A 110546-nucleotide genomic window follows, 5' to 3' on the forward strand; every position below is an offset into this window, starting at 1 on the left:
GGCGCCCGCGCCGCAGCATCCGTCGCCGACCGGCCTGGGTCCTACGGTCGCGGAGGCCACGGCGGGGATGTCGCCGGGCCGGATCCAGGAGATCGTGACGGCGGCGGGGCTGCCGTCCACCCATGACCCGGTGTCGGCGGTGGCCGCGCTCACCAAGCTGTTCACGGCCCGGCGGCGGATGAAGGCGCTGCTGGCCGGTGCCCCCGGAGACTCCGTGGAGGTGTTGAACCGGCTGGTGTGGGGGCCGCCGTACGGGCAGGTGACGGCCGAGCCGGCGGCCCGGCTGCGCTGGCTGATCGACCGGGGGCTGCTGCTGCCGACGGCGCCCGGCACGGTCGTACTGCCGCGTGAGGTGGCCCTGCATCTGCGGGCCGGGCGGGCGCACCGGGAGACGGAGCCGGTGGCGCCTCCGGTCGAGGCGAGGGCGACGCACCGGCCGCGGGTGGTGGACGCGGCGGCGGCCGGGCAGGCGTACACGGCGCTGGCGACGGTCGAGGAGCTGCTGAAGGACTGGGACGAGGGCGGGCCGAGCGTGCTGCGGGCCGGTGGCCTCAGCATCCGCGATCTGAAGCGGACCGCCGTCGCGCTGGACCTGGCGGAGCCGGTCGCCGCGTTCTGGGTCGAACTCGCTTACGCGGCGGGCCTGTTGGCGTCCGACGGCGAGGCCGACGAACGGTATGCGGCGACCCCGGCCTACGACGAGTGGCTGGAGCGGCCCGCCGCGCGGCGCTGGACGCACCTGGCCGAGACCTGGCTGACGGCGACCCGCACGTCCGGGCTGGTGGGCGGCCGGGACGCGAAGGAGCGCACGCTGTCGGCGCTGGGCCCCGGCCTGGACCGTTCGGCCGCCCCGGAGGTACGGCACCGGGTGCTGGGCCTGCTCGCCGCCCTGCCCGAGGGCGCCTCGCCGTCCGCCGAGTCGGTGCTGGCGCGGCTGCGCTGGGAGCGGCCGGTGCGGGGGACGGGCGGTGCGGCGCCGCAGTCCGACGAGGACCTGCGCAGCCGGCTGGCCCGGTGGACGCTGGAGGAGGCGGAACTGCTCGGGGTGACGGGCCGCGGAGCCCTGTCGGGACAGGGTCGCGCGCTGCTGGGCGCCCGGGGCGCGACGACTGCCGCCAGCCCTGTGGCCCCCGCCGACCCCGCGTCCTCCGCCAACCCTCTGGCCCCCGCCTACCCTGCGGCCCCTGTCGGCCCCGCCGAGCCCACGCCTCCGGCCGGACCCGGTGACAAGCTTCCCGTCCACCACCACCGGCCGCCCGCTCCCCCCGAACCGCTCTCCCCCGCCGAGCAGGCCGCGGCGAGCGCCACCGCCGCCCGGCTGCTCGCCCCGCTCCTCCCCGAGCCGCTGGACCACGTGCTGCTCCAGGCGGACCTGACGGCGGTGGCCCCCGGCCCCTTGCAACGCCCGCTCGCCGATGTGCTGGACGTGCTCGCCGACGTGGAGTCGAAGGGCGGGGCGACGGTCTACCGCTTCACCCCGGGTTCGGTGCGCCGCGCCCTGGACGCGGGCCGCTCCGCCTCCGACCTGCACGCCTTCCTCACCGCGCACTCCCGTACGCCGGTCCCGCAGCCCCTCGCCTATCTGATCGACGACGTGGCCCGCAGACACGGCCATCTGCGGATCGGCGCGGCCTCGGCGTACGTGCGGTGCGACGACGACACGGTGCTCAGCGAGATCCTCGCGGACAAACGCTCGGCGGGCCTGCGGCTGCGGCGCCTCGCGCCGACCGTGCTCGCCGCGCAGGCCGATCCGGCGACCCTCCTCGACGGTCTGCGCGCGCTGGGCTTCGCCCCGGCCGCCGAGTCCGCGGACGGCGATGTCGTCATCACCCGCGCCCACGCCCACCGCACCCCGCCGCGCACGGCTCCGGAGCCGGTACCGGACGGCCCGCCCACCCCGGACACGACCCTCCTCTCGGCGGCGATCCGCGCGATCAGGGCGGGCGACCGCGCCTCGACCACCCCGCTGAAACCGTCGACGACCCCGGCCCCGGCCGGTGAACTCCCCCGCACCGGCCCCGCCGAGACCCTCGCCACCATGCAGGCCGCCGTCCTCACCGGCACCACCCTCTGGATCGGCTACGTCAACGCCGAGGGCTCCGCCAGCCAGCGCGTCATCGCCCCCATCCGCGTCGAGGGCGGCTTCGTCACGGCCTACGACCACACGGCGGACGAGGTCCGGACGTATCCGCTGCACCGGGTGACGGGGGTCGCGGAGCTGGCGGAATAGGCCCGCCTCGGTCCGGACGGCGGCCCAGGTCGTGGTCGGGGCGGCGGTCCAGGTAGCGGTCCAGCGCCTCGACCGAGTCCGCCACGAACGTCGGACGCCCGGCCCTCGCCCGCAGCTCGTCCTCCGTGACCCACGCGTACCAGGAGATCTCGTCCGGGTCGGGCGTGATGTCCCCACCGACGACCGCTTCGTGGACACCCATCCAGTACGGGCTGATCGCGCCCCGGCACAGGTACTTGAAGACGAACCGGACCGGTGCCACCACCCCGAGTTCCTCGGTGAGTTCACGGGCCGCCGCCTCCTCGTAGGACTCCCCGACCTCCGCGGCACCACCCACCAGGAAGTTGTACTGCCCCGGGAACCGGGACATGCCCGCCGCCCGCCGGTGCACCAGGATCCGGCCCTCCCCGTCCCGGCAGACGGTCGTCGCGACCCGGTGCAGCCAGTGCCGCGCGATGGCCTCGCCCCGGTCCGCGGTCCCGACGACCCGGTCCTGTTCGTCCACCCGGTCCACCAGTTCTCCCATGGCCCCCACCCTCGCAGAGCCGACCGTGATCACCGGCCGGTAGTGCACACTGGACGTTTGGCCGTGCGGAAGGGATGTGTACGTACGTGAATGGCCCCCTCATCGTCCAGTCCGACAAGACCCTCCTCCTTGAGGTCGATCACGAGCGCGCCGACGACTGTCGGCGGGCCATCGCGCCGTTCGCCGAGTTGGAGCGGGCGCCCGAGCACATCCACACCTATCGGGTGACACCGCTCGGGCTGTGGAACGCGCGGGCCGCCGGGCACGACGCCGAGCAGGTCGTGGACGCGCTCGTCGAGTACAGCCGGTACCCCGTGCCGCACGCGCTGCTGGTCGACATCGCCGAGACGATGGACCGTTACGGGCGGCTGACGCTCAGCAAGCATCCGGCGCACGGGCTCGTGCTGACCACCACCGACCGGCCGGTGCTGGAGGAGATCCTGCGCTCGAAGCGGATCGCCCCGCTGGTCGGCAGCCGGCTCGACCCCGACACCGTGGCCGTGCATCCTTCCGAGCGCGGCCAGATCAAGCAGGTGCTGCTGAAGCTGGGCTGGCCGGCCGAGGACCTCGCCGGGTACGTCGACGGCGAGGCGCACCCGATCGAGCTGGACGAGCAGGGGTGGGCGCTGCGGCCGTACCAGAAGCAGGCCGTGGAGAACTTCTGGCACGGTGGCAGCGGTGTCGTCGTGCTGCCCTGCGGGGCGGGGAAGACCCTGGTCGGCGCGGGGGCCATGGCGCAGGCCAAGTCGACGACGCTCATCCTCGTCACCAACACCGTCTCCGCCCGGCAGTGGAAGCACGAGCTGATCAAGCGGACCTCCCTGACCGAGGACGAGATCGGCGAGTACAGCGGGACCCGGAAGGAGATCCGGCCGGTCACCATCGCCACGTACCAGGTGCTGACGACCAGGCGGAAGGGGATCTACCCGCACCTGGAACTCTTCGACTCCCGCGACTGGGGCCTCATCCTCTACGACGAGGTGCATCTGCTGCCCGCGCCCGTCTTCAAGTTCACCGCGGATCTGCAAGCCCGGCGGCGGCTGGGGCTGACGGCGACCCTCGTGCGGGAGGACGGCCGGGAGTCGGACGTGTTCTCGCTCATCGGGCCGAAGCGGTTCGACGCGCCGTGGAAGGAGATCGAGGCGCAGGGCTACATCGCGCCCGCCGACTGCGTGGAGGTGCGCGTCAACCTCACGGACTCCGAGCGGCTGGCGTACGCCACCGCCGAGGCGGAGGAGAAGTACCGCTTCTGTGCGACGACCGCGACGAAGCGGAAGGTCACGGAGGCGATCGTGCGCCGGTTCGCCGGTCAGCAGATCCTCGTCATCGGGCAGTACATCGATCAACTCGACGAGCTGGGCGAGCACTTGAACGCGCCGGTGATCAAGGGCGAGACGTCCAACGCGCAGCGCGAGAAGCTGTTCGGCGCCTTCCGTGAGGGCGAGATCAGCGTGCTGGTCGTCTCCAAGGTCGCCAACTTCTCCATCGACCTGCCGGAGGCGACCGTGGCAATCCAGGTCTCGGGTACGTTCGGCTCGCGCCAGGAGGAGGCCCAGCGGCTCGGGCGGGTGCTGCGGCCGAAGGCCGACGGGCATCAGGCCCACTTCTACTCGGTCGTCGCCCGGGACACGATCGACCAGGACTTCGCCGCGCACCGCCAGCGCTTCCTGGCGGAACAGGGCTACGCGTACCGGATCATGGACGCGGACGAGCTGCTCGCGGAGAGCTGAGGGCCCGGGTCACTTACGGCGTATGCCCGCTTCCTCGCCGTACTCGCCGAGGACGACCACGCTGAACGCGGCGCCCGCGAAGACTTTTATGGCGCGGAGGGCATTGCCCAGTCGATGGGGGCGGGTGCCGCCGGTGGCCGGTGTGGCGCCGGTCGGGCGGACGGGGGCGGGGTGGATGGTTGCTGCGCTCATGCCTCCATGGTGCGTCTTGGGACATAAGGGCGGCATCGGCCCAGAGGTCCAATTTCCGGTCCGCCCGTGTCCACCCCCGGGCGGACCCGTTCCCCTCCTGGGTGGAGGGGGCGTCCCCTAGGGGACGGAAAACCATTCGCCTCCGCCGCCGCCCCTGACCTAGAATCTCCGCTCTTGCCCGCCTCCCCGCAGGGAGTGCCGCCGCCCGGACGGAAACCGGTCGGCACCACCCGCCCAGCAGCCACAGCAGGTCCTCCGGAGGCACCCCCTTGTCCACGCCCACCGACGATCCCCTCGCCCGCGAACGCACCCACCTCGCCTCCTCCCGTTCCGCCCTGCGCGCGATGCGCGAGGACGTCGAGTCCCTGGACATCAAGGACGTCACGGCGAACTGGGTCAACGCCGAGGTGCTGGCCCGCCAGATCGACGAGCGCATCAAGGCGCTGGCCGACCTCAGCGACACCCCGCTGTTCTTCGGCCGCCTCACCTACCTGCACGCTCCCGGCGCCGAGCGGGCGGAGGGCGCGGAGGGCGAGCGGTTCTACATCGGGCGCCGGCATGTGCACGACGGCGACGGCGACCCGATGGTGATCGACTGGCGGGCGCCGGTCTCGCAGCCGTTCTACCGGGCCTCGAAGAAGGACCCGCAGGACGTCTCGCTGCGCCGCCGCTTCGGATACACGGGCGGCGACCTCACGGCGTACGAGGACGAGCACCTGATGGACCCGGCCGAGGCCGCCACCACCAGCAAGCTGCTCCAGCAGGAGATCGAACGGCCCCGCGTCGGCCCGATGCGCGACATCGTCGCCACCATCCAGCCCGAGCAGGACGAGATCGTGCGCGGCGGGCTCGGCGGCACGGTGTGCGTGCAGGGCGGTCCCGGCACCGGGAAGACCGCCGTCGGTCTGCACCGGGTCGCCTACCTTCTCTACGCCCACCGCGAGCGGCTGGCCCGCACCGGCACGCTCGTCATCGGGCCGAACCGGTCCTTCCTCCACTACATCGAGCAAGTCCTGCCCGCACTGGGCGAGTTGACGGTCCGCCAGGGCACGGTCGACGACCTGGTCGCCCATGTCGAGGTGCGCGGCACGGACGAGGCACCGGCCGCCGTCGTCAAGGGCGACGCCCGGATGGCGGAGGTCCTGCGCAGGGCCGTCTACTCGCATGTGCGCATCCCGACCGAGCCGGTGATGGTGGTGCGCGGCTCACGCCGCTGGCGGGTACCGGCGTACGAACTCGAAGCCATCGTGCGGGAGTTGCTGGACCGCGACATCCGCTACGGCGCCGCCCGCGAGGCCCTGCCGCAGCGCATCGCGCATGCCGTGCTGGTGCAGATGGAGCGGTCCGGGGAGGCGCCGGACGACCGGGTGCAGGACGCCGTGGCGCGCAACGCGGCGGTGAAGGCGGCCGTGAAGGCGATGTGGCCGCCGGTCGAGCCGGAGAAGCTGGTGCTGCGGCTGCTCACGGACGCGGACTTCCTCGCCGCCCACGCGGACGGGATCCTGGACGAGGACGAGCAGCGGACGATCCTGTGGACGCGGCCCGGATCCGGAAAACGGGCGGTCCGGAGTGTGAAGGCCGCCAAGTGGGCCGCCGCCGACGCCGTGTTGATCGACGAGGCGACCGACATCGTCCAGCGGACGCACTCGCTGGGACATGTGGTGCTCGACGAGGCGCAGGACCTCTCCCCGATGCAGTACCGGGCGGTGGGCCGCCGCTGCACCACCGGTTCCGCGACCGTCCTGGGCGATCTGGCGCAGGGCACCACGCCCTGGGCGACCCGGAGTTGGGACCAGGCGCTGGCGCATCTCGGCAAGTCGGACGGTGTGATCGAGGAGTTGACGGCCGGTTTCCGCGTCCCGACGGACGTCATCACGTACGCCTCCCGGCTGCTCCCCCACATCGCGCCGGGTCTGACTCCGGTCGCCTCGGTGCGTGAGAACCCGGGCTTCTTCGATCTCCGCGAGACGGCCGGGACGGCCGAAGTGGTCGCGGCCTGCGAGGAGTTGCTGCGCAACGAGGGGTCGACGGGCCTGATCGCGGCGGACGCCCGCGTCCCCGAGCTGGCCGAGGCCCTGACGGCGGCGGGCATCGGGTACATCGACCCCGGTGAGGAGACGACCGCGGACACGCGTCTGACCCTGGTCCCGGCCTCGCTCGCGAAGGGCCTGGAGTACGACTACGTGGTCCTCGACGAGCCGCGGGCCGTGGTGGACGGCGAACCGGACGAACGCACCGGCCTGCGCCGTCTGTACGTCGCCCTGACCCGGGCGGTGTCGGGTCTGATCGTGACGCACACGGCGCCGCTGCCGACCCAACTCGCCTGAGGGCGAGGGCCGTTCAGGCGCCGTCGAGCACGGCCCGCCACTCCGCCACCGCGGTCGCCGACACCGGCCGGTCCCAGCCTTCGGGGCGGGCGGCGCCGCCGATGTGGAAGGCGTCGATCCCGGCGGCGCGCAGGGTCGGGACATGGTCGAGGCGCAGGCCGCCGCCGACCAGGATGCGCTGCTCGTAGCCCGGTTCGCCGCGCAGGGCCGCCTCGCGGAGGAGTGCGGGGAGGCCGTCGTCGACGCCGTCGGGCGAACCGGCGGTGAGGTAGGTGTCGAGGCCGGGCAGGTCGGCGAGCTGTTTGCGCAGGGCGTCGCGGTCGGCGGCGCGGTCGATCGCGCGGTGGAACGTCCAGGCGCAGCCGTCGAGTTCGGCTACGACGCGTTCCACCGCGTCCAGGTCGACGCCGCCGTCCGGGGCGAGGAACCCGAGCACGAACTGGTCGGCGCCGGCGGTCCGCAGCTCGCCGGCGACCCGTACCAGCCGGTGCGGGTCGCCCGCGGCGAACCCGTCCGCGAGGCGGATCATCACGCGCAGGTCGATGTCGACGGCGGCGCGGATCGCGGCGAAGGTCTCGACCGGTGGGGTCAGTCCGTCGGCCGCGATGTCGGTGACCACTTCGAGGCGGTCCGCGCCTCCGGCCTGGGCGGCGATCGCGTCCTCGGCGCCGAGGGCGATCACCTCCAGGACTGCACGCGTGCTCATAGGGCCCCTTCCGTCGTGTTCCGTCGTGTTCCCTGGAGCGGCTACAGGTCTAGTCCAATCTCAGGGTACGCGGGCGGGCCGGGGGCCGCGAGATCGCCCCCGCGAACAGCGAACGCGTCGTAGAGAAGCTGTCGGCTGTTCTGACGGGTCACAGGAGTGAGAGGGGTTAGAACGGACCCCGGCTTCTCGCGCCCCTGGGTTCCCGGGCACGGGCACCGGCCGCGCGCGGGGGAGCAAAATAAGGCCCATGGCCGATCTCGACGCCCTTCGCACCCGCTGGACCCGCGCTCTCGAAGGAGTCCGGGCACCCGGCGGCGGACCCGACCCGCTGCCGTACGCCGAGAATCTCCTCGCGCGCTGGCAGGAGCCGCAGCGGCACTACCACACACTCACGCACCTCACGGCGGTCCTGGACCACATCGACGTGCTGGCGGAGTACGCCGCCGACCCGGACGTCGTACGGCTGGCGGCCTGGTTCCACGACGCGGTCTATCTCCCCGACCGTTCCGAGAACGAGGAGCGGTCGGCGCGGCTGGCCGAGCGGGCGCTGCGCGAGGCCGGGGTCCCGGAGGCGAGGACGGCCGAGGTCGCCCGTCTGGTGCGCCTCACCGTCACCCACGCCCCCGCCGCCGACGACCGCGACGGCACGGTCCTGTGCGACGCGGACCTCGCGATCCTGGCCGCGCCGCCGTCCGCGTACGCCGCGTACACGGCCGCCGTCCGCGAGGAGTACCACTTCGTCCCCAACGACGCCTTCAGGGAGGGCCGTTCGGCGATTCTGCGGCAACTCCTCGCCCTGCCGCACCTGTTCAGAACGCCGTACGGGCGGGCGGAGTGGGAGGCGACGGCACGCTACAACCTGACCGGGGAACTGGCCCTGCTGGGCTCGGCGGACCCGAGCGCCGGGTGAGAAAAGCGTGCGGGCGGGCGCGGTCGCGGCCCGTATGCTCCCCGGCATGGGGACCACAGGCGCACCACAGGTGGAAGAGGCCGTAGCGAGCTGTCTCGCGCTGCTGGGCACGGCGACGGACCGGGACTGGGACGGTGTACGGGCCGACCGCCTGGAGTGGAGCTGCCGCCGCACCGCCGAGCACATCGCCGGTGATCTCATCACGTACGCGGGCCAGTTGGCCGGCCGCGCCCAGCACAGCTACCTCCCCTTCGAGCTCGCCCTCGACGAAGGCACCGACAACTCCGGTGTCCTGGAGGTGATCGGGGCGACCGGCGCCCTGCTCGCCGCCGCCGTCCGCACCACCGCGCGCGAGGTGCGGGCCTTCCACCCGTACCCGTTCCGCAGCGCCAACCGCGAGGGCTTCGCCGCGATGGGCATCGCCGAAGTGCTCCTGCACACGCAGGACATCGCCCGCGCCCTGGGACTGGACCACCAACCGGCCCGCGGACTGGCCGAGTTCGTCCTCACCCGGATCTTCCCGCACGTCCGCCCCGGCGCCGACCCCTGGCGCACCCTGCTGTGGGCGACCGGCCGCGGCGAACTCCCCGGCCGGGCGACCGTCACCGAGTGGCGCTGGCACAACAACCTCGTCCTGCCCACCGAGCGCCTCACCCTGGAGGGCGTCCACCCGGCAGCCGCCGCCGACCTGGCCGCCGGCGGCGACGGCGGCTTCGAGTGGATCCCCGGCGGCCCCTTCCAGGGCACCCGGGAGGCCGCGACCTTCATGACGAAGGCGTACCAAGCGGGCCTGCACCGCCCGGAGTTCGGAGTCTTCGCGCTGGTCCGCCGCGAGGACGGGCGCGCGGTCGGCGGCATGGGCTTCCACAGCACACCCGACGCGGCGGGCCGTACCGAGGTCGGCTACGACCTGGTGGAGGGCGCGCGCGGCCAGGGCTACGCGACGGAGGCGCTGCGCGCCCTGACCGGCTGGGCGCTGGCCCGGGACGACGTACGGACCGTCCTCGCGACCGTCGAACGCGACAACCACGCCTCCCGGGCGGTGGTCTCCCGCGTGGGCTTCAAGCAGGTGGGCGAGGACCTCGACGAGCTGTCCTACGAACTGGGCGGGTGAGCGGACGACCCGGCTACGCCGCACGCCCCTTGGGCCTGCGCAGCCCCGCCGCCGTCAGCAGCCGCACCAGCTCCCGGCTCCTGACCTCCACCGCCCCGGCGGCCACGGCGTCCGCGTGACGATGCGAAGGGATGTCGTAGTGATCCCGCTCGAAGGCCCGCCGCGGCACGCCCAACTCGGCCGCGAACACATGGAGTTCGTCGTAGGACACATCGCTGACGAGGTGGGACCAGAGGCGCCCGTGTCCCGGCCAGGTCGGTGGGTCGATGTACACGGTCACAGGGAACCCAGGTTTCCCACCGCGGCGACCTTCACGCCCGCCTGGTGGCACACCCAGTGCGGGTCGGGTCCCAGCTCCGGTTCGACCTCCAGGGCGTGCGGGTCACCGGCCGAGCAGACCGGGCAGAGCGGCCAGCGGCCGTACGCCTCCAGCAGCGCGTCCTGCACGTCCTGCGCGACCAGGCCGGCCACGTAGTCGACGCCGTCCGGCCACTGCTCCACCCACCACCGCCGCTGCGCGACGGACTCCTCGACCATCGACACCACGTCCGCCGCGACGACCTCACGGGCGGCCAGATCGGCGAGCACGAGCGCACGCGCGGCGTGCAGGGCCTGCTCCAGGGGAGTGACGGGGTCGTCGGTGGGTTCCATGCACCCATTGTGCGCACTCTTGACCGCCACCCGGATCCGAAAATATCTTTCAAGGGTGACCCAGGACGTGAAGGAAATTTTCGGCGGCGGTTCCGGGAGCACGCCACCCGCCGCCCTGGCCGCCAAGGTGCGCACCCTCGCCCCGTCCATGACCCGCTCCATGCAGCGGGTCGCCGAGACCGTCGCCGCCGACCCGGCCGGCTGCGCGGCCCTCACCGTCACCAACCTCGCCGAACTCACCGGCACCAGCGAGGCCACCGTCGTCCGCACCGCCCGCCTCCTCGGCTACCCCGGCTACCGCGATCTGCGCCTGGCCCTCGCCGGGCTCGCCGCGCAGCAGCAGTCCGGCCGGGCACCCGCCCTCACCACCGACATCGCGGTCGACGACCCGATCGCCGACGTCGTCGCGAAACTCGCCTACGACGAGCAACAGACCCTCGCCGACACGGCCGCCGGCCTCGACACCGCGCAGCTCGGCGCGGCCGTCACCGCGCTCGCCGGGGCCCGCCGCAGCGACGTCTACGGCGTCGGGGCGTCCGGGCTCGTCGCCCAGGACCTCACCCAGAAGCTGCTCCGCATCGGGCTCATAGCCCACGCCCACAGCGACCCGCACCTCGCCGTCACCAACGCCGTGCAGCTCAGGGCCGGGGACGTGGCGATCGCGATCACCCACTCCGGGTCCACCGGGGACGTCATCGAGCCGCTGCGCGTGGCCTTCGAGCGCGGGGCCACGACCGTGGCGATCACCGGGCGGCCGGACGGGCCGGTGACGCAGTACGCCGATCACATCCTCACGACGTCCACGGCCCGGGAGAGTGAGCTTCGGCCCGCGGCGATGTCGTCGCGGACGAGTCAGCTGCTGGTGGTGGACTGTTTGTTCATCGGGGTGGCGCAGCGGACGTACGAGCAGGCCGCGCCCGCGCTGTCGGCGTCCTACGAGGCGCTGGCGCACCGACACCGCAGGTAGGCCGGCAGAACGCGCACGGCATCACATCGCACACCCGAAAGAGCCGCTCATCCATGACCTCCACGTCCAACCCCCGTGATCTCCGCGCCGAGTTGGAGACCCTCACCACCGAAGCCTTCCGCCCCGAACTCGCCGAGATCGACCAACTGCCCACCCTCGCCATCGCCCGCCTCATGAACGCCGAGGACGCCACCGTCGCCGCCGCCGTGGCCCGCCGCCTCCCGGAGATCTCCGCCGCGATCGACGCCGTGGCCGAACGGATGGGCCGGGGCGGGCGGCTGGTCTACATGGGGGCCGGTACCGCCGGACGGCTCGGTGTGCTGGACGCCTCCGAGTGTCCGCCGACGTTCAACACGGCGCCCTCGCGGGTGGTCGGGCTGATCGCGGGCGGGCCCGCCGCCATGGTGACCTCGGTGGAGGGCGCGGAGGACTCACGGGAATCGGCGGTGGCCGATCTCGACGCGCTCGCGCCGACCGCCGACGACACGGTGGTCGGGATCTCCGCCTCCGGCCGCACCCCGTACGCCATCGCCGCCGTCGAGCACGCGCGCGGCCTCGGCGCGCTGACGATCGGCCTGTCCTGCAACGAGCACAGCGCGCTGGCGGCAGCCGCCGAGCACGGCATCGAGGTCGTCGTAGGACCCGAACTCCTCACCGGATCAACACGGTTGAAGGCGGGCACGGCCCAGAAGCTGGTCCTCAACATGCTGTCCACGATCACGATGATCCGGCTGGGGAAGACCTACGGAAACCTCATGGTCGACGTCCGCGCCTCCAACGAGAAGCTGCGCGCCCGCTCCCGCCGTATCGTCGCGCTCGCGACCGGCGCGGACGAACCGGAGATCGAGCGGGCCCTCGCGGCCACGGACGGCGAGGTGAAGAACGCGATCCTGGTGGTCCTCGCCGGGGTCGACGGCCCGACGGCCGCCCGCCTTCTGGAGGAGTCCGGGGGCCGCTTGCGCGCGGCACTGACCACCGCGACCGGCTGACCAGCACGCTCAGGGGGTGGATACCGACACTCCGTACGACCTCGCGTCCGCGCTCCTCCCCCTGGTGGGCGGCCCCGCGAACATCACCTCCGTGGCCCACTGCATGACCCGCCTACGACTCGGCCTGGCCGACCGCTCCCGGGTGGACGAGGACGGGCTGCGCGCACTGCCCGCCGTGCTCGGGATCGTGGACGACGACACGTACCAGATCGTGCTGGGGCCGGGGGTGGTGGCCCGAGTGACCCCGGAGTTCGAGCAGTTGGTGAGCGATGGCCGTGAACTGGCCCTACGAGGCGCGGAGTTGAAGGAGAGCCGACAGGCACGCAACGCGACCCCCGCCAGACTCCTCCTCCGCCGGATCGCGAACATCTTCCTCCCGCTCATCCCCGCCCTGGTCGGCTGCGGTGTCCTGGCGGGCCTCAACGGCCTCCTGATCAACATCGGATGGCTGCCGGGCCTGACCCCGGCCCTCACCGCCGTCGCCTCCGCGTTCCTCGCCCTCATCGCGGTCTTCGTCGGCCACAACACGGCGAAGGAGTTCGGCGGGACGCCGGTGCTCGGCGGGGCGGTCGCGGCGGTCGTCGTGTACCCCGGGGTGGCGAAGGTGACGGCGTTCGGGATCGCCCTCTCCCCCGGCCAGGGCGGAGTGCTGGGCGCGCTGGCCGCCGCGGTCCTCGGCACGTACGTCGAGAAATGGTGCCGCACCTGGGTCCCCGCGACCCTCGACGTCCTGGTCACCCCCACCCTGACGGTCCTGGTCGCAGGCCTGGCGACGCTCTACGGCCTCATGTACGCGGCCGGCGAGATCTCCACGGCGATCGGCACGGCGGCCAACTGGCTCCTGACGACCACGGGCCCGTTCGCCGGCCTGATCCTCGGCGGCCTCTTCCTCCCCCTGGTGATGCTGGGCCTCCACCAGGCCCTCATCCCCATCCACACCACGCTCATCCAACAGCAGGGCTACACCGTCCTGTTGCCCGTCCTCGCGATGGCGGGCGCGGGCCAGGTCGGCGCGGCGGTGGCGGTCTACTTCCGCCTGCGCCACGACACCTCGCTCCGCACCACCATCAAGTCCGCCCTCCCCGCAGGCCTGTTGGGCATCGGCGAACCCCTCGTCTACGGCGTCTCGCTCCCCCTCGGCCGCCCGTTCCTGACCGCGTGCGCGGGCGGGGCGGCGGGCGGCGCGTTCGTCGGCTTCTTCGCGACACTGGGCGACAAGGTGGGCGCGACGGCGATCGGCCCCTCCGGCTGGGCCCTGTTCCCCCTGCTGGCGGGCAACAGGGGGCTGGGGACGACGGCGGCGATCTATGGGGGCGGGTTGCTTACGGGGTACGTGGTCGGGTTCGCGGCGACCTGTGCGGTGGGGCTGCGCGGGGTGACGGCCGGCGCCGCGTCCCGGGAGTGAACGCGGGGTCCCCCTCCGGCGTCGTAGGTGCGGACATGCGCCGGCACCAACGCCCGAGGGGGCTCCATGAACACGCAAGCGAACCGTCGCGTCGGCCCGCTGCTCGCACCGCTCCTGGGTGTCTGTCTGCTCGCCGGTTGCGGCACCGACCGAAGCGCGGACGACGGGCGGGCCAACGATCAGCCGCCGCGGGCACAGGAGAAGCGCGCCCGTGAAGTGGCCGACGCCTGGCACGGATCCGCAGCCGCCACCGCCTGGAGCAAGGGCTACTACCCGATGGCCGACCCGACCCGGCCCCCGGAATCGGGCTGGCACAGCGACGCGGACAAGCGGGCCTACGAGACCGGGAACATCGTCCGGCGCGGCAGGCTGCCGACCACCGGGATCACACGGGGGAAGGTGAAGTGGCGCAGCGGAAGCACCCTGACCCGTCCGCTGGTGGAGCCGAACACGGCGTATCAGTCGTTCGCCCACCACAACAGCGCGGGACCCCGGCTCACCGTGACGGGAGTGAAGCTCGGCGAGACCACGATCACCACGAGCCGGGGAACGGCGACTGTGCCCGCCTGGCTGTTCACACTTGAGGGCTACGACACTCCGCTCGAACAGGTCGCCGTCACCCCGTCGAGCCTGCCCGGGCCGCCGGTCGGACGAGCCGGGCGAGGATCCGCCGACGGCCTCTGGAGCGTCCCGCGGCTCGCCCGGACGGCGCCGGACGGCCGCGCCCTCACCGTGCGGGCGACCCACGGCGCCTGCGACGACGGCCCCGTCGTCAACGTCCTGGAGACCGACGAGAGCATCGTGCTGTACGCCACCGTCACGGGAGCGCGAAGCGGCCCCTGCACCGCCCAGACAATCGAACAGGACGTGCGGGTGGAGCTGCGGCAGCCGCTCGCCGACCGCGTCGTCCTGGACGCCCTCACCGCCCGGCCGGTGCCGTACCGAAGCTGAGGGAGCCGAGCCTCACGGTTCCGCACCCGCGCCCGCAGCACCTCCTCCCGCGCGACGGGCGCCGTCGACTCCGGTGGGCAGTCCCACACCGGAGTCCGTCGCCGAGCGGGCGAACATCCGACCGCCTCCTATCCTTGGGGAAGCCAGGTCGAGCTTCCCGAGCCGCTCGGTTTCGCCCTCGACACCGAAGAACTCAAGGACTACGCAGACTGACACCATGAACCACGCCCAGCAGACCGCCCTAGGCCGCGCCCTCCGGCTCCTCGGTGAGCACGGTGAGGCACTCACGTCCGACACCCCCGACGCCAAGCTCCACGAGGTCAAGGCCGACCTCAGGCGCGCCCTGGACCTGCTGGACGACACGGTCAGCGGTGGCCCGCCCACCACCCGCTGCGCCGAGCATCCCAACGGCCCGGTCGACGCCGACGCCCCCGACCTGTGCCTGCTCTGCGAGACCCGGCGCCGCGCGGCCCGCCGGTCCGAGTTCAACGGGCCCGCCGCGCCCCGGCCCGCCGACACCACGCCGTCCCGCTACGGCGTGCGCGAGGACCGGCCGCGGGCGCAGCAGCGCTGGCTGCCGGAGGCCTGGAACGGCCAGGTGTGGCAGCTCTGCGGCACCCCGCGCCGGGACCGCCACGAGGCCGAGCTGTATCTGAACGCCCAGCGGCGCGGTTCGCGGCCCGCGATGGCCTACCGCCTGGTGCACGAGTTCACGGACTACGAGGTGCTGCGGGTGTGGGGCACGCCCGTGCACGTGGACATCGAACCGCTGGGGAATCTGTAGCGCACTGCGCGCACCGTGTGCACCGCGCGCGCAAAAACGAAGTCCCCGTCCCGCACTGTGCGGGACGGGGACTTCGTGTCGGAGCGCCGGGCAGGCCTTGCACCTGCATCTCCCCGCAGGAAGCGGGACGTCTTTCCTTGGACCACCAACGCAGCGCCTGCCGACCGGAGTTACCGTGGCGGGCTCAAGATCGATCATAGCCCGAGGAAGCCCCGTACGCCAAAATCGAGGACTCGTGTGCGGCCGGATCCGATGTGACGGAAGATCCACGTATGACTCAACATCAAAGCGACAGAACGCCGGGAGCGGGCGCCGCCGACGCATACCTGGCGGGACTCCGTGAACGGCTCATATCCGACGGCACGGTGGTGACCGCGACCACCTGGCGGGAGCTCCCGGTGACGATCGGCAGCAGATCGGACCGCAAGGCGCGGTGGTTCGGCACGAAGGCGGAGCTGTTCGTCTACGCCACGGCGGTCCCCGAAGTCGACCAGGAGCTGCTGGCCGCGTACACCGGGTGGGCGCTGGACTACACGAAGAACCTGCGGACCGGGCTGTCGAGCGCCCGCAACGCGGCGCTGATCCTGCCGGCCCTGGTCACCGCCAACGCCCAGCCGGCCGCGCGGACATGGGCGGCCAAGGACGGCCGGCTGCTCGGCAGGTCCCTGATCGGGCGGCCCATCACGGTCGAGACGTCGGGCACGGGAGTCACCCGGGTCACCATGTACCGGGGCGGCAGCATGTACGGCGGGATGTTCACGCGGCACGTCCTGGAGAAGGCCGCGCTCTACTTCCCCTGAGCCGCGGGCGCGTGCCGTTCGATGATCGACCGGGTCTGCTCCGCGTCCAGCTGGTACACGGTCTCGTGCGCACGGGGGTCCCGCGCGTGGAAGGTGTGGAACATCGGCCCGGTCTCCCCGCCCAGTTCCACCAGCGAGGCCGAGGCCCCGCGCACGGCCCGCTCCGTGCCGTAGGGCGTGGTCAGGTCGATGCGGTTGACGATCCCCGGCGTGACCCACACGGGCGTGGCCTCCAGGAAGCCGAAGAGCTGGAGGTGGTAGTGCCCGGTGAGGACGGCCCGTACGTCGCCGCCCCGGATCGCGTCCGCCAGTTCCCGGGGATTGCGCAACCCGAAGGCCTGTTGGGACGGCACGTCGAGGGCGAGCGGCGGATGGTGGAAGGCGAGGACGGTCCCGTTCTCGGACGGGGTCCGCAACTCCGTCCGCAGCCAGTCCAGTTGGGCGCGGCCGAGTTCGCCGTAGACCTTTCCCGGCACCAGTGAGTCGAGCGTGATGAACCGGTATCCGTCGACATCGCTCACGGCCGCGCAACCGAACTCCGCGGGAAAGGCGGCGGACACGACCCGGTCCGTGCCGTCCGCGGCCAGGTGTCCGCTCCCCAACACCTTCCCGAACGCCTCGCGTTCGTCGTGGTTGCCGGTCGTGTAGAAGACCGGCGTCCCGCCCAGCCGCCGCGCGAGGTCCCCCACCATCTCCCGGAGGGTCGTATACGCCTCCACCGCACCGTCGTTGGCGAGGTCCCCGGTGACGACGATCGCGTCCACCCGGCGCTGGTGCCGGAGTTCGGCGAGCATCAGCCGCAGCGAGTCCGTGGCGTCGACGCCGTGCCGGTTGGGGGCGTCGGTGCGCTCAAGGTGCGTGTCGGACAGGTGCAGAATCCTCATGTCCCGGCACGCTAGCCCGAGTTGGGAGCCGCCGACAGAGGGCGAGGCTCAACGGCGGGCGGCCGGACGCCACATCGTCGTGACGACCTGGCCGCCGGCGGTGACGATCTCGTCGCGGGCGACGAAACCGACGCTCTCGTACCGCTTGTTGTTGGCCGGGTTGGTCGACTCCAGATAGACCGGGGCCGGCGCGGGCAGCGCGTCGATCCGGGCCAGCCCCTCCCGCACCAGCGCCATGCCCAGCCCCTTGCCCCGGTGGTCGGCGTGCGTACCGAGAATGGTGAGGTAGAAGAACGGCTCGTCGGGATGCGCCGCCTCGAACTGCTCCCCGACCGCCATGATCGCGCGGGCGGTGCCGGCGTCGGCGGCCTCGGCCAGCCGCCCCTCCAGCCCGGCCGCCTCCGCCTCGGTCAGCTCGACCCCGCCCGCCGGGATGAAGATCGCCGCGGCCTCCACGTCCGGCGTCACCAGCGTCCAGGGGTAGCGCAGCGCGGAGCCGGCGTAGACCCGCCACATCACGGCCGCCTGCTCGGCCCGCCTGCCCTCGTCCGGGAAGGCGGGCCCCCAGACGGGGTCATGGAGGAAGGCGCTGGTGAACGTGGCGACGATGGCGTCGAGATCGGCGACCGTGGCCACCCGGCTGAGGGAAGTCATACGATCACCGTACGCACACCCGAAACCCCTGGCGTACCCCCCGCCCGACGGCTGGAACCCGCTCAGCTCAGCGAGCCCAGCGCCGCCGCGTCGTACGGCGCCAGCTCGTCGACCCGGCCCGCGAGGACCTTCGCCGCCCACTCCGGGTCCTGGAGCAGTGCGCGTCCCACCGCGACCATGTCGAACTCGTCGCGCTCCAGGCTGTCGAGGAGGTCGTCGATGCCCTTGAGGGGGGCGCCCTCGCCGCGGAAGCCCTTGATGAAGTCGCCGTCGAGGCCGACCGAGCCGACGGTGATGGTGGGCTTGCCGGTGAGCTTCTTGGTCCAGCCCGCGAGGTTGAGGTCGGAGCCGGTCTCCTCGAACTCGGGGAGCCAGTAACGGCGGGTGGAGGCGTGGAAGACGTCGACGCCCGCCGCGGCGATCGGCGTGAGGATCGCCTCCAGTTCCTCCGGGGTCTCGGCGAGCCGGGCGCCGTAGACGTCCTGCTTCCACTGGGAGAAGCGGAAGATGATCGGGAAGTCCGGGGAGACCGTCTCGCGGACCGCGGCCACGATCTCCGCCGCGAACTTCGTGCGGGCGACCGGGTCGCCGCCGTAGGCGTCGGTGCGGCGGTTGGTGCCCGCGTACAGGAACTGGTCGAGGAGGTAGCCGTGGGCGCCGTGCAGCTCGACGCCGTCGAAACCGATGCGCTCGGCCGCGGCGGCGGCCTCGGCGAAGGCGCCGATGACGTCGTCCAGGTCCCGCTGGGTCATGGCCGTGCCGGTGACCTCGTCGCTGCCGATGCGCAGCCCGGACGGGCCGACCGCGGGGGCGTCGGCGAAGGGCGGCTGGCCCTGCTCGCGGACCATGCCGATGTGCCACAGCTGGGGCACGATCGTGCCGCCCGCCGCGTGCACGCCCTCGGCGACCTTCGCCCAGCCCGCGAGCTGCTCCGCGCCGTGGAAGCGCGGGACGCGGTCGCTCTGCCCGGCCGACTCGTGGCCGACGTAGGTGCCCTCGGTGACGATCAGGCCGACGCCCGCGGCGGCCCGGCGGGAGTAGTACCCGACCACGTCCTCGCCGGGGATGCCGCCCGGGGAGAACTGCCGGGTCATCGGCGCCATCACGATCCGGTTCGGGACGGTCAGGCCGTTGAGGACGATGGGGCGGGCGAGGACTTCGGCCGCTCGGGAGGCGGGGGCGGTCGTAGACACGTGTGAGGGCTCCTCGGACTACCAGGCACGGGGTACCGGACGGTATGTGCGTATGCATTGATCATGCGTCAACAACAACCTCCGGGCCAAGCCCGTCATTCCGGCCGTCCCGCCCCTCGGCCTGTGATCCCGGACACGCCCGAGGGCGGTACCCCCCGCCAGAAGCAGGAAGTACCGCCCTCGGTAAGACCGTTGACCGACCGGAAGGGGTCGATCAGAAGTCCATGTCACCGCCCGGCATGCCGCCGCCGGCCGGGGCCGCGGCCTTCTCCGGCTTGTCGGCGATGACGGCCTCGGTGGTGAGGAAGAGCGCGGCGATGGAGGCGGCGTTCTGCAGAGCGGAACGCGTGACCTTCGCCGGGTCGATGATGCCTTCCTTGACCAGGTCGACGTACTCGCCGGACGCGGCGTTGAGGCCGTGACCCGGGGTGAGGTTGCGGACCTTCTCCACCACGACGCCGCCTTCGAGGCCGGCGTTGACGGCGATCTGCTTCAGCGGGGCCTCAAGGGCCAGCTTCACGATCGCGGCACCGGTGGCCTCGTCGCCGTCGAGCTCCAGCTTCTCGAAGACGTGGCCCGCCTGGATGAGCGCGACGCCGCCACCGGCGACGATGCCCTCCTCGACGGCCGCCTTCGCGTTGCGGACGGCGTCCTCGATGCGGTGCTTGCGCTCCTTGAGCTCGACCTCGGTGGCCGCGCCCGCCTTGATGACGGCGACGCCACCGGCGAGCTTGGCCAGGCGCTCCTGGAGCTTCTCGCGGTCGTAGTCCGAGTCGCTGTTCTCGATCTCGGCGCGGATCTGGTTGACCCGGCCGGCGACCTGGTCGGCGGAGCCGGAGCCGTCGACGATGGTGGTCTCGTCCTTGGTGATGACGACCTTGCGGGCGCGGCCGAGGAGGTCCACGGTCGCGTTCTCCAGCTTGAGGCCGACCTCCTCGGAGATCACCTCGCCGCCCGTGAGGATGGCGATGTCGCCGAGCATGGCCTTGCGGCGGTCGCCGAAGCCCGGAGCCTTGACGGCGACGGACTTGAAGGTGCCGCGGATCTTGTTGACGACCAGCGTGGACAGGGCCTCGCCCTCGACGTCCTCGGCGATGATCAGCAGCGGCTTGCCCGACTGCATGACCTTCTCCAGGAGCGGGAGCAGGTCCTTGACGTTGGCGATCTTGGAGTTCGCGATCAGGATGTACGGGTCGTCGAGGACGGCCTCCATACGCTCCATGTCGGTCGCGAAGTACGCCGAGATGTAGCCCTTGTCGAAGCGCATGCCCTCGGTGAGCTCCAGCTCAAGACCGAAGGTCTGCGACTCCTCGACGGTGATGACGCCTTCCTTGCCGACCTTGTCCATCGCCTCGGCGATGAGCTCGCCGATCTGGGTGTCGGCGGCGGAGATGGAGGCCGTCGAAGCGATCTGCTCCTTGGTCTCCACGTCCTTGGCCTGCTCAAGGAGGGCACCGGAGACGGCCTCGACGGCCTTCTCGATACCGCGCTTGAGGGCCATCGGGTTGGCGCCGGCGGCTACGTTGCGCAGGCCTTCCTTGACGAGGGCCTGGGCGAGGACGGTCGCGGTGGTCGTACCGTCACCGGCGACGTCGTCCGTCTTCTTGGCGACTTCCTTGACCAGCTCGGCGCCGATCTTCTCGTACGGGTCCTCCAGCTCGATCTCCTTGGCGATGGAGACACCATCGTTGGTGATCGTGGGGGCGCCCCACTTCTTCTCAAGGACGACGTTGCGGCCCTTGGGGCCGAGGGTGACCTTGACGGCGTCGGCGAGCTGGTTCATGCCGCGCTCAAGGCCTCGCCGCGCCTCCTCGTCGAACGCGATGATCTTGGCCATGTGAAGTGGTCCTCCCGGACTGGGGTGGATTGCTCCGGACCGCGCTGGCGCCCGCGACGGACGGCTCGCCTGCCCCGTGGCTCCTTGCGCCACCTGGCCTGCGGGCCTCACCGACCCGATCCTTCGTTATCACTCTCACCTTCAGAGTGCTAACGCCAATGATTAGCACTCGGCATGGTCGAGTGCAAGCGGCTCCCGAGTACTGGCACCCCCGACCAGGAGGCTCGCACGCCGAAGGGCCCGTACCCCAGGAGGTGACCCCCCAGGAGTACGAGCCCTTCGGTGAGGAACGAAGAACGTCGCTGCTGTTCGTCGGCGCGTGCTTCAGCCGGTCGCGAGCCGGACCATGTCCGCCTGCGGCCCCTTCTGACCCTGCGAGATCTCGAAATCGACCCGCTGACCCTCTTCCAGGGTGCGGTAGCCGTCCATCTGAATCGCGCTGTAGTGGACGAAAACATCCGCACCACCGTCGACCGCGATGAAGCCGTACCCCTTCTCCGCGTTGAACCATTTGACGGTGCCCTGAGCCATGCCTAACTCCCCTATTACTGGCCCTTGCACGGATCCGCACTTCGCGGATCCGGGTCAGACCTCACCCCCCACAGGATTGGGGGCGTGCGCCGGAACGCGTCGACCGCGGCCGAATGTATCCGTCCAACTGCCGTCTGCAACAGGTCAATCCGACGAGAATTCCGGGCAGGACCGGTCGGGAATTTACGGAGAATTCGTCCGACTTCAGGGCAAGTCGGGCCCGATAAAGGGCACATAAGGCGCAAAAGAGCCACACACTTTGGCTACTTCTCGTCGCACAAGGAGCCGGTACTCATATGCGTTCGGCATGCGGGATGGAGCGCGTTCCCCAACTGTACCGTGCTCAACCATAGAGAATTGCCCCCTCCGCTTCTCTCGCGGAAGAGGCAATTCGATGAACACTCGGTAATCTACGTTACCGAGGGTAACGATCAACCCCCGGCAACGGCCGGAATGATCGAGACGCCGGCCCCGTCCGGAGTCGCCGTCTCCAGCCCCTGCTCGAACCGCACATCGTCGTCGTTGACGTAGACGTTGACGAACCGGCGCAGCTTGCCCTGGTCGTCCAGGACGCGGGCGGCGATGCCGGTGTGGTTCTTCTCCAGGTCGCCGATGACCTCGGCGAGGGTGGCGCCCTCGGCGGCGACCTCGGCCCTGCCGCCGGTGTAGGTGCGCAGGATGGTGGGGATGCGGACGGTCACGCTCATGCGAGGCCAGCCTCTCGGAAGGAGTCCAGGTTCGGGCGGATGGTCGCGGTGAGGCCGGTGTCGGCGACCGCGTCCAGGGTCTTGAGGCCGTCGCCGGTGTTCAGCACGACCGTGGTGAGCGTCGGGTCCAGCAGGCCGTTGTCGATCAGCTTCTTCGTCACGCCCACGGTCACCCCGCCCGCCGTCTCGGCGAAGATGCCCTCGGTGCGGGCCAGCAGCCTGATCGCCTCGACGATCTGCTCGTCGTCCACGTCCTCCACCGCACCGCCCGTGCGCCGGGCGATGTCGAGGACGTAGGGCCCGTCCGCCGGGTTGCCGATGGCGAGGGACTTGGCGATGGTGTTCGGCTTCTGCGGGCGGACCACGTCGTGCCCGGCCTTGTAGGCCACGGACACCGGCGAGCAGCCCTCCGCCTGGGCGCCGAAGATCTTGTACGGCTTGTCCTCGACGAGCCCCAGCTTGATCAGTTCCTGGAGGCCCTTGTCGATCTTCGTGAGCTGCGAGCCGGAGGCGATCGGCACGACCAGCTGGTCCGGGAGCCGCCAGCCGAGCTGCTCGCAGATCTCGTACGCCAGGGTCTTGGAGCCCTCCGCGTAGTACGGCCGCAGGTTGACGTTGACGAAGCCCCAGCCCTCGCCGGCCGGGTCGCCGATCAGCTCGGAGCAGAAGCGGTTCACGTCGTCGTAGTTGCCCTCGATGCCGACCAGCTCGCCGCCGTAGACCGCGGCCATGACGACCTTGCCCTGCTCCAGGTCGTGCGGGATGAACACGCAGGAGCGGAAGCCGGCCCGGGCGGCGGCGGCGCCGACGGCGCCCGCGAGGTTGCCGGTGGAGGAGCAGGAGAGGGTGGTGAAGTCGAAGGCGCGGGCCGCCTCGATGGCCTGCGCGACGACACGGTCCTTGAAGGAGTGGGTCGGGTTGCCGGAGTCGTCCTTGACGAACAGCTTGCCGGCGTCGACGCCCAGTGCGCGGGCGAGGTTGTCGGCCTGGACGAGCTTGGTCCAGCCGGGGTTGATGTTCGGCTTGGTCGCCACGTCGGCGGGGACGGGCAGGAGGGACGCGTAGCGCCAGATGTTCGCGGGGCCCGCTTCGATCCGCTTGCGGAGCTCTTCGGTGTCGTAGCCCGAGAAGTCGTAGGCGATCTCCAGCGGGCCGAAACACTCCTCGCAGGCGAAGACCGGGCCGAGCGGGACGCGGTGGCCGCATTCGCGGCAGGAGAGCGCGGTGGCGGGGCCGAGATCGACGGCGTTCGCGGAGCCGGTGTCAGTGTTCGCGGTGTTCGTGGTGCTTGCGACAGTCTGCGCAGCCATGGAGGCGAGGCCCTTTCCTCATCTTCCTCACGACGCGTTTCGCCGTGAGACGGATTTGGCACCTTCCCGAGCCGGGAGCCTCGGCACATGTACGTGTACATGCGACAAGACCGGCTGGAGGGTTGCCGGGGCTTCAACGGGCCGTATCCCTCTGCCCCTCTGGATGAGCGGTGTTCAGTTGTGTATGCAATTGTCTCGCCGACGGCCTCGGACATGTAATGGTCATCAGCGTTGTTCAAGACTGTAACCGAAGGCCAGGACAGTTGAGTGAGCCGTCCGAACCGCGAGATGGAACGCAGAGGAGCCGCGCAACGTGCTGAAGGAAGTCGAGCACTGGCTGAGCACCCGCTCCTGGTCCCTGACCGACCGGCCGCTCCACAAGATCCTGGCCGCGAAGCACCGCACGGGCCAGTCGGTCTCCGTCGTGCTGCCCGCGCTGAACGAGGAGGCGACGGTCGGCGAGATCGTCGCCGTCATCCGGCACGACCTCATGCAGCAGGTCCCCCTCGTCGACGAGATCGTCGTCGTCGACTCCGGGTCCACCGACCGCACCTCCGAGGTGGCCGCCGCGGCGGGCGCCCGGGTGGTGCACCGCGACGACATCCTGCCCCGCATCCCCGCCGTGCCCGGCAAGGGCGAGGTGCTGTGGCGCTCCCTGCTGGTGACGAGCGGGGACATCGTCTGCTTCGTCGACGCGGACCTGAAGGAGTTCTCCTCCGACTTCGTCACCGGCATCGTGGGCCCGCTGCTCACCGACCCGGGCGTCGACCTCGTCAAGGCGATGTACGACCGCCCGCTCGCCGGCGCGGCCGGACAGGGCGGCCGGGTCACCGAGCTGATGGCCCGCCCGCTGCTGAACATGCACTGGCCCCAACTGGCCGGATTCGTCCAGCCGTTGGGCGGTGAGTACGCGGCCCGCCGCTCGCTGCTGGAGCAGCTGCCGTTCCCCGTCGGCTACGGCGTAGAACTGGGCATGCTCGTCGACGCGCTGCACCTGGTGGGCCTGGACGCGCTCGCGCAGGTCGACGTCGGTGTGCGCAAGCACCGGCACCAGGACGGGCAGGCGCTGGGGCGGATGGCCGCGCAGATCTACCGCACGGCCCAGCTCCGGCTGGCCCGCGGGCATCTCGTCCGGCCCTCCCTGACCCAGTTCGAGCGGGGTCCGGACGGTTTCGAGCCGCGCACGTACTCCGTGGACACGGAGGAACGGCCGCCGATGGCGGACATCGCCGAGTACCAGTCCCGCAAGGTGGCGTAACCCGCCCCGTCCGCACGTTTGAGCGTTTCCGGGCCGGGCTAGGTTGTGCCGTATGGCTTCTACGTCAGCTACGTCAGCTACGTCGGCCGCGAAGGCCCAGGTGCTCGTCGCGTCCAACCGCGGCCCGGTCTCCTACGAGGTCGGCGACGACGGTGCGCTGCGCGCCAGGCGCGGCGGCGGCGGGCTGGTGTCCGGGCTGTCGGCGATCGGCCCGGACGCGGACGCCCTGTGGGTGTGCTCGGCGCTGTCCGACGGCGACCGCGAGGCGGTACGGCGCGCGGTCGGCGAGGACGGCGTACGGATGCTGGACATCCCCGCGGACGTGCACAGCGACGCGTACAACGGCATCGCCAACTCCGTGCTGTGGTTCGTCCACCACATGCTCTACCAGACCCCGCTGGAGCCGGTCTTCGACGCGGAGTTCCGGCGCCAGTGGGCGTCGTACGAGACGTACAACCGGGCGTTCGCGACGGCGCTGGCGGAGGAGGCCGCCGAGGGGGCAGCGGTGCTGGTGCAGGACTACCACCTGTGCCTGGTGCCGGGGATGCTGCGGGAACTGCGGCCGGATCTGCGGATCGGCCACTTCTCGCACACGCCGTGGGCGCCGGTGGAGTACTTCGGGATGCTGCCCGACGACATCCAGGTACGGCTCATGGAGGGCCTGCTCGGCGCGGACCGGGTGGGATTCCTGACCTGGCCGTGGGCGACGGCGTTCCAGAACTGCGTGCAGGGGCTCGATCCCTACCGGTGGCTCCCCTTGTGGCCGACGGGTTCTCCCCGGGCGGTCGAGCATGTGCGGCGCGATCCGGACACCGGGCGCGAGCGGATCACCCGGAAGACGTTCATCGGCGTCCACAGCCTCGGTGCCGACGCCGACTTCCTGCGCGTCCGCTCGCACGAGCCGGACGTCGAGGAGCGGATGGCCGCGCTGCGCGAGGAGATCGGCGAGGGCCGCAGGACGATCGTCCGGGTGGACCGGACCGAGCTGTCGAAGAACATCGTGCGCGGCCTGCTGGCGTACCGGCAACTGCTCGACGACCACCCCGAGTGGCGGGAACGGGTCGTGCACGTGGCCTTCGCCTACCCGTCCCGGCAGGACCTCGCCGTGTACCGGGACTACACGGCCGAGGTGCGACGGCTCGCGAAGGAGATCAACTCCCTTTACGGGAAGCCTGGTTGGACCCCGGTCGTCCTGCACGTCAAGGACGACTTCGCCCGCTCCCTGGCCGCGTACCGCCTCGCCGACGTCGTCCTCGTCAATCCCATCCGCGACGGTATGAACCTGGTCGCCAAGGAGGTCCCGGTCGTCTCCGACGAGGGCTGCGCGCTGGTCCTGTCCCGCGAGGCGGGCGCCTTCCAGGAACTCGGCAAGGACGCGATCCCCGTCAACCCGTACGACGTCGTCGCCACGGCCGACGCCCTCCACGAGGCCCTGACGATGCCGGACGAGGAACGCGCCGGGCGGACGAAGCGGCTGGCCGCGGCGGCCACGGCGCTGCCGCCGGCCCAGTGGTTCCTGGACCAGCTGAACGCCCTGCGGGATCAGCCGAGTTGAGCCGCGAGCGCGGACAGCAGGGCCACGACTCCCGCCGCGCCGTCCACCACCAGGTCCGCGCGTTCGCGTAGTTCCGCGACCTCGTCGTTGCCGCTGCACACCAGCAGGCCGGGGACGCCGTCGGAGCGGAGCTTCTCCACCGCGGCGAAGGCGGGCAGGTCGCCCAGGTCGTCGCCCGCGTAAAGGACGGACTCGGCGCCGGTCTCGCGCAGGTACTCGGTGAGCGCCACGCCCTTGTCCATGCCGGGCGGGCGCAACTCCAGGACCATACGGCCCGGTTCGACGATCAGGCCGTGGCGGGCGGCGAAGTCGGTGAGGGGGCCGCGCAGCGCCTCGAACGCGGCCTGGGGGTCGTCGGCGCGGCGGGTGTGGACGGCGAGGGCGCGGCCCTTCTCCTCGATCCAGGTGCCCTGCCAGGCGCCGATACGGTCCAGGAAGCCCGGGAGTTCGGCGCGGACCGCGGCGACGCCGGGGTGCGGGGCGGGGGCGCTGACCGTGGCACTCACCGCGTCCCAGCGCTCCGTGCCGTAGTGGCCGAGGACGACCAGGTGTTCCAGGCCGGGTACGCCCGCGAAGCCGCCGTTGCGGACCGCCACTCCGGCCGGGCGGCCGGTGACCACGGCGACGGCGGCGACCTTCGGCGCGAGGGCGGCCAGCGCGGGCACCGCGCCCGGGTGCGCGCGGGCCTGCTCGGGGTCGGCGACGATCGGGGCGAGCGTGCCGTCGAAGTCGAGCCCGACCACCGCGGCGGCCGGTTTCGCCAGGATCGCTTCGAGGCCCTCGCGTCCGGCGCGGGTGACGGGGGTCGGCAGTGCGGGCGGGGGAGCTGCGGGGTCGTGGTGTCCGGTGGAGTCCTCAGGGCTGCCCATGCCTCGACCCTATCCGGGCCGGGCCGACCGCACCCCTCGCCCGGTCGGCCAGGGGTCTGCCGTCGGCCGGGTCCTCACCGCTCCGAGCGCCGTGTCTCACGGACCCGTCTCAGCCGGTTCACCGTCACCGGGTCGTGGGCTAGCGCCCGCTCGTCGTCCAGCAGGGCGTTGAGCAGCTGGTAGTAGCGCACGGGGGCCAGGCCCAGTTCCTCGCGTATCGCGCGCTCCTTCGCGCCGGGGCCCGGGAAGCCGCGGCGCTCCAGCGCGAGGATGTCCTGTTCCCTCCGGTGCAGGGGAGGGAGACGCGAGGGGCGGTCCTTGTCCATGTTCCGCACGGTAGCGCCCGCCACTGACAACGGCCCCGCCTCCCTCTGACCGGTCCCCTGCTTCCCGTTGCTTCCCGCTACTTCCCGCTCTCCGCGAGCGTGGCCGCCGCCTGCAGCTGGCCCAGTACCGCGCCGGGGCTGCCGTGCGCGGCGACCGCCTGCCCTATGCGCTGCTTGATGTCGGCGCTGACCGTGGCCCAGGAGGTGTTGCCGACCGGGTAGAGCGTGGAGAGGGGGAGTTCTTCCAGGAACGGGCGCAAGGCCCGGTCCTGCCGCGACGCCTCCATCACCTTCGACGCGGAGTTGGTCACCGGCAGCAGGTCGTACTCGCGGGAGAAGGCGAGGACGTTCTTCTCGCTGTAGACGTAGTCGAGGAAGTCGCCGATCTGGTCGCGGTGGCCGTTCTGCTTGAAGGCGGTCATCCAGTCGGCGACGCCCATCGTGGTCTTGGCCCTGCCGGTGCGTCCGGGCATCGCGACCGTGCCGAAGCTGACGCCCTTCTTCGCCGCCTGCTGGATGAGCGTCGGGTGTCCGTTGAGCATGCCTACGTCACCGTTCGCGAACGCGGCGAACGCGTCCGCGCGATTCAGCTCGGCGGGGGCGACGGGCCCGGTCAGCCCCTTGGCGACGAGGTTGTCGCGCAGCCAGGTGAAGGTGGAGATGTTCTCCGTGGAGTCGAGGGTGTAGGTGCTGCCGAGGTCGTCGGTGTAGCCGCCGCCTCCGCCGAGCAGCCACTGCATGGTCTCGGCCTGCGCCTCCTCGGAGCCGAGCGGCAGCGCGAACGGGTACTTCACGCCCCGGTCCTTCAGCGCCCGCGCGTCCGCCGCCAGCTCGCTCCAGTCCTTGGGCGGGGTCAGGCCGGCCTTGGCGAAGAGGGTCTTGTTGTAGAAGAGGACGCGCGTGGACGCGGCGAACGGCATGCCGTACTGGACCTGGTTCACCTGCCCCGCGTCCGCGAGCGGCTCCAGGAAGTCCGCTTCCACGGGGATGGAGAGCAGGTCGGCGGTGGAGTACAGCCTGCCCTCGGTGGCGTAGTCGGCGTACGCCCCGATCTGCGCCATGTCGGGGGCCTTGCCCGCGTCGACCATCGCCTTGACCTTGGCGTCGACCTCGTTCCACGAGTACACGCTGACGTCGACCCGCACACCGGGGTGCTTGGCCTCGTACGCCGTGACGAGCCCGTCCCAGTACTTCCGCGAACTGTTGGACGCGGAGTCGCCGTAGTCCGCGGCGACGAGCCTGAGGGTGACGTCGCCGGAGCCGCCGCCGAGGCCGCAGCCGCCGAGGACCGCCGTCATGCCCAGTACGGACGTCGCCGCGATCATTCCTGTCCTGCGCCGCTGCACTACGACTCCCCAACCTTTGCTGTCGTGACGTTCGCTCCGCGAACCCATAAGGTCTACACCACGTGAGTGGACTAGACCTCTCGCGGGTCGGCGGGCCACACTGTCCCCCGTGAGACATGTCATCGCCCTCGACGTGGGCGGCACCGGGATGAAGGCCGCCCTAGTGGGGACCCGCGGCGAGCTGCTGCACCGGGCCCGCCGCGCCACCGGCCGCGAACACGGACCGGACGCGGTCGTCGAGCACATCCTCGGCTTCGCCGCCGAACTGCGCGCGTACGGCGAGGAGCGGTACGGCCAGCCCGCGTCCGCCGCCGGAGTCGCCGTCCCCGGCATCGTCGACGCCGAGCGGGGCATCGCCGCCTACTCGGCCAACCTCGGCTGGCGCGACCTGCCGCTGCGCGACCTGCTCGCCGCCCGGCTCGGCGGTGTCCCCGTCGCCCTCGGCCACGACGTGCGCACCGGCGGCCTCGCCGAGGGCCGGATCGGCGCGGGCCGGGGCGCCGACCGCTTCCTGTTCGTCCCGCTGGGCACCGGCATAGCGGGCGCGATCGGCATCGACGGCCGGGTGGAGGCGGGCGCCCACGGCTTCGCGGGCGAGATCGGCCACATCGTCGTACGACCCGGCGGCGCGCCCTGCCCCTGCGGCCAGACCGGCTGCCTGGAGCGGTACGCGTCGGCGGCGGCGGTGACGGAGGCGTGGGCGGCGGCCTCCGGCGATCCGGGGGCGGACGCGGCCGACTGCGCCAAGGCCGTCGACGCCGGGGACACCAGCGCCACGGCCGTCTGGCAGCGGGCCGTGGACGCCCTCGCCGACGGCCTCGTCACCGCCCTCACCCTCCTGGACCCCCGCACGATCATCATCGGTGGCGGCCTGGCCGAGGCGGGGGAAACCTTGTTCACACCACTGCGGGACGCGGTGCGACGACGGGTCACCTTCCAGAAGCTGCCGTCGATCGTCCCGGCGGCCCTCGGGGACACCGCCGGATGTCTGGGTGCCGGGCTCCTGGCCTGGGACCTCCTCAACTCAACCGACCGTACGGAGGTAGCACCCTGATGGCAGCCCACCCAGGGGCGCGGGACAGCGTCGACATGCGGCTCCGCCGCGAGGCACGACCGGCCACGACGCACCCGCACTCCGCGACGACCGGGAACACGACGGTGCTGGCCGGAGCGAGGGTCGTGCTGCCGACCGGGATCGCGGACGGAGGCCGGGTCGTCGTCGACGGCACCCGCATCGCCGCTGCCGCCCCCGACGACGCCCCGGTCCTCGACGTCACCGGCCACTGGCTGGTCCCGGGCTTCGTCGACCTGCACAACCACGGCGGCGGCGGAGCCTCCTTCACCTCCGGCACGGTCGACGACGTCCTCAAGGGCATCCACACCCACCGCCTGCACGGCACCACCACCCTCGTCGCCTCGACCGTCACCGGCGAGATGGACTTCCTGGCCCAGCGCGCCGGGCTCCTCTCCGAACTCACCGAGCAGGGCGACCTCGCCGGCATCCACTTCGAGGGCCCGTTCATCTCGCCGTGCCGCAAGGGCGCCCACTCCGAGGGCCTGCTGCGCGATCCCGACCCGGCGGACGTGCGCAAGCTGGTCGACGCGGCGCGCGGCAGCGCCAGGATGGTCACCCTCGCGACCGAACTCCCGGGCGGCCTCGACTCCGTACGGCTGCTCGTCGAGCACGGCGTGATCGCGGCGATCGGGCACACGGACGCCTCCTACGAGCAGACGGCGCAGGCGATCGACGCGGGCGCCACGGTCGCCACGCACCTCTACAACGCGATGCCGCAGCTCGGCCACCGCGAGCCCGGACCGATCGCGGCGCTCCTCGAAGACGAGCGCGTCACCGTCGAGTTGATCAACGACGGTACGCATCTGCACCCGGCGGCCCTCGAGTTGGCGTTCCACCACGCGGGCGCGGACCGGGTGGCGCTCATCACGGACGCGATGGACGCGGCGGGCTTCGGCGACGGCCGGTACATGCTCGGCCCGTTGGAGGTCGAGGTCAGTGACGGGGTGGCACGGCTGGTGGAGGGCGGTTCGATCGCCGGCTCGACGCTGACCCTGGACCGGGCCTTCAAGCGCTCGGTGACGGTCGACCGGCTGCCGGTCCAGGACGTGGTCGCCGCGATCTCCGCCAACCCGGCCAGACTGCTGGGGAGTTACGACGAGATCGGCTCGCTGGAGCCCGGCAAGTACGCCGACCTGGTGCTGCTGGACTCCGCCTTCGATCTCAAGGGCGTGATGCGGCGCGGCACTTGGGTGGTCGAGCCCCGACTGGGCTGACATGTGACGTGGTCGAGGGCGGCGGTTGTCCCGGGGGACTGGGAGGACCGCCTCCCGTTTGACATCATCGTGCCTCCGGAACAAGCGCGTTCACGCGGAAGTCGGGGGAGGTCGACGCGGGTGATTCTCACCGTCACACTCAACACCGCGCTCGACATCACCTACCGGGTACGGGAGTTGCGGCCGCACGGCACGCACCGCGTCTCCGAGGTGAGCGAGCGGCCCGGCGGCAAGGGGCTGAACGTGGCCCGGGTGCTGGCCGCCCTCGGCCACGAGGTGACGGTGACCGGGTTCGTGGGCGGGTCCACCGGACGGGCCGTGCAGGACCAACTCACCGGAACGCCGGGGGTGTTGGACGCGCTGGTCCCGGTCTCGGGTGCCACCCGGCGGACGACGGCGATCGTGGACGAGTCGAGCGGTGACACGACTCAACTCAACGAGCCCGGCCCGACGGTCGCTTCGGCGGAGTGGTCGGCGTTCCAGGAGGCGTACGAGAGCCTGCTGCACGGGGTGTCCGCGGTGGCGCTGTGCGGGAGCCTGCCGCCCGGGGTGCCGGTGGGCGCGTACGCGGGTCTGGTACGGACGGCGCGGGGCGCCGGTGTGCCCGTGCTCCTCGACACCGGCGGCGAACCGCTGCGTCGCGGGGTCGCCGCCCGTCCCGACATCGTCAAGCCCAACGCCGACGAACTGGCCGAACTCACCGGCTCCCACGACCCGTCACGGGCCACCCGGGACGCGCGGCGGCGGGGCGCCCGCACAGTGGTCGCCTCGCTGGGCGCAGGGGGGCTGCTGGCGGCGACCCCGGAGGGCACCTGGCACGCGACACCCCCGGCCCGGATGCGCGGCAACCCGACCGGCGCGGGCGACTCGGCGGTCGCGGGCCTGCTCTCGGGCCTGGTGGAACGCCTGCCCTGGCCGGACCGGCTGGCCCGGGCGGTCGCCCTGTCGGCGGCGACCGTACTGGCGCCGGTGGCGGGCGAGTTCGACCGCGCGGCCTACCAGGAACTGCTGGGGCGGGTCGCGGTGACGGGGGACGCCACCGCGGCGTGAGGCGAGTCGGCGAATCGGGCCGGATCAAGCCTGTCGGGCCGGGTCGGCTACTTCTTGACCTGCCCCTGCTTCACCCACAACTGGTCCAGCAGGACATTGCAGTTGTCGCCGCTCTCGCAGGACAGGGTGACGGTGTTGCTGCCCTTGGTGAGGCTCGGCCAGGCGAAGCTGGTCGTCCAGCCCTTCGCGAAGTCGCCGTCCGCGGCCTGCGCGTAGTTCTTCAGGCTGAACGGGCTGCCGAACTTCTTGCCGTTGATGCTGAGCGTCATGTGCTGGTCGTCGCTGGTCGAGCTGTAGTGCGCGAAGACCGTGTAGGTGCCGTCCGAGGGGATGCCGTTGATCTGCCAGGAGACGGAGGCGCCGACCGTGTTCAGGCCCGTCACGTAGATCCCGCCGTCGGCGTCGGCGCCCTTGACGTCCGAGGCCAGGGTGGCGCCGCCCTCCAGCTTCAGCGCCTTGGCGTCGATGGTCTGGGTGTCCAGTCCGCTCGACGCGCTGGAGCTGGCCGACGGGCTCGACGAGGCGCTCGACGAGGCGGAGGGTGTGCTGCCCGCCTGGTCGTTCGTCTTGTTGTCGTCGCCGCTGCCGTTCATCATCGCCACGCTGATGCCGATGACCACCGCTGCGACCACGGCTATCGCGCCGATCAGCAGGCCCTTGGTGTTGGGGCCGCGCCCCCGGCCGCCGCCGCGACCGCCGTCGTAGGACGGGGGCTGCTGGGTGGGCGGGGGGCCGAAGGACTCCGGGGCCTGGTAGTGCGCGTTCGGCTGGCCGCCGTAGGCCTGCTGCTGCGGGACGGTCTGGCCGTAGGGCTGCTGGTACTGGGCCGTGGGGGCGGCGGCCGGCTGGCCGCCGTACTGGCGCTCGCCGACCGCGCGCACCCGGTTGACCGAGCCCGGGTAGCCGTAGCCGCCGCCGGACGGCGGCTGGGCTCCGGCGGCCTGGCCGTCCTCGTACAGATAGCCGAACGGGTCGTCGTCCTCGGGCGTGCTCGCGCCGTTGTTGCCGGGCGTCATCCCTAGGTACTCCTCAACAGGTGCGGGTGCGGGTACGTCAGCTTCGGATGCGTCTTCGATTTCGTCTTCGATTGCATCTTCGATACGTCTGGAGAACTGCGAGCCTACCCGCTCCGCGTGGTCCAAACGGGTGACTCGGACGGCATCACAACGCTGACCTGGAGATCATCCCGCGCGTCTGTGCTGTTTGGGACGAGATCGTTTCTCGATGTACATCCGTTCGTCGGCGGACTTCAACACCTCGTCCGCCGTCATGCCGCAGTGGGCCCACCCGATGCCGAAGCTGGCCCCGACCCGCATGGCCCGGCCGTCGACCCGGATGGGCTGGATGATCTCGTTCCGCAGGCGTACGGCGAGGTCGGCGGCGTCGGCCTTGCCGAGGCCGTCGGCGAGGACCACGAACTCGTCGCCGCCGAGCCGGGCCACCGTGTCGCCGTCGCGCACGGCCCGGCCGAGCCGGCGGGCGACCTCGATGAGAACCGCGTCACCCGCGTTGTGCCCGAACCGGTCGTTGATCGACTTGAAGCCGTCGAGGTCGCAGAAGAGGACCGCGAGCCCCTTGGTGCCGTCGTCGCGCTCGCCCTCGGGGGCGACGGTGTGGACGTGGTGGTCGTAGGCGTCGAGGAGATCGGTCCCGCGGGGGTAGTCGAAGCCGTGGCCGTTCGCGTCGTAGGCCGGGTGTCCGTAGGCGGCGTCGATGGACTCGGCCTCGCCGGGGAACGCGGACTGCGGGCGCTGGCAGAGGCGGGCGGAGAGGCGGGTGCGCAGCTCGGCCGAGTTCGGCAGGCCGGTGAGCGCGTCGTGCGCGGCGCGGTGGGCGAGTTGCAGCTCGCGGCGCTTGCGGTCCTCTATGTCCTCGACGTGGGAGAGGAGGAAGCGCGGCCCGTCGGCGGCGTCGGCGACGACGGAGTTGCGCAGCGAGACCCAGACGTAGGTGCCGTCCCGGCGGCCCAGGCGGAGTTCCGCGCGTCCGCCCTCCGCCGAGGTTCTCAGCAGGGTGCCTATGTCCTCGGGGTGGACGAGGTCCGAGAAGGAGTAGCGGCGCATCGCGGAGGCGGGGCGGCCCAGCAGGCGGCACAGGGCGTCGTTGCTGCGGAGTATTCGGCCGTGCTGGTCGCCGCCCATCTCGGCTATCGCCATGCCGGAGGGGGCGTACTCGAAGGCCTGCCGGAAGCTCTCCTCGCTGGCGCGCAGGGCCTGTTGCTCGCGTTCGAGTCTGACAAGTGCGCGTTGCATATTCGCACGTAGACGCGCGTTGCTGATCGCGATGGCGGCCTGGAAGGCGTACATCTGGAGCGCTTCGCGCCCCCACGCGCCGGGCCTGCGGCCGTTGCGCGGGCGGTCCACGGACAGGACGCCGATCAGTTCGCCGCACGAGCCGCCGGAGACGCCGGGCGTGTACATGGGCGCGAACAGCCGGTCGGAGGGGTGCCACTCGTCCTCGAAGCGGGGCGCGGGGCCGTCGGTGTACCACTGCGGTACGTCGTCCTCGTCGAGGACCCAGCCCTCGGTGTGCGGGATGAACCGCAGGTCGCCCCAGCCCTCGCCCATGCCGAGCCGGCGCTCCCAGGAGGCGCGGGAGCCGACGCGGCCGGTGATGAGTGCCTCGGCGGCGGAGTTGCCGGAGAACGCGGCGACCACGAGGTCGCCGTCCGGGCGCACGAGGTTGACGCACGCCAGCTCGTACCCGAGTCCGTTGACCACGCCGTCGGCGACGGTCTGCAGGGTGTCCGCCAGGCTGCGGGCGGTGTTCATGTCCGCCATGACCGTATGCAGTTGCCGCAGGTTCTCAAGACGGACGTAGGGTTCCGACTCGGTCTCCATGCTCGCCCTCCCCCCGAGACCTCGCAGCGAATCAAGGGTCTTCTTCCCCGCCACTGAATCACAGCGCGCTGCCCACTCGGTACACAGGGTCAACAATTACTACCCCTTGTGACTCAAGTCACAGCGGAAGATGAACAATTGAGTGGAGTTTCTGCATTTTCCCTGTGCGTTTACTGAACGCAAACTTTGTGGGTGTGTGGACATGATGCACGACGCCGTCCCACCGCGTGGGCCATTGGACCTAGGACCCCGTTGCGACCGAAGTCCGATGCACCGCACGGCACTCGGAGACTAGCGTTCCCGGCGTGCTGAACACCGCGTCGATCACCGAGTCCGCTCCCTCCGGGCATGCTGTGGGGGTGAGCAACGACGAGTTCCGCGCCGCCCTCGCCCGGCTGGCCGCGGGCGTGGTCCTGGTGACCGCGCACGAGGAGCCGTACGACCCGGACGACCCGCACGCCCCGGTCGGCGAGGACGTCGGCATGACCGCGACCGCCTTCATGTCGGTGTCCCTGGACCCGCCGCTGGTCCTGGTCAGCCTCCGCAACGGCTCCCGCATGGACGACCTCCTCGACGAACAGCCCCTGTGGGCCGTCTCCGTCCTCGCCGAGAGCCAGCGCCACATCGCGGGCCGCTTCGCCATGAAGGGCCGCATCAGCGACCGCCTCCTCTTCGACGACATCCCCTACGTCCACGGCGCCGCGTCCGGCGCCCCCCTGGTGCGCGGCGCCCTCGCCACCCTCGAATGCCGCACGGAACAACGGGTACCGGCCGGGGACCACACCCTCGTCATCGGCCGCGTCCTCACGGCCGAGACGACCGGCACGGACGGCGGCCCACTGACCTATTTCCGAGGCAGATACCGACAGTTGGGCTGACCCCGAATCCATTCGCCCACCCCCGAGCACTCCCCCTACCGTCCCCCCATGGCACCGACCACCACAGAACATGGCCCCCGCCTCGAAGAGATCACCCGGGGCAACTCCGCCTGACACGAGGTCCGTTCCGGCCCCGCCGGGTTCTACACGGGCCTGGGATTCCGGCCCAACGGGGAGCTGAGCGGCGGCGAGACGGTCGGCGTACTGGAACTGACGTAGCCGCGCCGCCCGCTCCGGTGGCGCCGTCCACCAGTGCGGGCCGTGCCGTGAAGCACCCCTCCCGTGCGGCGGCCGACTGCAACTGCCGTACCACCATGGGGAGATGGCCGACGATGAACGCGATCTCCCGAAACGGCAGCGCGAAGTGGTCGTGCGGCGCGAAAGCGAACCGTCCGGCGGGCCCACCGGGACCGGAAGGACCGCCCGGACCGGAAGGACCACCGGGACCGGAAGGACCGCCGGGTTCGGAACCCGGCGGCGAGAAATTCACCCACCTGTCACCGTGGGAATTCTCGCGGGAAAGCAGCCGGAGTTGCGGTCGGAGGCACGGCCGGAGATCCGGCCGGAGATCCGGGCGGCGCGGGATTACCCCCAGTCCCGGCCGGTCCGGCCCCGCTTCGTGTCCGAGCGGGCCTTCTTCTCGCGCAGGCGGCGTTCGTTGATGCCTCGGGGAATCCGGGTGGGCCGGCGCGGCTTCGGCGGGGGCGCGGTGGCCTCCGCGAGCAGCGCCGCGAGGCGCACCGCGGCGGTCTCGCGGTTGCGCCACTGCGAGCGGTGCTCGGAGGACCGTACCGTCACCACGCCGTCGACGAGCCGCGAGGCGAGCCGCTCCAGCGCCCGCGCCTTCCACACCTCGGGCAGGGCCTCGGTCTTCGCCAGGTCGAAGCGCAGCTCCACCTGGGAGTCGCTGGTGTTGACGTGCTGCCCGCCCGGCCCCGACGACCGCGAGAAACGCCACATGAGCTCGGCCTCGGGCAGGGAGACGGAGCCGCGGATGAGATAAGGACCGGACATGTCCCCATGGTCGCCTGACTGTCCGGTCCACGTCACGCCAATTACCCCGGACGTTCCGGCGGGAGCGGCTGATGAAAGGGCAGGTAAAGAAAGTAAAGCCACCTGGAACCTTCGATACCCCTCTTGGCGTTCATAGGGGTACCGGTAGCTTCGTCCCCAGTACGAAGCCCGCACCGCAACGAGGGAAGGACTCCCAACAATGGCTGTAAGCCTGTCCAAGGGTGGCAACGTCTCGCTCACCAAGGAGGCCCCGGGCCTGACCGCCGTCACCGTAGGCCTCGGCTGGGACGTCCGCACCACCACCGGCACGGACTTCGACCTCGACGCCTCCGCCATCGCGGTCAACCCCGAGGGCAAGGTCTACTCGGAGAACCACTTCATCTTCTTCAACAACAAGCAGACCCCGGACCAGACCATCGTCCACACCGGCGACAACCGCACGGGCGAGGGCGCCGGCGACGACGAGGCGATCAACGTCAACCTGGCCGGCCTCCCGGCCGACATCGACAAGATCGTCTTCCCGGTCTCGATCTACGACGCGGAAGCCCGCTCGCAGAACTTCGGCCAGGTCCGCAACGCGTACATCCGCATCGTGAACCAGGCCGGCGGCGCCGAGATCGCCCGCTACGACCTCTCCGAGGACGCGGCGACGGAGACCGCGATGGTCTTCGGTGAGCTGTACCGCAACGGCGCGGAGTGGAAGTTCCGCGCCGTGGGCCAGGGTTACGCCTCGGGCCTGGTCGGCATCGCCCAGGACTTCGGTGTGAACGTCTGACGGACGCCCCGTCTGTGCGCGACCCCCGGCCGCCTGATCACGGCCGGGGGCCCACAGGGGTGTCTCAGACCCGTGTGGCAGTGTGCCGGGGTCAGCAGCGGCTGGACCCTGGAAGGACAGCGCACCCATGTCGTTCGGACCGCCCTCCGCCGGTTTCGGGCCTCCCCCGCCCACCGGTCCGCCCGCCTGGATCCCGCCGACCGAGACCGAACGGGCCCTCGCCGAGGCAAGAGCGCGCGGCGACCGGCCCGCGTACCACGACGTGCTCGCCCGGACCCACCTCTACTACGAGATGTCCCGCGAGGCCTACGACGCCCAACCCGACCGTGTGCACCGGGTGTTCATCCGAGACGTCCGACGCGGCACCAGGCACTGGGAACTGTTCACCGACGGCATGCTCCCCGCCCCCCGCACCGACATGGTCTACTCGCGCGCCTCACTGCGCTGGATAGCCGAGGCCTGGACCCCGCAGTGCCCGCCCACCCTCGTCGTCAACCCCGGCACCCCCAGCGAACTCGCCCTCCCCTACGGCCCCCCGGGCACCACGGACTGGTCCCGCGCGGCCGAACACATCGGCACCCCCGCCACCGCGATGCGCCTGCGCGCCCTCCACGTCGGCGGAGCACTGCACGGCCCCGTCGCCCACGGCCTGGCCTGCGGCGCCCTCCTCTGCGTCAGCAACGGCTCCCTGTGGAACGCGCCGGCCTGGCACGGCAGCGGCTACGACGGCGAACGCCGGCGCCTGCGCGAGTGGTGGGGCATCACCACCCGCGCCGAGTGGCAGCACCACCTGCGCAACCTGCTCGCCGCCGAAGCCTCCAGCTCCGTATGGGAGTTCGCGCTCAGCCTGCGCCGCACCATCGCCCGCGACTTCGGCGGCCACGTCGACACCGGCTACTGGCGGCAGGCCGTGGCCACCGTCATCCGCGCCGATTCCGAGGGCTCCACCGTCATCACCGAGGACGGCGTCACGAAGACCGACCCGCGCCCCGCCGCCGAGACCGAGGCCCGCATCGCGGGCGTCCAGCACCTCATCGGCCGCATCACCCGCTACGAGGCCCGGATGCGGGCCGACGGCATCCTCGACGAGAACCGCCACGTCACCTCGGTCGAGGCCTGGGACCTGGGCCGCGCCTCGAAGATGGCCCGCTGGGGCCTGGGCGCCCGCTACTGCACCCTGCCGGAGACGGAGTCGGCCCTGATCCGCGCGGGCCGCGCCGCCACCCTCGCCTACCGCTCCTGGGCGGACTTCTCCACCGGCTACATCCTCGGCCGCTGCCTGCACTTCGACGAGGAGGAGTTCGGCGACTGGTACCAGGACATGGTCGCGGCCCACCGGATCCTGACGTCCGACCCGGGCAGCCCCTGGCTGAACATCCCGTTCCGCTAGACCGGTCGCGCGCTACGACGAGCCCGGCCGACACTCAGCACTCCGCCCCGTTCCGGTTAGCGTTCCCCCATGTTCCTCGAACCGCTCACGCCGACCGAGGCCGGTGCGCTGCCCGGCGAGCTGCTGACCGAACTCGCCGCCCTCTACGCCTCCAACCACGCGTTCCACGCCCTCAGCGGCGACTTCCCGGACCCGCAGGACATCCGGCCCGAGCAGGTGGCGACGGCGTTGGCCGACGAGCTGGCCGACCCCGAGGTGGAGGTACTGCTCGCACGCGGCGCGGGACGCCTCGTCGGCATCGCGATCACCCTGGGGACCCATCCCGATCCCGCCGACGACGACCCCTGGATCGGCCTCCTGATGATCGACGCCACACAGCAACAACAGGGACACGGACGGCAGTTGGCATCCCTCGTCGAGGACCGCTTCCGCACGGCCGGGCGAACCGCCGTACGCCTCGCCGTCCTTGACAACAACCCCTCGGCCCTGGCCTTCTGGACCACCCTCGGCTACAAGGTCATCGACCACCGCCCGGACCGCCAACTCGGCCGCCCCTGCACGGTATTGCGCAAACAACTGCGCGCCACCCGCCACTCCGCCCGCGTCGCGGTACTCGACCCCACCGGCGCCGTCTTCCTCCTCCGCTACGACGACTCCGAGACCGACGGCACCTTCTGGGCACTGCCCGGCGGCGGCCTCGAAGCCGACGAGAGCCCACGCGAGGCCGCCCTGCGCGAACTCCGCGAGGAGACCGGCTGGACCGACCTGGAGCCCGGCCCCCTGCTCCGCACCAGCGAGACCGACCTCACCTTCGCCGGCGTCCCGACCCACCAGCACGAACGCCTCTACGTCACCCACGGACCGCGCCGCGAACCCACCGGCGCCCACCTCGCCGCCGCCCACGCCCAGGACGGCATCCGCGGCTGGCGGTGGTGGAGCCGGGAGGAACTGCGCACCACGACGGAGACCGTGTGGCCCGCCGAACTCGTCCAACTCCTGGACGAATTGAACGAGAAGGCCGACCAGGGCTGACGCGGACGAGCAGGACCGACGCAGGCCTCTCAGGCGTGCGCCGGCTTCCCGTCCCCGTACAGCCAGTCCTTCCAGATCCCCCCGAAGTCCTTCCCCGGCGCCATCCGCTCCACGTACTTCGTGAAGTCGGCGGTGTCCGCGTTCCCGTGCCGGTGCGCGGCGGCCCAGCCCTGGACGATGTCGTAGAACCGGTCGTCGCCGACCGTCCGCCGGATCTTGTGCAGCACCATCGCGCCGCGCTCGTACACGGGACTGTCGGAGATGTGCGCGGCGGAGCTGGGACGCCCCGGCGGAAAAGCCCACACGGCCTCGCTCTCGGCCGGGTCGTCGAAGTAGGTCCCGGCGTAGAGCGCGTCGAAGCTCTCCTGGGCCGTGTCACCGCCGTGGTCCTCGGACCAGAGCCATTCCGCGTACGTGGCGAAGCCCTCGTTGAGCCACATGTCACGCCAGCTCCGCGGCGTCACGGAGTCGCCGAACCACTGGTGGGCGAGTTCGTGCACGAGGGTCGCGGTGTCCGGGGCACCGGGGAAGAAGGGCCGGTTCTGCGTCTCCAACGCGTAGCCCGCGTCACCCCGCCGATCGACGATCGCACCGGTGGAGGAGAAGGGATACGGCCCGAAGTTGTACTCCTCCCACTCCATGATCCGCGGCAGCGAAGCCAGCACCGCGCGACTGGCCACCGCCTCCTTCGGGTCGACCGCCGTGTACACGGGAAGCCCGTTCTTCGTCGTGGTGCGGGTGATGTCGTAGTGCCCGATCGCGACCGTGGCCAGGTAGGTCGCCATGGGCTGGGCGGTACGCCACCGGTAAGTCGTCCGGGTACCGGCGGAGTTCGTGGTCTCGGCCCTCAACTCCCCGTTGGAGACGGCCTGGAGACCCTTCGGGACGGTGATCGAGAGGTCGTAGGTCGCCTTGTCGGAGGGATGGTGGTCACCGGGGAACCAGGCCATAGAGCCGACCGGTTCACCGAGCGCCACCGCACCGTCAGCCGTGGGCAGCCAGCCCTCCTCCGACCCGTCCGGATCGGTGAGCGTCTCGGGCACGCCGGAGTAGCGGACGGTCGTCTCGAACAGCTTGCCCTCGGCGAGGGCGGAGCGCGGGCGGACGATCAGTTCCTGGCCGTCGCGCTTCCATCGGGCGTCACGGCCCCCGACCGTCACGGACTCGACCTTCATGCCCTTGAAGTCCAGGTCGAAGGCGGAGAGTCGAACACCGGCCCGCGCCGTGATCGTCGCCGTACCGGTCAAGGTGGCCGAGGCGTCCGGGGTGTACGCCAGGTCGAGGGCGTAGTGGGTCACGTCGTAGCCGCCGTTGCCGGCCTTGGGGAAGTACGGATCCCCCACCCCCGCGCTCCCGGCACTCCCCCGCGCACCCCCCGCCCCACCGCACGCCGTCAGCAGCAGGGCCAGCCCACACGCGGTGACCGTGAAGGCGAGGGGCACGGACGGGTTCGCGGATCGGGGGGACATGTCCGGAATCCTATGACCCCCCGGTCCGCACCGCCTGACGCTGTCCTGCGTGCGCAGGGCCTCCCTCAACTCCGCGCCTAGATCGCACAGTCGACGAAGGCCGGCGAGACCTGGCACCTGACACCTGCCACCGCACCAGCACCACTGGCGCCTCACCGACGGCAGGCTGACGCACCACGACGAAACGTGACCCACGACCGACGCCCCGGCAGACCGGACACAGACACAGACATGGACATGGACACCAGGTGGCACAGGGAACGCACCCCCCGCCCCCATGACACCATCACCTACGTGCTCGACATCGGCTACGCCCTCTCCAACCGCTTTCCGGACCCCCCGCAGACCGACTACCGGCGCGCCGACGTCCACGCGCTGCGGTACGACCTGTTCTGCGGTGACGTGTATCTAGCCGACACCAAGGCGGACCGCGAGGTGGCCACCGCGTGGGGCTGGGTGCCGGTGCTCGACTTCGCGTGGGCGCTGTGCGACATCGTGGAGCGGATCGACCAGGACCCGGCGGGTTCGCGGGCGTCCCGTCCGCAGCGGGCGGAGCTGGACTTCACCGAGTCCACGGACCGCATGCTCTTCGAGCGGCGCTTCGGCTGGGTGGACGTGGAGGCGGACTGGATGCGGCGCGACGAGGAGCCGTTGACCTTCTCGCACACCGAACTCCGCCGCGAGGCAAGGGACTTCCTGCACGACCTGATCGCCGACCTGGTCGACATGCACGATGCCCTGGGCGAGAACCCGGCGATCTGGACGCTACAGGCGAGGTTCCCCCGGGTGGGGTGAACACCTGCGGACGACACCCTCCGGGCCCCGCCCCCCTGCCCCCTCCCTCCCCCTCCCCCGCCTCCCCCTCTTACTTATCCCTCCACCCGTTCCCCCTCCACGCGTTACCCCTCCACCCGAATCCCCAGCTGCACGGCCAACACAGGTGCCAGATCCAGCAGTTGCCCCATGCTGATGACGGCTCCCGAGAGCCGGTCGACACCTCGGGCGATCTCCAGCTCGGCGGCCCCGCGCAGATCCACGTCCGTGAACGTCGCCCCCGTGAAGTCCACGCCCTTCAGCGAGCAGCCCACGAACTCGACCCGTTCCAGCCGGGCTTCGAGGAAGTCCGGCTCGACGAGCACGCACCCCTCGAAGACGACGTCCCGGAGTCTGGCCCGGCGCAGATTCAGGTAGTCGATCTTCCCGCCCCGGACGACCACCCGCTCCAGGACGGCTCCGTGCATCTGCACACCCCCCATCCGGGCGTCGATCAGCTCGACATCACGCAGGGTGGACTCCGCGAGATCGGTACCGACACCCCGTATGCCGGTGAGGACCGAATCCAGGACGCGAGCGTGGTGGAGCCGGGTCTCGTCCAACGCGCACCCCGTCAGCGCGCAGTCCATGAACCGGGCGCCCCCGCCGTCCTGCGCCACGAAGTCCTCGTCCTTGATCTCCAGCCCGTCGTAGTCCCCGTCGGGCTCCAGTTCCCCACCCCCGTACGCCTCCAGAGCCGGCAACCGCACTTCGGGCCGCCGCGCCCCCTTCACTCCACCCGTCCCGCCGTTCCCGCCTGCCGCTCTCCTCGCCATGCCCCCCATCCTGCACCCCACCACTGACAACGGGCCTCGCCCCCTTGACCTCAAGCATGCTTGAGGTTGAAAAGTGACGCCCATGCACGCCATACGACTCCACACCTTCGGCCCCGCCGACCACCTCACCTACGAACAGGTAGAAGCCCCCTCCCCCGCGCCCGGCCAGGTCCGTATCGCCGTGGCCGCGGCCGGAGTCCACCTCCTGGACACACTGCTGCGAGCAGGCGAACAGGGCCCCCTCCCCACCCTCCCGACCCTCCCCACGATCCCCGGCCGCGAGGTGGCCGGTGTCGTCGACGCGCTCGGCGACGAGGTCGCAGACACGTGGCTGGGGAAACGGGTGGTGGCCCACCTCGGATTCGCCCCCGGCGGCTATGCCGAGTCGGCGGTGGTCGATGTCGACCGGGTCCACGAGATCCCCGGGAACCTGGACTTCGCCCAAGCCGTGGCCATGATCGGAACGGGCCGTACGGCGATGGGGATCGTGCAGTTCGGTGAGCTGGGACCGGATTCCGTGGCCGTGGTCCCGGCCGCGGCCGGAGGCCTGGGCACCCTCCTGGTCCAGTACGCCGCCCAGGCCGGCGCCACGGTGATCGGCCTGGCGGGCGGCCCCGAGAAGACGGCCCTGGTCCGGGCGAACGGCGCCGACCTGGCCGTCGACTACACGAGCCCGGACTGGCCGGAGAGGACCCGCGCCTGGCTGGGCGACCGGCAGGCGACCGTGGTGTTCGACGGCGTGGGCGGAGCCGTGGCCCGTGAGACCACCGCTCTCCTCGCCCCGACCGGCCGGCACATCGTCTTCGGCTGGTCGAGCGGAGAGCCGTACCGCACCGAGAACGCGACCGAACAGATCCTCGGCCCCACGATGACGGCGAGGACCGGCGGCCCGAACCCCATCCGCACCCTCGAACTACGGGCGCTGACCGAGGCCGCCGAGGGCAGGCTCGTACCGGCGGTACAACGGTTTCCACTATCCGCAGCGTCGGACGCGCACCGAGCCCTGGAGACCCGGGGGACGACCGGAAAAGTGGTCCTCGAACCATGACCGGCCCCGCAGATGCGATACATACCGGTTCATGGTCTTCTGGGCAGATGAGCGTCACCCGAACAGGTGAGTCCAGTACGACCGTCGCCGAGCCCGATCCCCGGCGCTGGTGGGGCCTGGTGATCATCGCTCTCGCGCAGCTGATGGTCGTCCTGGACGCGACGATCGTGAACATCGCGCTCCCCTCCGCACAGCGTGACCTGGGCATGTCCGACGGCAACCGCCAGTGGGTCATCACCGCCTACACGCTCGCCTTCGGCGGACTGCTCCTGCTCGGCGGCCGGGTCGCAGACCTGGTGGGCCGCAAACGGACGTTCGTCATCGGCCTGATCGGCTTCGCCGGCGCCTCCGCGCTGGGCGGCGCGGCCACGACCTCCGGCATGCTCTTCGGCGCCCGAGCCCTCCAGGGCGTCTTCGCCGCCGTACTGGCCCCCTCCGCGCTCTCCCTCCTCACCACGACCTTCACCGACCCGAAGGAACGCGGAAAAGCCTTCGGGATCTACGGCGCGCTCGCGGGCAGCGGTTCGGCGATCGGCTTCATAGCGGGCGGCCTGCTGACCGAGTACCTGAACTGGCGCTGGTGCCTCTACGTCAACATCCCCATCGCCGTCATCGCGGTCTTCGGCGCCTTCGCCCTCCTCCACGACCGCCCCGGCCACACGGGCGCCCGCCTGGACGTGCCCGGGGTGATCCTCGGCTGCGGCGGACTGGTGGCGATCGTCTACGGCTTCAGCGAGGCGGAGCCGCGCGGCTGGACGGACTCCCTGGTCCTGGCCCTGTTCGCGGTAGGAGTCGTACTCCTCACGGCCTTCGTGGTCTGGCAGACGAGGGCCCCCAGCCCCCTCCTCCCCCTCCACATCGTCAAGGACCGCAACCGGGCGGGCTGCTTCCTCACCATGGGCCTCGCCGTGATCGGCATGTTCGGGATGTTCCTGTTCATGACCTACTACCTCCAGGGCATCCTCGACTACTCCCCCGTGAAGACCGGCATGGCCTTCCTGCCCCTCACGGTCGCGATCATCATCGGCTCGACCCAGATCTCGGCGCGGCTGATGCACCACGTACCGCCCCGCACCCTGATGGTGCCGGGCGCGATCCTGGCCGCCGGGGGCATGTCCTTCTTCACCCGCCTGACGGTCGACTCGGACTACGCGACCGAACTCCTCCCCGGGCTGATCCTGATGGGCCTGGGCATGGGCCTGATCTTCATGCCGGTCTTCGCCACCGCGACGGCCGGGGTGGCACCGCAGGACTCGGGCGTGACGTCCGCGACCGTCAACACGTCCCAGCAGGTGGGCGGTTCGATCGGCACGGCCCTGCTCAACACGATCGCCACCACCAGCAGCACGGCCTACATAGCCGCCCACCTCCACACCCCGTCCCAGAAGGCCCTGATCACCAGCAAGGGCATCGTCCACGGCTACACGGTCGCCATCTGGTGGGCCGTGGCCGTCATGCTCCTGGCAGGCTTGGTGGCAGGCCTGATGGTGACGGCAAAGGCCCCAAAACACAGCTGAGCCAAACGGACAGCCCCCACCCACCCGGGCCACCCCCACCCGGACGGCGGGAGAGCCGAGTACGGCGGAAGCACCGGGCACTCCGGGATAGCCGAGTACGGCGGAAGCACCCCGCACGGACCGTCAGCGGCGTACGGCGAGAAGGGGTCGTGCCGGGGGGTGTCCGCCCGCAGCGGTTGGCGCGTCAACACCCTGACACTCTTGCGAGACCGATTCCGCGCCGTTCCGAGGACGGACACCCCCCGGCACGGCACCGACCCACAACGAACCGCAGCCGAACCACGCACCCCGCGCTCAGTGCCGCCCAGCCACCCGGTCAGCGATCCGCGCCAACCGCGACGACCGCGCCCCATGCCCCGCGAGCTCCCGCCGGTCCGCCGCGCGATAGGTCGCGTACATCCCCTGCACCCCCAGCCAACGGAACGGCTCCGGCTCCCACTTCCGCACCTTGTGCCCGACCCAGGGCAGCCCGGTCAGATCCGTCGCACCGCCCTCCCCCGAGTCCAGCAGGACCAGATCCCGCAGCGTCCGCCCGGCCAGATTGGTCGTGGCGACCCCCGACCCGACGTAACCCCCCGCCCACCCCAGCCCCGTAGCCCGGTCCAGCGTCACCGTCGCGCACCAGTCCCGAGGCACCCCGAGCACCCCCGACCAGGCATGCGCCACCCGCACCCCGGCGAGCGCCGGAAAGAACCGCACGAGGATCTCCCGCAGCGCCTCGACCGTCGCCGCCTGCGTCCGCCCGTCGTTGTCGGTCCGCGACCCGAACCGATACGGCACCCCACGCCCGCCCAACGCGATCCGCCCGTCCGCGGTCCGCTGCGCGTACATGTACGCGTGGGCCATGTCCCCGAGCGTCTCCAGCCCGTCCCACCCGACCGACGCCCACTGCTCGTCGCTGAGCGGTTCGGTCGCGATCATCGAGGAGTTCATGGGCAGCCAGGTCCGCCGCTGCCCCTTGAGACTCGCGGTGAAGCCCTCGGTGCACCGCAGAACGTAGGGCGCGCGAACGGTGCCGTACGGCGTGACCGCGTGCCGAGGCCGGATCTCGGTCACGGGCGTCGACTCGTGCAGCACCACCCCCAGGGCTTCAACGACCCGAGCGAGCCCCTTCACCAGTTTCACCGGATGCAGCCGGGCACCATGCGGCGTCCACGTGGACCCGACCGCGTCCGCGACCCGGATCCGCTCCGCGGTCTCGCGCGCGCCGTACAGTTCACGGTCCTTCTCGCCGTACGACAGCTCGTGCTCGTGGAAGACCTTCAGCCGTGCCAACTGGGCCGGGGTGCAGGCGACTTCGAGCACGCCACCCCGATGGACATCGGCCTGGATCCGTTCTTCCTCCGTGACCTTCACGACCTCGGCGACGGTGTCGTTCATGGCCTTCTGGAGCCGTACGGCGGCTTCCCGCCCGTGCAGTGCGGCGTACCGGTCGCGCCCGGCGATCCCGTTGTACAGCCACCCGCCGTTGCGCCCCGAGGCGCCGTAGCCGCAGAACTTCTGCTCCAGGACGGTGACCCGCAGGGAGGGATCCGCGCGCTTGAGGTAGTAGGCGGTCCACAGCCCCGTGTAGCCGCCGCCGACGATCACGACATCGGCCGTGGCGTCACCGGCAAGCGGCTCCCGCCGCTCCGGAAGCCCGTCGTCCGCGTACCAAAAGGAAACACCACCGTTGACGAACCCACCGGCCGAACCACTCACCGAACCGCTTACCGAACCACTCGCCGAACCACTGACCGAATCGCTTGCCGAACTGCCCATGCCCGGACGCTAACCCCTAAGGGCGGCCACTGTCTCCTTCGGATTCCATGCTTTTCCGCAGCCCCTGACCAGCGGATAACACGCGAGACCGATCGCCATGGAGGTGAAATGCCCAAGATCGGTGAAGGTCCGATGGGTGACCAGGGGCACCCCGTAAACACCGACGACCACCACCAGATACGCGTAACGCCAAGGCGCGGCGATCCGATAGACGAGCACCCCGACCACCCCCGCCAGCGCGTAACTCACCCCGATGTCAAGGGTGTCGACGGAGGACTCCGGCGCCATGCCGTTCTTCACGGCCCACAGCAGCGCCCCCTCGCTGATCAGCGAGGCGAGCACGTGCGCGGCCACGCACACCATCAGCCAGCGCGCCGTCCCGAGCCACCGCTCCGCCTGCGCGTGGAACACCGTGTACAGCACGGCGTACGGCAGCCAGCGCCCCCCGTCGATCCACATCGCGCTCGCGAACAGCACCCGCACCGGGTTGTTGGACAACTCGTGGATGTTCGTGGACCGCTGCCGCAGGAAGTCCTGTTCGAAATCCGGCGACATGTGATGCATGGCGACGGTGGTGAAGAAAAGAATCCCCAGCCAGACATAGGTGCCGGGGGCGCTGCGCACATACGTCCACACCCTGTGGAGGCCCCGGATAATTCGCATGAGCCGATTCACGCACGCCAGTATCGTCCCGGGCGTGATCGACATTCCGGCCGGGCTGGCCGCCTCCCAGGAGAGATTCAACGGCGAGGCCGGACGAGCGTTCGTGGCCGCGCTCCCGCACCGGGCGGCCGACTTCCTCTCCCGCTGGTCACTACGGCTGGACGGCCCGTCCCACTACGGGATGTGCGCCCTGGTCCTGCCCGTACGGCGCGCCGACGGCACCCCGGCCGCGCTGAAACTCCAGCGCCTGGACGAGGAGACGGCGGGCGAACCGCTCGCACTGCGCGCATGGGCGGGCGAGGGCGCCGTAGAACTCCTCGCCTACGACACCGCGACCGGCACCCTGCTCCTGGAACGCCTGGACGCGTCCCACGCCCTGACCCACGAACCGGACACCCGCGCCGCGACCCTCGTGATCGCCGGTCTCCTGGCCCGTCTGACGACGGTATCCGCACCACCGGAACTACGCCGGGACCTGGGCACGCTGACCACGGCCATGCTGGACCGGACCCCCGCCGCCCTCACCCACCTCCCTGCCGCCCCCGACGCCCCCGACCGACACCTGATCGAGGACTGCGCGGCGGCGCTCCGCGAGGTGGCCGCGGACCCGGGCGACCGCCTCCTGCACTGGGACCTGCACTACGACAACGTCCTCGCCCCCGACACCGGTTCCGCCCACGACGACCGGGGCCCTTGGCTGGCGATCGACCCCAAGCCACTCGCCGGCGACCCGGGTTTCGAACTCTTCCCGGCGCTGGACAACCGTTTCGAGCCCGACGAAATCCGTTGGCGCTTCGACGCGATGACCGACGTGATCGGCATCGACAGGGAACGCGCGCGGGCCTGGACACTGGCCCGGGTCCTCCAGAACGCGCTGTGGTCGATCGAGTCCGGCCGCCGACCGGCACCCCACCACCTGGAGATCGCCCGCCGCCTACGCACCTGACCACACCATCCGTCACAACCCTTGGTTGTACCGACAAGGCGACCCGGTTGTTTGACCACTGCCGGTGCCACTCGCTTGGATCCATGAGGTCAACACAAGGTTGTCCGACACAGTCCGCCAGAGCTGGCCGGAGTCCGTCAGAGCCGGACGGAACCCGCCAGAGCTGGCCGGAATCCGCGAGCCGGACGGACCCCGGCAGAGGGAGCGCAGAGGTGGCCAGGCGAGCGCTGGGAAGGCAGTTCGGCTGGCTGTGGGCGGCGTTCGCGATCAGCTCGTACGGCACCGGTCTGGGCTTCGGCGCGTTCTCCGTCCTGGCGATCCTCGTACTGCACTCCGGCCCGACCCAGGTCGCGATACTGGCCGCCTCGGGCCGGGCGGTGGGCTCGCTGCTCGCGGTGCCGCTGGGACCGTGGGTGGAGTTCCGCCGCAAACGCCCGGTGATGATCGCGATGGACCTGACCCGCTTCGCGGCGCTGCTGAGCATCCCCGTCGCGTACGCGCTCGATGAACTGACCTTCACCCAGCTGCTCCTCGTCTCGATCACGGTGGCCACCGCGAACATCGCGTTCAACGCGGCGAGCGGCGCCTACCTCAAGTCCCTCATCGCGCCCGAGGACCTGCTGATCGCCAACGCCCGCTTCGAATCGACGACATGGACCTCGACGATGCTCGGCCCTCCGCTGGGCGGCGCGGCGATCGGAATGTTCGGCCCGGTGACGACCGTGGTGGCCGACGCGACCAGCTACCTGCTGTCGGCCCTGGGCATCAAGGCCATCGGCGGCCCGGACCCGCACCCACCCCCCAAAGACAAACCAGACCCACACCCACGACCACGACCAGGGCCGGGCTCAACCCCAGGCCCAGGCGACCTGCTGGCGGGCTGGCGCCACATCCTCACCCACCCCACCCTGCGCCCCCTGCTCCTGAACGCGATGACGGTCAACAGCCTGATCATGGCCTCGGAACCCCTGCTGGCGGTGCTCATGCTGGGCCATCTCGGCTTCGCCCCTTGGCAGTTCGCCCTCGCGCTGGCGGCTTCCTCCGGCGCCGGCGGCTTCGTAGGCTCCCGCCTGGCCCGCCCGCTGGCGGCCCGTTTCGGCCGGCACAGAGTGCTGCTGACGTCCGGGACACTGCGCGCGTGCTGGCCGCTCGGCCTGGCGTTCGTCGGCCCAGGGACCCCCGACATGCTCCTGGTCGCCGCCCTCCAACTCGCCTTGGTGACCTGCATCGGCGTCTTCAACCCGCTCCTCGCGACCGCCCGCCTGACCCACACCGCCCCCGACCGCGTGGCCCGCACGCTCACCGCGTGGTCGATCAGTACGAGCGCGGCGATCGCGCTGACGACGGCCGCGTGGGGCTGGCTGGCCGCGGCCACGACCCCCCGCACGGCGATCGCGCTGGCCGGAGTCCTCCTCCTGGCCAGCCCCCTGCTCCTTCCCCGCCGCGAGCCCGCCGAACGGGACGCGGACCCGAGCCCGTCTTCTACGCTCTCCGCATGATCCGCACCGCGACCCCCACCGACATCCCCGTCATCCACGCCCTGATCCGCGAACTCGCCGCCTACGAGAAGGAACCCGACGAGGCGAGGGCCACCCCCGAGCAACTCCACGAGGCCCTCTTCGGCCAACACCCCGGCGCCTACGCCCACATCGCGACCGACGACACCACCGGCGAACCGGTCGGCTTCGCCCTGTGGTTCCTCAACTTCTCGACCTGGCGCGGAGTGCACGGCATCTATCTGGAGGACCTCTACGTCCGCCCCACCGCCCGCGGCGCCGGCCACGGCAAGGCCCTCCTCACCGAACTCGCCCGCATCTGCGTCACCCGCGGCTACGAACGTCTGGAGTGGTCCGTCCTCAACTGGAACACCCCGTCGATCGGCTTCTACGAGGCGCTGGGCGCCCGCCCCCAGAACGAATGGACGGTGTACCGACTGACGGACGAGGCACTGAACGCGGTGGCCCAGGCCTGACCCCGACGGCACGACCTCACACGCAACTCGGGTACACGATCATGGCCATACCGGGCAGGGTCCCCGCATGAGCTTCACGAATACGCCAACTTTCTTACCGGGCCTCGAACTTTCCCGCCGCTTCTACACGGAAACCGTCCGCCCCCTCCTCGAAGAGGCCGCCCCCGACCTCCCCCACTCCGCCGCCCGCATCGGCGGCGGCTCCGAGGTCCTCGGCTACGACACCCCCGGCTCGCGGGACCCGGAATGGGGTCCGCGCCTCCAACTCTTCCTCCGCACAAGCGACTTGCCCAGGCACGCGGGCCGCATCAGACACCACCTCGCCGAACACCTCCCGAAAACCTTCCACGGCCACCCCACCCACCAATGCGTCGAAGTCACCCACACCACGGCCTGGTTCACCGCGGCGCTCGGCTTCGACCCGACCCACGGCACAACCGTCACCAACTGGCTGGACACCCCCACCCACCTCCTCACGGAGGTCACGGCGGGCGCGGTGTTCCACGACGGCCTCCACCGACTCGGGCCGCTGCGCCACGACTTGCGCTGGTACCCGCACGAGGTCTGGCTGCACGTCCTGGCCCGCGAGTGGCAGCACATCGCCGAACGCGAAGCCTTCGTGCGCCGTTGCGGCGAGGTGGGCGACGAACTCGGCTCCGCCGTGGCCGCGGCCCACGTGACCCGCCACCTGATGCGCCTGTGCCTCCTCATGGACCGCCGCTACCCGCCGTACGACAAATGGCTCGGCACAGCCTTCGCCCGCACAGCAGCCGGCCACCGCCTCACCCCGGTCCTCAAGTCCGCCCTGACCGCCACGGACTGGCAGCCCCGCGAAAACCACCTGACGCACGCCTACGAAGCGGTGGCAACCATCCACAACCAACTGAACCTGACGGACGGCATCACCCCGACCCCCCACCCTCTACACGCCGAACGCTTCACCACGGCCCTGCTCAACCGCATCACCGACCCGACGTTGAGACGGCTGCCCGAGCGGTAGGAACACTGAACGAAAGGCCACCTCCGGCGAGCAGGGCCAGGCCGGGCAGGGCCGTCGTCGACCCGGAGCACGATCTCTCCTCATCCGGCTCCTGGGCGACCTCGGCCAGCGGGATCACCGGGCGGTTGGCCAGGGCACCGCTGATATCGAACCGCAGGAACAGGTGATCGCCGTTCTCGGTCACGAGCCGGAAGGTCCGGCCCTTGTTGGCGCCGGCGCGCCGGGAACAACGAAAATCCCAGCTCAGACACTGTCTGGGCTGGGCTTCGGAAGAGAGCCCCCTGTCGGATTCGAACCGACGACCTACGCATTACAAGTCCTGGCTGGATCTTGCCGGGTTGTTCCGGACGCTGACTCGGTGTCCGGAACCGCCAGGTCAGGACTGGCTCGCTGTGGGGCATGGTCCACGCCAGGACAGCTCCTGCCGCACCGTCCGCTCACGCAGCGCTCACGCACAGCAAGCCGGTGACCAGTACTTTTCTGATCCTCCGCCTGGTGTCCTCCTGACCTTCAGGGCAGGGTCAGGGGCCGTCGCTGTCCGGCAGCGCGTGTTCGAGGAGAACCTCTGCGGCCGCCCGTGCGTGCCGGCCATAGTTCGCCTCGCCGAACACCTTGGCTCGACTGGCCGCGCCATCCGCCAGGGTGGCCATCTGCTCGGCGAATGCGAGGGGCTCTCGGCAGCCCAGCTCCGTCACCAAGGCGGCGATCAGCTGCGCCATCCGCAGTTTCTGTTCGCGGGCGTAGGAATGAACCGCGCTCTCCGGATCGGGAAACTCCGCGGCGGCGTCGATGAACGGACATCCGCGCACCAGACCCGCATCCGCCGTGAGCTGGTCGAACAGCATGAGGATCCGTTCCCAGAGAGAGGCATCCTCGCGGGTCAGCGCGCGCTCCAGGGTGGCACCCGACAGCACGAGGCTCTGCAAGTGGGCGATCACCAGGTCGTTCTTGGTCCTGAAGTGCGCATAGAGCGTCCGCTTCGACACCGGTGCTTCTTCCGCGACCTTTTCCATGCCGGTTGCGTTAATCCCCCTGGGTCGCGAACAGTTGGGCGGCGGCCAGAATCCACTCCCGGCCTCCACATCCCCGCCGTTGAGGTGCCGTAATCGCTGGACATCAGCGTCGTCGCCACCCCGCAAGGACTCGGCTTCCTTGACGCGGAGGCGGTCGGGGCACAGACCGGCCACCCCATCCGCTCGGCCTGGCGATCACCGGGAGAACCACGCCCAACCCGCGGACGCGATCGCGGTCGCCCCGGCCACCTTCAACAAGTGGCCGCCAGAGTTTCCGACAACCTCGCCTTGGGCTTCCTGTGCGAAGCACCCGCCATGGACGTATCAGTCGCCGTACTGTCGTACCTGAACTCGGTCCAGGCCGCCCACCTCGCGCACTGACAGAGTCTGGAGCGGCTGCGCGAGACGGGCGTCCTGATCGGCTCGTATCCCGAGGTTGTCCGCACGGTCGTGATCAACGCCGCCGTGCTTGCGGCGGTCGGGGAGCCCGGACGGCGGCTGCCATGTGACCTGCGGCGGCCTGGCCCCGCTGTCATGCGCAGACCCTCGCACGATCACCCGACCAGGAAGCCGGTTCGACCAGGCCATCGCATGATCGACAAGTGGACAGCGGCTAAAGCCCGACCACCCAGGCACGGGCCTTCGGCGCGTTCGGTGAGTCCATGGCGTCCAGCCGACGCACCGCCTCGGAGCCGAGACTCCGCGCGCCGTCCGCGTCCCCGGCTGCGGCCAGCCCGCGAGCCTGGCCGTACAGGCACAACGCGGCCAGTTCCTCCTGGCCTGTGCGCTCAGCACCCGCGAATGCTGCCCGGAAGATCTCCTTGGCGGTGCTGTGGTCTTCCTGCGCCGCGTGCGACTCGGCCAACTGCAGCCGCAGCCGGGCCAGCATTGCAGCGTTGCCGCGCTCCAACCGCATGGCACGCAGCAACGGGTCTTGGGCAGAAGCAGTGTGGCCGTGGGCCAGTTCGAGTTCAGCCTGCGTCTGCAGAGCCTCGACCAACACCGACCGGACCGCGATCCGCTCTGCCACACTCAAACTCTCATGCAGGTGGTGTTCTGCTGCCTCGGGCCTGCCTGCAGCAAGCTCCTGTCGAGCCAGGGCGCTCAGGGCGTCGCTCAGTTTCTCCGGGCGGTCCTGGGTCTGGGCCATCGCCACGGCTTCGCGCAGCAGCAGCCCGGCCTCGTCAAGCGAGCCCGTACTGGTCAGGACGCGCCCCAGGTTGATCATCAGTGGAAGGTACTCGTGGTAGTCCAAGTCGCGGGCGAGCCGTAGACCTTCGGTTAGCAGTTCACGGGCACTGGCGTAGTGACCACGGTGGATGGCGAGCCAACCCAAACCGTGCAGGGCGTCCACTTCGTCCGTGCCCAGCCTCTCAGCGCGGGCCAGTGCCAGGCATTCCGCGAACAGATCCTGCGATTCCGCGTAGGCTCCTACCATTGTGCGCATCCAGCCACTCACTTGCAGCAGCCCGGCGATCTGCGAGGCGACTCCAGCCTCACGGGCCAGCTCCAAGCCGCGCTGCAGATGCGCGGCCGACTCATCGTGGCGCCCCTGTAGCCCGTCCACCCAACCCAAACCTTGCAGCGCCGGGACTGCCTCCACGCCTTGGGCACCGACCAGTGCGTCCGAGAAGTAGCGGCGGGCACTCTCCAGATCACCGCGCATGCCGACACTCCAGCCCAGCTTCAGCAGCAAGCCGATGATCTCGCCGATCGAGTCGGTCTCCTGGGCACGGTGCATACCCTCATCGAGATATCGCCCGCCCTCCCGCAGGTCGCCGCGTTCTAGGACGACACTTCCCAGGCGCAGCAGCGTGCGGGCCTCAGCTCGGGCGTCTCCCACCGCACGCGCAGCATGTAGTGCGTTCTGAAGATGAGGCTCGGCCAGGATGTAGAGCCCACGATGCACGAGCAGCGGGTAAGCCGCATCGACACCCGCGAGCAACTCCTCGTGCATGGCGTGACGATGAGCATGGTCCAGCGCATGTAGGACATTGCCCAGCTCGCTCTGGAACTCCTCGCTCGTCATGACTGCCTCCTGGGCCACGCTGGCGTCACCGACTCCACCTCCACGAACTCCGTCAGGGCTCCTTCCGCCGACGATGCCCACGTACACCGCGGCCATACGCCGCTCCGCCGCGGCCAGGTCGCCGCGACCATGTCCTGTCCCCGCCCCCTTGGACCGTACGTAGTCGTGGACTACTTGGTGCATCGTGTAGCGGTCACGGCCCGGGGATTCCACCAACCCAGCCCAAACGGCAGTACGCAGCACCTCCGGCGCGGTCTCCGTAACCGCCAGCGCAGCTGTCAGCGGGAAGTCATTGGGCTTCGGAAGAAACGCGGCGAGGCCGAGCAACGCCCGCTGCGTTTCTTCCGGTAACCGGTCATATCCGATATCCAGTGCGGCCAGTAGCGAGATGGGCAACCCACCGGAAATGCTGGGGTGAGCAGCAGCCGGAGCCTGTCGGCGCTGCAGCCGTAGCCGCTCCTCCGCTTGGCGCAGCCGCTCCAGTGCCTCGGTCACCGAGTCATGGCCGATGACCGTCGCTCCGCGCAGGTGGTGGCCTATCAGTGTGAGGGCCAGTGGCAACCCACCGACCAATTCCACCAAGTCGACAGCGACCGCTCGGTAGGCGTCGACCGCCTCCTCCGCGAGCGCCTGAAGCAGCTGTAGCCCCCCGGCCGGCGTCAGCTCATCTACCCGTAACGCCATGCCCCCGAATTCCAGGGCCACGCTGGGGAAACGAGTAGTCAGCAACTGCGCGCTGTCAGGGCCCCCGACTTGGAGGGCAAGCGCACCGTCCGGATCCCATGCGTCGTCGATGACGAGGAGAAAGCGTCCGGAGCCGATACGCCGATGCAGGCTCTCGGACCAGCCGAGCACACCAGGTGTGCGCACATGTTCAGGTGTCAGCCCGACTTGCTCGCCCCAAAGCACGAGGTGCTGCAGCACGTCCGCACCCTCCGCGCGTGAGCCCAGACCTGCCCACAGGACACCGTCCGGGAAGCGCTCCCGTATCTCCCGGTCGTAAGCAAGGTCCAAGGCGAGCGCGGTTTTGCCGACACCAGGCAGTCCGTATAGCGCGACGGCGCCGCCGGCGAGCCCTTGGCGGATCTGGGCACGCAGATCCTCACGGCCGACGAGAAGGCCGGAGGGTCGGGGTGGAGCAAGGAACGGTGCGGGAACAGGTTCAGATTTGGGGTGGACATGGACGGTGGCGTAGTCGCCGATCAGCGCAACGTCAGCATCTCCATGAAACTCCACGGGTACGGGCCCGACTCGGTCCACGACGTCACGTCGATGGCGTCGCGGGGTCCGGGCCGCGGCCGGATTCGGTGGGCGGAGAGGGAGCCCTTTCGGCGGCCCTGTTGATGGTTACATCCACGCGCGCGGCGTCGCCAACGACCGCGCTGCCGACCTCGCCGTGGAAGTGCGTAAGGTATTTTGCACCCACAGCACCACCGTCGCCAACCGCGTCCAATACCCGTTGCGCCGCCGCAACCAGTTGCGCATCGTCGCCAGCCCCCACGGCAGTCAACTCGGCCCGCAGCGGGGGCCCCCAAGCAGCGGGCTCCTGCTCGAACCGGTCCAGCACGAGCCGCCCGTCCTCGCGGTCGGCGAGCCGGGCGCGCACCCGCTCCCGCAGATCACGGTATGCGGCCAAGGCGAACTCCCTGGCAGCCTCACTCGCACCAGCCGTGGCACCAGCCAGCAAAGCTGCGACGATCAGCGACACCGGTTCCATTGCGCCCTCCCCCGAGTCCGAATCCGTGTACAGAATGTAACGCTGTGTGCCTGACCGCGCCAGAGAAATGTCATCAACCAACGGCCAACCCTTCTGCTGAGCATGGTGCTTGAGAACTGGCATGCGAAGCCTCCGCCAACCGGACAGTCGATCACGACCAACGCGACGGCGAGACCGTTCCGTTCAACGCAACGAACGCCCCGGGAACCTGCACACGGTCGGCGGCTGAACGAGTGGGGAGAGAATGCCGCGAATCGTCTTGCCGGGTCGACGTCTACCCAGATGCCGTGGGCAGCCGACCTGGTATTCCTCACGGCGGAACCGTTCATGGCACTCCGCCTCTTCGATATCACCGTGCCTCTTATCCATACCGTCATGAAGTAACTGCGTTGTGGCAAACCGGATTTCGTTCGAGGTGTGCGGCGGGTGATCATCTGGAAAGAGGTACGGGTGCGGCCGCGGGCATGAAAGAACGGGCCCGTTGGTAGTGACGCTTTCGGGCGCCCCGGGGTATGAGAGCGCGCCCCCTCGCGCGCTCCTGACAACAAGTCGGTTGCCCGGATAGCGTCGCTGGGCCGGGCGGGGTCGGGCGCCACAAACTCGGGGTGCCAGGACCCCGGAGAGGGGAGATCCGTTGAATCTGGATGAGGTCTCGTACGAGCGTCGCAAGTTGCTGGCGGTCGAGGCTGGCATCTCCTTGAAGGACATGACCGGTAAGGACTGGGCGATTGCGGCCACCTCGCTGGTGCCGGCCGTCGGCCTGCCCGTCGCCGGCTGGCAATGGCACCGGCGACGGTCTCTCGGCATCACCATGGTCACGGTGCAGGCGGCGAAGGAGGTCTTCAACTTCCCGGACGGACACCCGGTCAGCGGCACGGTCTACGCTGCCCATCCTCACGATCACGCCAGCTACTACCCGCTGCATGACGTCCACGGCTATCTGCTCCGCGCCCGGGTGGAGGAGCTGGCCGTCCTCTTTCGGACAGCCGGCGCCGGTTTCATCGAGATCGAGGCCGCGGACATCGCCAGTGAACACGAGCTGCAGCTGGCGCTCGGGCTGCCCCTGGTGACCCAGACCGGCCTTCCCATCGGACAGGGAACGGCCGGAACCGATTTCTCGTGGCGGAAGCAGGCCCGTGTCGCCTACCGGTGGCAAGGAGGTCTCGGCCCATCGGTGCAGGGGGAGGGGGCCGATCCCCTGGCGCACCCCTTGCTGGCGACCGAGCCGGTGATCCGCGACATGGTGAGGACGCTGGTGGACAGCACGATGTCGCAGGCTTCGGCAGTCATGGAGTCGTCCAAGGACTTCGGATTCACCCCGGAGCTTGCCGCCAAGGTGCAGCAGCAGGGTTTACAGCTGGGCGGAGCCTTCCGTCGGCACACCTCCAGCCGGCTCGTCGTCCGCGTCGCACGTGATCCCGACGGATTCAACTACGACGGATAGCCGGGGACTTCACGAGCAGGGAGCCGGGCCGTTGAGAAGGAGTTGTCAGCGTGCCGAGGAACAGTCGGTCTTCGCAGGATTCCGTGGCGCGGCAAGTCGTGCGACTCGTCTTCGATATCCAGGAGCGACACCTCTCGGAGGCCGTCGCCGTCGAGCGGGTCCGTTCTCCGCAGTGGGCTTTCTCCCAGGAAATGGCAGAACAGACGGCCGGGGCTTCTCACGAGGCGATGAGCGAAAGGGCCCGCGCGATGCCTACTTGTACGCCCGCCTGGCCTTGGAGGCATCGGAGATCCGTTGGGGACGGACGCGGTCGAGCCCTTGGTGGTCTGCGCCTGACGCGCTGGTGGACGCGGCCCTCTGTCTTGCGGCCGAGCCGGATGCCGGGCGCTTTCGCCTGGCCTGCGACGTCGTGGACCAGTAGATCGCACTCCTCCGTGTGGACAGCGATGTCGTGGAACTGGCAGAGACTCTCTTCGTGGCCGGAATTTTGCGTGTCCATCCGCAATCAACCGTTGCGCTGGACACCGCGGCGTCCCTGGGAATGAGAGCGTTGTGGCCAATCGGATTGCGTTCGAGCGGTAGCCGGGGGCGGTTCGGGCACTCGTGCGGTGCGGGTGGCGGGCATGAAAGAACGGGCCCCTCGGTAGGGACACGGTTGAGTCGACCAAGCACTCCGAGGAGACCCGTTGCCCGTCCAGTGGACCACTGCCGTGCCCGAGACGCCCAACCCCGTCACCCTGGAATGCGACTGCTACGTCCACCAGTTCGGGGCGATCGCTCCAAGGCGGCGGGAGTCGTACTACGAGACCGACATGAGCGACGCGGAATGGGCCTTGGTCCGGGTGTCGATGCCGATGCCGGCCTGGATGGAGTCCTGGGGCGGCCGGCCGGAGGCGCACTGCCACCGCGACATGGTCGACGCGGTGCGCTACGTGGTCGACAATGGCGCGAAGTGGTCTGCGGTGCCACGGGATTTCCCCTAGTGGCGGGCGGTGTACGACTTCTTTCGCCGCTGGCGTGCGCACGGATACGTCCGGGAGTTATACCAGCGGCTGCGCCGCACCAACCGGGTGGCGAGGGGCCGCAGCGCGGAGCCGACCGCCGGCATCATCGATGCGCAGTCCGTCGACGGCGCGGACACCGTCGTGATGTCACGCGGCTTCGACGGGAACAAGAAGCGCGACGGCCGCAAGCGCTCGATCCTGACCGATACCTGCGGTGACCTGCTGTAAGTCATCGTGACCCCGGCCGACGTCCACGACTCCAAGCCCGCGCCCGCGCTCCTGGACCTCTACATGGACGAGCCCGGACGGCTGCTGAAACTCGTCTGGGCCGACAGCGCCTACCAGGGACAGCCCTGGCCGATGCGTGCGCCCGGCACGGCGTGAGGGTCGAGGTCGTTCAACGCGCGGACGGGATACGCGGCTTCACCGTCCTGGCCCGCCGATGGGTCGTGGAACGCACCCTGGGTCAGCTCTCACGGGCCCAGCGTCTCAACCGTGACCACGAACGCCGCCCGGACCATTACGAGCAGACGGTCTGGTGGGCCGGCCTGATCACCCTCACCCGCCGGATCGCCAGCGAGCGCCGGCACTGGCCCGATCGCCGGCCGGGCCCGCAGCCGGCCTGAACAGGCCCTCTCCCGCTGCAGCCAGCCCTTCGCTTGCAGGACATAGGCGCGATGGCGCACCCGTTCCACCGCGAGTTTTTCCCGTCCCAGCCCCAGAGTGTCCGCGATCGTGGCCACGTCCACCAGGCCGTCGGCGGCCACGACCGTCTCGAAAATCTGCCGGTACGTGCCGCACAACGACCGTCCTTCCAGGCCCACGTGCCACTGCGACGGCCGCTCGTCATAGCCCTCACGCCCTCTGCGCGAGGGCACCTTGGCCTCGCTGTCCGGCTCCTGCGGCACATCCGCAACCGCCCCGGCATCGGCGGCCGCCTGCGCACCCGTCGCGGCAAGCTCGTCCATCAGCTCCTCCCGCCCGATCCGGGCGAACTCCCACCGCTGACCAGCCTCGGCGGCCTATTCCTCGGCCTCGCGCAGCCGGGCCTCCGCCCCGCCCAGCACTTCGCGAGCCCGCACTTCACCCCGTTCCATCAACGCGATCACCGACGACACCGACCACCTCCAGGACGAGAAACCACCCGCCCCGGTGCTGGCCGGGCCCACCGACGAGAACACGTCGAGCATGGAAGAACCGCAGCTCTTCGAGCTGCGGTTCTGTTGGCCACAACGCTCTCAGAAGCGGCTCCCCGTAGCGGGGCTGCTCAGCGAATCGGGTCAGCGTTGACCCGATTCGCTGGATCTGACCTGTTGGAACTCTTCTACTGTGGGTCTCTGGCAATCTCGCCGAACCTTAGGCAGCTACATGTCGTGCAAGGATCATGCTGCCGCCCAGTGGTGAACCCGCGCCTCGTTGTGCCTGGTTCTTCGCTGCGGGCTTCGCAGCACCGGCTCGCGGCCGGGGGCTAGTTTCTCGGAGTACTTCTTCCGCTGTCGGGTGCCCGTCTACCCAACTACTCAGAGTTTCAGGGTCGACGTAGCGATAACTCTGGGGCGGGTGGAACGAGCCTCCAGCACGAAGGTGGGCCAGGGGAACTGGATCGGAGAAGGGCCTGGCGGCATCAAGGAGCAGAGCTGACGCCTGCTCTGCTCCTTCCATGTAGGCGAGGTAATCACGTCGGCTGATAGCCCCATGCTCCTTGTGCGTCTTCCAGATCTCAGACGGCGTGCCGACCTGTACGGCCGTGACGGTTGCGGTGCCCACCAAGGCCATCACTGGCGACGTGGCGTACAGGATGACCTTCGTTCCTGGTGGGACGGCGACACGTTGGCGGCGGAGTTCGACGGACTTTCTGCCGTCCAGAATGGCGGTGGCATACCGGGGGTGGAGGGACATCAGGAGTGAGCGTTCGTGCTCGTTCACTGTGCTGGTTGGCCTTCCTGATAGATGGCGCTGAACAGGTCGGGAGTGATCTCGAAGACCGATTGCACGCCGAGCGGGTGCTCGCGCTGCGCAGCCAACGACTGCACTTTGTGCAGCCCCACCGGTCGCGGAAAGATCTCTGTATCGGAAAACAGTAGAGCCCGCGCCTCGCCTCGATCACCGCACGCGCGCAGGATGTCCTCCAGCCCCCACACCCCCAGGTGCCTGAAGCGGTCGTACAAAGAGCGTCCGGTGTCGACAACAGTGGCGTCGAAGCGAGAGCAGGCGATCACAGCGGAAACAGACTGGTTCTTGTCTGAGCTGGCGTACCAGAGGATCCGGGCCGGGACCTTCTCGCCGCGGGAGCGTGCGGCGCGGTAGTAGACGTGCTCGCGGCTGATGCCTAGATGATCGGCTCGGGGAGTAAGCGCGCTGGGGACGCCGAAGAGATCGCTGGACCACAGGGGCTGGATGGGAACGAGAAAGCACGGCAGCTGTGAATCAGTGATCTTCGCGGGCCACCAGGCACGCTCAAGTGCAGCAGCGGCTGCTGCTGGCATGGCGGTAGGTACCGCTGGTACCTGGAGATTGATGAGGGCAGCTGCGGACTGAGCCTGCTCGTCCACGGTCTGGGCATCCGCGCAGACATCCAGGACAAGCGTTACTAGGGTCCCGTCGTGCTCGCGAAAGCCGTCCTCGCCGGCTGCGATGCGTACAGACGGCTGCAGGTGCCTGTCGGTGAGAGACAGTAGGCGAACGCCCGAACGGCGGCAGTGATCACGCAGCCGGAAGAGGATCTGTCGAGCCAGGGTTTGGTGCATGGGATGGCCGTCGAGTACCCGAAGCAGTGGCACGACCAACTGGCCATCGCGTACTCCGTAGCCGTAGGTGGCCGCGATGGCTCCTTGGGCGTCAATCACCTGCTGGCGGACCCAGCGGGCCGGATGCGTCGCGAGCTGACGAAGCTCCGCGACAAAGTCGTTCCTGCGCTCCCCGGCCGCCTTGTTGAGGAAGGCGAGTTGCCCTTTCTCCTGTCCGGAAGGGACGGCCTGAACCGTAAGTGACGTGCCGAGAAGATCACCAGGTTGGTAGACCTGGGCTCTGGTGAGCTCGTCCACGTGTAGGACGATGTCCGAGGGCCTGAGGATTCGTACCTGACAAACCGACGTGGCAATGTCAGACAAGGAAGCGAGGAACTCGTCCCGGGTCACCAGGAACAGGATGCCGCTGGCGCTGCTCTCGGCGACGTAGCGCAGATCGCGAAGATCATTTTGAGAGAGCTGACGTTTGTTGCCGATGTGGTCCTGGACCGCGGACCGGAGCTCCTCCATAAGACGGTCCGCGTCGTTCCGACTCACACTTGGCTCGATGTATCCGTGCGTCGCCTGCAACTGTCGACGTCGCTCTGCGGAGTCGGAGATCTTGCCAATCTCGGCTTTCAACTGCGGCAAGACGACGAGGTCCACCAGCCCAGCTAGCCAGTCCGAGGTGAGTGTCCGAGACTCCTGGGCTCCGTGCCGCTCTGCGGACGAATGCAGGTCCGCGAAGACGTTGCAGTCCATCGCCACGGATAGGAGTGCGGTCGACTCAAGGTCGGAGAACAAATGGGGATGGTCGTGATCGCGTGACCAGACGACAAGGGGTTTACGGTCCTTGCCGCGACCGTCGACCTCATTGCGGGCCTCGAATCCCAATTGCCGCCACATCGCGTCGTAGCCGTAGTCCTTACGGCACTTGAGCACGATGCCGGAGCGGTCGTGGTGGCGAGCGGAGATGTCGTCCACCAGACGGCGGCCGATGCCCTGTCCCCGAGACTCGTGGTCCACGCACAGATGGGTGAGACGGATCTGCTGCCGGGGTAGCGAGAAGAGGGTGTAGCCGACAAGCTTTCGGCCGACCATCGCGGCAAGCAACCGGTTCTCCGTGGCGGCCTGCGCATACGCGGCAGGTGGCATGAACCCCAGGGTCTTGTTGAAGCGGTCGCCGAGTTCCACGATCGCTGTCAGGAGCTGCTCGTCACGGGACCCAACGAGCTTGATGATTACCTGTGTTGCGGACGAAGACTTCGGCTTCTGCATTGGGCCAGTCTTGCGGCTTCTGCGCCACGATGCGCAGGCTTTTCGATCAACCGCCGCTACGACGCGCCCAGTGGGGGCGGCCACCCACCTCGCCGCTGTTCGCTCCTTGGCACATTCAGTGTGGGCGTCTGCGGTGTAGCTATGCGTCTCCTGACTGACCTAGCCAATGAAAGCTGAAGCGCCACAGCCGCCAGTCGAGTTCGTACGGGTAGAAAAAATGGAGGCGTATGACGCATGACTGCTGGCTGTGGCGTCCGCAGCGGGGCCGACACCGCTGCCACAGACATCGGTTCGCCGGTTCAGTCCGCAAGCGGTGACTGTTTCACTGGCATGCTGCCCTTCATCTGAAGGCGAGTTCACGGAAGGCGTTGCGGATCTCGGTGAGGGGCTGGCGGTCGCGGGTGTAGTAGAGCTTGTTGGTCAGCAGTGCGGCCCAGCGCCCCTGGTCTGGTGAGATCCACATGCCGGTTCCAGTGAAGCCGTAGTGCACCCATACATCCTGGGTCGGTTGGGTACCGGGAGCTGGGTGCCAGAACAGGCCGCGTACGGGCTCCAGTTCACCGGTCTGGATCGTCAGCGACTCAGTCGCCCAGGCCGACCCAAAGCCGGCCTGCTCAGATGCACAGGTGTCGTCCAGCATGTAACGCAGGAAAGCGGCGAGGTCATCGAGGACGGTGAAGGTGCCGGCGATGCCGCACACGCCGCCCAGGAGTCGTGCGGAGAAGTCGTGAGCGACGCCTTTGAGGTGAGTGCCGGTGTCCTGGTCGAGTTCGGTCGGTGCACATCGTGCGGCGATCTCAGAGGGAAGCGGCCCGAACTGAGTGGTGTTCATACCCAGCGGCTGCCAGGTCCGCTCCGTGGCGAGTTGGCCGAGGCGCTGGCCCGAGAGGTGTTCGGCGAGGTAGCCGAGAATGAGGGCGGCCCGGTCGGTGTATTCGACGGCCTCTCCGGGCTGGCGGTGCAGTGCTTCTCTCAGTACGCCGTCGCGGATGTCCTGCGGGTCGGTGCCGTAGAGGTTTCTGAGCTGGGCCCGCAGGGGGACGCCGGCCGTGTGGGTCAGCAACTGGCGGGCGGTTACCGATCCGAGCGCGTGGCCTTCGACCGCGGGCCAGAAGGTGCCCAGAGGAGAGTCGAGGTCGAGCTTGCCTTCTTCCCAGAGGAAGCCGATCGAGCACCACACGGCGAGGATCTTGGTGAGGCTGGCGGCGTCGAAGACGGTGTCGGGCCGCATCGGCACGTCCGGTTGCTCGGGGTCGAGGACCCCTGTGGTGCCGTCCACATGAGTTCCGGCGGTGTCTCCGACGGCCCATACAGCGCCGGGGTAGACCTTGTCGCGGACGCCCTCGCTCAGGAGCTGCTCGATGCGGTCAGTGCGGTACGTCATGGTCTCCCTGTTCGCAGTCGGCATCCCGCCGGTCAGCGTAGCGACGCGGGTGGGACGAGTGGAGGAACGGCGTGCGGGGCTGCCGACCCTCATGGCAAGCCAGTTACCTTCTCTGCCAAACGGCCCGGTTTCTGAACCTGCTCAGGAGAGTTGGTGGCCGAGGTCGGTGAGAGCTTGCGCGGTAGCCGAGAGCGGGTAACGGGTGGCATTCGCGTAGCCCGCCTGCCGCAGCGCGGAGACCAGGCCAGGAGAGGTTCGCAGCCGATCCAGATCGCGGGCGAAGGCGGCCGGGTTGGTGAAATCGGTAGCTACGCCGGTCGCGGCAAGGGCCTCGCTCAGGCCCGGTACGGGTTGGTAGAGGACGGGCAGTCCACAGGCTTGGGCCTCCAGCGCGACCAAGCCCATGGCCTCCAGGGTGGTGGACGGCATGACCAGTACGTCGTGCTCGGCGAACGCCTTCCACAGTTGTTGACGGGGTAGCCACCCGAGGTAGTGGGCCCTCACGCCGGCCCGTTTCAACAGCGAGGCCAGGGCGTGGAATTGGGCCCGGGGCGCGGCGATGCTCAGCTCGACACCTGGCACAGGGGCCAAGCTCTTGATCAGGGCCGCCACGCCCTTCTCGGTGGTCAGCCGTCCTGCGTACAGCAGTCGTAGGTGGCTGGTGGAGGCGTGGGTCGGTCGGGGCGGCGGAGCGGTGAGCAGGTGGTCGGGGATGCCCCAGGGGATGTGGGTGATCTTCCGACGGTCGGTCTTCGGGGCGAGCTTGAGCAAGCGGTCGGCCATTGCCTCTGTCGGGATGACGATGGCGTCGGCGGCTCTGACGGTCTCGCGCAGGACTCGGAGTTGATCGTGGTGGGCCTCGGCGAAGATCAGGTCGGTGCCGTGGACCAGGGCGATGCGGGGATGCAGGGGCAGGGCTCTGATCAGGGCTGGGGTGGCGCCGAAGGTCAGGTGCTGGAGGTGCAGTACGCCGATCTGGGTTGGGTCGATCGCGGCTGTGAGGGCCCTGCGTAGGGCTGTGACGTAGCTGCCGAAGGCCGGGCCTTCCAGGCACGTGCCGGCCACGGGCAGCAGGTCGAGCCCAGCGGGGAGGAGGCGCCTCGGATTGGACGGGCCGAGCATGAACGCGCGTGCCGGGATGAGGGGGCGGTCGCCCGTGTAGAGGTCGAGGAAGAGTTCGACGCTGCCGCCCGGGCTTCCGGCAGGCAGGTCCAGCAGGGTGGCGGCCAGTGGCCCGGCGGCTGAGCGGGGACTCACAGGACTCCTCCATGGATCTCCTCGTAGAGGCGGGAGATGTCGATGCCGTCGGTCGCCGCGTACTTGGAAAACTGCTGCTGGTAGCTGGCCGGCGTGCCGAAGGCGGTGAGGAAGACGAGCTTGCCGAAGGTCATCCCGGGATAGACCCGGACGGGCTTGGCGGCGCGGATCTCCAACGTCCAGCGAATGGCGTGGCCTTGGTGGCCGAGCGGGGCGGAGACATGGACCCAGATGCCGAGGGTGCCGATGGTCCGATCGCCGTTGAGTATCTGCGCGTACGTCTCCGAACCGGTCTTCTCCAGCGTGACACCGAGGTAGAGCACCCCCGGCTTCAGCACCAAGCCCGTTGCGGGGATGACCTGTTCGACGAATGCGGTGGGGGCGGCGGCGTCCAGGTCACCAGCGCAGACGCGAAGCGTGTCGCCGAGCCGCCAGTCGTAGGCGTTCGGGGAGAGACGGGCGGGATCGTACGGCTCGATCGTGATCTCGCCCGACTGAAGGGCAGCTCTGATCGCGGGGCCGGTGAGGATCACGAGGCGACCGCCTCGAACCGGGCGACGTCCCGCCAGTACTTCGACGGCTGCGGGCCTGCGGCGGCCTGGTACTTGCCTTGGTACGGGTCGATTTCACCGGTCGAGACGAAGAACATGATCTGCGCGATCTTCATGCCGGCATACACCCGTAGCGGACGGACTGGCGAGAGCATCAGCGTCCACTGGCCGTGGAAGCCGATGTCGCCGATGGGGGCGGTGATTTCGACGAAGAGGCCGAGCCTGCCGACCGAGGAGCGGCCGAACAGCAGCGGTACGAAGGAGTTGGAGCCGACCTGTTCGAGGGTGTGCCCGAGGTACAACTCGCCGGGTTGGAGCACGTGTCCGTCCGTCCCGATTTCCATCTCACGCGTGAGGTTGGGGCGGTAGGAGTCGATCACTGTGTCGGCGTAGGTCAGCAGGGTGGGGCCGAGGCGGACGTTGTAGCTGTTGGGGTTGACCTGCTCCAGCTCGAAGGGGTCGATGGTCAGGCGACCGTCGCGGGCAGCGGCGGTGATCTCGGGGCCGGTGAGGATCACTGCTCGCCTCCCTCGGTGGCGCCGCCGGGCAAGGTGGTGGCCAGGACGCGACGTACTGCTTGGCTGAGCCGGAGCCCGGCTTGATGTGTTCGGCCGCCCAGATGGCTGTCGGCGAGGTAGTCCGTCGTCAGCACGCTGCTCATCGCCGACCGAAGAGGCGTGGGAGCGATGATCAACGGGCCCACGCATTCGGCGAGTTGCGTGAGCAGCTCGTCGTGGTCCTGGGCGTGCTCGTCAGGAAGGACGGCGTGGACGAGCTGGTTGTCGAAGGGCTCGATGGCCAACAGGTCGCCGAGGGTGAGCACTTCGCCGAGCGGTACGGAACGGAGCGCGGTCTCGTTGAGGATCACCGCGTCTGCGCCGAGGCCGGAGTGGAGTCGACCGGCGATCTCTCGCAGCAGACGGCTGAGGTCCAACCCCCCATTGCGGTAGGGCTCGTTCACGGTTCCGAGCGGACTCGCCAGCTTCCGGCTGAAGAGGGAGATCTTCTCCCGCACCGTGGCGAGGTCTCCGGGAACTGCGGTGGCATTGGGAAAGGTGCATGTGCGGGCGGCCCAGCCGCTGCCGCCCGGTTCTGCGGTGGCGTAGCCGACGCCGAGTTCGCGTCCCTTGACGACCAAGGTGTAGCCGATGCGCACAGGGCCGTAGGTGTCGCTGTGGCAATGGCCGGCGAAGATGACGTTCGCGAACGGGCAGGCGGCGGCCAGCTTCAGGTCCTCCTCGAACCCGGAGTGGGACAACACGATCCAGGCGTCGGCTCGTTGGTGGTTCTCCAGCATCACCTCGCGCAGGGCGTGAGCCGGGTTGGTGACGTGATGGCCGGTGCGGTCGCGCGTGGGGATCGTGTTGAACGCCTGGGGGCCCATCACCGCGGTGATGGCGACCCGTTGGCCGCCGATCCGCTTGATGCGTACTCGGTCGAAGAGGGGTTTGCCGTTGGCGTCGGAGGCGTTGGCGCACACGGTCATCTCGTGCAGCCCTGGTTCGAAGTAGTGCGGCCAGCCGTGATTCCCGGGTGTGAGCAGGTCGTACAGGCGGGTGAGGATCTCGCGCTCGATGTGGCCCTTGCCGAGGCGGTAATAGCCGCTTCCTTCGAAGAAGTCGCCGCAGTCCACTACCAGGCTCTCGGCCCGGGCGGCGTGGAGGTGGGTGAGCATCGGCGTGGCCTCGTCGAAAGCCGAGTGGACGTCCGTCGTAGCGATGATCTTCCGTAACTGTCGGCTCATGGGGTGACCTCACAGATGTCGGCGCCGAGGGCGTGCAGCTTGGTGGGCAAGTCGGCGTGCCCACGGCGGAGTTGATCGAGGCCGCCCAGCGTGGTGACACCGCGTGCGGTGAGGCCGGCGATGAGCAGGGCCGAGCCTGTACGGATGTCGGTGGCCTCCACTCCCGTGCCGGTCAACTGCTGCGGGCCGGTGAGACGGCACTTGGTGGGCGACAGGTCGTGGATCTCGGCGCCGAGGCGGGCGAATTGGGGCAGGAGGTTGCCGTGGCGGCCGGGGTTGATGGTGTCGGAGAAGAGATGCGTGCCCGGGCGGGTGAGAGCCAAGGCCATCAAGGGCGGTTCGAAGTCGGCGTCCAGGCCGCCGGGGGCGAGGGAGGCGACGGCTCGTAGCGGCCGGCTGGTGGGGCGGGTGTCGTGGGCATGGACGGTCAGTACGTCGTCCTCGGTGCTCGCGGGCACACCGAGCTGTCGTAGAGCACTGACCAGGGGAACGACGTCATCGCCGCGTACGCCGCAGATACGTGCCTCGCCGCCCGTCACTGCGACGGCACAGGCCAGCGTGCCTGCCTCGATCTTGTCGCCGGGCACCTTCCAGGCGATGGTCTCCGTGGGAGCGGATGGGGGCGGCGCGAGCGAAAGAAGGGACTCGCCGGCCCGGCACTGCCATCCAGCCAGCCGTATCGCCTCTACGACGCTGAGGACTTCCGGCGAGAGGTTGGGCCCTCCCAGCCGCAGTGGCCGTCCGGCCACGACGGCGCGCAGGACGGCGGCGACGGTCGCGCCTCGGGAGCGGAAGGGCAGCATGATCGAGACCGTTCCGGTCCGTGCGGCGGCTGCTTCCACGAGGTAGCCCCGGTCGTCGACGGTCGTACGGTCGCCGAAGTGCTCGTAGACCGTGAAGTGCTGTTCCATGCCGCGTTCCCCGATCCGGCACCCGCCTGGCCAGGGGAGACGGGCCCGTCCGTAGGCACCGAGCAGCGCTGGTACGAGGTAGTACGACGCTCGGATACGTGCGGCGGTCTCGGGGTCGGGCCACGGTCCCGGCCTGTCGCTGGGCAGGATGACCGCGGTGTGCAGATCGGTGACGGGGCGGGCCGTGTGCCAGCCGGACTGCTGGAGCAGCGTGAGCATCGTTTCGACGTCGGTGTTCGCCGGGACGTTGCCCAGGTGTACCGGACGGTGCAGGGCCGCGGCGGCGGCCAGGAGGGGCAGGGCCGCGTTCTTGGACCCGTCGACTGTCACCGAACCGGTGAGAGAGGTGCCGGGCCGGATGGCGACCACTTCGGCGGCGATTGGGGGGGGATCCGTACGGCTGTCAACCGTCAACTCCTTTGCAGGGGAAGGCATCGTGAGGGCCGGTCCGGGCCGCTGACCTTGAACTCGGCCCAGGACCGCTTGCCGGACGGCAGTGGTTCGATCCCGTGTCGATCGGCGAGGGCGGCGACGATGAACAGGCCGCGCCCGCCTTCCTCCTCCACGTCCGGCAGTCCGACCTGTGGGGCCTTGGAGCTGGCATCGGTCACCTCGATCAGCAGGCGTTCGTCGTTCAGGCGGGCGCCGGCCGAGATGGGGCCGTGGCCCGCGTGCCGTACCGCGTTGGCGAGCAACTCGGCTGCGACCAACTCCGCTGTTTCCAGGAGTTCCTGATCGAGGGAGGCGTCCCAGGCCCGTATCCCGAGGGCGAGTTGCCGGCGCGCGGAGCTGGCGGCAGCAGGTGTGCCGTGAACGGGGAAATGGATCTGATGCGCTTCCATGAGCGGCCTCCTGGATCGGTGTGGCAGCTCCACGCAACCGCTTCGGAGGCAGACGGGGCCACGCCGTGTGCCGGCGCCGCATGACTTATGCAGGAGCTGCATCGCGGTCAATTGCCGCTCGGTTACGCTCGGTTGAGCAGGCAGGATCGGCGACGGCAGAAGGGGCCGTGGCACAGATGGCCGAGGCACAGAGTGAAGCGAGACGGATCGGCGAAGTGATCCGTCAGGCCCGCGTGTCACAGCGGCGCTCGCAGACGGAGGTTGCCGCCGCCCTGGGGTACCACCAGTCGAAGGTGAGCCGTCTGGAGAGCGGCAAGGGCACCGAGGACGTCCGCACGCTGCGCGAGATCGCGCAGGTGCTGGACATTCCACCGCACCGTCTAGGTCTCGCCGCCTCCTCCGACACCAGCCCCGCCGACCCCGGAACAGAGGACATGCACCGCCGTACCTTCCTGGCCGCGAGCGTCGCAGCTCTCGCGGCTCCGCCGTCGTCCACCGCAGCGCACTTCGACCTGGTACAGGTCCTGCTGCCAGGCACGCTCCCTGCTGCCACCGGGCAAGCCCTGGACATCGACGAGCTACGGGACCGGACACGGGACGTGCGCCGGATGTTCTGCACGTGCGACTACACGGATCTGGAGCGGACGCTGCCGGGTCTGATCACCGACCTGCGCCATGCCGCCGGCGGCTCATCCGGCTCTGCGGAGGCGTCCGGGTTGCTCGCCACCGCGTACCAGACGTCGGTGAGTCTGCTGCTGAAGCGAGCGGATCACGGCAACGCATGGCTCGCGGCCGGGCGGGCCATGGCCGAGGCGGAGCGATCCGAGGATCCGATCGTCCTCGCCGCCAGTGTGCGCGTGCACGCCCATGTCCTCGTGCGCGAGAAGCACACCGCCCAGGCCATGAACATGGTCCGCCACACTGCCGACCAGCTCACGGGTTCCTACGACCAGCGCTCGCCCCGGTATCTGGCAGCGGTCGGCCTGCTGTTGCTCCGTGGGGCGACCGCCGCCAGCAGAAACGGCGATCGCCCCACTACCCAGGACTTCCTCACCGAGGCCAAAGAGGTGGCACGCTACGTCTCCTTCGACCGGCCCGACGCCTGGGCTAACTTCAGCCCCACCAACGTGGCCCTGCACGAGATCAGCGCGGCCGTCTCCTTCGGCGACGCTGGCATCGCGCTGGAAACCGCGCGGCCCCTCATGCGGCGGCACATTCCCGTCCCAGAGCGCCGGGCCGCGCTCTGGGTGGAGACCGCCCGCGCCTACAGTCAGCAGGGCAGACTCGCCGACGGCTACCAGGCCCTGCGCATCGCCGAGAGCTGTGCGGCTCAGGACATCCGCCGACCGGCCGTACGCGAACTGGTCGCCGACATGGCGGCCCGCGACCGGCGCCGGGCACTGCCCGAGCTGCACCACTTCAGTCGCCAACTGGGAGTGCCCGCGTGAGTGACCAGCCCGACAAGCCGTTCCTCCAGATCGTCGTCTGCGCGGCCGGGGTGGCCGCCGACGTCGGCAAGCTGATCACCGCAGCACAGGAACGGCACTGGGACGTCGGTGTCGTCGCCACCCCGCAGGGACTCGGCTTCCTCGACATCGAGGCGGTCGAGGCGCAGACAGGTCTCCCCATCCGCTCGGCCTGGCGAACACCGGACCAACCGCGCCCGACGCGCCCCGCAGACGCGATCGCGGTAGCACCGGCCAGCTTCAACACCGTCAACAAATGGGCCGCCGGAATCTCCGACAACCTCGCCCTGGGCATCCTGTGCGAAGCACCCGCCATGGGCGTACCGATCGCCGTACTGCCGTACCTGAACTCGGCCCAGGCCGCCCACCCCGCGTACCGGCAGAGCCTGAAGCGGTTGCGCGAGATGGGCATCCTGATCGGGTCGTACGAGCCTCATCGGCCGAAGGCCGGAGGCGGGGCCGACCAGTATCGCTGGGAGGAAGTGTTGGAGTTGCTTGCCCCGAGGCTGTCCGCGCGGTCTTGATCGTGCGCTGGATGCCGGTGCTGAGGTGTTGGATACGCCGAGTCAGGGCTCGTGCGGGAGAGTGGGCCTCGGCAGAGGCTGCGGTGATGCGTCGTTCACGCAGAACATCCCACGGCACCCGATCCGTGTACCGCGCCGCACCCCAAGCAACACAAAAGGCCAGGTCACGGGCGATGTGACCTGGCCTTCGAAAGAGCCCCCTGTCGGATTCGAACCGACGACCTACGCATTACAAGTGCGTTGCTCTGGCCATCTGAGCTAAGGAGGCCTGCACGGTTGTGCCGTGGGTGTGGGCGCGTGCCTGGTGCAGTGTACCCAGGTCCCGGTGACTGCCTGTCGAAAATTTCCGCGAAGTTCAGATGCCTTCAGGTACTGACAGAACGGGCGAACGCCAGGTAGCGTCCGTTCTCAGTTCACTCGCGTGGACTACACCACCACCTTCCTACAACGGATCGTCCGGCACGTTCCTGCCGGTAGAAGGGGGCCTTCACCATGGCCACTGTTTCGTTCGACAAGGCGACCCGGATCTACCCGGGCACCGAGAAGCCCGCCGTAGACGGTCTGGAGATCGAGGTCGGGGACGGCGAGTTCCTCGTCCTCGTCGGTCCGTCCGGCTGCGGCAAGTCCACCTCGCTCCGCATGCTCGCGGGGCTTGAGGACGTCAACGCCGGCGCCATCCGCATCGGTGACCGCGACGTCACGCACCTGCCGCCGAAGGACCGGGACATCGCCATGGTGTTCCAGAACTACGCGCTGTACCCGCACATGACCGTCGCCGACAACATGGGCTTCGCGCTCAAGATCGCCGGCGTGAACAAGGCGGAGATCCGGCAGAAGGTCGAGGACGCCGCCAAGATCCTGGACCTCACCGAGTACCTCGGCCGCAAGCCGAAGGCGCTCTCCGGCGGTCAGCGCCAGCGTGTGGCGATGGGCCGCGCCATCGTGCGTGAGCCCCAGGTCTTCCTCATGGACGAGCCGCTGTCGAACCTCGACGCCAAGCTCCGTGTCTCGACCCGTACGCAGATCGCGTCCCTCCAGCGCCGTCTCGGCATCACCACCGTCTACGTCACCCACGACCAGGTCGAGGCCATGACGATGGGCGACCGGGTGGCCGTGCTCAAGGACGGTCTGCTCCAGCAGGTCGACTCGCCGCGGAACATGTACGACCGTCCCGCGAACCTCTTCGTGGCCGGCTTCATCGGCTCCCCGGCCATGAACCTGGTCGAGGTCCCGATCACCGACGGCGGTGTGAAGTTCGGCAACAGCGTGGTGCCCGTCAACCGCGAGGCGCTCAAGGCCGCCACCGACAAGGGTGACCGCACGGTGACCGTCGGCGTGCGCCCCGAGCACTTCGACATCGCCGAGCACAACGGCGAGGCCGCGAAGTCCCTCAGCAAGGACTCCGAGGACGCCCCGGCCGGTCTCGCGGTCTCCGTGAACGTCGTCGAGGAGCTGGGCGCCGACGGCTACGTCTACGGCAGCGCCAAGGTCGGCGACGACCTGAAGGACCTGGTCGTCCGCGTCAGCGGCCGTGCGGTGCCGGACAAGGGCGCGACCCTGCACGTGGTGCCGCGTCCGGGTGAGATCCACGTGTTCTCGACCTCGACGGGCGAGCGTCTCACCGACTGATCCCACGTTCACGGGAAGGGCCTCGCGGTGATCCGCGGGGCCCTTCCCGTTGGTGGTCCACGGCGGCCGGCCGATATGACGAATACTCCGGCAGAACCGTCATTTCGAGCAGTGTTCGTCAACGCCCTACCCAATTCGAGGCACCGATCCATCCCCCGAATCGGTGACTAAATGTCGCCAAATCATTACCGGGCGCTACCCTCACACGCGTGAAGCACTCCACTAACCAACAGCCGCGACGCGGCCGGGGTCCCGCCCGCCGGATCGGCCGCACCCTCGCCCTCGTCCTGCCCGTCATGATGGTGCTCTCCGGGACCCTCGCGGTCACCCGGGTCAACTGGACGGGAAGCCCCTCCAGCTCGACGCTCACCGCCACGGACGTCACGGCGGCCGGAGCCTCCTCGCGGGCCGCCGCACGCGCCCCGCAGGACATCCTGCGCGACCAGCTGATGACCGAGCTCCAGGACAAGAACCCGGGCGTCGTCCTGACCCACCTCCAGGAGGCAGTGAACGGCCACCCGTCGCTCGCCGGCCACTGCACCTCCATCGCCCGCGCCCTGGGCCGCGCAGCGGTCCGTATCTACGGCGCCGCACGCGCCCAGTCCTACGCCCGCCCGGTGTGCGACACCGCGTTCGCCTCCGGGGTCATGGCCGCGCACAGCTGACCGGGAGCCGGCGCCCGCAGTAGGAGGTCGGTAACGGCTGATTAAGGAACGCTCGCAGCCGGAAGAAGCGGTGGGGCCGCCACGTACAGTTCGGGTCATGACCGATCCGAACGCCGCGTCGCGCCCCACCCAAGCCGTGATCCTGGCCGGTGGCCAGGGGTCGCGGCTGCGCCCCTACACCGACGACCGGCCCAAGCCGATGGTCGAGATCCCCGGCACCGGGACGCCGATCATCGGCCATCAGCTCGTCTGGCTCGCCGAAGAGGGCGTGACCGACGTCGTCGTCAGCTGCGGGCATCTCGCCGAGGTGTTGCAGGACTGGCTGAAAACAGCCGATCTGCCGGTCGACGTGACCACGGTCGTCGAGACGGAGCCGCTGGGCCGCGGCGGCGGCCTCAAGTACGCCGCCGCGCATCTGCCCCGCCCGGACAGCGCCTGGTACGCCACCAACGGGGACATCTGGACCCGCTTCTCGCTGCGCGACATGGCGGACTTCCACACCGAGCGCGACGCCGTCGCCACGATCGCGCTGGCCCGGCCGCGCATCCCCTGGGGCGCCGTGCAGACGGACGACTTCGGGCGCGTCACCGACTTCATCGAGTCGCCGCCCACCCAGTACGCGATCAACGCGGGCGTCTACGTCTTCTCGCCGGAGTTCTCGGGCTTGCTGCCGGAGCGCGGGGACCACGAGCGGACGACCTTCCCCCACCTCGCGCGTGAGCTGCGGCTGGCCGGGTTCCCCATCCCGCAGGGGGCCTACTGGCGGGCCATCGACACCGCGAAGGACCTCAGCGAAGCCGCCAAGGAGCTTGCCGCGCTGGGGCGTTAGTCGTCAATCGCCAGTCGTCGACCCTGGCCCTTGGCCCTGCCGAAGGGGGCCCGCACCGTCCGGTGCGGGCCCCTTCGTGTTCCTGGGTGTCAGCCGGTGGGCGGCTGCTTCAACAGGCCCCCCACCGGCCCGGCTACCCCAACAGGCCGCCCACCAGGCCCGGCTGGCCGGAGGAGGACGAACCCCCGGTGCTGGAGCCGCCACTCGATCCGGTGCCGCCGGTCGTGCCGCCGCCCGACGTGGGGCCGGAGGTCGTGCTGGGCGCCTGGCCGGCCGGCGAGGACTGGCGGGGCTGGGTGCGGCCCGCGGTGCCCTGGGTCTGGCTGGGGGTGCCGCCGGTGGCCGTACCGGTCGAGGAGCGGGTCGCCCCGGGGCTCGTCGCGGCGTGCGACGGGCTGGCCGAAGTGGGCTTCCGGGACGGCGAGTTGGCCGCCGAGGGGCTGCTGCTGCGGCCCTTGGTCGGTTCACCGGGGAGCGGGGCGCCGGGCAGTTCGTTGCGCGGGGCCTCGCCGGGGCCGGGGACGACCACCCGGCTGGAGTCGCGTACCGCGCCGCCGAGCAGCGAGCCGATCAGCAGGGTGAGGCCGATGGAGACCGCCGTGACCAGGGCGCCGCGGCGCAGCACGTAGCGGCGCAGTTCCCAGATGTCGGCGCGGGGTCCGAGGCGGCGCCAGGCGCTGCCCGCGAGGCGGCCGTCGACGGAGTAGACGGGCGCCCCGGCGATGATCAGCGGGGACCAGGCGGCGAGGTAGATGATGTCGGGGGCGTCGTAGGCGGGAACGGTCTTCCAGCTGACGGTGACGATGAGCGCGGCGGAGAGCAGCGCGCCGCCGACCGCCGCGACCCGCTGCCACAGGCCGAGGATCGTCAGGACGCCCACGATGACCTGGGCGAAGGCGATGACGAGGCCGGAGCCGACGGGGTGCTGGAGCGCGAACTGCCGTAGTGGCTCGGCGACTTCCCAGGGGTGCAGGGTGTTGAGCCACTTCACCATGGAGCCGCGTTTGCCGCCGTCGAAGTAGACGGGGTCGCACAGCTTGCCCATGCCGGCGTAGATGGAGATGAAGCCGAGGAAGATGCGCAGCGGGAGCAGGACGACGCCGAGGTTCATCCGGCGGCCGGGGTAATAGGCGTGCCGTACCGGGTCGTTGGGGTGCCGTGCGGTGCGCCGGGCGCGGTCGCCGTCCGCCTCGAAGTCCTCGAACTCCCCCTCTCCGTAGGCGGGTTCGTCGTAGGCGCTGCCCACGGTCCGCATCGGCGGGAGCAGCCGGTTCTCGCCCGTGTCGTGGGCGTGGCCGCGCTGGGCGCCGACGAGGGGGGTTTCGAGGGTCTGCGCCGTCAGGTGGTCGTCGCCGTAACCGCCGTCCTGGATACGGGGGATGACCTGCGTGGCGCCGGCGTCGGCGGTCGGCTGCTCGCCGTGGCGGACGCCGCTGCCCCGTACGGCCTGGAGGAGCCGGTGGGCGCCGGTGTCGTCCGGGGCGGACCGGCCGCTCCAGACGACGGGTCGGCGGCGGGCGGCGCCGGAGCCGGTCGCGGCCATCCGGGCGGGGTCCTCGGCGGCGCTCGACTGCCGTGCGAGGCGCGGGTTTTGGGTGCGCGTCGAGGCGCCCAGCTGCACGCGGAAACTCGCATGGTTGACGATGACCTGGGCCGGATCGCTCGGCACCTTCACCATGCTCAGCGCGGGAGGTTCGTCCAGTCCGGACTGGAATCCGGATGAGCGGTCCCCCGTGGGTGTGCGGGGTGTTCTGGTGTCCACACTCATCTAACCGAGTGACGTGTGTTTAGGACACTGCTTTGACTTGCCGGATGTGTCCGGACAGCGTCAAGCTCGCCCTCGGCCGCCAGATTGCCCCGAGTGGGTGACCGTGCCGAACGTCCGTGCAGGACCGCTCGCGAGCCGCCGCGTCAGGACCGCTTGCGGGCCGCCTCGTACAGCACAACTCCCGCCGCCACACCGGCGTTGAGGGACTCGGCGCCGCCCGGCATCGGGATGCGGACCAGGAAGTCGCAGGTCTCGCCCACGAGTCGGGACAGGCCCTTGCCCTCGCTGCCGACGACGATGACCACCGGGCCTTCCAGGGCGGCCAGTTCGCCGAGTTCGGCCGCTCCGTCGGCGGCCAGGCCGACGATCGCGATGCCCGCCTTCTTGTACGCCTCCAGGGCGCGCGTCAGGTTCGTGGCGCGGGCGACGGGTGTACGGGCCGCCGTACCGGCCGACGTCTTCCAGGCACCGGCGGTCATGCCGGCCGCGCGGCGCTCGGGGACGAGGACGCCGTGGCCGCCGAACGCGGAGACCGAGCGGACGATCGCGCCGAGGTTGCGCGGGTCGGTCACCCCGTCGAGGGCGACGATCAGCGGGTCCTCGCCCTTGTCGTAGGCCGCGTTGGCGAGGTCCTCGGCGTGCGCGTACTCGTACGGCGGGACCTGGAGGACCAGGCCCTGGTGGTTGAGGCCGTTGGTCATGCGGTCCAGCTCGGGGCGCGGGGCCTCCATGAGGTGCACGCCACCGCGCTCGGCGACCAGTTGGAGCGCCTCGCGCACCCGCTCGTCGTTGTCGATGAACTGCTGGACGTAGAGCGTGACCGCCGGGACGCCCTCGCGCAGCGCCTCCACGACCGGGTTGCGGCCGACGACCATCTCGGACGTGCCCTTGCCGCCGCGTCCGCGCGCGACCGGTGCCCGGCGCTGGACCTGCCGGGCCTGGGCGTTGGCGATGCGGTTCTTCTTGTGCCCCTTGCGGGCCTCGGCGGGCGGGGTCGGCCCCTTGCCCTCCAGGCCCTTGCGCCGCTGGCCGCCACTGCCGACCTGCGCGCCCTTCTTGCCGGACATGCGGCGGTTGTTGGCTGCCATGACCTACCTGTCTGTTCGGAGTCGTACCGGAAGTCTGTGGACGTACGTCTATGCAGTGTGCCGCCCGGAGGGCCGGGCGGCACAGTCGATCTTCGTTGACCGGGGTGTGACCGGAGTGGGTTCAGCGTGAGCCGAGGGTCCAGCGGGGGCCCTGCGGGCCGTCCTCGATGACCAGGCCGGACTGGTTGAGCTGGTCGCGGATGGCGTCCGCGGTGCCCCAGTCCTTGCGGCCCCGGGCGGCCTCGCGCTGGTCGAGGACCATGCGGACCAGGGTGTCGACCACGCCGTGGAGGTCTTCGCCGCGGTCGGCCTCGCCCGCCCACTGCGGGTCCAGCGGGTCCAGGCCGAGGACGCCGAGCATGGCGCGCACCTCGGCGAGGCGGGCCACGGCGGCTTCCTTGTCGTCGGCGGCCAGCGCGGAGTTCCCCTGCCGGACGGTCGTGTGCACGACGGCCAGGGCCTGCGGCACGCCCAGGTCGTCGTCCATGGCCTCGGCGAACGCGGGCGGCACCTCGGCCGCGGGCTCGACGACTCCCCCGGCCTTCTCCACCACCCGCTGCACGAAGCCCTCGATCCGCGCGAACGCGGACTCCGCCTCGCGCAGGGCCTCCTCGCTGTACTCGATCATCGAGCGGTAGTGCGGGGTGCCGAGGTAGTAGCGCAGCACGATCGGCCGCCACTGCTTGACCATCTCGCTGACCAGCACGCTGTTGCCGAGCGACTTCGCCATCTTCTCGCCGGCGATGGTGACCCAGGCGTTGTGCAGCCAGTACTGCGCGAAGTCGTCGCCGTAGGCCTTGGCCTGGGCGATCTCGTTCTCGTGGTGCGGGAAGATCAGGTCGAGGCCGCCGCCGTGGATGTCGAAGGCGGAGCCGAGGTACTTGTGCGCCATCGCCGAGCACTCCAGGTGCCAGCCGGGACGGCCGCGGCCCCACGGGGTCTCCCAGTCGGGCTCGCCCGGCTTGGTCGCCTTCCACATCGCGAAGTCGCGCGGGTCGCGCTTGCCGGTGATGCCTTCCTCGCTGGGCTGGCGCAGGTCGTCGATGTCCTGGTTCGACAGCTGGAGGTAGTCCGGGTACGACCGCACGTCGAAGTAGACGCTGCCGTCCGCCTCGTAGGCGTGCCCGCGCTCGATGAGCCCGCGCATCATCTCGATCATCTCCGGGACGTGCCCGGTGGCCCGCGGTTCGTACGTCGGCGGGAGGCAGCCCAGTGCCTGGTAGCCGTCGTTGAACGCGCGCTCGTTCTCGTAGCCGATCGCCCACCAAGGGCGGCCCTGGTCGGCGGACTTGGCGATGATCTTGTCGTCGATGTCGGTGACGTTGCGGATGAACGTGACGTCGTAGCCGCGGTGTTCGAACCAGCGGCGCAGGATGTCGAAGTTCAGACCCGAGCGGATGTGGCCGATGTGCGGGGCGGCCTGCACGGTGGCACCACACAGGTAGATCGAGACGCAGCCCGCGGTGAGCGGGGTGAAGTCGCGAATCTGCCGGGCGCTGGTGTCGTACAGACGAATGGTCACGGTACCTAGGGTAGTGGGCCGACGGGAGTGCGCGGGACCGTTGTCCGGAGCGGGCCGTCGGGCTTGAGTCGCGCGGTTTCCCGCGCGCCGGAAAAGACTCCGCTCACGCCGATTTCACCACCAGCGCCGTCGCCACCGCCATCAGGCCCTCGTCCCGGCCCGGGAAGCCGAGACCGTCCGTCGTCGCCCCCGACACCGACACCGGCGCCCCCGCCGCCCGGGACAGCAGCCGCTGCGCCTCGTCCCGGCGCTTGCCGATCTTCGGTCGCGGCCCTACGACCTGTACGGCGACGTTGCCGATGGTGAAGCCGGCCGCGCGGACGATCCGTGCCGCCTCGGTGAGCAGGGTGACGCCCGACGCGCCCGACCACTCGGGGCGGCCCGTGCCGAAGTGCTGGCCGAGGTCGCCGAGGCCCGCCGCCGAGAACAGGGCGTTGCAGGCCGCGTGGGCGACGACGTCCGCGTCGGAGTGGCCGGCCAGTCCGGGGCCCTCGCCCTCCCACTTGAGGCCCGCGCACCACAGCTCGCGGCCCTCCTCGAAGGCGTGGATGTCGGTGCCGATGCCGACCTGCGGCAGGGGGTACGGCTCAGAAGCCATCGTTGAGCCTCCTGCGGGCGAGGACCGCCTCCGCGAGGACCAGGTCCAGGGGGCGGGTGACCTTGAAGGCCTCTTCGTGGCCGGGGACGACCACGACCGTCAGGCCGAGCTGCTCGACCATGCTCGCGTCGTCGGTGACGTTGTCGGTGACCGTCTCGTGGGCACGCACGAGCGTGGCGCGGTCGAAGCCCTGCGGGGTCTGCACGGCGCGCAGCCGGGCCCGCTCGGGGGTGGCGACCACCGGCTCCGGGTCCCCGGGGCGCGCGGCCGGCTCGACCTCCTTGACCGTGTCGGCGAGCGGCAGGGCCGGTACGACGGCGGGGGCGCCGTCCCGTACGGCCTCGATGACCGCGTCGACCGTGTCGACGGGGACGAGCGGGCGGGCCGCGTCGTGGACGAGGACGATGTCGTGGCCGGGGGGCAGCGCGTCCAGGCCGAGCTTCACGGACTCCTGGCGGGACTCGCCGCCGGGGACGACCAGGAAGTCGGTGCGCTCGGGCAGCGCGTGCGCGTCGAGGAGGGTCTTGACCTCGGGGGCGCCGTCGGGCGGGGCCACCACGACGACCAGGGTGACGGCACGGGACGCGGCCAGTGCGCGGACCGCGTGGATGAGCATGGGGGTGCCGTTCAGCGCGCGTAGCGCTTTGGGGGCGCCGGGGCCGAGGCGTACGCCCCGTCCGGCGGCCGGGATCACGGCGGCGACGGAGGACTGCGCCTGCGAAGAGCGCGAATCGTCAGACATCGGTTCCTGTCAGGTTTGTGTGCTCGACCTACGTGGGTATGGCCTGAGGAGTGCCGGGCGCGACGCCTTGACCGGACCCTTCCGTGACACCGGTCGAGCCTGCTGCCCGGGCCCGGCACACCATTATCGGGGGACGTTTCCTCCGGCCCGCGACGAGGTCGGTGTCGGGGGCGGGCGGGAGATTTTCCCCCGGACATGCCGAAGCGCCCGGCGACAGGCGGGCTGTCATCGGGCACCACGGCATTTCAGTGTGCTGAGCAGGGCGTACCAGGTGCCTGCGTCAGGACGCGAGAACCTCGTCGAGCAGGGCCTCCGCCTTGTCCTCGTTCGTGTTCTCCGCGAGCGCCAGCTCACTCACCAGGATCTGGCGAGCCTTGGCGAGCATGCGCTTCTCACCTGCGGAGAGTCCGCGCTCGCGCTCGCGACGCCACAGGTCACGGACGACTTCCGCGACCTTGATGACATCGCCGGAGGCGAGCTTCTCCAGATTTGCCTTGTAACGACGCGACCAGTTCGTGGGCTCCTCGGCGTACGGAGCGCGCAGCACCTCGAAGACCCGGTCCAGCCCGTCCTGACCGACCACATCACGTACGCCGACGAACTCCGCATTGTCCGCTGGCACACGCACCGTCAGGTCACCCTGGGCGACCTTCAGCACCAAGTAGGTCTTGTCCACGCCTTTGATCTGGCGAGTTTCGATAGCCTCGATCAGCGCGGCCCCGTGATGGGGATAGACCACGGTGTCGCCAACCTTGAACGTCATGTGACAGGTACCCCTTCCGTGGCTATCCAGGGTAACACGGAAACCGCGTGTTCTGAATGGCGTTTTCGCAGGTCAGGGCATATCTCGGGGCTTGACAACAGCAACAGGAACGTGCTGCGGAGGCCGAGCGGAGGACGGTATTCGCAGGTCGGAGCAGCTCTCCGGGCGAGGTGAAACGCGTACGTTACACACATCCGGAGGCGCCCCCAAGTGGACGAACGTCCCCAAATGTCTGGTTCCAAGTGCTCGACTTCCACTACTCCGTTCGGTGGCCGGAGCCCGGTGCGAGACGAATCCGGAATTGATCACCTGGTCGGCGCGGAACGGCCGGTGATCAATTCTTCGAGGTGTCCCGCATTCTTCACGGAAAATCCGTGCGCGGACGGCTCAGCTGCTTATGTGAATGCGGCGCGAGTGGCGGGCACAAGTGACCCACGAGTCACATGAGGCACACGGGTACCCGGTTGGGGGAGGGTCGGGTGCGGTGGCGCGGGAACGGCTCGGTAACCTAAGCCCGCTGACAGACACTTAGGGCGGCTTTATTGGGGAGTCGCCCTGCTCCGCCCACGTTCAAGGAGTAGCCGCCGCCGTGAGCAGCAGCCTTCGACGCGGCGCCCTCGCCGCCACCGCCATCGCGTTCTCGTTCGCCTCGCTCTCCGCCTGCGCTGCCGGCAACGACGCACAGACGCTGGAGGTCAAGCCGGACAACGCGGCCGTCTCCGTGGGCGTCATCAAGGTGCAAAACGCCCTCGTCATCACCCAGCCGATCAGCGACTCCAGCCCCCAGCCCACGGGCCCGGCGGTGATCTCCGCGACGCTGTTCAACACCGGCAAGGACCCGCAGACCCTGGACTCGGTCAGCGTCGACGGCGTCGGCACGGCCACGCTGACCCCCGCCAAGGGCAAGGGCAAGCTGACCGTCCCGGCCTTCGGCTCGCTCGTCCTGGGCGGCAAGGGCAACGCCTCCGCCGCGCTGACCGACGTCGGCACCGGCCTGGAGGACGGCAACGCCCAGAAGGTCACCTTCACCCTCAGCTCGACCGGCGCGGTGAGCCTGAGCGCGTTCGTCGTCCCCGCCGAGAGCTACTTCACCAAGTGGGGCCCGACCGCGATCCCCACGCCCGCCCCGGGCGCCTCCGCGACCTCCTCGGGCTCGCCGAAGCCCGGCAAGAGCACGTCGGCGACCCCGTCCGACTCGTCCTCCGAGAGCACCACGGCGACGGCCACGGCCTCCGCCGGCTGACCGGCGGTCGTAGCGCTACGACGACGATGGGCGGGACCTCACGCAGAGGTCCCGCCCATCGTCGTCGTAGTGCCGCCCGGAAGGCGGTCGCGGTCTACGGCTCGAACTTGTAGCCGAGGCCGCGGACCGTGACCAGGTAGCGGGGCGCGCCCGGGTCCGGCTCGATCTTGGCGCGCAGGCGCTTGACGTGGACGTCGAGGGTCTTGGTGTCGCCCACGTAGTCGGCGCCCCAGACCCGGTCGATGAGCTGCATGCGGGTCAGTACGCGGCCCGCGTTGCGCAGGAGCATCTCCAGCAGGTCGAACTCCTTGAGGGGCAGGTCGACCTTGGAGCCGGAGACCGTGACCACGTGGCGATCCACGTCCATGCGGACCGGACCTGCTTCGAGGGCGGCGGGGGTGACCTCCTCGGGCTCGCCGCGGCGGCGCAGGACGGCCCGGATACGGGCGACCAGTTCGCGGGACGAGAAGGGCTTGGTGACGTAGTCATCGGCTCCTATTTCCAGGCCTACGACCTTGTCGATCTCACTGTCCTTGGCCGTCACCATGATCACGGGGACGTTGGAACGGCCGCGCAGCTGGCGGCAGACCTCCGTGCCGGGCAGCCCCGGCAGCATCAGGTCGAGCAGGACGAGGTCGGCGCCGTTGCGCTCGAACTCGTCGAGTCCGTCGGGCCCGGTGGTCGCGATGGCGACCTCGAAGCCCTCCTTGCGGAGCATGTACGACAGGGCGTCGGAGAAGGACTCCTCGTCCTCGACGACAAGCACTCGGGTCACGGAAGGACCTCCGGGGCGGGAAGCGGTTCGTAAGGGGATCTGTCAGGGGACCCCTCGGCCTCGTCGTCGAGGTCGGGGTGCTGGTGGGCACGGTCGCGGGCCGCACCCGCCTCCGGTAGCCGCAGGGTGAACGTGGAGCCCTGTCCCTCGGAGCTCCACACCGTGACCTCCCCGCCGTGCGAGGCGGCCACGTGCTTGACGATCGCCAGCCCGAGACCCGTACCGCCGGTGGCCCGTGAGCGGGCCGGGTCGACACGGTAGAAGCGCTCGAACACGCGCTCCTTGTCCTTCTCGGATATCCCGATGCCCTGGTCGGTGACGGCGACCTCGATGTGGTCGCCGCCGGGCGCGGTCACCCGGCGGGCGGCTATGCCGACACGGGTGCGGGCGGGCGAGTAGTTGACGGCGTTCTCGACCAGGTTGCCGAGGGCGGCGGCCAGCTGGCCGCGGTTGCCCCAGACGTGCAGGTCGGCGGTGCCGCCGGCGGCCATGGTGATCTGCTTGGTGCCGGCCTGGTGGCGGCAGCGGTCGATGGCCTCGGCGACGAGTTCGTCGACGCGCACCGGTTCGGCGTCTTCGAGGGGGTCGTCGTTCTGCACCCGTGACAGGTCGATGAGCTCCTGCACGAGGTTGGTCAGCCGGGTGGCCTCGATCTGCATCCGGCCGGCGAAGCGCTCCACCGCCTCAGGATCGTCGGAGGCGTCCATGACCGCCTCCGACAGCAGGGAGAGCGCCCCGACCGGGGTCTTCAGCTCATGGCTGACGTTCGCCACGAAGTCCCGTCGTACGGCCTCGATACGGCGGGCCTCGGTGAGGTCCTCCACGAGGAGCAGGACGAGCCGGGAGCCGAGCGGGGCCACGCGCGCGGACACGGCGAGTGCCTCGCCGCGTCCGGTGCCCCGCCGGGGGAGGTCCAGTTCGACCTGGCGTATCTCGCCGTCGCGCCGGGTGTCCCGGGCCATGGTGAGCATCGGGTCGACGGACAGTTTTCCGCCACGTACCAGTCCGAGGGCGTACGCCGCCGAGCTGGCCTTGACCACGGCGTCCGCCTCGTCGAGGACGACGGCCGAGGAGCGCAGCACCGAGAGGACGGTGTCCACGCCCGGCGGAAGCACCGGGTCCGTGTGCAGGGAGGTCCTGGTCGGTCGCTTCTGGTCGCGTTCGCTCCAGCGGAACGCCAGCATGGCGATGACACCGGTGAGTACCCCGGCGATCGCTGCCGCTGCGGCGACCGCCGCGTTCACGTCCATGCCCCCAGGTTAGGCATGGGATACCTCCTGGCCACAGCCATCGGAGTGCGACCTCGAACACTCGTCGCCCAGAGTTCACCTTGGAGCCAGTATTGGTTCATTTGGGGTGGCGGAAACCGTCGCGTAGGAGCGGGAACGTGGGAGCGTGGGGTGGAAGGGCCGGTTTTTCGTCACGACCGACAGGCCCGGGGCCCCTGAGCCCCCGAAGCGAACGTAGGAGAGGGAACCCTGATGCGGGACGCGTACCACGAGGAACTTGACTCGATCGGCGACGGTCTGGTGGAGATGGCCCGGCTGACCGGGTCGGCGATCGGACGCGCCACGACGGCGATCCTGGACTCCGACCTGAAGCTGGCCGAGAGCGTCATCGAGGCCGACAAGAAGGTCGACGACCTCCAGCACGACCTGGAAGCACGGGCCATAGCCCTGCTGGCCCGGCAGCAGCCGGTGGCGACGGACCTGCGGATCGTCGTCACGTCCCTGCGCATGTCGGCCGACCTGGAGCGCTCCGGCGACCTCGCCCAGCACGTGGCGAAGCTCGCCCGGCTGCGCTTCCCCGACCGCGCGGTGCCGCACGACCTGCACGCGACCATCCTGGAGATGGGCCAGCTCGCCCAGCGCCTGATGGCCAAGGCGGCCGAGGTCATCATCACGAAGGACGTCGACCTGGCGCTCCAGCTGGAGCAGGACGACGACGCGATGGACCTGCTGCACCGCACGCTCTTCCAGCACCTGCTGGACGAGAAGTGGAAGCACGGCATCGAGACCGCGGTCGACGTGACGCTGCTGGGCCGCTACTACGAGCGCTTCGCCGACCACGCGGTGTCGGTCGCGAAGCGGGTGGTGTTCCTGGTCACGGGTGAGCACGCGGACGAGATCCAGCCCGACATCCAGCCGGCGACGGGGGCCGAGGGGGCGTAGCTCCCAGGTCGGGGGCGTGGGCCTCCGGTCGGGGGGCTCGTGCGGGAAGCCCCAATGCGCCGTTGATGCGCCCGCCGCAGCGGGCATCCAATGGGCAGCATCCGATGGGCACAGGCACCAGCCTCCAGGAGGACCCATGGCCGAATCCCCCGCCACGACGCCGGACCCGACACAGGAGCGCGAGACGCAGCAGCCCGCCGAGATCAAGAGCCTCCCGCTCTTCGGCGCCTGCGGCTGCGGCTCGGGCTGCGGCTGCGGCTGCCAGTCGGGCAACCCCTGCCAGTGCGGCTGACCGCCGCCCGCTTCCCGGAGGGGCCTTGGTGCTACGGCACCGGGGCCCCTCCGGGGTTTGTGGGGGGGGCGGCGGCGGTGGGGGCTGGGGCTGGGCATGGTGAGGGGGGCGGCTGCGGGGCCCCACCCCCGCCCGGGGGGACTGGGAGGCGGCGAGGGCCTGTGGGCAGCAGGCGGCGATAGGCAGTGGGCTCCTGGGGCCAGCAGGCGGCGGACGCCGGGAGCCGGGTGGCGGCAGGCGCTGGGAGATGGCGGGAGCCAGGAAACGCCTGACGGCGAGATCCGGCAGGCGCCAGCAGGCGGGCGGGCGCCGCGAGACAGCAGGGGCCAGGAAACGGCGTGAGCCGGACGCCGACAGGCGACAGACGGCGGGAGCCGGGTGGGAGCCGGACGCTGGCAGGCGGCAGTGGGCGCCGGGGGGCCAGCCGGCAGGCGCCGACAGCGCAGTCGATCAGCCGGGGGCTCCCGTCCAGAGGGGTGCCCGACCTCCCCGTGATCGTTCCGCACGGTCGCCCCGTGGCGCGTGGGAGCGCAGCATGGGGAGGGGGGACAAGAAGGAGGTGTGTGAGGCCATGGCTCAGTACATGGACGTACATCACGGAATGAAGGGCATCACGGCCGACCAGTTGATGGAGGCGCACAAGGCGGATCTCGCCGTGGAGAAGGACGAGGGCGTCCACTTCGAGCGGGCCTGGGCGGATCCGGAGTCCGGAACCGTCTACTGCCTGTCGGAGGCGCCGTCGCCCGAGGCGGTCCAGCGCGTGCACGAGCGCGCGGGGCACCGGGCCGACGAGGTGCACGCGGTGCCGTACTCGATCTGACGCCGCGGGGCAAAGGAGGGAGGGCTCGGTGGTGTCCGGGGTGCAGCCAGCCCCACCCCCGGCCGGGTGGGCGCTCCATGGTCCGGGCGGGCGAACGACGGCATCGTAGAAGCCAGTTGGCCACCAGCCGATCGGAAGCGGTCGGCCGTCCGGAAGGAACGTCCCATGGAATCAAGGCAGTTCACCGACCCGGCCGAGGTCTCCGGCGAGCAGGCCCTCGCTCCGCTGCTGGCCGCGTGGGACCTGGCGCACCCCGCCGCGGGTGATCCCGAGTGGCGGCACCTGCTGGACGAGATCGCGCATCCGCGCACCACCGAGGCGTTCCGGCGGCTGGCCGGAGCGGGAGCCGGAGCAGGGGCCCGAGCCGGGGTGTGAGTCAAGCCTTGCGTTCTCCAGGACCGTTCGAGCATTGGGTGCGGTTTGGGCAAAAGCTTCGGCATCGGCAGTTCAACTGACTTGTCCTGTGCATGTCTCACTGGATGGGATGCACGCAGACCTTCGCGTGCAAGTCACAACCATCCAGGGGGGATTCATGCACATAGCCCGCAACAGACGTGGCCTCGCGGCTTCCACGGCCGCCACCGCCACTCTCGCCGTCGCCGCACTGGCGACCGCCCCGCTGGCCGGCGTCAGCACCGCCGCATCCGCCGCCGTACCGGCGACCAAGGCGGTCCCGGCCATCGCCGGACACGCCCTCGTGCGCGACGTGCCCAGCCCGCTCACGAGCGAGCAGTGCGAGGCCAAGTGGCAGATCGCCTGCTACACCCCGTTGCAGTACCGCACCGCGTACAACCTCAACTCCCTTTACAAGAAGGGGATCACGGGCAAGGGACGGACGATCGTCATCGTCGACTCCTTCGGTTCACCGACGATCCAGCACGATCTCGACGTCTACAGCAAGCAGTTCGGCCTGCGCAGCACCAAGGTCAACGTGGTCAAGTGGGGCGACGTCCCCGTCTTCGACCCGAAGAACGCCGACATGACCGGGTGGGCCGGCGAGACCACCCTGGACGTCGAGATGGCCCACGCGGTCGCGCCCGACGCGAAGATCGTGCTGGTGGAGACGGCGGTCGCCGAGACCGAGGGCGTCACCGGTCTGCCGGAGATGATGTCCGCCGAGAAGCACCTCATCGACCACGGCGTCGGCGACGTCATCACGCAGAGCTTCGGCGCCACCGAGAACACCTTCCCCGGCTTCGACCAGGGCGACTTCTCCAGCATCCAGAAGCTGCGCTACGCCTTCCAGGACGCCAACCGCAAGCACGTGACCGTCCTCGCCTCCTCCGGCGACGGCGGCGCCACCGACTACAACCTGGACGGCACGGCCTTCTACGACAAGCCCGTCAACTCCTGGCCTTCTTCGGACCCGTTGGTCACCTCGATCGGCGGCACGCAGCTCCACCTGAACGACAAGGGCGAGCGCGTCACCCCGGACAGCGTCTACAACGACTACGGCGCGGGCGGCGGCGGCCAGTCCCACGTGTTCTCCCGTCCGTCCTTCCAGAACGGCGTGAAGAACGTCGTCGGCACCCAGCGCGCCACGCCCGACGTGTCGATGGCCGCGGCGGTCAACGGCGGTGCCTGGACGTACTCCAGCTACGACCCGACCGCGATCGGCTGGGACGTCTACGGCGGCACGAGCGAGGCCAGCCCGCTCTTCTCGGGCATCGTCGCCCTGGCCGACCAGGCGGCCGGCCACCGCGTCGGCAACATCAACGAGGCGCTGTACACGCTGGCGAGGCACGACGCCAAGAGCAACGGCATCGTCGATGTGAACGACGGCACGAACAACACCTATGCGGGCGTGACCGGTTACACCGCGGTCAACGGCTACGACATGGCGACGGGCGTCGGCACGGTGGACGCGCTGCGGTTCGTTCCGGCGCTGGCGAAGGCGAGTTGGAAGCGCTGAGGCTCCACTGACACACCCACAGACGGCTCGGCCCGGGTTCGCGTCCCACGCGAACCCGGGCCGTCCGCATTTCCCATTCCCCGCCAGGGGCACCGGAGTTGGGAGCGTCGCCGGCTGGAGGACCCCGCCGTTCCACCGTCGGAATCGGATCGGAAGCGGATGGCGGCTACCGACGGAAGCGGCGACGGCGGTGCACTGAAGTCCGGTGGGGCCGGGTGGCGGTGGCGGGCCAGGGTCCGGCGGGCGATGCCGCGTGGGGGAGCCGAAAGATGCGGAGGAACCCGTCGGAGCGGGGAACGGACGCCGAGGACCGCCCGGCCTCACCTCGGTCCCGGCCGCCGGGCCGCCCTCAACTCCCTTGCGGGCGTGGCTCATTCACCCCGGTCGGGCCCCGGAGCGGGCTCCAGGTCCGGTACGAGTTCGTGGAAGCGGCGCTCGACCGGAGACAGGTCGGTGCTGGCCAGGTCCTGCGGGCGGACCACGATGCGCAGTTCGGGGGTGAGCGCGGGATACCGGCGGCACGCGGCCATGAACGAGTCGACGATCAGCGCCACGAGCTGGCTGCGGTCGAGGTCGGTCACACGGGCGAGCCCGGAGCCGATGAGCGGGACGGCGACCGGTCTGAACAGGCCGTGCACGGCCACCGAGGCCCAGAGGTGGTCCAGGCCGGAGCGCAGGTCCTCGTCACCGGACCTGGCCACCAGGTCGTTGCCGAGCCGCGAGTAGGCGACCGCGAAGACCCGGCGCCCGTCCACGGGCACGGCGACGGTCGTACCCACCGGATAACGCACCCGCCGGCCGCGCGGCTTGGCCCGCACGCTCTCCGTGCCGACGGCCCGGACCGTCCGCAGCCCGGCCTTCAACTTCTCGTCCAGCAGCCGCCGTCGGCCGCCGAAGAGCCGCTCGACCAGCTGGCTCTGCACGCTGTCGCGGCTGATCACGATGTCCTGGTCGGTCTCCGTGTCGAAGGTGTCGGTGAAGCCGACCACCAGATTGCAGTCCGTCTGCTCGAACAGGTCGCCGCGGACCAGGACGACATCCGCCCGCTGACCGGGCAACGGGACCCGGTGGCGCAGCAGTTCGGCGCCGTGGCGGGCGCGGAGCGCGGCCCGCAGGGTGTCCAGGGTGCGTACGGCGTCGAGGTCGTCGGGGTGGTCGCGGACGATCAGCTCCGCGACCGGCAGCGCGAGGTCCGGGCGGCCCAAGTCGGCCTGGACCCGGACCAGTTCACGGCGGGCGGAGTCCACCAGGACGGTGAGCCGGCGGATCAGCGGGGCGGCGAAGCCCTCGCCGTTGACCTCGGCCAGCGGCCGGCCGCGGATCAGCTCCAGCGCCTCGGCGAGTTCATGGGCGGCGGTGGCGGGCGGGGCCAGCAGGGCGGTGCCCACGACCTCCGTGAACCGCGCGCTGTCCAGTTCCTCGGGCCGCAGCACCAGACGGTAGGCGGTCTCCGGGCCGTGCACGGTGACCTGCTGCTCGGTGCGCAGCACCCGGGCCCCCGTGCCGTCCTGGCGAGGATCGAGCGCGCGCCGCAGTTCCAGGACGCGCTTCTGCACCTCGTTGCGGTTGCGCTGGTCCAGATGACGGGGTCCGTCCGCCAACCCCCATACGTCGCGCCGCAGTTGGCGTACCGGCACGGCCTCGCCCTCGGCGGCCACCAGGCGGACCAGCAGCCGGGTGGTCAGGGGGGTCAGCCGGACCGGGGTCCCGTCGACGTCGAGCCGGACCGGCCCCAGCACTTTGACCTGAATGCGCACTCGTCCATCGGCCACCCGCGTCGCCCCCGCCGCGCCCGTGTATCACCCTGTGTCACCGAGAAGTGACAAGAAGATTATCATGATGCCTTGGAGAAACCGGGTGCCCCAACTGCGCGTACCGACACGTTTCCTACGGCTCTACGGCACCGGGCGCGCCCGTAGGGTTTTCGTCCGCAACACGATGGTGGCCTTCGGCGGAATATCGGCGGTGCTCCAGTTCGTCGGGCAGTTCTTCCCGCGGAGTTTCCCCGACCCCGGCACGGTCACCGTGGTGGCGGTGGCGGCCTGCCTGGTGTGGGGGCTGGGTCAGGCGCGGCCGGTGCTGCGGGTGGAGCAGGTGTTCCGGCGCCCCGATCTGACGGTGGTGGTCGAGGCGGGCGACCTGTTCGACCAGCCGGCCCATCTCGTCGTCGGCTTCTGCGACACCTTCGACACCGCGACGGACAACGGCGATGTCATCAACACGGCCAGTGTGCAAGGTCAGTTGCTGCTCCGACGCTACGACGACGACGTACGGCGCCTGGACACGGAGCTGGTCGCGGCACTCGCCGGGGTGGCGCCGGTCGCGCGGGAGGAACGGCACCGCAAGCCGCTGGGCAAACTGGACCGCTATCCGGTCGGCACGGTGGCGGTCCTCGGCACCCGGCCCCGGCTGGTGTTCGCGGTCGCGTACAGCCGTATCGGCAACGACTGCGTCGCCGCGTCCAGTGTGGAGGAACTCTGGCTGGGCCTCGGCCGACTCTGGGACGCGCTGCACCGGCACGCCCAACTGGAGCGCGTGGCCATGCCGTTGGTCGGCTCGGGGCTCTCCCGGCTCGATCACCTCGACCAGGACAGTCTGCTGCGGCTGATCCTGATGTCCTTCGTGGCCCGGTCGCGGGAGGGCGCGGTCTGCCGGGAGTTGCGGGTGGTGGTGCGGCCCGCCGATCTGGAACGGATCGACATGCGCGAACTGGCGGCCTTCTTGAGGTCCTTGGCGTCGGGCCTGGACCGCGCGTGAAGGAGAGGGGGAAGGGGGAGGGGACGGAAGCCGAGGCTCCCGTCCCCTCCCCCTTCCCCCTTCCCCCTCTCCTTCTTGGTTCTCTTCTGTGATTCAGGCGAGTCGGCGGTACGCGGCGAGGTTCCGGAAGTGCCGGGTCTCGCGCCATTCCGGTCCGCTGTCGTCGAGTCGGCAGCCGGCCAGGCGCAGCCGGGCGGCGATCTTCGCGAGGGAGGACTCCGTGCCGTCGAACCGGATGACGTTGATGCCCGCCGTGTCGGCGACATGGCGCAGCCGTCCGACCTCGACGATGACGGTCCGCTCGGGGTAGGCCATCAGCACCATGCCGAGTTCGATCAGCACGTTCTGCCGTGGCTGGCCGGTGAGTTGGGTCTCGTCGTCGCGTTCGCGGTTGCCGAGCAGGTGCGGGTGGAGCTTGGCGACGTCGTCCGGGGTGAGCAGGACCAGGGCGGCCTGCGCCTGCGCCGGTGCGTTCATCACCACCTCGCCGAGGAAGGGTGCGGTCTTGCCGGTGGCGCGCACCAACTCCTCCCACTCCAGGGGCCGTAGATCGAGTCGGCGCAGCAGTCCGAACATCGCCCGCCGTACCTCTTCGTCCCGGCCGTGCACGACGAAGACGCTGCGGGCACGGTCGTGGACGGCGGGCGTCGGCTGATCCGCCGGCCGGTCGGAGGTCGGTGGTTCGGTGGCCGAAGTCGCGGGCGCGGCATGGTAGTTGTAGCCGAAGCCCTGGTTCTCCCCGCCGAGGATTACCTGGCTGTTGTCGCCGAACGTATGGCTCTCGCTCATGGCTGGTCCCTTCGACCGGCGGGCGATTCCGGGCCCTGTGGCCCGTAGTTGTAGCCGAAGTTCTCGTTGTGCCCGCCGAAGATCGCCTGGGAGTTGTCCCCGAAGAGGATGTTGGTCTGGGCACGGTCGTGGTCGGCGAGATCCACCTGGTGCTCGTCCAGGAACTGCCGGATGCCCTGGAGCAGTCGGCGCTCGACGATCTGCGAGTACTTCAGGGCGTCGGTCTTCTGGAAGAAGTGGTGGTAGGTGTCGCTGGTCGCCATCTCCCGGACGCTGGTCAACGCGCCGCAGTCCACGGACGCGTTGGCGTAGCGGGCGAGCCGGAACTCGCTGGTGTCGGCCGTCACGCCCACCGTGGTGAACTCGATGGTGGAGCGCCCGCCCCGCCAGGGCCGCAGCAGTCGGCGCACCCGCTCCGGCAGGAAGCGCTCGGGGAAGGCCCGTAGCGGCCACAGGCACAGCGCCGCGCACCGGCTCGGCACGGCCTTGACCATGTCCCACGCGATCCGCACCGCCAGCCTGCGGTCGAAGCTGTTCGGCAGTCGGTCCACGAGGTGGAACTCCCTTACCAGCGGCCCGAGTACATAGGTGTAGAACTCGGTGTGCAGGGTGTCGCCCTTGAGGTCGAACCCGACGAAGATCGAGGTCACCAGCTCCTCGTTCCAGGAGCCGACGCGCACGCACAGATACTCGCGGGCCGCGTCGTAGTCCTCCCGCCAGTGGACGTCCGGCAGATCGCCCAGGCCCGGCAGCCGGGACCAACCGGCGCCCAGCGTACGGTCGTTGGTGCGGATCGCGGTCGTGTAGCGGCGCTGCTCGACGGTCAGCCCCTCGATGCGTTCGTCCCGGCGGGCCTCCTCGCGCAGTTCCGCGCCCATCCGGGCGGCGACGTAGGAGGTGATGTCGTGGACGGTGAACGGCAGGACCGGCTTGCGTTCCACCTCGTCCAGGTCGCGCCCGGCGCCGGGCAGTTCGAAGTCCTTGCGGGCGGCGAGGCGGTTCCAGGGGGCGCCGAGCAGGAGTTGGGCGTTGGCCCAGTCGCGCAAGGGCAGTCCGGCGCCGACGAAGGGCCGGAAACCGCCGTAGAAGACGAGGCCGCCGTGGCTGCCCTGTTCGCCGTCGATCTTGTCGATCAGGGCGTCGGTGAGCTTGGTGTTGGCCGGGTAGGAGCCGTCGAAGCCGCCGTCCGGGCCGGTCTCCTTCAGGCGGGTCATCAGGATGTGCAGGGTGACGACCCGGCGCAGGTAGGCGGAGCCCCACAGCACCCAGAACATCAGCTGCGCGGCGACGAAGACGCTCAGCGGGCCGATCGCCAGCAGCAGGAGCGCGACCGCCGAACCGGCGACAACTCCCCTTTGGATACGGCGCAGTCGGCGCGCCGCGAGCGCGTGGGCGAGGACCGACACGGCGTCGTAGCCGTAGGACGGGGCGACCACTCTGAAGCGCCGGTGGAGCAGTTCGCGGATGACGTCCCGACGGTAGCCGGGGTCGAGGTAGGTGCCCGCGGAGAGCAGGCGGGTGGCCTTGGTCCGCGCGTACGCGCGGGCGACCTGCGGCGGCGCCCCGGGCGACGGGACGGGCGGATTGCGGTGCGGTGCCTGTGTGCTCACGATGGTTCAGCGCTCCACTCGTACGGGGTCGGTCAGCTGATCCGGGTTGCCGTGCCGTGGGTGATCACACCGTCGAGAACGGTGTAGGTGACGTGGTACGAGTGCGAAGTACCGTCCGTCTGAAGGGCGTTGAGGACCAGCGTCACGACGGTCCTCTGGACGGACAGCTGGCTGGCGGTGTCGCGCTGGGTGGTGGCGTAGCCCGCGACGAACGCGTCGTAGTCGGCGTCCCCCAGGTTCTTGCCGCCCAGGTCCCAAGCCGCCTGGTAGTCACGGCCGTTGACCGCCGCGAAGTAGGCGGTGACGACGGCTCGCGGATCGGCGTCGGGGGTGACCGGGTCGGTCGAGGTCGGACCGAGGGTGGGCGTGGAGGTGAGCGTCGGTGTGGACGTGGGGGTGAAGACGCTGGTGGAGGCGGGGACAGGCGTCGGATCGCCGAACAGATTCCCTCCCTCGCTGCCGGCGGTGCCGACGGTGCCCCCGCCGTCCCCGGTGTACGTGTACGACGCCGTCGGCGGGGTCCAGGTCTTGGCCTGCGCCGCTCCGCCGCCGGTCGAGAAGGAACCGTCGACCAGCCCGATGAGCAGGAGGATCACCAGGGGCACCCCGATGACGGTGAGCCCCCAGGTCCGGGCGGCTCCGACGGGCGGTATCAGTCCGTCGGCACGGTAGGAGGCGGGCGGGTTCGGCACGGCGGGCGGGTACGACGGTGGTCCGAGGTCGTTCATGGGGCACTCCAACGGTCGCGACAGTGCGCCGATCTCGCGCCCCCGTCGCACAACGGCTGATTGACACCTTGCATGCCACCGCCGCCCCCGCTTCCGCCACCAGAACCGATCCGCTTCCGAACCACTTCCGGACATACGACAAGCCCCCTGCCGACGAGGGACTCGTCGGCAGGGGGCCCGTGCACCTGGTGGTCGCCGTTGGTCGTCATTGGCCCCTGGTGAGCGGCCTCGGACGGCCCAGGGGCGGCCCGGTCATGGGCCACATGAACGGCGTCAGCCGGTGGATGTGGCCCGCCATTGTGCGGTGATGCACCCCTCTTCCATGTCCCACCACTCTTTGGCCACACCGTGGTCGAGGAGCCGTTGCACCTTGGCGAGATCGGCCGTGGGCGGGACGTCCAGGGCGACCATGCCGAACTTCTCTATACCCTCGCCGTCGACGCCAAGTTTCTTGAACGCGTTGATCACGCTCTGCCGTGCGGCTCCCGAACCGCCGTCCCGCATCACGATGAGACGGATGGTGCAGTTCTCGGAGCGCCGAACCACCTCGCCGGCCCACCGCACCCCCTCCTCATCGGCCTCAGTCGCCACGATGTCCCCACAGGCAATGCCCCGAACGAACCACGGGATGTTGTCGAGCCGTGCGGTGCCGTCACCTTGGTCGACCGCCCACAGGCTCTCCACGGAGGCCGGGGGCCAGTCTTCCTCGATTTCCATCCGGAAGTGCACCTTCACGTATGGGCCCTCGGGGTTCGTCATAGTCCCCAGAATGCAGAACCCTGACGCGGCGGCCGCAGGTGGGTGGCCGATGACGTCTGCTCAGAGCTGGATCCGGGTTGGTCCCCACCCCAGCCGACGACAGCCAGCCACGACGGCGAGGACTTCGACCGATCACGCGCGGGTACGCCTCGCTGTACCCCCAACGGCCTCCGTCGCCTTGCCTGTGGCGTCGACCAGAGCAAGCCACGGCGTACGTCACTCAGCGAGGAAGCGGGGAAGCGGGCGCCGGCCTCGGCCGACGTGATCCCCGAGCGGAAGCCTGACGAGTCGTACGCCGAGTCTCGCGAGAACGGCATGCACGCCCTCAGACACTTCTACGCCTCGGTGCTCTTGGACACCGCGGAGAACATCAAGGCCTTCGCTGAGTACCTGGGCCACTCGGACCCTGGTCTGACGCTTCGCGTGTACGCACACCTGATGCCGTCCGACGAAGAGCGCACCCGAACGGCAATCACTCAGGCGTACGAAGCCTCCATGTACGGGCGCGATCTTCCCTACGGCCCATAAGAGAGCATCAAAGATTTCTTCCTCGCGAGGAAGACTTTCCCTCTCGCGAGAATGAAAGCCAGCCAGCACACGGTCAACCCGCCAGCAGAAACAGGAACTCTCCCTCCCGAGGGAGAGTTCCTGTTGTTCCATCGCTGGAACAAGTTGTTCAAATAATGAAACAACCAGCCGTTGAGACTCAAGCCGCCCCAGTTAGCTGTGCAGCCAGCCGCAGTTATCCTTCAACCAGCTCAGAGCGGACAAGCAGCGAGATGAAACAAGGGGAAAGAAGAGGCAAGTGAGGCGCTGTGAGCCACCCAGAATGCCTCACTGCCCCTGTTCCGCAGACGAACTGTCTACAGAAGAGGGACAGCAGCCGCATTTCATCTGCACGTTTGTGCTTCGGGTGACGGCTATGGGAAAGTTCCAGCGCATACGAATGCCGCCCGTCCAGGGGCGGCATTCGCTTCCATTTTCCGCGCTCGGAAACCCTAGCCAGGAACCGACCACAGATGGAGGCCACATGGTCCCACGCGCAGGTGTCACCGTCGACATCTGTCCCCGCGACCTGCCGATCGCGCTCATCGGCACGGCCGGCGGTGCACTCGCTCTCTGGGCCCGCGCCCCCGCCGAGATCGTCATCCCGACGGCTCTGCTGATCGTCCTCGACATCCGCGTCCGCCGCTGGCGCCGACGCGCCTGACGGCCCGATCCAGCAGCTGACGCCCCAGAGACGGCCTGAGGTCACCGAAAAGCCCCCCACCCGCAGGGAAACCGCAGGTGGGGGGCTCAATTGTGTCGCGTTACTTCTTCTTGCCCTGGTTCTTGACCGCCTCGATCGCCGCCGCCGCCGCGTCCGGGTCGAGGTATGTGCCGCCGGGCTTGAGCGGCTTGAAGGACTCGTCCAGTTCGTAGGCCAGGGGGATGCCCGTCGGGATGTTCAGGCCCGCGATGTCGGCGTCGGAGATGCCGTCGAGGTGCTTGACCAGGGCGCGGAGGCTGTTGCCGTGGGCGGCGACGAGGACCGTGCGGCCGGTCAGGAGGTCGGGGACGATGCCGTCGTACCAGTACGGGAGCATGCGGACGACGACGTCCTTCAGGCACTCCGTGCGGGGGCGCAGCTCCGGGGGGATCGAGGCGTAGCGCGGGTCCGCGGACTGGGAGAACTCCGTGCCGTCCTCAAGGGGCGGGGGCGGGGTGTCGTAGGAACGGCGCCAGAGCATGAACTGCTCCTCGCCGAACTCCGCGAGGGTCTGCGCCTTGTCCTTGCCCTGGAGGGCGCCGTAGTGGCGCTCGTTCAGGCGCCAGCTGCGGTGGACCGGGATCCAGTGGCGGTCGGCGGATTCGAGGGCGAGCTGCGCGGTGCGGATCGCGCGCTTCTGGAGGGACGTGTGGACCACGTCGGGGAGGAGATCGGCGGCCTTCAGGAGCTCGCCACCGCGGACCGCCTCCTTCTCGCCCTTCTCGTTCAGGTTGACGTCCACCCAGCCGGTGAACAGGTTCTTCGCGTTCCACTCGCTCTCGCCGTGGCGGAGGAGGATCAGCTTGTACGGTGCGTCGGCCATGCCTCAGAGCGTAATCCACGCATTCGGGTCGGGATCGGGTGGCCGTCTCCCGGCCGGACAGTTGACGGCTTCTGTTAATTGAGTGGTCCGCCGGACCCTCCCCTTCGTAAGTTGTGCCTGCCGCCTTGGCCACTTACACACCACCTGTCCGACCGTGGGGGAACGATCCATGTCACTCGCCGCCCTGAGACGTGCCGCCCGCGAAACCCTCTCCGGTCTGCCCCGCGAGTTCTGGTGGCTGTGGACCAGCACCCTGGTCAACCGGCTCGGCGCGTTCGTCTCGACCTTCATGGCCCTGTACCTGACGCTCGACCGCGGCTACTCCGCCACCTACGCCGGTCTCGTCGTCTCCCTGCACGGCCTCGGCGGGGTCGTCTCCTCCATCGGCGCGGGCGTGATGACCGACCGGCTCGGCCGCCGCCCCACGCTCCTCGTCGCCCAGTCCTCGACCGCGGCGGCCGTGGCACTGCTCGGCTTCGTGCACGACCCCCTCGCCATCGCGGGCGTCGCCTTCCTGGTGGGGATGGCGAGCAACGCGTCCCGCCCGGCGGTGCAGGCGATGATGGCGGACATCGTGCGCCCGGAGGACCGGGTCCGCGCGTTCTCCTTGAACTACTGGGCCATCAACCTCGGCTTCGCCGTCTCCTCCATGGCCGCCGGTTTCATCGCCGAGGTCAGCTACCGCGCCGGGTTCCTGCTGGAGGCCGGGATGACGGCGGTCTGCGCGGTCGTCGTCTTCCTGAAGCTGCCCGAGTCCCGGCCCGCGGTCGCCGACGGCGGCGACGGCGGGAAGCCGGCGGACTCGGTGGGCCTCGGGACCGTACTGCGCGACGGGCGGTTCATGAGCGTCGTAGGACTGTCCTTCCTCGTCGCCCTCGTCTTCCAGCAGGGTTCGGTCGGTCTGCCGGTCGCGATGGGCGAGGCCGGTTTCACCCCCGCCGACTACGGCACCGCCATCGCCGTCAACGGCTTCCTCATCGTCGCCCTCCAGATCCCGGTCACCCGTCTCATCGAACACCGCGACGCCAAGCGCCTGTTGGTCGTCTCCTCCCTCCTCGCGGGCTACGGCTTCGGACTCACCGCGTTCGCCGGCTCGGTCGGCGTCTTCGCCCTCACGGTGTGCGTGTGGACCCTCGGCGAGATGATCAACGCCCCCACCCAGACCGGCCTCGTGGTCCGCCTCTCCCCCGTCCAGGGACGCGGGCGCTACCAGGGCATGTACACCCTGTCCTGGGCGGTCGCCGCGTTGATCGCCCCCCTGATGTCCGGCTTCGTCATCGACCACTTCGGCGCGGAGTGGCTGTGGGGGTTGTGCGCGGTCGTGGGGACGGGGGCGGCGGTGGGGTACGGGGTGCTGATGCGGCGGCTGCCGGCCGCCGAGACGGCCGGCTTCGAAACCCCGGTGGCGGCGAAGCCAGAGGTCGGCGCGGTCTGAGGGCCGTGCTCAGCACACACCGGCTCAGCACGGCACCGTCTCAGCACACCACTGGCTCAGCACGGCACCGGCTCAGCAAACGGCCGGCTCAGCACACCACCGTCACTGAGAACGGCCGGTCGCTGTCCACCGTCGCGTTGCCCGGCCCGGACGGTGTCGCCGTGCGGACGAAGAGGGTGTTGCGGTTCACCTGGCCGACGAGGATGGACGCGCTGCCCGGTCCGGGGTCGCTGCCGCCGTTGGTGTTGACGGTGCCGAGGAGGGCGCAGCCGTTGAGGTTGTGGGTCGTGGTGATGTTGTAGCGGCCGTTGCCGAACCGGTGGACCCCGCGGATGCCCTGCCCGCCCAGGAGGTGTCCGTTGGCGGCGACCTTGGCCCAGTCGGCGGTGGCCGCCGCCCGGTGGACCTGGTCCGGTTGGGCCGACGCCGCGACCGTGCCGCCGAGCGCGAGTGCGGTCGCCACGGCCCCCAGGGCCAGCTTCGTGGATCGGTTCATGGTTCTCTCCCTGCCGACTGCCGAAGGATGGATCGGATGGATCGGATGGATCGGGTGCATCGGATGGATCGGTGCAGGTGGCCCGCCCCGGGCGCGGGCTCACCGGGGAGGACTCTCCTCCCTCCCCGCGCGTGTCCAGAAGGCTTCACCGCGACGGCCACTCGAACCGGTCAAGCCGTCCCGCGCGCCCGCATCATCCGCGCCGTACACGGGCAGTCATCACCGAATCACCCCGTGTGCCGGCACGCTCACACCCTCCCCACGGATCCATCCGCCCTCACGGATGCATCCGCGCCCCCTTCACCACCTTGTCCACTCCGTTGCGCGGCCCGTACACCGCCAGCCCCACCACATCCAGGTCCGCCGTGGCGACGGCCCGTACCGCCGCGCGGTTGTCGCGGTCGTTGCCGGTGGCGAACAGGTCGGACGTGAAGACCGCGCGCGGCAGGGACCGGGCCAGTACGCGTCCGTGGGCCGCCGTGAGGGTCTCCTTCGTGGCCTCGAAGACCAGCACCGGCTGTCGGAACATCGGCAGATAGCCGACCCCGTCGGCGTCCTCGTACGGCTCCCCGATCACCTCGGGGATCTGTGTGCCCAGGCCGCTGACCAGGAAGGACGTGACGTTCAACCGCTGCCAGGGCGCCAGGTCCTCGCGCAGCAGGACGGCGATCTTCGTGTCGAAGCGGAGGGGGTCGCCCGCGATGTCAGTGCTCATGCACCGAGACTGCCGAGCACCCCAGGACCCCGTCTTGTACGTTCTTTGCATGGCCCCGCGGCAGGAAGTCTCCGCGTGGCGGCCCCGTATCCCCGGTGTCGTCGAGGTCTTCCACGCCCACTTCACCGAGTACGCCTACCCGATGCACGTGCACGACGCGTGGACGCTGCTGATCGTGGACGACGGTGCCGTGCGCTACGACCTCGACCGGCACGAGCACGGCACCCCGCACGACACGGTGTCGCTGCTGCCGCCGCACGTCCCGCACAACGGCTCCCCCGCCACCCCGCACGGCTTCCGCAAGCGCGTCCTCTATCTCGACGGGACCCATCTGGCGGACGGCCTGATCGGCTCCGCCGTCGACCGGCCCGATCTCCGTGATCCCGAACTGCGGTTGCGCGTCGGCCAGTTGCACACCGCGCTCGATCACCCCGGCGACGAACTGGAGGCCGCGAGCCGGCTGACGCTCATCACCGAACGGCTGCACGCGCACCTACGACCGTCCGCCCCGGCCCCCGCCCCCACCGCCGACCCCGCCCTGGCCCGCACGCTGCGCGAACTCCTCGACGCACGCGTCATCGAGGGCATCGCGCTCGACGAGGCCGCGCGGCTCCTGCACGCCCATCCCGCCCATCTGGTACGGGCGTTCAGCGGCGCGTACGGCATCGCACCGCACCAGTACCTGATGTCCCGCCGTGTCGACCGCGCCCGCCGCCTGCTGCTGGAGGGCCACCCGCCGGGCGAGGTCGCGGCGGCGACCGGCTTCTACGACCAGTCCCATCTCACCCGCCATTTCCGCAAGTCGGTGGGGGTCACGCCGGGGCGTTATTCACGCGACAGCCGACGGCGCCGTGGCTAGATTCCCCGTATGGACTGGCATGAGTGGCACGACTCCTACAACTCCCCCGATTCCTACCTGAGTCGGCGCCTCGCCCTCGTCCAGGAGCGCGTCCGCCACGCCCTCGACACCGCCCCGCCCGGACCCCTCACCGCGCTCAGCCTCTGCGCCGGACAGGGCCACGACCTGATCGGTGTGCTGGCCGACCATCCGCGCCGGGCCGAAGTCCGCGCCCGGCTGGTCGAGTTGGACGAGCGCAATGTCGCCGACGCGACCGGGGCCGCCCGCGCCGCCGGTCTGCCCGGGGTCGAGGTCGTCGCCGGGGACGCCGCGTCGACGGACCAGTACGCCGACCTCGCCCCCGCCGACCTCGTCCTGCTGTGCGGGGTCCTCGGCAACATCACCGACCCGGACGTCGAACGCCTCCTGGACCACTGCACCCAACTCTGCCGCACCGGCGGCACGGTGATCTGGACCCGCAACCGCAAGGCGCCGGACCTCGTGCCGCGGATCTGCGGCTGGCTGGAGGAGCGCGGCTTCGAGCGGCTGTGGGTGTCCGACCCCTCGATCACCGCGTCCGTCGGCGCCCACCGCTTCACCGGCGAACCCCGCCGACTCCCGCCCGGACAGCGCATGTTCGACTTCATCGGCTACGACACCCTGTGGCGCACCTGAGTCACAGCTTCCGCTGCGCCTCGTACAGGTTCCGCGGCCGTACGGCGTCGGTCGTGCCGTAGAGCTCCAGGCGGGAGTGCAGGTCGCCGGTGAAGTCGGGGACGTCGATCTGGTCGAACTCGGTGACCGTGTTGAGGCCCACCGTGGCGCTGTACGGGGCGAGTTGGTCGATCTTCATCAGGCCCGCGCGGCCGTTGGTGACGCGGATGTTCCAGTGGGTGAAGCGGGCGCCGAAGAGCGGTCCCGCGTTCGCGTCGCCGCCGTGGCGGCCGTTGTTGTTCACCGTGATGTCGGTGCGGACGTTGGCGAAGGGCAGGCCGCGGTGGCTGTCGAAGGTGCCCATGCGCATGTCGCCGCGCGACCAGACGTTGTGGGAGGACAGGCCCTCGACGTTGATGCCGTGGAGCTGGGTGTTGGGCGGGGCCGGGACCGTCCGTTCCTCGATCGTGAAGTCCTCGATGAGGTTGTCGTGGGAGCCCTCGCGGCAGAAGTAGGGGTGGTGGGAGCCGCGGCCCGCGACCGTCGTACCGCTCAGGGTGCAGGCGGAGGCCGCCACCAGGCCGAAGCCGTTGTCGACGTGACGGACCGTCACGTCCTCCACCCGGCAGTCGTAGGCGCATTGGAGGACGACCCCGTTGTAGCCCTTGTCGAGGAGGTGCGGCTGCTGCGGGGTCTCGACGGCCTCCAGGGTGAGGCCTTCGACACCTGAGCCCGTCAACTCCGTCACGTGGGTGGTCAGTTGGGGATTCCACTCGGGGCGCAGGTCCAGGGGGAGCGGACGCTCCAGCGTGACCTCGCAGCCCCGCACGCGCGCGATGCGGACGGGCCATTCGTAGGGGACGTAGGAGAGGAGTTTCGTCTTGTCGTCCCAGTAGTACGCCTCGGGGCCGGGGCCGCCGCCCGCCATGTGCTGGAGGAGGGTGTGGGCGGGGTCGTCGGAGAGGCGGAGCAACACCAGTGCGCCCGGCCTCAGTTGCGAGGGGTCGGCGACTCGGACCGTCCAGGAGCCCTGCCTTGCCGGTTCGACCGTCGTCAACTGCCGCCATTCGTCCCGCTTGTTGCCGGTCCAGCCCTCGAAGGGCCAGGCCTTCGCCCTGATCGCGGCGACCAGGGAGTCCCAACGGGCCGTCGGGGCCAGCCAGATGAGGCCGCCCGCCCAGGACCAGGACGACTTGTCGCCGCCGTAGCGGGAGCCGTAGACGCCGATCAGTTCGGTGAGGTTCTTGGTGGCGTAGAGCGTCGTACGGTCGCTGCCCGCGCCCCTGACCAGGACGTTCGAGTGGCCGACGCGGATCACGTCGTCGATGCGGAAGGTGCCGGGCGGGATGTGGACCGTGCCACCGCCGGCCCTTCCGGCAGCGGCGATGGCACGGTTGATCGCGGGGGCGGAGTCGGTGACGCCGTCGGCGACGGCGCCGTAGCGGCGGACGTCGAACACCCGGGAGGGGCGGGGCCGGCGCCGGGCGCCCGCGTCGCCGATGTACGGGATCTGCGGGTGAGTGAAGGGGGTGCGGGTGAACTCCCGCCAGAGGGAAGGGACTTGGCCTCGCGTTGCCGGTGGCGGCAGGGGGACCGCCAGGGCCAGCGCGCTGCCGAGCAGGGTTCGTCTGGTGACACGGATGCGGCTCATGTACGTACGTCCTCCCATGCGCGTGCAACTTCATGGATGTGAACGACGTTCAGAAATGTGCTGGCGGTGAGCATGGCATGGCGCCACGGCGTAGCGATAGGGGTCGGTACTAGATCAGTTGGCGGGACGCCGGGTCAGATGCGTGAACGCGTCCAGATTCCGCGTCGACTCCCCGCGCGCGACCCGCCACGCGTACTCCTTGCGGATCGCGGAGGCGAAGCCCAGCTCCAGCAGGGTGTTGAAAGCGCCGTCGGCGGCCTCCAGTACCTGGCCGAGGAGGCGGTCGATCTCGGCCTCGGTGACGGCGGGGAGCGGCAGCCGCCCGGTGACGTACACGTCACCGAGCTGATCGACCGCGTAACTCACGCCGTACAGCTTGAGGTTGCGCTCCAGGAGCCAGCGGTGGACGCCCGTCTCGTTCTCGTCGGGGTGGCGGATGACGAAGGCGTTGAGCGAGAGGGAGTGGCGGCCGACGAGGAGGGAGACGGTCGTCGACAGCTTGCGGGTGCCCGGGAGTTGGACCACGAACGTGCCCGACTCCGGGCTCTCCCAGTCGAGTTCGGCGCCCTTGAGGAAACCCTCGATGACCTGCGCCGCCGCCCGCTCCTGGTCCACTGCCTCACCCATGGTGCGAGCGTACGTGACGGCGGTGGGCCTGGGCCGCGGCCGTGTACACGTCGGCCGTGGCGGCGGCGGCCGTGTCCCAGCCGAAGCACTGCGCGTGTCGGGCGGCGGCCTCGCCCATGCGCGGCGCGAGCAGGCGGTCGTCGGCGAGGGTGCGCAGCACGCGCGCGTACGCGGCGGGATCGTGGCCCTGGACGAGGAAGCCGGTCTCCCCGTCGCGCACCGCCACCGGGAGGCCGCCGACCGAGGCCGCGAGGACCGGCGTGCCGGCCGCCTGCGCCTCTATGGCGACCAGCCCGAAGGACTCGCTGTAGGACGGCATGACCAGCACGGACGCGGCCCGGAACCAGTCCGCGAGCTGCTCCTGCCCGACCGGCGGCCGGAACCGTACGACGTCCGCGATGCCCAGCCGCGCGGCCAGCTTCTGGAGGCCCTCCGGCTTGGCGAGGCCGCTGCCGCTGGGGCCGCCGACGACCGGCACGACGATGTTCGAGCGCAGCTCGGGCCGCTCGTCGAGCAGCACGGCGACCGCGCGCAGCAGCACGTCCGGGGCCTTGAGGGGCTGGATGCGCCCGGCGAAGAGCGGAATGAGGGCGTCCTGCGGCAGCCCGAGACGGGCGCGGGCCGCCGCACGGCCGTCGGCGGGGCGGAAGCGTTCGAGGTTGACGCCCGGGTGCACCACGGCGACCTTGGCGGGGTCGGCCGCGTAGTGCCGTACGAGTTCGTCGGCCTCCTCGGCCGTGTTGGCGATGAGGCGGTCGGCGGCGGAGACGATCTGGGTCTCGCCGATGACGCGGGCGGCGGGCTCGGGGGTGTCGCCGTCGGCCAGGCTGGCGTTCTTGACCTTGGCCATGGTGTGCATCGCGTGCACGAGGGGGACGCCCCAGCGCTGCGCGGCGAGCCAGCCGACGTGGCCGGAGAGCCAGTAGTGCGAGTGGACGAGGTCGTAGTAGCCGGGGCGATGGCCGGCCCACGCCTGCATCACTCCGTGCGTGAACGCGCAGAGCTGGGCGGGCAGTTCCTCTTTGGCGAGGCCTTCGTACGGCCCCGCGTCGACATGGCGGACGAGGACGCCCGGGGCCAGTTCGACGGTCGGGGGGAGGACGGCGGTGGTCGCGCGCGTGAAGATCTCGACCTCGATGTTGATCGCGGCGAGGCGCTGCGCGAGCTCCACGATGTAGACGTTCATGCCGCCCGCGTCGCCCGTGCCGGGCTGGTGCAGCGGCGAGGTGTGCACGGACAGCATCGCGACCCGGCGGGGCCTGCGGTGCAGCCGCAGCCGCGCCGAGGAGGCCGCGGACCGCCGCCCGAGCCTGCTGACGTACTGGCTCACGTGGCGTTCCTCCTCGCTCCGGGCATGCCTGACGGAGGGTGTGGGGTTCCCTCCAAGGGGGTGCAACGCCAGGGGGCGGGATTCTCATTCCGGCGCATGGGGATTTTGCCTGGGCATTACCGGAGGTCGCTCAACCGTTCGAGGCATTCCTGCGTGGGCGGTCGCACCGCGCCCCCTCGGCCGCACCCCGCCCCGGCCCCCGCCCCCTCCCGCCTACCCTCGTACGTATGACAGCCCGCGCAGCCACCCGACCCGAAGGAACCGTGACGCGCGGGACGACCAACCCCAACCGGCTGCGCCGGATGGACCGCTGGATCGTGGCGACGCACGGTGCGCAGTTGCGAAGGGCCGTCGAGCCGGTCGCCGTCGACCTCGGGTACGGCGCCGCGCCCTGGACGGCCGTGGAACTGCTGGAGCGGCTGCGTTCCGTCGCGCCGCACGCGCGCGTGGTCGGCGTCGAGATCGAACCGGCCCGGGTCGCGGCGGCCCGGCCGTACGAGCGGGAGGGGCTGGTGTTCCGGCACGGCGGGTTCGAGATCCCCGTACCGCAGCGGCCGTCGCTGATCCGCGCGGCCAACGTGCTGCGGCAGTACGACGAGGGGCAGGTCGCCGAGGTCTGGGCACGGCTGTGCGGACGGCTCGCGCCGGCCTCGGAGCGTTCGCGCGGCGGGCTGCTCGTGGAGGGGACCTGCGACGAGATCGGGCGGCGGCACGTGTGGGTCGCGCTCGGGCCGGAGGGGCCGCGGACGGTCACCTTCGCGACCCGGCTCGGCTCCCTGGAGCGGCCCTCCGATCTCGCCGAACGCCTCCCCAAGGCCCTCATCCACCGCAATGTGCCCGGCGAACCGGTGCACGCCTTCCTCCGCGACTTCGACCGCGCCTGGGCCGCTGCCGCGCCCTACGCCTCCTACGGCGCCCGTCAGCGCTGGATCCGCGCGGTGCGGGACCTCACCGCCGACTGGCCGGTGGTGGACGGTCCGGTGCGCTGGCGGCAGGGCGAAGTGACCGTGGCGTGGGGGGCGTTGGCGCCGCGCGGGTGAATCCCCGTGCGCGGTGCGGCCCGTGGGGAACGATCTCCGCCGGCCGTTCGTCACACGGGCGGGGAGATCGCCACGGCGGGCGGGGAGATCGCCATGACCGGTCGTGCCAGGTCACGACAGGTCATGACCTGGAAGGAAAGGGAAGAAGTACGGGAAGTACTACCTCTGTCGTTTTGTGTCCGGGCATGGCACGATCCCCCAGGCGTCCGTAAGTTACTGACGGTCAATCAGCTATGGGCATGGGGGCAGGGGTATGGGAGCGGCGGGCAGGCGGGTCCTGGTCACTACGGCCGTCTCGGTGGTCTGCGCGGTCACCGTACTCGCGGCACCCGGCACGTCGTTCGCGAGCCCCACGCCCACCCCTACGGCGACCCCGTCGAGCACGGCGTCCCCGACTCCCGTGACCAACAAGGACCTTGAGGCCGTACGCGCGAAGCTCGACGACCTCTATCACGACGCCGCCGTCGCCACCGACGCCTACAACGCGGCCGAGGAGCAGACGCGGAAGCAGTCCGCGCAGATCGTCGAACTGGCCAAGAAGATCGTCAAGGGCCAGGAGAAGCTGGACGAGTTGAAGGACCGCGCCGGGGCCGCGGCCCGCTCCCAGTACCGCACGGGCGGACTCCCGGACGAGGCACAGCTGATCCTGAGCGACAACCCGCAGGCCTTCCTGGACGGCGCCGGGCGGATACTCCAGGGCCAGCGCGCCACCAAGGGCCTGATCTCCGAACTGACCCGCACCCAGGACGACTTGAAGCAGTACACCGCCGACGCCTCCGCCCAGTGGCAGGCGCTGGAGAAGAACCGCCAGGCCAAGGCCGCCGCCAAGAAGGAGATCACGGCCCGGATCGCGGCGGCCGAGAAGCTGGAGTCCCAGCTCGAACAGCGGGAGAAGGACCGCCTGGCCGCGCTGGAGCAGCAGGCCGCGCTGAAGGCGCAGACCGAGTGGCTCGACTCCGGCGTCCTCAAGGACATCAGCGGCAAGGCCTCCGCCGAGGGCAAGGCGGCGGTGGCGTACGCGACGGCCCAGCTCGGCAAGCCGTACGAGTGGGGCGCGGAGGGCCCGAAGTCGTACGACTGCTCGGGGCTGACCTCACAGGCCTGGGCGAGCGCCGGCGACCCGATCCCGCGCACCTCGCAGGAGCAGTGGAAGCAGCTCAAGCACGTCGACGTCAAGGACATGCGGCCCGGCGACCTGATCATCTACTTCGACGACGCCAGCCATGTCGCGATGTACATCGGCGACGGCGCGATCATCCACGCCCCGCGCCCCGGGCGCACGGTGACGATCGCCGGGGCGGGCTCGATGCCGATATTGGGCGTTGTGCGCCCGGACGCGTGATATGTCCGCCCGATAGGCGCGGTCACTGCCGACGCCCCGAACCACGTGACCTGGCACACGCCTCACCCGCCCCAAACCCCGCTCCGGCGTGACCTTCGTCATCCCCGCCCCACCACCGTCCTGCCCAACTGCGGTACAGAACACGGCATATGACTGTGGCCGCCTGCCAGGCGACCTGCCTCACACCATTCCTTTCCGGCGCCCACTACCGCTATGGTCCCGGTCGGTGGGTCGAGGTCCCTCGCCTCACCGCGCCCTCGGGGGGAGGGAAGGAACAGGACGATGCCCGCACCCATACCGCGGCAGAGAGCGATCCCGGCCGCGGAGAGTGGTCAGGCGCCGGCCGTGCCCACGATCGGCGAGACCCCCGGAGCACCCTCCGGGGCCGCACCCGGAGACCTCTCCGGGCCGCCCGCACCCGGAGCCGGCTCAGCGCCGACGTCGGGGACCACCTCCACCGACACGGCGGAGGCCGCTCCCGACGGCACACCCGGAGTCACGGAAGCCCGGCCCGCACAGGACACCGCCAACGGCGACGACACGAGCACCGGCACCGGTACTGATGCCGGTGCCAGTACTGGCATCGAGGCCGCCCAGCGCGCCGCCCACTCCGGTCCCGCCGGTCACCTCACCCTGCTGATGATCGAGGACGACCCCGGCGGCTCGCCGATCGTGCCCGAGCTGCTCGACCCGACCGGCAAGCCGATCCGGGTCCGTACCGCCCGCAACCTCACCGAGGCCGAGCGGCTGCTCACCGACGACGTCCACTGCATCCTGCTTGACCTAGCGCTGCCCGCCCCCGGCCGGGCCGCGGACGGCGCCGACGAGGAACTGGCCGTGCTCAAGCACGTGCTGCGCATCGCGCCGCACCACGCCGTCCTCGCGCTCACCGCGTCCGGCGACACCGAGCGCGGCGCCGAGGCGGTCCGGGTGGGCGCCCAGGACTATCTCTTCCGGGACGAGCTGGACGGCCGGCTGCTGAGCCGCGCGATCCGGTACGCGGTGGAGCGGAAACGTTCCGACAGGGCCGAGCGCAAGCTCACCGAGTCCAAGCTGCGCGCCCAGGAGAACGCCCGCCTCGAACGCGGCCTGCTGCCCACGCCCCTCCTCGACGGCTCCGCGCTGCACTTCGCCGCCCGCTACCGCCCCGGCCGCTCCCGCGCACTGCTCGGCGGCGACTTCTACGACACCGTGCGCACCCCGGACGGCACCGTGCACGCGATGATCGGCGACGTCTGCGGGCACGGCCCCGACGAGGCCGCGCTCGGCGTGGAACTGCGCATCGCCTGGCGCGCGCTCACCCTGGCCGGCCTCTGCGGCGACCAGCTGCTCGGCACGCTGCAACAGGTCCTGGAGCACGAGCGCTCCGACGACGAGATCTTCGCGACGCTCTGCACGGTCGACATCGCGCCCGACGGCCGCCGCGCGGGCCTGTGCCTGGCCGGCCACCCGTCCCCGCTCCTCGCCCGCCCCGGCCGCCCGCCCGAACTGCTCCCCTACGACAACAACGGCCCCGCCCTCGGCCTGCTCCCCGGCGCCCGCTGGCCGCGCACGCAGGTGGAGCTGGGCGCGGAGTGGAGCCTGATGCTCTACACGGACGGTCTGATCGAGGGCCGGATCGGCGAGGGCCGCCGCGAACGGCTAGGCCAGGACGGCATGGTGGCGATGGTCCGCCGCCAGCTCGCCGAAGGCCTGCGGGGCGAGGAACTGCTCCGCGCTGCGGTGAACGAGGTCCGCGACCTCAACGGCGGCGAGCTGACGGACGACGTGGCGGTGGTACTGCTGGACCGGGCGCCGTAGGAGTCGGCGTCGGCCGTGGTCGGGAGTCGGCGTCAGCGTCAGCCGTGAGGCTCGGCGTCCGCGTCAGCCGTGGTTGGGAGTCGACGTCAGCCGTGGTTGGGGCTCAGCGTCCGCCGTTGTACGGGCCGTAGGGGCCGTCGCTGCTGGAGCCGCCTCTGCGGCTGCGGCCGCCGCCGGGGAGGCCGCGCAGGGCCGGGCGGACGTCGACCATGTACACGATCGTCGCGACGAGGCCGATGATCGGCAGGAACGACAGGATGTTGAAGATCAGGTTCACCACGAAGGCGAGCCCGAGGATGATCAGCCAGAACGGCTTGGTCTTCTTGTCCGCCGCGCGATAGGCGTCCTCGCGCCGGGTCGCGGCGTCGACGAGCGCGAACCCGCTGAAAACGATCAGGGCGGTGCTCAACAGCCACATGAACCCTGTGAAGCCCTGCATCAGCACTACGTCCACCACCAGACTCGGCTAGTCATTACGCGGTCACCGTACCCGCAACCGGATTGCCGCTAAAGACAGAACGGGTCGGGCACCCGTCGAGTGCCCGACCCATCACCGATCACCCGTTCGGGTCACTTTCGTGTCACTTCGCGGGCGGCGTCGTCTTCTTCGCGGCGGCCTTGCGGGCCGGAGCCTTCTTGGCGACGGGCTTCTTCGCCGGGGCGGGCGCGGCGGCGGCCGGGGCGGGCGCGGCGGCGGCCGGGGCGGGCGCGGCGGCGGGCTCGTCCTTGACCGGGACCGGCTCGGCGGCCGGCTCGACCACGACGGCCAGCTCCTCGATCTCGTCGGCGGCCTCGCCGCGCCAGGTCTTCACGGCCTGCTCGCCGTGCTCGGCGACCTTCTCGTAGGCCTCGCGGGCCTTGACCGCGTACTCGGCGGCGACGCCGACCCCGCGCAGCGCGAAGTCCTGGGCGGACTCGCCGAACTTCTTCAGGTCGGCGTCGAGCGTGGTGCCGAGCTTCTTGAGGTCGCCGTCGAGGCTGGTGAGGAACTCGTTGACCTTGGTCTGGAGGGTCTCCTGCGCCTCCTTGGCCTTGGCACCCGCCTCCTTGGCACGGGCGGCGGCCTTCTCCTGCACGGCCTTCGGGTCGGTGCCGCGCACGGCGTCGATCCGGGCCGGGGCCTCGGCGCGCAGCTGCTCGACCAGGCCGGGCACCTTCTTGGCCTGCTGGAGGGCGAGGTCGGCGGTGCCGGCGGCGAAGTAGAGGGGGGT

Annotated in this window: 108 protein-coding genes, 1 tRNA gene, 2 pseudogenes and 1 riboswitch (2 of these 112 cut by a window edge); of the genes and pseudogenes, 53 read left to right on the forward strand and 58 right to left on the reverse strand. The window is 70.3% G+C overall.

The window, feature by feature from the left end; genetic code table 11:
- Nucleotides 1-2230 carry the 3' portion of a helicase-associated domain-containing protein gene (locus ACIQPR_RS05615; RefSeq protein ID WP_403642291.1) on the forward strand. Its footprint begins 392 nt before the window's first position, so the window shows 2230 of its 2622 coding nt (coding positions 393-2622); the start codon falls outside the window, past its left edge; it ends in the stop codon at nt 2228-2230.
- Here ACIQPR_RS05615 and ACIQPR_RS05620 read toward each other — a convergent pair.
- A complete protein-coding gene (locus ACIQPR_RS05620) occupies nt 2148-2756 on the reverse strand; it encodes an NUDIX hydrolase (protein WP_403642294.1) in 609 nt (202 codons plus the stop codon). The two genes, ACIQPR_RS05615 and ACIQPR_RS05620, sit on opposite strands and share 83 nt — an antisense overlap.
- Nucleotides 2757-2842: 86 nt before the next feature.
- Between ACIQPR_RS05620 and ACIQPR_RS05625 the strand changes: the two genes are divergently transcribed.
- Nucleotides 2843-4486, forward strand: a complete 1644-nt coding sequence (locus ACIQPR_RS05625; RefSeq protein ID WP_403642296.1) for a DNA repair helicase XPB — start codon at nt 2843-2845, stop codon at nt 4484-4486.
- A 9-nt stretch (nt 4487-4495) separates the two neighbouring features.
- Here ACIQPR_RS05625 and ACIQPR_RS05630 read toward each other — a convergent pair whose 3' ends face one another.
- On the reverse strand, nt 4496-4678 hold the full coding sequence (locus tag ACIQPR_RS05630) for a hypothetical protein (protein ID WP_403642299.1): 183 nt from the start codon (nt 4676-4678) through the stop codon (nt 4496-4498).
- 269 nt (nt 4679-4947) lie between these two features.
- Here ACIQPR_RS05630 and ACIQPR_RS05635 point away from each other — a divergent pair, with 269 nt between their 5' ends.
- Nucleotides 4948-7005 carry a HelD family protein gene (locus ACIQPR_RS05635; RefSeq protein ID WP_403642302.1) on the forward strand — a complete coding sequence of 686 codons (2058 nt, stop codon included), beginning with the start codon at nt 4948-4950 and terminating at the stop codon, nt 7003-7005.
- A gap of 13 nt (nt 7006-7018) precedes the next feature.
- On the opposite strand, the gene ACIQPR_RS05640 is transcribed toward ACIQPR_RS05635, so the two are convergent.
- Nucleotides 7019-7711, reverse strand: a complete 693-nt coding sequence (locus ACIQPR_RS05640; RefSeq protein WP_403642305.1) for a copper homeostasis protein CutC — start codon at nt 7709-7711, stop codon at nt 7019-7021.
- 247 nt (nt 7712-7958) lie between these two features.
- On the opposite strand from ACIQPR_RS05640, the gene ACIQPR_RS05645 reads away from it, so the two are divergent.
- Nucleotides 7959-8621 (forward strand): hypothetical protein, encoded by a 663-nt coding sequence (locus ACIQPR_RS05645; RefSeq protein ID WP_403642307.1) that lies wholly within the window; start codon nt 7959-7961, stop codon nt 8619-8621.
- A gap of 46 nt (nt 8622-8667) precedes the next feature.
- Complete coding sequence (locus ACIQPR_RS05650) at nt 8668-9735, forward strand: GNAT family N-acetyltransferase (protein WP_403642310.1); 1068 nt, start codon at nt 8668-8670, stop codon at nt 9733-9735.
- Nucleotides 9736-9748: 13 nt separating this feature from the next.
- On the opposite strand, the gene ACIQPR_RS05655 is transcribed toward ACIQPR_RS05650, so the two are convergent.
- Entirely contained in the window at nt 9749-10015 is a 267-nt protein-coding gene (locus ACIQPR_RS05655; RefSeq protein WP_403642313.1) for a DUF4031 domain-containing protein, read from the reverse strand.
- Nucleotides 10012-10386 carry a hypothetical protein gene (locus tag ACIQPR_RS05660; protein WP_403642315.1) on the reverse strand — a complete coding sequence of 125 codons (375 nt, stop codon included), beginning with the start codon at nt 10384-10386 and terminating at the stop codon, nt 10012-10014. The genes ACIQPR_RS05655 and ACIQPR_RS05660 overlap by 4 nt, the downstream gene beginning before the upstream one ends.
- 55 nt (nt 10387-10441) lie before the next feature.
- Between ACIQPR_RS05660 and ACIQPR_RS05665 the strand changes: the two genes are divergently transcribed.
- The 6 genes from ACIQPR_RS05665 to ACIQPR_RS05690 all read left to right on the forward strand — a co-directional run bounded on the left by ACIQPR_RS05665 (nt 10442) and on the right by ACIQPR_RS05690 (nt 16282).
- Nucleotides 10442-11353 (forward strand): MurR/RpiR family transcriptional regulator, encoded by a 912-nt coding sequence (locus ACIQPR_RS05665; RefSeq protein WP_403642318.1) that lies wholly within the window; start codon nt 10442-10444, stop codon nt 11351-11353.
- 53 nt (nt 11354-11406) lie between these two features.
- Complete coding sequence (murQ, locus tag ACIQPR_RS05670; protein WP_403642320.1) at nt 11407-12342, forward strand: N-acetylmuramic acid 6-phosphate etherase; 936 nt, start codon at nt 11407-11409, stop codon at nt 12340-12342.
- A gap of 16 nt (nt 12343-12358) precedes the next feature.
- Entirely contained in the window at nt 12359-13747 is a 1389-nt protein-coding gene (locus ACIQPR_RS05675) for a PTS transporter subunit EIIC (protein WP_403642323.1), read from the forward strand.
- A gap of 66 nt (nt 13748-13813) precedes the next feature.
- On the forward strand, nt 13814-14698 hold the full coding sequence (locus ACIQPR_RS05680) for a hypothetical protein (protein WP_403642326.1): 885 nt from the start codon (nt 13814-13816) through the stop codon (nt 14696-14698).
- Between the two features lie 217 nt (nt 14699-14915).
- A complete protein-coding gene (locus ACIQPR_RS05685) occupies nt 14916-15482 on the forward strand; it encodes a hypothetical protein (RefSeq protein ID WP_403642329.1) in 567 nt (188 codons plus the stop codon).
- Between the two features lie 272 nt (nt 15483-15754).
- The gene (locus tag ACIQPR_RS05690; protein WP_403642331.1) at nt 15755-16282 is read left to right on the forward strand and encodes a hypothetical protein; all 528 of its coding nucleotides are present in this window, start codon (nt 15755-15757) and stop codon (nt 16280-16282) included.
- Here ACIQPR_RS05690 and ACIQPR_RS05695 read toward each other — a convergent pair.
- The 7 genes from ACIQPR_RS05695 to thrC all read right to left on the reverse strand — a co-directional run bounded on the left by ACIQPR_RS05695 (nt 16270) and on the right by thrC (nt 23398).
- Nucleotides 16270-17166 (reverse strand): metallophosphoesterase family protein, encoded by an 897-nt coding sequence (locus tag ACIQPR_RS05695; RefSeq protein ID WP_403642333.1) that lies wholly within the window; start codon nt 17164-17166, stop codon nt 16270-16272. The two genes, ACIQPR_RS05690 and ACIQPR_RS05695, sit on opposite strands and share 13 nt — an antisense overlap.
- A 48-nt stretch (nt 17167-17214) precedes the next feature.
- Complete coding sequence (locus tag ACIQPR_RS05700; protein WP_403642336.1) at nt 17215-17820, reverse strand: GNAT family N-acetyltransferase; 606 nt, start codon at nt 17818-17820, stop codon at nt 17215-17217.
- A 62-nt stretch (nt 17821-17882) separates the two neighbouring features.
- The gene (locus tag ACIQPR_RS05705) at nt 17883-19013 is read right to left on the reverse strand and encodes an NADH:flavin oxidoreductase (RefSeq protein ID WP_403642339.1); all 1131 of its coding nucleotides are present in this window, start codon (nt 19011-19013) and stop codon (nt 17883-17885) included.
- A gap of 214 nt (nt 19014-19227) precedes the next feature.
- Complete coding sequence (gene groL, locus ACIQPR_RS05710) at nt 19228-20850, reverse strand: chaperonin GroEL (RefSeq protein WP_403642341.1); 1623 nt, start codon at nt 20848-20850, stop codon at nt 19228-19230.
- Between the two features lie 324 nt (nt 20851-21174).
- Nucleotides 21175-21381 carry a cold-shock protein gene (locus ACIQPR_RS05715; protein ID WP_007493268.1) on the reverse strand — a complete coding sequence of 69 codons (207 nt, stop codon included), beginning with the start codon at nt 21379-21381 and terminating at the stop codon, nt 21175-21177.
- Nucleotides 21382-21812: 431 nt separating this feature from the next.
- Nucleotides 21813-22088, reverse strand: coding sequence for a MoaD/ThiS family protein (locus ACIQPR_RS05720; protein WP_403642344.1), 276 nt, complete (start codon nt 22086-22088; stop codon nt 21813-21815).
- Entirely contained in the window at nt 22085-23398 is a 1314-nt protein-coding gene (thrC, locus tag ACIQPR_RS05725; protein ID WP_403642347.1) for a threonine synthase, read from the reverse strand. The genes ACIQPR_RS05720 and thrC overlap by 4 nt, the downstream gene beginning before the upstream one ends.
- 15 nt (nt 23399-23413) lie before the next feature.
- Nucleotides 23414-23568, reverse strand: a riboswitch (SAM riboswitch).
- Nucleotides 23569-23711: 143 nt separating this feature from the next.
- Here thrC and ACIQPR_RS05730 point away from each other — a divergent pair.
- Nucleotides 23712-24656, forward strand: coding sequence for a glucosyl-3-phosphoglycerate synthase (locus ACIQPR_RS05730; RefSeq protein WP_403642350.1), 945 nt, complete (start codon nt 23712-23714; stop codon nt 24654-24656).
- A gap of 52 nt (nt 24657-24708) precedes the next feature.
- Nucleotides 24709-26211 carry a trehalose-6-phosphate synthase gene (locus ACIQPR_RS05735; protein WP_403642352.1) on the forward strand — a complete coding sequence of 501 codons (1503 nt, stop codon included), beginning with the start codon at nt 24709-24711 and terminating at the stop codon, nt 26209-26211.
- Here ACIQPR_RS05735 and otsB read toward each other — a convergent pair.
- The 3 genes from otsB to ACIQPR_RS05750 form a co-directional block, all read right to left on the reverse strand.
- On the reverse strand, nt 26199-27080 hold the full coding sequence (otsB, locus tag ACIQPR_RS05740; protein ID WP_403642355.1) for a trehalose-phosphatase: 882 nt from the start codon (nt 27078-27080) through the stop codon (nt 26199-26201). The genes ACIQPR_RS05735 and otsB overlap by 13 nt on opposite strands.
- A 74-nt stretch (nt 27081-27154) precedes the next feature.
- The gene (locus ACIQPR_RS05745; protein WP_381243906.1) at nt 27155-27406 is read right to left on the reverse strand and encodes a DUF3263 domain-containing protein; all 252 of its coding nucleotides are present in this window, start codon (nt 27404-27406) and stop codon (nt 27155-27157) included.
- 77 nt (nt 27407-27483) lie between these two features.
- Complete coding sequence (locus ACIQPR_RS05750) at nt 27484-28731, reverse strand: extracellular solute-binding protein (protein WP_403642358.1); 1248 nt, start codon at nt 28729-28731, stop codon at nt 27484-27486.
- A 130-nt stretch (nt 28732-28861) separates the two neighbouring features.
- On the opposite strand from ACIQPR_RS05750, the gene ACIQPR_RS05755 reads away from it, so the two are divergent.
- The 3 genes from ACIQPR_RS05755 (at nt 28862) to ACIQPR_RS05765 (ending at nt 32091) form a co-directional block, all read left to right on the forward strand.
- Nucleotides 28862-29806, forward strand: a complete 945-nt coding sequence (locus tag ACIQPR_RS05755) for an ROK family protein (protein WP_403642361.1) — start codon at nt 28862-28864, stop codon at nt 29804-29806.
- The gene (gene nagA / locus ACIQPR_RS05760; RefSeq protein WP_403642363.1) at nt 29806-31041 is read left to right on the forward strand and encodes an N-acetylglucosamine-6-phosphate deacetylase; all 1236 of its coding nucleotides are present in this window, start codon (nt 29806-29808) and stop codon (nt 31039-31041) included. The genes ACIQPR_RS05755 and nagA overlap by 1 nt, the downstream gene beginning before the upstream one ends.
- Nucleotides 31042-31161: 120 nt before the next feature.
- Entirely contained in the window at nt 31162-32091 is a 930-nt protein-coding gene (locus tag ACIQPR_RS05765; RefSeq protein WP_403642366.1) for a 1-phosphofructokinase family hexose kinase, read from the forward strand.
- A 47-nt stretch (nt 32092-32138) separates the two neighbouring features.
- Here the strand turns inward: ACIQPR_RS05765 and ACIQPR_RS05770 are convergent, their stop codons facing one another.
- Nucleotides 32139-33107 carry a carbohydrate-binding protein gene (locus tag ACIQPR_RS05770; protein ID WP_403642368.1) on the reverse strand — a complete coding sequence of 323 codons (969 nt, stop codon included), beginning with the start codon at nt 33105-33107 and terminating at the stop codon, nt 32139-32141.
- Nucleotides 33108-33272: 165 nt separating this feature from the next.
- A complete protein-coding gene (cdgB, locus tag ACIQPR_RS05775; RefSeq protein ID WP_403642371.1) occupies nt 33273-34931 on the reverse strand; it encodes a diguanylate cyclase CdgB in 1659 nt (552 codons plus the stop codon).
- Between the two features lie 305 nt (nt 34932-35236).
- Here cdgB and ACIQPR_RS05780 point away from each other — a divergent pair, with 305 nt between their 5' ends.
- On the forward strand, nt 35237-35809 hold the full coding sequence (locus tag ACIQPR_RS05780) for a flavin reductase family protein (protein ID WP_403642373.1): 573 nt from the start codon (nt 35237-35239) through the stop codon (nt 35807-35809).
- A gap of 114 nt (nt 35810-35923) precedes the next feature.
- Nucleotides 35924-36028 (forward strand): annotated as a pseudogene (locus ACIQPR_RS05785) (GNAT family N-acetyltransferase); the annotation flags it as partial.
- 366 nt (nt 36029-36394) lie between these two features.
- On the opposite strand, the gene arfB reads toward ACIQPR_RS05785, so the two are convergent.
- The gene (arfB, locus tag ACIQPR_RS05790; RefSeq protein ID WP_019072464.1) at nt 36395-36823 is read right to left on the reverse strand and encodes an alternative ribosome rescue aminoacyl-tRNA hydrolase ArfB; all 429 of its coding nucleotides are present in this window, start codon (nt 36821-36823) and stop codon (nt 36395-36397) included.
- Between the two features lie 199 nt (nt 36824-37022).
- Here arfB and ACIQPR_RS05795 point away from each other — a divergent pair, with 199 nt between their 5' ends.
- The 3 genes from ACIQPR_RS05795 to ACIQPR_RS05805 all read left to right on the forward strand — a co-directional run bounded on the left by ACIQPR_RS05795 (nt 37023) and on the right by ACIQPR_RS05805 (nt 40020).
- The gene (locus tag ACIQPR_RS05795) at nt 37023-37598 is read left to right on the forward strand and encodes a TerD family protein (RefSeq protein ID WP_403642377.1); all 576 of its coding nucleotides are present in this window, start codon (nt 37023-37025) and stop codon (nt 37596-37598) included.
- 127 nt (nt 37599-37725) lie between these two features.
- Complete coding sequence (locus ACIQPR_RS05800) at nt 37726-38988, forward strand: DUF1266 domain-containing protein (RefSeq protein WP_403642380.1); 1263 nt, start codon at nt 37726-37728, stop codon at nt 38986-38988.
- Nucleotides 38989-39057: 69 nt separating this feature from the next.
- Nucleotides 39058-40020: a GNAT family N-acetyltransferase gene (locus ACIQPR_RS05805; RefSeq protein WP_403642383.1), complete on the forward strand. Its 963-nt coding sequence runs from the start codon at nt 39058-39060 to the stop codon at nt 40018-40020.
- A 29-nt stretch (nt 40021-40049) separates the two neighbouring features.
- On the opposite strand, the gene ACIQPR_RS05810 is transcribed toward ACIQPR_RS05805, so the two are convergent.
- The gene (locus ACIQPR_RS05810) at nt 40050-41489 is read right to left on the reverse strand and encodes a M1 family metallopeptidase (RefSeq protein WP_403642386.1); all 1440 of its coding nucleotides are present in this window, start codon (nt 41487-41489) and stop codon (nt 40050-40052) included.
- 294 nt (nt 41490-41783) lie between these two features.
- Here ACIQPR_RS05810 and ACIQPR_RS05815 point away from each other — a divergent pair, with 294 nt between their 5' ends.
- Entirely contained in the window at nt 41784-42284 is a 501-nt protein-coding gene (locus tag ACIQPR_RS05815) for a hypothetical protein (protein ID WP_403642954.1), read from the forward strand.
- Nucleotides 42285-42388: 104 nt separating this feature from the next.
- Here the strand turns inward: ACIQPR_RS05815 and ACIQPR_RS05820 are convergent, their stop codons facing one another.
- Nucleotides 42389-43078 carry a pentapeptide repeat-containing protein gene (locus ACIQPR_RS05820; RefSeq protein WP_403642389.1) on the reverse strand — a complete coding sequence of 230 codons (690 nt, stop codon included), beginning with the start codon at nt 43076-43078 and terminating at the stop codon, nt 42389-42391.
- 82 nt (nt 43079-43160) lie between these two features.
- Here ACIQPR_RS05820 and ACIQPR_RS05825 point away from each other — a divergent pair, with 82 nt between their 5' ends.
- Both ACIQPR_RS05825 and ACIQPR_RS05830 read left to right on the forward strand, forming a co-directional pair.
- On the forward strand, nt 43161-44126 hold the full coding sequence (locus ACIQPR_RS05825) for a zinc-binding dehydrogenase (protein ID WP_403642391.1): 966 nt from the start codon (nt 43161-43163) through the stop codon (nt 44124-44126).
- Nucleotides 44127-44173: 47 nt separating this feature from the next.
- Entirely contained in the window at nt 44174-45643 is a 1470-nt protein-coding gene (locus ACIQPR_RS05830) for an MFS transporter (protein WP_403642394.1), read from the forward strand.
- A 294-nt stretch (nt 45644-45937) separates the two neighbouring features.
- Here ACIQPR_RS05830 and ACIQPR_RS05835 read toward each other — a convergent pair whose 3' ends face one another.
- Together ACIQPR_RS05835 and ACIQPR_RS05840 are read right to left on the reverse strand one after the other, a co-directional pair.
- On the reverse strand, nt 45938-47404 hold the full coding sequence (locus tag ACIQPR_RS05835) for an NAD(P)/FAD-dependent oxidoreductase (RefSeq protein WP_403642397.1): 1467 nt from the start codon (nt 47402-47404) through the stop codon (nt 45938-45940).
- A gap of 9 nt (nt 47405-47413) precedes the next feature.
- Nucleotides 47414-48067 (reverse strand): rhomboid-like protein, encoded by a 654-nt coding sequence (locus ACIQPR_RS05840; protein WP_403642957.1) that lies wholly within the window; start codon nt 48065-48067, stop codon nt 47414-47416.
- Here ACIQPR_RS05840 and ACIQPR_RS05845 point away from each other — a divergent pair.
- The 4 genes from ACIQPR_RS05845 (at nt 48066) to ACIQPR_RS05860 (ending at nt 51985) form a co-directional block, all read left to right on the forward strand.
- Entirely contained in the window at nt 48066-49013 is a 948-nt protein-coding gene (locus ACIQPR_RS05845) for an aminoglycoside phosphotransferase family protein (protein ID WP_403642400.1), read from the forward strand. The genes ACIQPR_RS05840 and ACIQPR_RS05845 overlap by 2 nt on opposite strands.
- A 212-nt stretch (nt 49014-49225) precedes the next feature.
- Nucleotides 49226-50512 carry an MFS transporter gene (locus ACIQPR_RS05850; protein WP_403642402.1) on the forward strand — a complete coding sequence of 429 codons (1287 nt, stop codon included), beginning with the start codon at nt 49226-49228 and terminating at the stop codon, nt 50510-50512.
- Entirely contained in the window at nt 50509-50985 is a 477-nt protein-coding gene (locus ACIQPR_RS05855; protein WP_403642405.1) for a GNAT family N-acetyltransferase, read from the forward strand. Before ACIQPR_RS05850 ends, ACIQPR_RS05855 begins: the two co-directional genes overlap by 4 nt.
- A gap of 67 nt (nt 50986-51052) precedes the next feature.
- Nucleotides 51053-51985 carry a DUF4037 domain-containing protein gene (locus ACIQPR_RS05860; RefSeq protein WP_403642408.1) on the forward strand — a complete coding sequence of 311 codons (933 nt, stop codon included), beginning with the start codon at nt 51053-51055 and terminating at the stop codon, nt 51983-51985.
- Between the two features lie 521 nt (nt 51986-52506).
- Here the strand turns inward: ACIQPR_RS05860 and ACIQPR_RS05865 are convergent.
- The gene (locus ACIQPR_RS05865) at nt 52507-52998 is read right to left on the reverse strand and encodes a TetR family transcriptional regulator (RefSeq protein ID WP_403642411.1); all 492 of its coding nucleotides are present in this window, start codon (nt 52996-52998) and stop codon (nt 52507-52509) included.
- 99 nt (nt 52999-53097) lie between these two features.
- On the opposite strand from ACIQPR_RS05865, the pseudogene ACIQPR_RS05870 reads away from it, so the two are divergent.
- Nucleotides 53098-53376, forward strand: a pseudogene (locus ACIQPR_RS05870) (flavoprotein); the annotation flags it as partial.
- Between the two features lie 235 nt (nt 53377-53611).
- On the opposite strand, the gene ACIQPR_RS05875 reads toward ACIQPR_RS05870, so the two are convergent.
- Together ACIQPR_RS05875 and ACIQPR_RS05880 are read right to left on the reverse strand one after the other, a co-directional pair.
- Nucleotides 53612-56263, reverse strand: a complete 2652-nt coding sequence (locus ACIQPR_RS05875; RefSeq protein ID WP_403642413.1) for an NB-ARC domain-containing protein — start codon at nt 56261-56263, stop codon at nt 53612-53614.
- Nucleotides 56264-56291: 28 nt separating this feature from the next.
- On the reverse strand, nt 56292-56867 hold the full coding sequence (locus ACIQPR_RS05880; RefSeq protein ID WP_403642416.1) for a hypothetical protein: 576 nt from the start codon (nt 56865-56867) through the stop codon (nt 56292-56294).
- Nucleotides 56868-57378: 511 nt separating this feature from the next.
- On the opposite strand from ACIQPR_RS05880, the gene ACIQPR_RS05885 reads away from it, so the two are divergent.
- The 4 genes from ACIQPR_RS05885 (at nt 57379) to ACIQPR_RS05900 (ending at nt 59576) form a co-directional block, all read left to right on the forward strand.
- On the forward strand, nt 57379-58188 hold the full coding sequence (locus tag ACIQPR_RS05885) for a hypothetical protein (protein WP_403642419.1): 810 nt from the start codon (nt 57379-57381) through the stop codon (nt 58186-58188).
- Between the two features lie 686 nt (nt 58189-58874).
- Nucleotides 58875-59171, forward strand: a complete 297-nt coding sequence (locus ACIQPR_RS05890) for a transposase (RefSeq protein ID WP_403642422.1) — start codon at nt 58875-58877, stop codon at nt 59169-59171.
- Between the two features lie 9 nt (nt 59172-59180).
- Entirely contained in the window at nt 59181-59420 is a 240-nt protein-coding gene (locus ACIQPR_RS05895; RefSeq protein WP_403642425.1) for a hypothetical protein, read from the forward strand.
- Between the two features lie 6 nt (nt 59421-59426).
- The gene (locus ACIQPR_RS05900; protein WP_403642427.1) at nt 59427-59576 is read left to right on the forward strand and encodes a transposase; all 150 of its coding nucleotides are present in this window, start codon (nt 59427-59429) and stop codon (nt 59574-59576) included.
- Nucleotides 59577-59665: 89 nt separating this feature from the next.
- On the opposite strand, the gene ACIQPR_RS05905 is transcribed toward ACIQPR_RS05900, so the two are convergent.
- The 11 genes from ACIQPR_RS05905 to ACIQPR_RS05955 form a co-directional block, all read right to left on the reverse strand.
- Nucleotides 59666-60160, reverse strand: a complete 495-nt coding sequence (locus ACIQPR_RS05905) for a hypothetical protein (RefSeq protein WP_403642429.1) — start codon at nt 60158-60160, stop codon at nt 59666-59668.
- Nucleotides 60161-60214: 54 nt separating this feature from the next.
- The gene (locus ACIQPR_RS05910) at nt 60215-60382 is read right to left on the reverse strand and encodes a hypothetical protein (RefSeq protein ID WP_403642432.1); all 168 of its coding nucleotides are present in this window, start codon (nt 60380-60382) and stop codon (nt 60215-60217) included.
- A gap of 166 nt (nt 60383-60548) precedes the next feature.
- Nucleotides 60549-61091 (reverse strand): ASCH domain-containing protein, encoded by a 543-nt coding sequence (locus ACIQPR_RS05915; RefSeq protein ID WP_403642960.1) that lies wholly within the window; start codon nt 61089-61091, stop codon nt 60549-60551.
- A gap of 23 nt (nt 61092-61114) precedes the next feature.
- Complete coding sequence (locus ACIQPR_RS05920; RefSeq protein WP_403642435.1) at nt 61115-63196, reverse strand: GNAT family N-acetyltransferase; 2082 nt, start codon at nt 63194-63196, stop codon at nt 61115-61117.
- Between the two features lie 340 nt (nt 63197-63536).
- Nucleotides 63537-64580 (reverse strand): serine hydrolase domain-containing protein, encoded by a 1044-nt coding sequence (locus tag ACIQPR_RS05925; protein WP_403642438.1) that lies wholly within the window; start codon nt 64578-64580, stop codon nt 63537-63539.
- A gap of 141 nt (nt 64581-64721) precedes the next feature.
- A complete protein-coding gene (locus tag ACIQPR_RS05930) occupies nt 64722-65837 on the reverse strand; it encodes a glycosyltransferase family 4 protein (protein ID WP_403642441.1) in 1116 nt (371 codons plus the stop codon).
- Nucleotides 65834-66370: a dCTP deaminase domain-containing protein gene (locus ACIQPR_RS05935; protein WP_403642444.1), complete on the reverse strand. Its 537-nt coding sequence runs from the start codon at nt 66368-66370 to the stop codon at nt 65834-65836. The genes ACIQPR_RS05930 and ACIQPR_RS05935 overlap by 4 nt, the downstream gene beginning before the upstream one ends.
- Nucleotides 66367-66906 (reverse strand): dCTP deaminase, encoded by a 540-nt coding sequence (gene dcd / locus ACIQPR_RS05940; protein WP_403642447.1) that lies wholly within the window; start codon nt 66904-66906, stop codon nt 66367-66369. The genes ACIQPR_RS05935 and dcd overlap by 4 nt, the downstream gene beginning before the upstream one ends.
- Entirely contained in the window at nt 66903-68132 is a 1230-nt protein-coding gene (locus tag ACIQPR_RS05945) for a metallophosphoesterase (protein WP_403642450.1), read from the reverse strand. Before ACIQPR_RS05945 ends, dcd begins: the two co-directional genes overlap by 4 nt.
- Complete coding sequence (locus ACIQPR_RS05950; RefSeq protein WP_403642963.1) at nt 68129-69412, reverse strand: UDP-N-acetylglucosamine 1-carboxyvinyltransferase; 1284 nt, start codon at nt 69410-69412, stop codon at nt 68129-68131. Before ACIQPR_RS05950 ends, ACIQPR_RS05945 begins: the two co-directional genes overlap by 4 nt.
- A gap of 41 nt (nt 69413-69453) precedes the next feature.
- A complete protein-coding gene (locus ACIQPR_RS05955; RefSeq protein ID WP_403642453.1) occupies nt 69454-69885 on the reverse strand; it encodes an ATP-binding protein in 432 nt (143 codons plus the stop codon).
- Nucleotides 69886-70061: 176 nt separating this feature from the next.
- Between ACIQPR_RS05955 and ACIQPR_RS05960 the strand changes: the two genes are divergently transcribed.
- Together ACIQPR_RS05960 and ACIQPR_RS05965 are read left to right on the forward strand one after the other, a co-directional pair.
- Nucleotides 70062-71333 carry a helix-turn-helix domain-containing protein gene (locus ACIQPR_RS05960; protein ID WP_403642456.1) on the forward strand — a complete coding sequence of 424 codons (1272 nt, stop codon included), beginning with the start codon at nt 70062-70064 and terminating at the stop codon, nt 71331-71333.
- Nucleotides 71330-71875 carry a flavoprotein gene (locus ACIQPR_RS05965; protein WP_403642458.1) on the forward strand — a complete coding sequence of 182 codons (546 nt, stop codon included), beginning with the start codon at nt 71330-71332 and terminating at the stop codon, nt 71873-71875. The genes ACIQPR_RS05960 and ACIQPR_RS05965 overlap by 4 nt, the downstream gene beginning before the upstream one ends.
- 194 nt (nt 71876-72069) lie before the next feature.
- Here ACIQPR_RS05965 and ACIQPR_RS05970 read toward each other — a convergent pair.
- A tRNA-Thr gene (locus ACIQPR_RS05970) sits at nt 72070-72143 on the reverse strand.
- A 224-nt stretch (nt 72144-72367) separates the two neighbouring features.
- Between ACIQPR_RS05970 and ACIQPR_RS05975 the strand changes: the two genes are divergently transcribed.
- The 3 genes from ACIQPR_RS05975 to ACIQPR_RS05985 all read left to right on the forward strand — a co-directional run bounded on the left by ACIQPR_RS05975 (nt 72368) and on the right by ACIQPR_RS05985 (nt 74998).
- On the forward strand, nt 72368-73504 hold the full coding sequence (locus tag ACIQPR_RS05975) for an ABC transporter ATP-binding protein (RefSeq protein ID WP_403642461.1): 1137 nt from the start codon (nt 72368-72370) through the stop codon (nt 73502-73504).
- Between the two features lie 209 nt (nt 73505-73713).
- Nucleotides 73714-74169: a hypothetical protein gene (locus ACIQPR_RS05980; protein ID WP_403642463.1), complete on the forward strand. Its 456-nt coding sequence runs from the start codon at nt 73714-73716 to the stop codon at nt 74167-74169.
- Nucleotides 74170-74266: 97 nt separating this feature from the next.
- A complete protein-coding gene (locus ACIQPR_RS05985) occupies nt 74267-74998 on the forward strand; it encodes an NDP-sugar synthase (RefSeq protein WP_403642466.1) in 732 nt (243 codons plus the stop codon).
- A 133-nt stretch (nt 74999-75131) separates the two neighbouring features.
- Here ACIQPR_RS05985 and ACIQPR_RS05990 read toward each other — a convergent pair whose 3' ends face one another.
- The 6 genes from ACIQPR_RS05990 to ACIQPR_RS06015 form a co-directional block, all read right to left on the reverse strand.
- Complete coding sequence (locus ACIQPR_RS05990; RefSeq protein ID WP_403642469.1) at nt 75132-76766, reverse strand: DoxX family protein; 1635 nt, start codon at nt 76764-76766, stop codon at nt 75132-75134.
- A gap of 143 nt (nt 76767-76909) precedes the next feature.
- On the reverse strand, nt 76910-77854 hold the full coding sequence (gene rlmB / locus ACIQPR_RS05995; RefSeq protein ID WP_403642472.1) for a 23S rRNA (guanosine(2251)-2'-O)-methyltransferase RlmB: 945 nt from the start codon (nt 77852-77854) through the stop codon (nt 76910-76912).
- A 121-nt stretch (nt 77855-77975) separates the two neighbouring features.
- Complete coding sequence (gene cysS, locus ACIQPR_RS06000) at nt 77976-79376, reverse strand: cysteine--tRNA ligase (protein ID WP_403642475.1); 1401 nt, start codon at nt 79374-79376, stop codon at nt 77976-77978.
- Between the two features lie 103 nt (nt 79377-79479).
- A complete protein-coding gene (gene ispF, locus ACIQPR_RS06005; RefSeq protein ID WP_403642478.1) occupies nt 79480-79974 on the reverse strand; it encodes a 2-C-methyl-D-erythritol 2,4-cyclodiphosphate synthase in 495 nt (164 codons plus the stop codon).
- Complete coding sequence (gene ispD, locus ACIQPR_RS06010; RefSeq protein WP_403642481.1) at nt 79964-80716, reverse strand: 2-C-methyl-D-erythritol 4-phosphate cytidylyltransferase; 753 nt, start codon at nt 80714-80716, stop codon at nt 79964-79966. The genes ispF and ispD overlap by 11 nt, the downstream gene beginning before the upstream one ends.
- A gap of 280 nt (nt 80717-80996) precedes the next feature.
- The gene (locus ACIQPR_RS06015; protein ID WP_003953493.1) at nt 80997-81479 is read right to left on the reverse strand and encodes a CarD family transcriptional regulator; all 483 of its coding nucleotides are present in this window, start codon (nt 81477-81479) and stop codon (nt 80997-80999) included.
- Between the two features lie 589 nt (nt 81480-82068).
- Here ACIQPR_RS06015 and ACIQPR_RS06020 point away from each other — a divergent pair.
- Complete coding sequence (locus ACIQPR_RS06020; RefSeq protein ID WP_403642484.1) at nt 82069-82722, forward strand: DUF461 domain-containing protein; 654 nt, start codon at nt 82069-82071, stop codon at nt 82720-82722.
- Between the two features lie 94 nt (nt 82723-82816).
- Here the strand turns inward: ACIQPR_RS06020 and ACIQPR_RS06025 are convergent, their stop codons facing one another.
- On the reverse strand, nt 82817-83497 hold the full coding sequence (locus ACIQPR_RS06025) for a response regulator transcription factor (RefSeq protein WP_009340348.1): 681 nt from the start codon (nt 83495-83497) through the stop codon (nt 82817-82819).
- The gene (locus tag ACIQPR_RS06030; RefSeq protein WP_403642487.1) at nt 83494-84747 is read right to left on the reverse strand and encodes a sensor histidine kinase; all 1254 of its coding nucleotides are present in this window, start codon (nt 84745-84747) and stop codon (nt 83494-83496) included. Before ACIQPR_RS06030 ends, ACIQPR_RS06025 begins: the two co-directional genes overlap by 4 nt.
- 231 nt (nt 84748-84978) lie before the next feature.
- On the opposite strand from ACIQPR_RS06030, the gene phoU reads away from it, so the two are divergent.
- From phoU to ACIQPR_RS06055, 5 genes are all read left to right on the forward strand, one after another.
- Nucleotides 84979-85668: a phosphate signaling complex protein PhoU gene (gene phoU / locus ACIQPR_RS06035; RefSeq protein WP_093628286.1), complete on the forward strand. Its 690-nt coding sequence runs from the start codon at nt 84979-84981 to the stop codon at nt 85666-85668.
- A 136-nt stretch (nt 85669-85804) separates the two neighbouring features.
- Nucleotides 85805-85960, forward strand: coding sequence for a hypothetical protein (locus ACIQPR_RS06040; RefSeq protein WP_019062518.1), 156 nt, complete (start codon nt 85805-85807; stop codon nt 85958-85960).
- A 571-nt stretch (nt 85961-86531) separates the two neighbouring features.
- The gene (locus ACIQPR_RS06045; RefSeq protein WP_033281264.1) at nt 86532-86780 is read left to right on the forward strand and encodes an SCO4226 family nickel-binding protein; all 249 of its coding nucleotides are present in this window, start codon (nt 86532-86534) and stop codon (nt 86778-86780) included.
- Between the two features lie 165 nt (nt 86781-86945).
- On the forward strand, nt 86946-87155 hold the full coding sequence (locus ACIQPR_RS06050) for a hypothetical protein (RefSeq protein WP_403642491.1): 210 nt from the start codon (nt 86946-86948) through the stop codon (nt 87153-87155).
- Between the two features lie 157 nt (nt 87156-87312).
- Nucleotides 87313-88692, forward strand: coding sequence for a S8 family serine peptidase (locus ACIQPR_RS06055; RefSeq protein ID WP_403642494.1), 1380 nt, complete (start codon nt 87313-87315; stop codon nt 88690-88692).
- A gap of 371 nt (nt 88693-89063) precedes the next feature.
- Here the strand turns inward: ACIQPR_RS06055 and ACIQPR_RS06060 are convergent, their stop codons facing one another.
- Nucleotides 89064-90449 carry a macro domain-containing protein gene (locus ACIQPR_RS06060; protein WP_403642497.1) on the reverse strand — a complete coding sequence of 462 codons (1386 nt, stop codon included), beginning with the start codon at nt 90447-90449 and terminating at the stop codon, nt 89064-89066.
- A 79-nt stretch (nt 90450-90528) separates the two neighbouring features.
- Here ACIQPR_RS06060 and ACIQPR_RS06065 point away from each other — a divergent pair, with 79 nt between their 5' ends.
- Entirely contained in the window at nt 90529-91449 is a 921-nt protein-coding gene (locus ACIQPR_RS06065) for a macro domain-containing protein (RefSeq protein ID WP_403642500.1), read from the forward strand.
- Between the two features lie 93 nt (nt 91450-91542).
- Here ACIQPR_RS06065 and ACIQPR_RS06070 read toward each other — a convergent pair whose 3' ends face one another.
- The 4 genes from ACIQPR_RS06070 to ACIQPR_RS06085 form a co-directional block, all read right to left on the reverse strand.
- Entirely contained in the window at nt 91543-92238 is a 696-nt protein-coding gene (locus ACIQPR_RS06070) for a TIR domain-containing protein (protein WP_403642503.1), read from the reverse strand.
- Nucleotides 92235-93848 carry a hypothetical protein gene (locus ACIQPR_RS06075; protein WP_403642506.1) on the reverse strand — a complete coding sequence of 538 codons (1614 nt, stop codon included), beginning with the start codon at nt 93846-93848 and terminating at the stop codon, nt 92235-92237. The genes ACIQPR_RS06070 and ACIQPR_RS06075 overlap by 4 nt, the downstream gene beginning before the upstream one ends.
- A 32-nt stretch (nt 93849-93880) precedes the next feature.
- A complete protein-coding gene (locus ACIQPR_RS06080; RefSeq protein WP_403642508.1) occupies nt 93881-94576 on the reverse strand; it encodes a hypothetical protein in 696 nt (231 codons plus the stop codon).
- A 273-nt stretch (nt 94577-94849) separates the two neighbouring features.
- The gene (locus ACIQPR_RS06085) at nt 94850-95335 is read right to left on the reverse strand and encodes a DUF4265 domain-containing protein (RefSeq protein WP_403642510.1); all 486 of its coding nucleotides are present in this window, start codon (nt 95333-95335) and stop codon (nt 94850-94852) included.
- A gap of 42 nt (nt 95336-95377) precedes the next feature.
- Here ACIQPR_RS06085 and ACIQPR_RS06090 point away from each other — a divergent pair, with 42 nt between their 5' ends.
- Together ACIQPR_RS06090 and ACIQPR_RS06095 are read left to right on the forward strand one after the other, a co-directional pair.
- On the forward strand, nt 95378-95863 hold the full coding sequence (locus ACIQPR_RS06090) for a hypothetical protein (protein WP_403642513.1): 486 nt from the start codon (nt 95378-95380) through the stop codon (nt 95861-95863).
- Nucleotides 95864-96365: 502 nt separating this feature from the next.
- Nucleotides 96366-96545 carry a hypothetical protein gene (locus ACIQPR_RS06095; RefSeq protein ID WP_403642516.1) on the forward strand — a complete coding sequence of 60 codons (180 nt, stop codon included), beginning with the start codon at nt 96366-96368 and terminating at the stop codon, nt 96543-96545.
- Nucleotides 96546-96645: 100 nt separating this feature from the next.
- Here the strand turns inward: ACIQPR_RS06095 and ACIQPR_RS06100 are convergent, their stop codons facing one another.
- On the reverse strand, nt 96646-97407 hold the full coding sequence (locus tag ACIQPR_RS06100; protein WP_403642518.1) for a phosphoglyceromutase: 762 nt from the start codon (nt 97405-97407) through the stop codon (nt 96646-96648).
- 169 nt (nt 97408-97576) lie between these two features.
- Between ACIQPR_RS06100 and ACIQPR_RS06105 the strand changes: the two genes are divergently transcribed.
- Nucleotides 97577-98842, forward strand: coding sequence for an MDR family MFS transporter (locus ACIQPR_RS06105; protein ID WP_403642521.1), 1266 nt, complete (start codon nt 97577-97579; stop codon nt 98840-98842).
- Between the two features lie 88 nt (nt 98843-98930).
- Here the strand turns inward: ACIQPR_RS06105 and ACIQPR_RS06110 are convergent, their stop codons facing one another.
- Both ACIQPR_RS06110 and ACIQPR_RS06115 read right to left on the reverse strand, forming a co-directional pair.
- A complete protein-coding gene (locus ACIQPR_RS06110; RefSeq protein WP_403642524.1) occupies nt 98931-99338 on the reverse strand; it encodes a hypothetical protein in 408 nt (135 codons plus the stop codon).
- A gap of 277 nt (nt 99339-99615) precedes the next feature.
- Nucleotides 99616-100053, reverse strand: coding sequence for a DUF2000 family protein (locus ACIQPR_RS06115; RefSeq protein WP_403642526.1), 438 nt, complete (start codon nt 100051-100053; stop codon nt 99616-99618).
- A 49-nt stretch (nt 100054-100102) separates the two neighbouring features.
- On the opposite strand from ACIQPR_RS06115, the gene ACIQPR_RS06120 reads away from it, so the two are divergent.
- Together ACIQPR_RS06120 and ACIQPR_RS06125 are read left to right on the forward strand one after the other, a co-directional pair.
- Entirely contained in the window at nt 100103-100912 is an 810-nt protein-coding gene (locus ACIQPR_RS06120; protein WP_403642529.1) for an AraC family transcriptional regulator, read from the forward strand.
- A 9-nt stretch (nt 100913-100921) separates the two neighbouring features.
- Complete coding sequence (locus ACIQPR_RS06125; protein ID WP_403642532.1) at nt 100922-101566, forward strand: methyltransferase domain-containing protein; 645 nt, start codon at nt 100922-100924, stop codon at nt 101564-101566.
- Between the two features lies 1 nt (nt 101567).
- Here the strand turns inward: ACIQPR_RS06125 and ACIQPR_RS06130 are convergent, their stop codons facing one another.
- The 3 genes from ACIQPR_RS06130 to mshA form a co-directional block, all read right to left on the reverse strand.
- Nucleotides 101568-103196, reverse strand: a complete 1629-nt coding sequence (locus ACIQPR_RS06130; protein WP_403642535.1) for a glycosyl hydrolase family 28-related protein — start codon at nt 103194-103196, stop codon at nt 101568-101570.
- Between the two features lie 114 nt (nt 103197-103310).
- Nucleotides 103311-103823 (reverse strand): YbjN domain-containing protein, encoded by a 513-nt coding sequence (locus ACIQPR_RS06135; protein ID WP_403642538.1) that lies wholly within the window; start codon nt 103821-103823, stop codon nt 103311-103313.
- On the reverse strand, nt 103816-105153 hold the full coding sequence (gene mshA / locus ACIQPR_RS06140) for a D-inositol-3-phosphate glycosyltransferase (RefSeq protein WP_403642540.1): 1338 nt from the start codon (nt 105151-105153) through the stop codon (nt 103816-103818). The genes ACIQPR_RS06135 and mshA overlap by 8 nt, the downstream gene beginning before the upstream one ends.
- 227 nt (nt 105154-105380) lie before the next feature.
- On the opposite strand from mshA, the gene ACIQPR_RS06145 reads away from it, so the two are divergent.
- The 3 genes from ACIQPR_RS06145 to ACIQPR_RS06155 all read left to right on the forward strand — a co-directional run bounded on the left by ACIQPR_RS06145 (nt 105381) and on the right by ACIQPR_RS06155 (nt 109335).
- Nucleotides 105381-106193: a class I SAM-dependent methyltransferase gene (locus ACIQPR_RS06145; RefSeq protein ID WP_403642543.1), complete on the forward strand. Its 813-nt coding sequence runs from the start codon at nt 105381-105383 to the stop codon at nt 106191-106193.
- A gap of 253 nt (nt 106194-106446) precedes the next feature.
- Nucleotides 106447-107535 (forward strand): NlpC/P60 family protein, encoded by a 1089-nt coding sequence (locus ACIQPR_RS06150; RefSeq protein WP_403642545.1) that lies wholly within the window; start codon nt 106447-106449, stop codon nt 107533-107535.
- 282 nt (nt 107536-107817) lie between these two features.
- Nucleotides 107818-109335 (forward strand): SpoIIE family protein phosphatase, encoded by a 1518-nt coding sequence (locus ACIQPR_RS06155; protein WP_403642547.1) that lies wholly within the window; start codon nt 107818-107820, stop codon nt 109333-109335.
- Nucleotides 109336-109438: 103 nt separating this feature from the next.
- On the opposite strand, the gene ACIQPR_RS06160 is transcribed toward ACIQPR_RS06155, so the two are convergent.
- Nucleotides 109439-109774: a DUF2516 family protein gene (locus ACIQPR_RS06160; RefSeq protein WP_078532710.1), complete on the reverse strand. Its 336-nt coding sequence runs from the start codon at nt 109772-109774 to the stop codon at nt 109439-109441.
- Between the two features lie 142 nt (nt 109775-109916).
- Nucleotides 109917-110546: the 3' portion of a hypothetical protein gene (locus ACIQPR_RS06165; RefSeq protein ID WP_403642549.1), read on the reverse strand. It continues 42 nt past the right edge of the window; only the last 630 of its 672 coding nucleotides appear in the window; the start codon falls outside the window, past its right edge; the stop codon is at nt 109917-109919.

This window comes from Streptomyces sp. NPDC091280 (assembly GCF_044768565.1).
Taxonomy (GTDB): Bacteria; Actinomycetota; Actinomycetes; order Streptomycetales; family Streptomycetaceae; genus Streptomyces.

What these genes read in the sequence shown, in the direction of transcription:
- ACIQPR_RS06155 (WP_403642547.1), top strand. Translation starts at nt 107,818, where the DNA reads ATGCCCGCACCCATACCGCGGCAGAGAGCGATCCCGGCCGCGGAGAGT.
- ACIQPR_RS06045 (WP_033281264.1), top strand. Translation starts at nt 86,532, where the DNA reads ATGGCTCAGTACATGGACGTACATCACGGAATGAAGGGCATCACGGCC.
- ACIQPR_RS05770 (WP_403642368.1), bottom strand. Translation starts at nt 33,107, where the DNA reads ATGACGCCCGGCAACAACGGCGCGAGCACGCCCGAGGACGACGACCCG.
- ACIQPR_RS05645 (WP_403642307.1), top strand. Translation starts at nt 7,959, where the DNA reads ATGGCCGATCTCGACGCCCTTCGCACCCGCTGGACCCGCGCTCTCGAA.
- ACIQPR_RS05680 (WP_403642326.1), top strand. Translation starts at nt 13,814, where the DNA reads ATGAACACGCAAGCGAACCGTCGCGTCGGCCCGCTGCTCGCACCGCTC.
- ACIQPR_RS05855 (WP_403642405.1), top strand. Translation starts at nt 50,509, where the DNA reads ATGATCCGCACCGCGACCCCCACCGACATCCCCGTCATCCACGCCCTG.
- ACIQPR_RS06055 (WP_403642494.1), top strand. Translation starts at nt 87,313, where the DNA reads ATGCACATAGCCCGCAACAGACGTGGCCTCGCGGCTTCCACGGCCGCC.
- ACIQPR_RS05865 (WP_403642411.1), bottom strand. Translation starts at nt 52,998, where the DNA reads ATGGAAAAGGTCGCGGAAGAAGCACCGGTGTCGAAGCGGACGCTCTAT.
- ACIQPR_RS06120 (WP_403642529.1), top strand. Translation starts at nt 100,103, where the DNA reads ATGGCCCCGCGGCAGGAAGTCTCCGCGTGGCGGCCCCGTATCCCCGGT.
- ACIQPR_RS05650 (WP_403642310.1), top strand. Translation starts at nt 8,668, where the DNA reads ATGGGGACCACAGGCGCACCACAGGTGGAAGAGGCCGTAGCGAGCTGT.
- ACIQPR_RS06145 (WP_403642543.1), top strand. Translation starts at nt 105,381, where the DNA reads ATGACAGCCCGCGCAGCCACCCGACCCGAAGGAACCGTGACGCGCGGG.
- ACIQPR_RS05795 (WP_403642377.1), top strand. Translation starts at nt 37,023, where the DNA reads ATGGCTGTAAGCCTGTCCAAGGGTGGCAACGTCTCGCTCACCAAGGAG.
- ACIQPR_RS05735 (WP_403642352.1), top strand. Translation starts at nt 24,709, where the DNA reads ATGGCTTCTACGTCAGCTACGTCAGCTACGTCGGCCGCGAAGGCCCAG.
- ACIQPR_RS06100 (WP_403642518.1), bottom strand. Translation starts at nt 97,407, where the DNA reads ATGGCCGACGCACCGTACAAGCTGATCCTCCTCCGCCACGGCGAGAGC.
- ACIQPR_RS05860 (WP_403642408.1), top strand. Translation starts at nt 51,053, where the DNA reads ATGAGCTTCACGAATACGCCAACTTTCTTACCGGGCCTCGAACTTTCC.
- ACIQPR_RS05825 (WP_403642391.1), top strand. Translation starts at nt 43,161, where the DNA reads ATGCACGCCATACGACTCCACACCTTCGGCCCCGCCGACCACCTCACC.
- ACIQPR_RS05820 (WP_403642389.1), bottom strand. Translation starts at nt 43,078, where the DNA reads ATGGCGAGGAGAGCGGCAGGCGGGAACGGCGGGACGGGTGGAGTGAAG.
- ACIQPR_RS05810 (WP_403642386.1), bottom strand. Translation starts at nt 41,489, where the DNA reads ATGTCCCCCCGATCCGCGAACCCGTCCGTGCCCCTCGCCTTCACGGTC.
- cdgB (WP_403642371.1), bottom strand. Translation starts at nt 34,931, where the DNA reads ATGGAGACCGAGTCGGAACCCTACGTCCGTCTTGAGAACCTGCGGCAA.
- ACIQPR_RS05700 (WP_403642336.1), bottom strand. Translation starts at nt 17,820, where the DNA reads ATGACTTCCCTCAGCCGGGTGGCCACGGTCGCCGATCTCGACGCCATC.
- ACIQPR_RS06150 (WP_403642545.1), top strand. Translation starts at nt 106,447, where the DNA reads ATGGGAGCGGCGGGCAGGCGGGTCCTGGTCACTACGGCCGTCTCGGTG.
- ACIQPR_RS05845 (WP_403642400.1), top strand. Translation starts at nt 48,066, where the DNA reads ATGAGCCGATTCACGCACGCCAGTATCGTCCCGGGCGTGATCGACATT.
- ACIQPR_RS06070 (WP_403642503.1), bottom strand. Translation starts at nt 92,238, where the DNA reads ATGAGCGAGAGCCATACGTTCGGCGACAACAGCCAGGTAATCCTCGGC.
- ACIQPR_RS05630 (WP_403642299.1), bottom strand. Translation starts at nt 4,678, where the DNA reads ATGAGCGCAGCAACCATCCACCCCGCCCCCGTCCGCCCGACCGGCGCC.
- ACIQPR_RS05690 (WP_403642331.1), top strand. Translation starts at nt 15,755, where the DNA reads ATGACTCAACATCAAAGCGACAGAACGCCGGGAGCGGGCGCCGCCGAC.
- ACIQPR_RS06040 (WP_019062518.1), top strand. Translation starts at nt 85,805, where the DNA reads ATGGCCGAATCCCCCGCCACGACGCCGGACCCGACACAGGAGCGCGAG.
- ACIQPR_RS05745 (WP_381243906.1), bottom strand. Translation starts at nt 27,406, where the DNA reads ATGGACAAGGACCGCCCCTCGCGTCTCCCTCCCCTGCACCGGAGGGAA.
- phoU (WP_093628286.1), top strand. Translation starts at nt 84,979, where the DNA reads ATGCGGGACGCGTACCACGAGGAACTTGACTCGATCGGCGACGGTCTG.
- ispF (WP_403642478.1), bottom strand. Translation starts at nt 79,974, where the DNA reads ATGGCTTCTGAGCCGTACCCCCTGCCGCAGGTCGGCATCGGCACCGAC.
- ACIQPR_RS05720 (WP_403642344.1), bottom strand. Translation starts at nt 22,088, where the DNA reads ATGAGCGTGACCGTCCGCATCCCCACCATCCTGCGCACCTACACCGGC.
- ACIQPR_RS05620 (WP_403642294.1), bottom strand. Translation starts at nt 2,756, where the DNA reads ATGGGAGAACTGGTGGACCGGGTGGACGAACAGGACCGGGTCGTCGGG.
- ACIQPR_RS06030 (WP_403642487.1), bottom strand. Translation starts at nt 84,747, where the DNA reads ATGGACGTGAACGCGGCGGTCGCCGCAGCGGCAGCGATCGCCGGGGTA.
- ACIQPR_RS05920 (WP_403642435.1), bottom strand. Translation starts at nt 63,196, where the DNA reads ATGCAGAAGCCGAAGTCTTCGTCCGCAACACAGGTAATCATCAAGCTC.
- ACIQPR_RS05990 (WP_403642469.1), bottom strand. Translation starts at nt 76,766, where the DNA reads ATGAGTGTGGACACCAGAACACCCCGCACACCCACGGGGGACCGCTCA.
- murQ (WP_403642320.1), top strand. Translation starts at nt 11,407, where the DNA reads ATGACCTCCACGTCCAACCCCCGTGATCTCCGCGCCGAGTTGGAGACC.
- ACIQPR_RS06125 (WP_403642532.1), top strand. Translation starts at nt 100,922, where the DNA reads ATGGACTGGCATGAGTGGCACGACTCCTACAACTCCCCCGATTCCTAC.
- ACIQPR_RS05960 (WP_403642456.1), top strand. Translation starts at nt 70,062, where the DNA reads ATGGCCGAGGCACAGAGTGAAGCGAGACGGATCGGCGAAGTGATCCGT.
- ACIQPR_RS05925 (WP_403642438.1), bottom strand. Translation starts at nt 64,580, where the DNA reads ATGACGTACCGCACTGACCGCATCGAGCAGCTCCTGAGCGAGGGCGTC.
- ACIQPR_RS06015 (WP_003953493.1), bottom strand. Translation starts at nt 81,479, where the DNA reads ATGACGTTCAAGGTTGGCGACACCGTGGTCTATCCCCATCACGGGGCC.
- ACIQPR_RS05915 (WP_403642960.1), bottom strand. Translation starts at nt 61,091, where the DNA reads ATGTCCCTCCACCCCCGGTATGCCACCGCCATTCTGGACGGCAGAAAG.
- arfB (WP_019072464.1), bottom strand. Translation starts at nt 36,823, where the DNA reads ATGTCCGGTCCTTATCTCATCCGCGGCTCCGTCTCCCTGCCCGAGGCC.
- ACIQPR_RS05840 (WP_403642957.1), bottom strand. Translation starts at nt 48,067, where the DNA reads ATGCGAATTATCCGGGGCCTCCACAGGGTGTGGACGTATGTGCGCAGC.
- ACIQPR_RS05945 (WP_403642450.1), bottom strand. Translation starts at nt 68,132, where the DNA reads ATGAGCCGACAGTTACGGAAGATCATCGCTACGACGGACGTCCACTCG.
- ACIQPR_RS05975 (WP_403642461.1), top strand. Translation starts at nt 72,368, where the DNA reads ATGGCCACTGTTTCGTTCGACAAGGCGACCCGGATCTACCCGGGCACC.
- ACIQPR_RS06105 (WP_403642521.1), top strand. Translation starts at nt 97,577, where the DNA reads ATGTCACTCGCCGCCCTGAGACGTGCCGCCCGCGAAACCCTCTCCGGT.
- otsB (WP_403642355.1), bottom strand. Translation starts at nt 27,080, where the DNA reads ATGGGCAGCCCTGAGGACTCCACCGGACACCACGACCCCGCAGCTCCC.
- ACIQPR_RS05835 (WP_403642397.1), bottom strand. Translation starts at nt 47,404, where the DNA reads ATGGGCAGTTCGGCAAGCGATTCGGTCAGTGGTTCGGCGAGTGGTTCG.
- rlmB (WP_403642472.1), bottom strand. Translation starts at nt 77,854, where the DNA reads ATGGCAGCCAACAACCGCCGCATGTCCGGCAAGAAGGGCGCGCAGGTC.
- ACIQPR_RS05750 (WP_403642358.1), bottom strand. Translation starts at nt 28,731, where the DNA reads ATGATCGCGGCGACGTCCGTACTGGGCATGACGGCGGTCCTCGGCGGC.
- ACIQPR_RS06065 (WP_403642500.1), top strand. Translation starts at nt 90,529, where the DNA reads ATGATGCCTTGGAGAAACCGGGTGCCCCAACTGCGCGTACCGACACGT.
- ACIQPR_RS05800 (WP_403642380.1), top strand. Translation starts at nt 37,726, where the DNA reads ATGTCGTTCGGACCGCCCTCCGCCGGTTTCGGGCCTCCCCCGCCCACC.
- ACIQPR_RS06080 (WP_403642508.1), bottom strand. Translation starts at nt 94,576, where the DNA reads ATGAACGACCTCGGACCACCGTCGTACCCGCCCGCCGTGCCGAACCCG.
- ACIQPR_RS06115 (WP_403642526.1), bottom strand. Translation starts at nt 100,053, where the DNA reads ATGAGCACTGACATCGCGGGCGACCCCCTCCGCTTCGACACGAAGATC.
- ACIQPR_RS05660 (WP_403642315.1), bottom strand. Translation starts at nt 10,386, where the DNA reads ATGGAACCCACCGACGACCCCGTCACTCCCCTGGAGCAGGCCCTGCAC.
- ispD (WP_403642481.1), bottom strand. Translation starts at nt 80,716, where the DNA reads ATGTCTGACGATTCGCGCTCTTCGCAGGCGCAGTCCTCCGTCGCCGCC.
- groL (WP_403642341.1), bottom strand. Translation starts at nt 20,850, where the DNA reads ATGGCCAAGATCATCGCGTTCGACGAGGAGGCGCGGCGAGGCCTTGAG.
- ACIQPR_RS06110 (WP_403642524.1), bottom strand. Translation starts at nt 99,338, where the DNA reads ATGAACCGATCCACGAAGCTGGCCCTGGGGGCCGTGGCGACCGCACTC.
- ACIQPR_RS05905 (WP_403642429.1), bottom strand. Translation starts at nt 60,160, where the DNA reads ATGGACGAGCTTGCCGCGACGGGTGCGCAGGCGGCCGCCGATGCCGGG.
- ACIQPR_RS05685 (WP_403642329.1), top strand. Translation starts at nt 14,916, where the DNA reads ATGAACCACGCCCAGCAGACCGCCCTAGGCCGCGCCCTCCGGCTCCTC.
- thrC (WP_403642347.1), bottom strand. Translation starts at nt 23,398, where the DNA reads ATGGCTGCGCAGACTGTCGCAAGCACCACGAACACCGCGAACACTGAC.
- ACIQPR_RS06050 (WP_403642491.1), top strand. Translation starts at nt 86,946, where the DNA reads ATGGAATCAAGGCAGTTCACCGACCCGGCCGAGGTCTCCGGCGAGCAG.
- ACIQPR_RS05715 (WP_007493268.1), bottom strand. Translation starts at nt 21,381, where the DNA reads ATGGCTCAGGGCACCGTCAAATGGTTCAACGCGGAGAAGGGGTACGGC.
- nagA (WP_403642363.1), top strand. Translation starts at nt 29,806, where the DNA reads ATGGCAGCCCACCCAGGGGCGCGGGACAGCGTCGACATGCGGCTCCGC.
- ACIQPR_RS06085 (WP_403642510.1), bottom strand. Translation starts at nt 95,335, where the DNA reads ATGACGAACCCCGAGGGCCCATACGTGAAGGTGCACTTCCGGATGGAA.
- ACIQPR_RS06095 (WP_403642516.1), top strand. Translation starts at nt 96,366, where the DNA reads ATGGTCCCACGCGCAGGTGTCACCGTCGACATCTGTCCCCGCGACCTG.
- ACIQPR_RS05640 (WP_403642305.1), bottom strand. Translation starts at nt 7,711, where the DNA reads ATGAGCACGCGTGCAGTCCTGGAGGTGATCGCCCTCGGCGCCGAGGAC.
- ACIQPR_RS05830 (WP_403642394.1), top strand. Translation starts at nt 44,174, where the DNA reads ATGAGCGTCACCCGAACAGGTGAGTCCAGTACGACCGTCGCCGAGCCC.
- ACIQPR_RS06130 (WP_403642535.1), bottom strand. Translation starts at nt 103,196, where the DNA reads ATGAGCCGCATCCGTGTCACCAGACGAACCCTGCTCGGCAGCGCGCTG.
- ACIQPR_RS05880 (WP_403642416.1), bottom strand. Translation starts at nt 56,867, where the DNA reads ATGCCAGTTCTCAAGCACCATGCTCAGCAGAAGGGTTGGCCGTTGGTT.
- ACIQPR_RS05805 (WP_403642383.1), top strand. Translation starts at nt 39,058, where the DNA reads ATGTTCCTCGAACCGCTCACGCCGACCGAGGCCGGTGCGCTGCCCGGC.
- ACIQPR_RS06135 (WP_403642538.1), bottom strand. Translation starts at nt 103,823, where the DNA reads ATGGGTGAGGCAGTGGACCAGGAGCGGGCGGCGGCGCAGGTCATCGAG.
- ACIQPR_RS05910 (WP_403642432.1), bottom strand. Translation starts at nt 60,382, where the DNA reads ATGCTCGACGTGTTCTCGTCGGTGGGCCCGGCCAGCACCGGGGCGGGT.
- ACIQPR_RS05695 (WP_403642333.1), bottom strand. Translation starts at nt 17,166, where the DNA reads ATGAGGATTCTGCACCTGTCCGACACGCACCTTGAGCGCACCGACGCC.
- ACIQPR_RS06160 (WP_078532710.1), bottom strand. Translation starts at nt 109,774, where the DNA reads ATGCAGGGCTTCACAGGGTTCATGTGGCTGTTGAGCACCGCCCTGATC.
- ACIQPR_RS05955 (WP_403642453.1), bottom strand. Translation starts at nt 69,885, where the DNA reads ATGGAAGCGCATCAGATCCATTTCCCCGTTCACGGCACACCTGCTGCC.
- ACIQPR_RS05985 (WP_403642466.1), top strand. Translation starts at nt 74,267, where the DNA reads ATGACCGATCCGAACGCCGCGTCGCGCCCCACCCAAGCCGTGATCCTG.